This is a genomic window from Kosakonia sp. LAM2021 (assembly GCF_016620385.1).
GTDB lineage: Bacteria > Pseudomonadota > Gammaproteobacteria > Enterobacterales > Enterobacteriaceae > Kosakonia > Kosakonia sacchari.
In genome coordinates, this window is the sequence record NZ_JAENHT010000001.1 from 1,091,921 (window position 1) to 1,205,476 (window position 113,556).

Here is a 113,556-nt window from a genome sequence, read left to right on the forward strand (position 1 = left end):
CGGTTATTGATGCCGACGACTTTCGCTTCCAGCGCGATAGCGCGTTGCAATTCCTCTTCATTACTGACTTCCGTCAGTACGCCCATATTCAGGCTGTGCGCGACGGCAGCAAGCTGGCGGTACTGCTCATCGTCGAGTACCGAAAGCATCAGCAGGCACGCATCTGCCTGGTAGTGACGCGCCAGGTAAATCTGATAAGCGTCGATAATAAAGTCTTTGCACAGGATTGGCTGCGGCGCGATGGCACTGACAATCGGCAGAAAATCAAAACTGCCCTGGAAATATTTTTCATCCGTCAGCACGGAAATCGCCGACGCATGATGTTTGTAGATAGCCGCAATGCGCGCCGGGTCAAAATCATTGCGGATCACGCCCTTTGAGGGCGAGGCTTTTTTGCACTCCAGGATAAACGCTGTTCGCGTACCTTGCAGGGCATCGTAGAAGCGACGCGTGCTTGGCTCGACATCATTCTGAAAACTGGCCAGCGGTTGTTGCTCCTTGCGCGCCGCTACCCATACGGCTTTATCGGCGACGATTTTCGCTAAAACGGTCTGCATTTTTTACCCTCTTGCCGCAAGTGCGGTGACTTTGTCGTAGGCTGCTCCGCTGTGCAGCACATCCAGAACTTTTTGTGCGTTGGCCTGTAAATCCTCTTCGCCGTGCAGACGCATCAGCATGGCGACATTGGCGGCGACGGCGGCTTCATGCGCGGCCTCACCTTTACCCTGGAGTAAGCGTGTCAGAATGTCACGGTTTTCTTCCGGTGTACCGCCAGCCAGCGCCTCCTGATGGTACGGCGTCAGGCCAAAATCCGTGGCGTTGAGTTGGTAACTTTTGATTTCGCCATCGTTCAGCTCGGCAACCAGCGTCGGTGCATGCAGTGACACTTCGTCCATGCCGCCGCTATGAACAACCGCTGCACGCTGATAACCGAGTACGCGCAGGGTTTCGGCAATCGGCAGCACCAGCTCCGGACTGTAGACACCGATCAGTGCCAGCGGCGGATGCGCCGGGTTGATCAACGGGCCGAGCACGTTGAACAGAGTACGAGTTTTTAACTGCTGACGGACCGGCATTGCGTGGCGAAAACCGGTGTGATACTTCGGCGCGAACAGGAAACAGACGCCCAGCTCATCCAGCGCGGTACGCGATTTATCTGCATTCATATCCAGATTGATACCAAATGCCGCCAGCAAATCCGATGAGCCGGAACGGCTCGAAACGCTGCGATTGCCGTGTTTGGCGACTTTCAGGCCGCAAGCAGCAGCGACAAATGCACTGGCGGTGGAAATATTGATGCTGTTGCTGCCGTCGCCGCCGGTGCCAACGATATCGGCAAAAGCATAGTCCGGACGCGGGAATGGCGCGGCATTCTCCAGCAGTGCGGTGGCGGCTCCGGCAATTTCGTTGGGATGCTCACCGCGAATTTTCATACTCACCAGCGCGGCCGCCAGTTGTTCTGGTTTCAGCTCGCCGCGCACCACCGCAGAGAAAAGCTGGTGGCTCTCCTGCTGGCTGAGAGTTTGCGCCTGATAGAGTTTTTCCAGAATCGGTTGCAGCGTATTCGTCTGCTCCAGTTTTTGCAGCGCCCAGGCCAGCGTTTGCTCAAGCAGACGAGCACCTTGCGTGGTCAAAATCGATTCCGGGTGGAACTGGAAACCGCAAACGCGATCGGCGTCGTGACGTACTGCCATCACCATGCCGTTAAAATGGGCATTGATGGTTAATCCCGCCGGGATGTTGCTGCCCACCAGCGAGTGGTAACGCGCAACGGGAAGCGGATTGCTTAAGCCCGCGAACATGGCCTGGCCATCGTGCTCAATGCTTGAGGCTTTGCCGTGCAGGATTTCACCTGCCTGGCCGACGTAGCCGCCATAGGCTTCAACAATCGCCTGGTGACCGAGGCAGATGCCGATAATCGGTAATTTGCCGCGCATCCGCGTCAGCAGTTCCGGCATGCAGCCCGCTTCAGACGGTGCGCCAGGGCCTGGCGAGAGCATCAGCACCGGGTTTTGCATTGTCTGAAGGCGGTCAATCAAGGTTTGCGCCGGAACATGGTTACGGTAAATCACCACGTTATGTCCGCTTGCACGCAGCTGATCCGCCAGGTTGTATGTAAAGGAATCGATGTTATCAAGCAGCAGAATGTCAGCCATCAGAAAGTCTCCTGAGCGTGGTGTGCGGTGGCGATAGCGCGCAGAACCGCGCGGGCTTTATTACGGGTTTCATCGGCTTCAGATTGCGCAACGGAATCCAGCACTACACCTGCGCCTGCCTGTACCGTTGCCACACCGTCCTCCACCCACGCAGAACGAATCACGATGCAGGTATCCAGATCGCCATGTGCGGTGAAATACCCCACCGCGCCGCCGTAGCTACCGCGTCGTGTGCCTTCCGCTTTGGCGATTAACTGCATTGCGCGCACTTTTGGCGCACCGCTCAACGTCCCCATGTTCATGCAGGCGCGGTAGGCATGCAGAACATCAAGATCCTGACGCAGCTCACCCACCACGCGTGAAACCAGGTGCATCACGTAGGAGTAGCGATCGACTTTGGTTAAATCGGCGACATAGCGGCTGCCGGGTGTGCAGATGCGCGCCAGATCATTACGCGCCAGATCCACCAGCATTAAGTGTTCTGACAGCTCTTTGTGGTCGGTACGCATCTCCAGCTCAATGCGGCTGTCGAGATCGCGATCCAGTGAACCATCCGGGCGGCGTCCGCGCGGACGTGTGCCGGCGATAGGGTAGATCTCAATCTGGCGGTTGCTGGCGTCGTATTTCAGCGAGCTTTCCGGTGAGGCGCCGAACAGGGTGAAATCGTTATCCTGCATAAAGAACATGTACGGACTGGGGTTGCTCTTCTTTAGCACTTCGTAAGCCGCCAGCGGTGAAGGGCAAGGCAGGGTGAAGCGGCGAGAAGGCACCACCTGAAAAATCTCGCCCGCGCGAATCGCTTTTTGCATTTCGCGAACCACTGCGCCGTACTCTTCATCACTCTGGTTGCAGTCGCAGCGCATATGTTCAACTTTTTCGACCGGCAGCGGCTCGGCTGGGCGATCCAGTTGCTGGCGCAGGGTGTCGACTCGCTGGAGCAGACGGTCTTTTTCCTGTGCCGACGGGGTAAACAGACTGGCCTGGATACGCGTTTGCTGTTTCTGGTGGTCGATCACCAGCAGGGTTTCGGCAAGATAAAAGCAGTAGTCCGGACAACGGCGATCCTGCGTAAGCTGCGGCAAATCTTCAAAACCGGCCACCAGGTCATACGCGAACAAGCCGCCGAAAAACATGGCTTCGCGTTCATCGGAAGGGACGTCGACCAGGTTTTGTAATAAGCGAAAAGCATCAAACACAGAGAGCGAGCAGAGGCGGGCGTCTTCGTCCAGCAGGCTGCTGACCGGCGGGAATCGTAGTTCGCGCCCATAGGACAGCAAGCTGTTTTCCACCCCGGCAGGCAGCGCGTTATCGAGCAGATCCAGAAGTGCTGTGCCATTTTCGGTTAATGCGGTAATGGTGACAGTGTCACCAAGTGCGGTGATACGCAATGCGCTATCAACCAGTAACAGGCTTTTTAAGTCACTTTTACTGTCAATATCAGCTGATTCCAGCAGCAGAGTTGCCGGGCGGGCAGCGCACAATTGATGGAACAACGCCGTCGGGTTACTGCGGTAGCTGGCGTTGCTGGTGAGAAGTTCGAGTGCTGGTTTTTGCGTTTGCATAGTCGCTCTCATTATTTATTTTGTTCAAAAAAAAGCCCGCTGGGTGAGCGGGCCTGGTATCGGTATGCTGAATGCGCACGTGATCTCACAGCCCTTATCAGGGAGTGCGCCACCAGCGAGTAACAGAGAAATGTGCATTCATGTTTGCGATACCTTGTTGTGTGAACTTGCGTACTAGTTAACTGGTTCAGGAAAAGAAAGTCAACCTCGAATTCAGAAAATATTCTCTGGACTGTATGATAGGCGACAAACCGACGTCCTGATGAATTAGCGGAGCCGCTTTGAGCGACACGAATTACGCCATTATTTACGATCTTCACAGCCATACGACGGCCTCTGACGGTCTGCTTTCCCCCGAACAACTGGTGCATCGCGCGGTAGAAATGCGCGTCGGTACGCTGGCGATAACCGACCACGATACCATCGATGCCATTCCTGCTGCCCGTACGGAAATTGTCCGTGCCGGGCTGGATTTGCAGCTTATCAGTGGCGTAGAGATTTCCACCGTCTGGGAAAACCACGAAATACATATTGTTGGTCTGAATATTGATATTGACCACCCTGCAATGCGCACTTTTTTGCAGGCGCAATCTGAACGCCGGGTTCAGCGGGCGAAGCTGATTGCTGAACGTTTAGAAAAAGCGCACATTCCAGGTGCGTGGGAAGGCGCTCAACGGCTGGCGCAGGGGGCGAACGTAACGCGCGGACACTTTGCGCGTTTCCTGGTGGAACAGGGCAAAGCGAGCAATATTGCCGATGTTTTTAAAAAATATCTTGCGCGAGGGAAAACGGGATACGTTCCTCCCCAGTGGTGTACAATAGAACAAGCTATTGATGTGATTCATCATTCTGGCGGAACGGCGGTAATGGCCCATCCTGGTCGTTATAACCTTTCTGCTAAATGGCTGAAAAGGCTGCTGGCGTATTTTGCACAGTGCGGCGGTGAGGCGATGGAAGTCGCCCAATGTCAGCAGGCTCCCAACGAGCGAACGCAGCTCGCCGCGTATGCCCGTCAGTTTGGTTTACTGGCGTCGCAAGGTTCTGATTTCCATCAGCCTTGCCCCTGGATTGAACTCGGGCGCAAACTCTGGCTTCCGGCCGGTGTTGAGGGCGTATGGCTGAAATGGGAGCAGCCGCAACAGAACAGAGAGAGGGAAGTATGAGTCAATTTTTTTATATTCATCCGGAAAACCCCCAGCCGCGGTTGGTTAACCAGGCGGTAGAAATTGTGCGTAAAGGCGGGGTCATTGTGTACCCCACCGATTCCGGTTATGCGTTGGGCTGTAAAATTGAAGACAAAGGGGCGATGGAGCGCATTTGCCGCATTCGCCACCTGCCGGATGGCCACAACTTCACGCTGATGTGCCGCGATTTATCGGAGCTGTCGACGTATGCTTTTGTCGACAACGTGGCCTTTCGTCTGATTAAAAATAATACGCCCGGCAATTACACGTTTATCCTGAAAGGTACAAAAGAGGTGCCGCGCCGTTTATTACAGGAAAAACGCAAAACGATTGGTCTGCGTGTACCGTCAAACCCTATTGCGCTGGCGCTGCTGGAAACGCTCAACGAACCGATGCTGTCCACCTCGTTAATGCTGCCGGGCAGTGATTTTACTGAATCCGATCCGGATGAAATTAAAGATCGGCTGGAAAAAGTGGTGGATTTAATTATCCACGGGGGCTATCTCGGCCAGCAACCGACGACGGTAGTCGATTTAACGGAATCGACACCAGAGGTTATTCGCGAAGGGGTTGGCGACGTTAAGCCTTTCTTATAATGGCGCAAGCCGCTATACTACGCGGCCATTTCAGCAGCGGCTTCGCCGACCTGATGACCCTATTCGACGCCTGTGAAGGCGACACCTGAAGGAAGCTCTATGAGCGAGAAACTACAGAAAGTGCTGGCGCGAGCTGGCCACGGTTCCCGCCGTGAAATCGAATCTATTATTGAGGCTGGACGCGTAAGCGTGGACGGCAAAATCGCCACACTGGGCGATCGCGTGGAAGTGACGTCTGCTCTGAAAATCCGTATCGACGGTCACCTTATTTCGGTGAAAGAGTCCGTGGAGCAGATCTGCCGCGTGCTGGCGTACTACAAACCGGAAGGCGAACTCTGTACGCGTAACGATCCGGAAGGGCGCCCGACTGTTTTTGATCGTCTACCGAAACTGCGCGGTGCGCGCTGGATCGCGGTAGGTCGCCTCGATGTTAATACCTGCGGCCTGTTGTTGTTTACCACCGATGGTGAACTGGCGAACCGCCTGATGCACCCGAGCCGTGAAGTTGAGCGTGAATACGCGGTACGTGTTTTTGGCGAAGTTGATGACGCGAAATTGCGCGATCTGGCGCGCGGCGTGCAGCTGGAAGATGGCCCGGCGGCGTTCAAAACCATCAAGTTTAGCGGTGGTGAAGGCATTAACCAGTGGTACAACGTCACCCTGACCGAAGGGCGCAACCGTGAAGTGCGTCGCCTGTGGGAAGCGGTTGGTGTTCAGGTCAGTCGCCTGATCCGCGTACGTTACGGCGATATTCCGCTACCAAAAGGTTTGCCTCGCGGCGGCTGGACGGAACTCGATCTGGCGCAAACCAACTACCTGCGCGAGCTGGTGGGGCTGGACGCGGAAACGCAATCCAAAGTGGCCGTGGAGAAAGATCGCCGTCGCATGAAAGCGAACCAGATCCGCCGTGCGGTGAAACGTCACAGCCAGCCGGCTGGCAAGTCCGGTGGTGGTCGTCGCCCCGGCAGTACGCGTAATAAAAACGACTGATCTTAATAAAGAATAAGAGAAAAGGGGCGAAAGCCCCTTTTTTGTTGCTAACTGAAAACCCTGGGCGTGAATCTGGTTTGGTTCAGCCTGATCGCTTGTGCGAAATCTCACGCGCTGGCAGAAGCTGCCTGTTAAGGTTTCAGGCCTTTATCCCAGGGCAAAAAGCTCTTCCTTCGATGACCGTGTACTTACGTTGCGTCAGTAATCGATACCTTGTTGCGCTTTCACTCCCGCTTCAAAAGCGTGTTTCACCGGACGCAATTCGCTGACGGTATCCGCCAGATCAAGAATATCGCGGTGGCAGCCGCGTCCGGTGATAATCACCGTCTGGCTTGCCGGACGTTTGCGTAATGCATTCAGTACCGTTTCCAGCGGCAGGTAATCATAGGCCACCATATAGGTCAGTTCATCCAGCAGCACCATATCCAGCGCGGGATCGGACAGCATTCGTTCGGCATGTTGCCAGACCGCCAGACAGGCTGCGGTGTCGCTTTCGCGGTTTTGCGTATCCCAGGTAAAACCGGTTGCCATGACCTGGAATTCCACGCCCAGCGGTTCCAGTAGGTTGCGTTCGCCGTTTGGCCAGGTCCCTTTGATAAACTGAATGGCGCCCACTTTTTTACCATGCCCGACTGCGCGTGTTGCCGTACCGAACGCGGCGGTGGTTTTCCCTTTACCGTTTCCGGTAAAGACAATAATGATCCCACGCTCATCCTGGGCTGCGGCGACGCGCGCATCTACACGCTCTTTTACGCGCTGCTGACGCTGCTGATATCGTTCTTCGCTCATTGTGAAATTCCTGGTTTGCGACCTGGTTGGGCATCAAAGCTCATACCGGTTTTACGGCGGCTGTCATCGCCCATCAGCCACAGATAAAGCGGCATAATATCGGCGGGGGTTTTCAGTTTTTCTGGATCTTCAGTCGGGAAGGCGCTGGCACGCATTTTGGTGCGCGTACCACCCGGGTTAATACAGTTAACCCGCACGCGGTTTTGATACTCTTCGGCCAGCACCTGCATCATCCCTTCGGTGGCAAATTTCGACACAGCGTAAGCGCCCCAGTTCGCACGCCCCTGGCGACCAACGCTCGAAGAGGTGAAAACCAGAGATCCGCAATCCGATTTAAGTAATAAAGGAAGAAGCGCCTGGGTGAGATAAAAGGTGGCGTTCACGTTGACCTGCATCACCGCGCTCCAGACTGCCGGAACTTGCTCGCTCATTGGCGATACATCCCCGAGTAAACCGGCATTGTGCAACACACCGTCCAGGCGTGGCACCGAGGCTGCAATGGCATCGGCCAGTTGCTGGCACATTTCCGGGGTGCAGTTTGCCATATCAAGGGTAAACCACTGCGCCTGCTGGCCTTCTTGTTCAATCTCACGTGTAACCTGCTGCAGTTTCGCTTCGTTTCGGCCCAGCAGAATAAGGCTCGCACCGTGGCGGGCGTAGGTCAGCGCCGCTTCTTTTCCGATGCCGTCGCTGGCACCGGTCACCAGAATGATGCGATCGTTTAACAAATCACGTTGTGGCTGATAATGCACTCTCTCTCCTCAGGCCGGGGCCTGTTATCGCCTTCACATGTTGGCTTTATGCCTTAAACAGAGGGCTATTTCAATCAGCCTGCGGGAAGGTTGCGCAACCTTTACGAAAAAATTCAGCAACATGGCACATTGTACCAATGGCTTACGCGAGACGTGCCTGCATCGCTCATGTACACTGGTGCGATTGTCGAGAGGTGTAATCGAGGTGGTATGGATGGAATTACTGTCTGAGTATGGCCTGTTTCTGGCCAAAATCGCGACTGTTGTCGTGGCGATTGCCGTGGTGGCCGTGCTGATTGTCAATCTGACACAGCGCAAACGCCAGCGGGGAGAACTGAAAGTCATCCGTTTGAGTGAGCAATATAAAGAGATGCAAGAGGAGATGTCGGTCTCCTTGCTGGATGACCACCAACAGAAACGTTGGCACAAAGCGCAGAAGAAAAAACTGAAGCTGGAAGCAAAAGCGGCAAAAGCGAAGGCGAAGGCCGGCGAACAGCAAGAAAAAGGCGCGCCGCGTGCCTATGTGCTCGATTTCAAAGGCAGCATGGACGCGGGCGAAGTCAATGCATTGCGTGAAGAGATAACGGCAGTGCTGGCGGTGGCAACGCCGCAGGATCAAGTCGTTGTGCGCCTGGAAAGCCCGGGAGGTGTGGTACATGGCTACGGTCTTGCCGCTTCCCAATTACAACGTTTGCGCGACAAGCATATCCCACTAACTATCGCCGTCGACAAAGTGGCTGCCAGCGGCGGTTATATGATGGCCTGTGTGGCCGATAAAATTGTTGCGGCACCGTTCGCGATCATCGGTTCTATCGGCGTGGTGGCGCAGATCCCCAACTTTAACCGCTTCCTTAAAGGCAAAGAGATCGACATTGAGCTGCACACAGCGGGTCAGTTCAAACGAACTCTGACACTGCTTGGTGAAAACACAGAAGAAGGGCGGCAGAAATTTCGCGAAAGCCTGAACGAAACTCACGATCTGTTTAAAGGTTTTGTTCACCAGATGCGCCCTGAACTGGATATTGAAAGCGTGGCGACGGGCGAACACTGGTACGGCTCCCAGGCGCTTGATAAAGGACTGATCGACGCCATTGGCACCAGCGATGACCTGCTGCTGGGGCTTATCGAAGATCACGAAGTGATTGGCGTGCGCTATCAGCAGCGTAAAAAACTGATGGAGCGATTTACGGGCAGTGCGATGGAGAGCATCGATCATTTGCTGATGCGCTGGTGGCAGCGTGGGCAAAAACCAATGATGTAAAAAACGCGAGGCTCAGGCCTCGCGTTTTCTTTAGTCGATCAGATGATATTTTTCAGAAAGTTCATGCGCTAAATATTTGAACATGTTGAATACCGCAGTGCTTTTCGGCGTCGGCAAGCCTTGCTCATCAAGAAAATACTCGCCGCTGAAAACCAGCACGCCGTTACGCTGACTGACGCCGGTTGCGACGATACCGGATAGTGTGTCTTCATGCTCACTGATCAGTTTGTTAGCCAGTTCAAGCAGAGACTGGCGATCGATTGGCTGAGATGTCTCTTGCATTTTTCTACTCCTTAAAAAATTTCGTCAGTTTACCGCTGGCCTGGTTCAGGGGCAAATTTTCCCTGTTTTTGCAAGGGCTTTGCCCGGTCGTTGTGCTGGCGTGATCCGCTTTTGCATGCTAATAAAGTTGCGTAACAAATTTTATCAGGTACAGTGTGACGCTTTCGTCAATCTGGCAACAGATTTGCTTGACATTCGACCGTTATATCGTTGTGCTACTGCGCCCTGGCGCGAAAAAGCCTGTAAACTCAGTCACCTGAACGCTCCGTTTTACGCGCTTTGTTAAAAAAAGGGTTGATATCCATTGACGCCGCCGCAATATTGAATGCTCGTCGCCGGTGGGTCTGAAGCGACATGCGACGAATTTCTGGAAGAATTTAATTAGGTAAAGGTGAATATGGGTAAAGCTCTCGTTATCGTTGAGTCCCCGGCAAAAGCCAAAACGATCAATAAATATCTGGGTAATGACTATGTGGTTAAATCCAGCGTTGGTCATATCCGTGATTTGCCGACCAGTGGATCAGCACCCAAAAAGAGCGCAGACTCAGCCTCCGCCAAAACGGCTAAGAAGCCTAAAAAGGATGAACGCGGCGCTCTTGTCAATCGTATGGGGATCGACCCGTGGCATAACTGGGATGCACATTATGAAGTGCTGCCAGGTAAAGAGAAGGTGGTTTCAGAGCTGAAATCGCTGGCGGAAAAAGCCGACCACATCTATCTCGCAACCGACCTTGACCGCGAAGGGGAAGCCATTGCGTGGCACCTGCGGGAAGTGATTGGCGGCGATGAGAAACGCTACAGCCGCGTAGTGTTTAACGAAATTACCAAGAATGCGATTCGTCAGGCCTTCGAAACGCCGGGCGAACTGAATATTGACCGTGTGAACGCTCAACAGGCGCGCCGTTTTATGGACCGCGTGGTGGGCTACATGGTATCTCCACTGCTGTGGAAGAAAATTGCCCGCGGTCTCTCCGCTGGCCGTGTACAGTCTGTTGCTGTGCGTTTGGTTGTTGAGCGTGAACGCGAAATTAAAGCGTTTGTGCCGGAAGAGTTCTGGGAGATCGACGCTGCTACAGCAACGCCTGGTGGCGATACGCTGCCGCTGCAGGTGACTCATGAAGGTGATAAAGCCTTCCGCCCGGTTAATCGCGAGCAAACCATGGCGGCAGTCAGCCTGCTGGAAAAAGCGCGTTATATGGTGCTGGAGCGGGAAGATAAGCCGACCAGCAGCAAACCGGGTGCACCCTTTATTACCTCTACGCTGCAACAGGCCGCCAGTACGCGTCTGGGTTTTGGCGTCAAGAAAACCATGATGATGGCGCAGCGTTTGTATGAAGCGGGCTACATCACCTATATGCGTACCGACTCGACGAACCTGAGCCAAGATGCCGTGTCGATGGTTCGCAGCTACATTACTGATAACTTTGGTAAAAAGTACCTGCCGGAAAACGCTAATCAGTACGCCAGCAAAGAGAATTCTCAGGAAGCGCACGAAGCCATTCGTCCTTCTGATGTCGCGGTGTTAGCTGAATCGTTAAAAGACATGGAATCCGACGCGCAGAAGCTTTATCAGCTGATCTGGCGCCAGTTTGTCGCCTGTCAGATGACGCCTGCTCAGTATGATTCCACCACGCTGACAGTGGGCGCGGGCGATTTCCGTCTTAAAGCCCGTGGTCGCATCCTGCGTTTTGATGGCTGGACAAAAGTCATGCCCGCGCTGCGCAAAGGCGATGAAGATCGTACGTTGCCTGCGGTGAATAAGGGCGATGTTCTTTCGCTTATAGAGTTAACGCCAGCACAGCACTTTACCAAGCCACCTGCGCGTTTTAGCGAAGCTTCGCTGGTAAAAGAGCTGGAAAAACGCGGTATTGGCCGCCCGTCTACTTATGCGTCGATCATCTCGACCATTCAGGACAGGGGTTATGTGCGTGTTGAAAGCCGCCGTTTCTACGCGGAAAAAATGGGTGAAATCGTTACCGATCGCCTGGAAGAGAATTTCCGCGAACTGATGAATTACGATTTTACCGCACAGATGGAAGACAGCCTCGACCGCGTGGCAAATCACGAAGCGGAATGGCGCAAGGTGCTGGATAGCTTCTTTGGCGATTTCTCTCGCCAACTAGAACAAGCTGAACAGGATCCTGAAGCGGGCGGTATGCGTCCGAACCAGATGGTGCTGACCAGCATCGATTGCCCGACCTGTGGCCGTAAAATGGGTATTCGTACCGCCAGTACCGGGGTTTTCCTCGGCTGTTCCGGCTATGCGTTACCGCCGAAAGAGCGCTGCAAAACCACCATTAACCTGGTGCCGGAAAACGAAGTGCTCAATGTGCTGGAAGGTGACGACGCGGAAACTAACGCGCTGCGCGCCAAACGCCGTTGCCAGAAATGTGGTACGGCGATGGACAGCTACCTGATCGATCCGAAGCGTAAACTGCATGTCTGTGGTAATAACCCGACCTGCGATGGTTACGAGATCGAAGAGGGCGAATTCCGCATCAAAGGGTATGACGGCCCCATCGTTGAGTGTGAAAAATGCGGTTCTGAAATGCACCTGAAAATGGGGCGTTTTGGTAAGTACATGGCTTGCACCAACGACGAGTGTAAAAACACGCGTAAGATCCTGCGTAACGGAGAAGTTGCACCGCCGAAAGAGGATCCGGTGCCGTTGCCTGAGCTGCCATGTGAAAAATCGGATGCCTATTTTGTTCTGCGTGATGGCGCAGCCGGGGTGTTCCTCGCGGCGAATACCTTCCCGAAATCTCGCGAAACACGTGCACCGCTGGTAGAAGAACTGTACCGCTTCCGTGACCGTCTGCCGGAAAAACTGCGTTATCTTGCAGACGCACCGCAGGAAGATCCGCAGGGCAATAAAACCATTGTGCGTTTTAGCCGTAAAACCAGGCAGCAATATGTTGCTTCGGAAAAAGACGGGAAAGCGACCGGGTGGTCAGCGTTTTATATCGACAATAAATGGACTGAAGCTAAAAAGTAGTTTTTTCAGCCATATACCTTCAGGGGCCGGTTTTCCGGCCCTTTTTATTTGCGCGTTATTATTCTTTGTTCGCTGCTATACATGGAAGCTATAAATGATATAGTTGTTATAGCTAACCGCTTTTTTATTATCAAATCGTATTAAGCGATAACCCCGTTTGCGTACTTCGGATGGTCTGTTATGAAACTACAGCAGCTTCGTTATATCGTCGAGGTGGTGAATCACAACCTCAACGTCTCTTCCACGGCGGAAGGGCTCTATACCTCTCAGCCTGGCATCAGTAAACAAGTCCGCATGCTGGAAGATGAACTCGGCATACAAATTTTCGCCCGCAGTGGCAAACATCTCACTCAGGTGACGCCCGCTGGCCAGGAAATTATCCGCATTGCGCGTGAAGTATTATCCAAAGTTGATGCCATTAAATCGGTGGCGGGGGAACACACCTGGCCGGATAAGGGCTCGCTGTATGTTGCGACCACGCATACACAAGCGCGGTATGCATTGCCTAATGTGATCAAAGGGTTTATCGAACGCTATCCGCGCGTTTCATTGCACATGCACCAGGGATCGCCAACACAGATTGCAGAAGCGGTTTCTAAAGGCAATGCTGATTTCGCCATCGCCACCGAAGCGCTGCATTTATATGATGATCTGGTCATGTTACCGTGCTACCACTGGAATCGCTCAATTGTGGTGACACCCGATCACCCACTGGCGTCTAAGCAGTCGGTCAGTATCGATGAGCTGGCGCAATATCCGCTGGTGACTTACACCTTTGGCTTCACCGGTCGTTCGGAGCTCGACACGGCGTTTAATCGTGCAGGGTTGACGCCACGAATCGTTTTCACCGCCACAGATGCAGATGTTATCAAAACGTATGTCAGACTGGGGCTGGGAGTAGGGGTTATTGCCAGCATGGCGGTGGATCCGATCTCCGATCCGGACCTGGTTAAACTGGATGCTCACGAAATTTTCAGCCACAGCACCACTAAAATAGGTTTCCGTCGCAGCACCTTCCTGCGTAGCTATATGTATGATTTTATTCAGCGCTTCGCGCCACATTTAACGCGCGATGTTGTCGATGCAGCTGTGGCGTTGCGTTCTAATGAAGATATTGAAGCGATGTTTAAAGATATTAAGTTGCCGCAGAAATAATGCCGTAGGGTATCTTATCGCCCGAAAAGATACCCATAATGTCTCCTAAAGCCAAATTAGAATTATCTTCATCTTTGATACAATCACCTTTGCGGGTGATTGCCTTCACAATTTTAACGCCGACACTGTCACTATTTAGCGACAAAAATAGAAACTAAATTGCTGCTCTGCAAATTTATTACTTCAATAATTTATTTCGGGTCAAAAGATTAAATATTTCTTTGGAATTGGTGAGTAAATTCACTGGATTTTCGGCTAAAGTTCTTTTAGGATTTGTCTCATCTCATGATTAATTACACCGATTGTTGGTACCCAAAATGATAAGTGATGTCGATTGTACGAGGTTAGCAATGCCATCAGGAAGTGAAGAGCCGCAAAGGGACCCTGAGCTTAAGCGTAAAGCCTGGCTGGCGGTATTTCTTGGCTCTGCCGTATTTTGGGCAGTCGTTGCGTTATTGATCTGGAAATTCTGGGGTTAAAATGGCTATAGCAGGTCGATTCGAACCGGTTAAGCAAGTATGTCAATTACATGACACACCAGCTAAAGCGAAAAAGAAACCTGTGACTTCTATTCCGGCTTCCTGGAAGCTGACGCCGCAGCAGCAAGCTTTTATTGAAGCCTTCTCTGAAGACGACTTCAAAAAACAATAAATATATCATCAGAATAAACGTGGGAATTTATCCCGGCTATTCATTGATGTGCTCTTTTGTACTCTTTAATTAATACACAGCATAAATGAATTGAGTAATGACTCAGTTTTAATGAATAGATTTTCTGGTAATAAATTTATGCGTAATGATTGCGGAATGAAATATTGGTCGTGGTTAGCCGCTTTTTCTGTTTCCATCCTTTTCTGGGGACAGGTTGTCTGGGCTACCCTTCGGTAATGAATTGAAAAACCTCGCATCTGCGAGGTTTTTTTATATCCCTTCTCCTGAAAGATTTTCCCTTTTGTAGCAATTTTGGTTGTTATCAAAACGTTACGATATGTTTGTGTTATCTTTAATTACAGACCCTGAAGAGCATCAGGGTAAGCAATCCCTGTAATTAAGGAGGAGCACATGTCGTCAACCCTACGCGAAGCCAGTAAGGACACGTTGCAGGCAGAGAACAAAACTTATCACTACTACAGCTTGCCGCTGGCCGCTAAACAACTTGGGGATATCTCACGACTACCCAAGTCGCTAAAAGTTTTACTGGAAAATCTCCTGCGCTGGCAGGACGAGGAATCCGTCACTGAAGAAGATATCCGTGCCCTGGCCGGTTGGCTCGACAGTGCGCACGCCGATCGCGAAATCGCTTATCGCCCTGCAAGGGTCCTGATGCAGGACTTTACCGGCGTTCCTGCCGTCGTTGACTTAGCGGCGATGCGTGAAGCGGTGAAACGCCTTGGGGGCGATACCGCCAAAGTGAATCCGCTATCCCCGGTTGATCTGGTGATTGACCACTCTGTTACCGTTGACCACTTCGGGGACGATGACGCCTTCGAAGAGAACGTCCGCCTTGAAATGGAACGTAACCATGAGCGTTATGCTTTCCTGCGCTGGGGCCAGCAGGCGTTTAGCCGTTTCAGCGTGGTGCCGCCGGGGACAGGAATATGCCACCAGGTGAATCTCGAATACCTCGGCAAAGCGGTCTGGAGCGAATTGCAGGACAAAGAGTGGGTTGCCTATCCGGACACACTTGTCGGCACTGATTCTCACACCACCATGATTAATGGCCTCGGAGTGTTGGGCTGGGGCGTGGGAGGAATCGAAGCTGAAGCGGCGATGCTTGGGCAGCCGGTCTCAATGCTGATACCAGATGTCGTCGGCTTTAAACTGAGTGGTAAATTGAGAGAAGGGATCACGGCAACCGATCTGGTGCTGACGGTCACGCAAATGCTGCGTAAACACGGCGTTGTCGGTAAATTTGTTGAGTTTTACGGCGATGGCCTTGATTCGCTGCCGCTTGCCGACCGTGCCACCATTGCCAATATGGCCCCGGAATATGGTGCAACCTGCGGCTTTTTCCCTATCGATGGTGTGACGCTCGATTATATGCGCCTGAGTGGACGCAGCGAAGAGCAAGTCGCGCTGGTTGAGGCTTATGCAAAAGCACAAGGTATGTGGCGTAACCCGGGCGATGAACCCGTCTTTACCAGCACCCTTGAACTGAATATGCAAGATGTTGAAGCAAGCCTCGCCGGGCCAAAACGCCCACAAGATCGTGTCGCGTTGAGCGATGTGCCTAAAGCCTTCGCCGCCAGCTCGGAACTTGAACTGAACACGGCGCAAAAAGATCGTAAACCGGTCGATTATGTGTTGAACGGACATAAATATCAGTTGCCGGATGGCGCAGTGGTAATTTCTGCGATCACCTCTTGCACCAATACTTCCAACCCCAGTGTGTTGATGGCCGCCGGCCTGCTGGCTAAAAAAGCAGTCACCGCCGGGCTCAAACGTCAGCCGTGGGTGAAAGCATCGCTGGCCCCTGGCTCGAAAGTAGTTTCGGATTATCTTGCACAGGCGCGATTAACGCCTTATCTGGATGAACTGGGCTTTAACCTTGTCGGTTATGGCTGTACCACCTGTATTGGTAACTCCGGGCCGTTACCAGAGCCCATTGAACAGGCGATCCGGGAAGGCGATCTTACCGTTGGTGCGGTGCTTTCGGGCAACCGTAATTTCGAAGGACGTATTCACCCCCTGGTAAAAACGAACTGGCTCGCTTCTCCGCCGCTGGTAGTGGCTTATGCGCTGGCGGGCAATATGAATATTAACCTCGCCACCGACCCGCTCGGCCATGACCGGAAAGGCGATCCGGTCTATTTGAAAGACATCTGGCCAACGAGCAGTGAGATTACCCGCGCGGTTGAGCAAGTCTCTACTGAGATGTTCCGCAAAGAGTATGCCGAGGTGTTTGAAGGCACGCCGGAGTGGAAGACGATTGAGGTTGAGCACTCCGATACTTATGGCTGGCAGAATGACTCGACTTACATCCGGTTATCACCATTCTTTGAAGATATGCAGGCGCAGCCGAAACCGGTGGAAGATATTCATGGCGCGAGGATCCTGGCCATGCTGGGCGATTCGGTCACCACCGACCATATTTCGCCGGCAGGTAGCATCAAAGCGGACAGCCCGGCAGGTCGCTATTTGCAGAGCCATGGTGTTGAGCGCCGGGACTTTAACTCCTACGGCTCGCGACGTGGCAACCATGAAGTGATGATGCGCGGGACATTCGCCAATATCCGCATTCGCAATGAAATGGTGCCAGGCGTAGAAGGTGGCATGACGCGTCATCTGCCGGGCAGTGAAGTGGTCTCTATTTATGATGCCGCTGTTCGCTATCAGCAAGAGGGCACGCCGCTGGCGGTGATCGCCGGCAAAGAGTATGGTTCTGGCTCCAGCCGTGACTGGGCGGCGAAAGGGCCGCGCTTGTTGGGGGTTCGTGTGGTGATTGCTGAATCCTTCGAGCGTATTCACCGTTCCAACCTGATTGGTATGGGGATCCTGCCGCTTGAGTTTCCACAAGGTGTCACGCGAAAAACGCTGGCACTGACGGGAGAGGAAAAGCTCGACGTTACCGATCTGCAAAACATCACGCCGGGAGGTACGTTAGCCGTGACATTAACTCGCGCCGATGGCAGGCAGGAGACGCTTGAGTGCCGCTGTCGCATTGATACGTCGACGGAGCTTACCTATTACCGCAACGACGGCATTCTGCATTACGTGATCCGTAATATGTTGAACTAAAAATAAAGGCCTGCATTTGCAGGCCTGTTTCATCACCGATGGGGCGCTTATTTCAGCAGGTGCCCCATTTTTTCTGCTTTGGTATCCAGATAGTGCGCGTTTTTCGGGTTACGCCCGACAATCAGCGGTACGCGCTCCACAATGTTGATTCCCGCTTCGGTAAGAATTTCAACTTTTTTCGGATTGTTGGTCAGCAGACGAACTTCGTCTACTGCCAGCAATTTAAACATATCTGCGCAAAGCGTGAAGTCGCGTTCATCGGCAGCAAAACCCAACTGATGGTTCGCTTCAACGGTGTCATAGCCCTGATCCTGCAGCGCATACGCGCGAATTTTATTCAGCAAACCGATGTTACGGCCTTCCTGGCGATGATAAAGCAGTACGCCGCGTCCTTCTTCTGCAATGTGATTGAGCGCCGCTTCAAGCTGAAAACCGCAATCACAGCGCAGGCTGAACAAGGCATCGCCGGTCAGACACTCGGAGTGAACGCGCGCAAGTACGGGCAGTTGCCCGGAAATATCACCGAAAACAAGAGCGACGTGATCCTGCCCGGTTGCCAGTTCTTCAAAACCCACCATCAGGAAGTCGCCCCATGGGGTTGGCAGTTTGGCTTCTGCCACACGTTTAAGTTGCATGTGAATCTCCGGATTTTTAGTGGTGCACTGCGCACCTTTAGCCTGTTGGCCTTCTGTATAACCTTATTTTGCCACAATGCATTACGCATCGCCTACTGGTGACCCACGCATTGCCGTTTAAACGCACAAATGCGCAGGTTTCAGCGGAAATGTTATTTTTCAGTTATATTGGTTCGCGAAATCAGAAGGAGAAAAGATGCTTTCCATTGCAATGCGAACAACAGCAGGCGCGGCGATTCTATTGATTATGCCGCTGATAATGTGGATTTCCGGCTGGAACTGGGAGCCGGGGCAAACCCGCTGGTGGCTGCATTTTTTATACTGGTTAACAGAAACCGTCACCCAACCGTGGGGAATTATCACGCATGTCGTGTTGTGCGCGTGGTTTCTCTGGTGCCTGCGTTTTCGCCTCAAAGCTGCGGTGATGCTGTTCGTTATTCTTGGATGCGCGATTCTGGCAGGACAAGGGGTTAAATCCTTTGTCAAAGAGCGTGTTCAGGAACCGCGACCTTTCGTCCTTTGGCTGGAAAAAACGCACGATGTTCAGTCCGAACAGTTCTACACTTTGAAACGTAAGGAGCGGGGAGAATTAGTGAAAAAACAACTCTCCAGCCAGCATGATATTCCTGGGTTTTTACGTAAACACTGGCAAAAAGAGACGGGTTTCGCTTTTCCCTCCGGACATACCATGTTTGCCGCAAGTTGGGCATTATTAGCCGTTGGGCTGCTGTGGCCACGCAGACGGACATGGACGATTGCTGTGCTGCTTGTGTGGGCGACAGGTGTAATGGGTAGCCGACTGCTGTTAGGCATGCACTGGCCGCGCGATTTGGTGGTTGCAACGTTGATATCCTGGTTGCTTGTGACGCTGGCGACCTGGCTTGCCCAGCGCATTTGTGGCCCGCTCACGCCGCCTGCGGAGGAAGTACCGGAAATCATTGCCCGCGATCAAGAGGGTTGATTTCCGCTGTTTCGCCCGCAAATCAGATTTTAACATCATGCATTTCCATTTCGCGCCGGGCGCTAAAATGGTAGTTTATAGGGCTGAATGCAGTCGTTGCATATAAATTCATCGCTCGGCAGCACATAACGGGACGTAATGTGAAATATTTACTCATTTTCTTACTGGTGTTAGCGATTTTTGTTGTGTCGATCACTCTTGGCGCGCAAAACGATCAGCAAGTCACGTTCAACTATTTGCTCGCACAGGGTGAATACAGGATCTCAACGCTGCTGGCCGTGCTGTTTGCTGCCGGTTTCATTATCGGTTGGCTGATTTGCGGCCTTTTCTGGCTACGTGTTCGCGTTTCTCTGGCGCGCGCCGAACGTAAAATCAAACGTCTTGAGCACCAGCTTACTCCTGCCACAAATGTTACGGTTGCAACCGGCTCAACGGCAGTGAAGGAATAATATTTTATGCTGGAGTTGTTGTTTCTGTTGTTACCTGTCGCGGCTGCCTACGGCTGGTATATGGGGCGCAGAAATGCTCAACAGACAAAACAGGATGAGGCTAACCGGCTGTCACGTGAATACGTCGCCGGGGTTAACCTTTTACTGAGTAATCAGCAAGATAAAGCGGTTGATCTGTTCCTCGATATGTTGAAAGAGGATACCGGTACCGTTGAAGCGCACCTCACTCTCGGCAACCTTTTTCGTTCTCGCGGCGAGGTTGACCGCGCGATTCGTATCCATCAAACGTTAATGGAAAGCGCCTCACTTTCCTATGATCAGCGCCTGCTGGCAGTCCAGCAACTTGGGCGCGATTACATGGCCGCCGGAATGTACGATCGCGCGGAAGATATGTTTAACCAGTTGGTGGATGAGACCGATTTTCGAATCGGTGCGCTTCAGCAATTGTTGCAAATTTATCAGGCGACCAGCGAGTGGCAAAAAGCTATTGATGTCGCTGAGCGGTTGGTGAAACTCGGCAAAGACAAACAACGGGGCGAAATCGCGCATTTCTACTGTGAGCTTGCGCTGCAGCAGATGGGTAATGAAGAGATGGATCGGGCCATGGCACTGCTGAAAAAAGGCGCCGCCGCCGATCGTGACAGTCCGCGCGTTTCTATCATGATGGGCCGTGTGTTCATGGCCGATGGCGATTATGCAAAAGCGGTGGAAAGCCTGTTACGTGTTATCGATCAGGATAAAGAACTCGTCAGCGAAACGCTGGAAATGCTGCAAACCTGCTATCAGCAATTGGGTAAAAATGATGAGTGGGCGGCTTTTTTACAGCGTTGCGTGGAAGAAAACACCGGTGCGACTGCCGAATTGATGCTGGCAGACATTATGGAGCGCCGCGATGGGCCTGACGCGGCGCAGAGCTATGTTACGCGGCAACTGCAGCGGCATCCCACCATGCGCGTTTTCCATAAACTGATGGATTACCACCTGAACGAAGCCGAAGAAGGGCGCGCCAAAGAGAGTCTGATGGTGCTGCGCGAAATGGTGGGCGAGCAGGTGCGCAGTAAGCCCCGTTATCGCTGCCATAAATGTGGTTTCACCGCGTTTACCATGTACTGGCATTGCCCGTCTTGCCGTGCGTGGTCGACCGTAAAACCGATTCGTGGCCTTGATGGCCAGTAATTTTTAAAAACGCCATCATTAGTTACAACATACTATTAATGATTTTTTGACTATGCAGCATCTGAGCTGGTATTCGCTTAGCAGCAAAAAATCGAACCTGTTATTTCCACGCGCTCGCGGGTAGAATGCTCGCCGTTTATTCTTCTCGCGCCTGAGCGGGTGCCCTCATTTCAGAAGGTCTGATCATGACGTCTACTGTTTTATCGACTTCCCGCACCGTTACTGCTTCCCCGATTGTAGTAGCACTTGATTACGATAACCGCGACACGGCCATGGCGTTTGTTGACCGTATCGATCCGCGTGATTGCCGCCTGAAAGTTGGCAAAGAGATGTTTACTTTATTCGGGCCGCAACTGGTGCGCGATCTGCAACAGCGCGGCTTCGATATATTCCTCGATTTAAAATTCCACGACATCCCGAACACCACAGCGCACGCCATTAAAGCAGCCGCTGATTTGGGCGTCTGGATGGTGAATGTCCATGCTTCCGGTGGCGCGCGGATGATGACAGCGGCAAAAGAGGCGCTGCTCGCATTTGGCAAAGATGCACCGTTACTGATTGCGGTCACCGTATTGACCAGCATGGAAGCGAGCGACTTGCAGGATTTAGGTATTCTCGCAACACCCGCCGAGCATGCGGAGCGGTTGGCCAGCCTTACGCAGCAATGTGGCCTTGATGGCGTGGTTTGCTCTGCCCAGGAAGCTGTGCGTTTTAAGAACGCATTAGGCAAGGAGTTCAAACTGGTCACGCCGGGAATACGCCCGGTCGGCAGCGAATCTGGCGATCAGCGCCGCATTATGACACCGGAACAGGCACTTGTTGCAGGTGTGGACTATATGGTGATTGGCCGTCCGGTTACGCAGTCTTCCGACCCGGCAAAAACCCTTAAAGCGATTAATGCATCGTTGGGAATGGGGGAATAATGAAAGACGATAACAGCCGTCTGGTCTACTCAACCGAAACCGGACGCATTGACGAGCCTAAAGAGGAACATACACGCCCGAAAGGTGATGGTGTGGTACGCATCCAGCGCCAGACCAGTGGCCGCAAAGGCAAAGGCGTATGTCTGATAACGGGTATTGATGAAGATGATGAAGCACTGGCTAAGCTGGCCGCAGAATTAAAGAAAAAATGCGGCTGCGGTGGTTCGGTGAAAGATGGCGTCATTGAGATCCAGGGTGATAAACGTGATTTACTGAAATCATTGCTGGAAGCAAAAGGGATGAAAGTGAAATTAGCAGGTGGTTAAGCCTGAAAACAGAAAGGCCGCGGTAATTACTGCGGCCTTATTATTTACACTGTGAAACGTAGACCTGAAAAAGAAAGTATATTTATTTTTTATTGTCGCCGTTTAAATGACCAATTACTTACCAACCTGGTGACCGATGATACCGCCGACAGCTGCACCGCCCAGCGTACCGAGCGTACTACCATCCGTCAGCACAGCACCGCCAAGCGCACCCGCACCCGCACCGATTGCGGTATTACGATCGCGTTTAGACCAGTGACCACAAGCGCTCAGAGACATTGCCAGGGTAACTGCCAGTACTGCTGCGGCCATTTTTTTGCTTGTTAACATCATCATACTTTCTCCTGAATAATCGATTCACGGAAGAATGTTCTCTTTAAGTATAGTGCCTGTGAGCCCACCTAAAGATTCCTCGTGAAACCTTGCTGCGCAGGTGTAATTCAATCACGTCAGTGATAGTCACTTCCTGTTATATCGCTAATAATAATTTTACGCGCAGACCGATAACAAGACAGGTAAATAGTCTTAATAGAAACGTCAGAATAGTCTCAGATATGAGGGAGATAGCCCGCGCTAGCAGGATAACAGGATCAGCGAAACCCACCAGTGTTAACGATATCGACAATCAGGCCTTTTTGCTGCAGTTGAAGATGTGCTTCCGGCTTAAGGGCTGAATCGGTGATCACCCGCTGAAAGCGTTCACCCGGGCCAAGTGTATAAGGATGGACTACGCCAAACTTGGAGCTATCGGTAAGCACAATCGCCTCGCTGCCTTTTTCCAGCACCGCATTAACCACGTCAGTACGCATCATGTCGCGCCCGGTAAAACCCGTTTCCGGTTGCCAGCCGTCAATCCCGATAAAGGCTTTGCTGAAATGCACCTGCTGAATGTACTGGCGCGTCAGCGGGCCGACCATGCTTTCACTTTTTTTCTGATAAATACCGCCAAGCAAGATCACTTCACACAACGCCTCTTTGAGCAGATGAGCTATATAGCTGCTCACGGTGATAATGGTGATATCACGCTGTTCACCCAGTTTGCGGGCGAGGAGGGCATTGCTACTGCCATTTTCAATAAATACGGTTTCACCAGAACTAACCAGCGATGCCGCAAAATCAGCCAAATCACGCTTCACGATGTAGTTGTTCATCATGCGAGTTTCAACATCGTCACTGTCCAGCGGCACAGCAAAACCATGTGTACGGCGCAAATAGCTTTGTTTTTCGAGCGTATTGAGATCCTGGCGAATCGTCACTTCAGATACCCCGGTCATACGCGCGAGGTCTGTAACGCTCATTTGGCCTTTGTCGATGACCGTCTGCAAAATAAGTTGTTGTCGGGAATTCATAGCCACAAATTTCTAATAATGGTTTAGAGAACGGAAATCGCCAGCACGCGCGTCGCATTCCCGGCTGCCGCGTAATGGCGAAAATAAGGGTATTTAAATTTCCCAGGGCGTTTTCGGCGCACCAGAAGAGGCCGCCTTATCGTTGTTATCGAGATCCAATAATTCCGCTTTCAAAATTTCCAGGTTACGAATGGCGGATTGGTAATCCCCCGCAACCAGAATATCCAGAACGGTATCTATCCGGCCGGCAAGGTGTTTCACGTCGATGTCTGCCATTTCTTCACCTTTATGTCGAAAAACGAATGAATTCAATGATGCAGAAAACAGTTTAAAAAGAGAAGAAAAAAAAGGAAATCTCAAAAACTTATAAGCGCCAATTATATATTCATTACGCAACAAAGAGCCGGCTCTGGCGGTGGATTAGTCTTGCAGTGCGCGCAATGCGCTTTTATTACCGGAGGATAAAGCAATGACGATTATCAACCAGACCACCTGCAAACTGTTTACTGACGATGACCGCTTTACGCAGCTTTCTGGCTATTACGAGGAGGAACGCCGCACCGTGTGGATGATGCTGCGTGCAAGGCCAAGACCTTGCTTCAACCATGCGTTAATTGAGGAGATCATGAATATTTCCTGGCTTGTCAGACAAGCGGGATTTGCCGTTGATTTTTGGGTAACCGGATCGTTAGTCCCCGGCATGTTCAACACCGGCGGCGATCTACAATTTTTTGTTGATTGTATCAAGAATGGCCGACGCGAAGCCTTGCGTGCCTATGCCCGCGCCTGCGTGGATTGCGTTCACGCCGCGTCAAGAGGGTTTGACACGGGGGCCATTTCGCTGGCGATGGTCGAAGGCAGTGCGCTGGGAGGCGGTTTCGAAGCCGCGCTGGCGCACCATTTCGTGCTGGCGCAGCGCGACGCACGGCTCGGTTTCCCGGAAATTGCCTTTAACCTTTTTCCTGGTATGGGTGCGTACTCATTGGTGGCGCGCCGTTCGGGAATGAAACTGGCGGAGGAGTTGATCTACAAAGGCGAGTCGCACGCCGCAGAGTGGTATGAAGCACAAGGGCTGGTGGATGTCTCTTTCGAATCCGGGCAGGGTTTTCTTGCGACACGTACCTTTATTGATACTCTGCAACCTCGGTTGAACGGTGTGCGGGCAATGCTGCGTGCCCGGCAGCGCGTTTTGCAGTTACCACGCAGTGAATTGATGGATATTACCGAAGACTGGGTGGACTCGGCTTTCTGTTTGCAACCGAAAGATATTGCGTATATGGAACGCTTAGTTCTGTTACAGGATCGTCACGCTGCGGTGGCGCTTAAAGCGGGCTAACGCGATTTACGTGCCTGATAACGCCTGAACCACCGCTCGAATACGGCAGCGGGCATTGGTTTGGCAAATAAAAAACCCTGCCGTTCGTTGACGCCATTCTTTGTAAGAAAGGCGTCTTCTTTTGCATTCTCCACACCTTCGGCAATCACCTGCAAATTAAGCGCCTGGGCAACGGCGACTATCGCCCGCACCAGTGATTGCGATATTGGCTGCTTGTGCACTTCGCGGACAAAAGATTGATCGAGTTTGATAGCGTCCAGCGGAAAACGCGCCAGTTGTGAAAGGGAGGAGTAACCTGTGCCGAAGTCATCAAGATGCACCTGCGCGCCCAGGGCACTGAACTGCTGAATAACCGACAACGCCAGCTCCTCGTTTTCAATCAAGCAGCTCTCGGTTAGCTCCACATCGATTGGGCAATATTCAAATTTAAGATCCAGCAGCGCTTGTTTCAGATCGCTGAAAATTGTCTGATCCGCCAGTTGGCGCGCAGAGACGTTTACCGCTACGCGCACAAATATGCCTTTGTCGCGCCATTTCGCCACTTGACGCACCACATCCAGCATAACCCAGCGCCCCAGCGGCACAATCAGGCCAGACTCTTCGGCATACGAGATAAAGTCCAGCGGCGGGATCAGGCCGCGTTCCGGCGATTGCCAGCGTACCAGCGCTTCAAGGCTGCGCACTTCGCCGCGCCATGTGACCTTTGGTTGGTAATGGATCACCAGTTGCTCTTTATCCAGCGCTTTACGCAGATTGGTATCGAGCCATAAATATTCAAATACACGTTGATTCATTTCCGGCGAGAAGACGCAAAATTTGCCGCGCCCGCTCTCTTTAGCGGTATACATCGCCGTATCGGCGTTACGGATCACGCTTTCCCGGTCATTACCGTGCTGAGGGGCCAGCGAAATGCCCAGCGAACAGCCGGTGTAAACTTCGATAAGGCCGATACGGAATGGTTGGCGTAAACGGGTCAGAATGCGTGATGCCATCGCTTCCAGCAGGCTCTGCGAGGTGTCTGTTGCCAGCACGATAAACTCATCGCCACCGAGCCTGGCAAGCACCTGGCCTTCGTCCAGGCAACTTAATATGGCCAGCGCGACCGCCTGCAAGAGCTGATCGCCGAACATATGGCCATAGGCATCATTCACTTTTTTAAAGTTATCAAGATCGAGGTAGACAACACCGACCTGAGTTTCTCCGCGTGCGCTTATCGCATCGCTAATTAACTCATGAATGGCATTGCGATTGGGTAAACCGGTCACCGTATCGGTGTTGGCGAGAACCCGCAATCGCTCCTGCGCGCGCCGCTCTTCGGTAATATCTGTACCGGAGCAAATGAGGTAAATTTCATTTTTACCGCTGCCGCTGTGGACAAACTTATTGCGAAACAGAAATAAGCGCTGGCCTTTACGGGTTTTAACCCAGCGTTCAACTTCATACGGCGTACCGTCACGAAAAAAACCGCTGATGTTGCGTTTTGAGGCCACCGCTTCGCTGCGGCTCATAAACAGTTTAAAAACGTTTTGCCCAATAACCTCTTGTTCTTTCATGCCGGTGTATTCTTCGCTCAGGCGATTAAAACGCTGAATATTGCCGTGTTTATCGAGGATCACGATCACTGAATTAGCTTCCGAAACAACTTGCTCTGCGAAGGAGAGGCTTTGCACCAGATCGCGCGCGACTGACGTTGTATCGTGCCAGGCCGATGCGCTGCCGGCCCAGGCTTTGCGGGATATTTTCCTGCCGACAAGGTGTATGGCAACGTCCTCGCCGAATAAAGAGAGATGCATCGATAGGCTGGACGTAATGACCGTCATTTCGCGGATGCGCGCAGCTTGTTCGTCGCTCAGTGCAACGACCTGGCTGACATCGGCGTTTTCGTCCGGAGCAAAGTGCAGAGCGTTACTGTCGGCGGTTAAACGCCAAAAGGGGCTTGTCGAACCCAGGTAGCGAAACAGCAGGTTCTGTTCCTGAAAGTCTTTCATGCAATCTCCCAACCCACATAAAAGCGCAACGGGGACACAATTTATTGACGGATAACCGCCTTTTTAAAGGGGGTAATCAGGCATGAACGTGTTGTTTCTTCTTGGAATGTTTTGTTAAAAGCCGGCCTGGTATCGAAAAAATGATGTGTAATAAATAACATAAACCCGCAGTAAACAAACAGTTGCCTGAGGTTTTATTGTGGTCGCTTTTGCAGGATTGTGGGAAGAATTCAGAAAAAAATGCGCGTGATATCGCAACAGTGATTTGGCGCTTTCCAGATCTGGAAAGCGCCATGATTAAAAACGTTACAGCACCGGGCGGGCAATAACGCTGCGGGTTTCCATCCGAACTTCCGCAATCGTGACATCAATAACATCTGTCACTTTAAAGACGGTTTCACCTTTAATTTGTACGGTGCCGTTTTCCTGGCTACACACCAGCTCATCGCGAACCGCATGAATAAACGGCGCCGGAATAAAGGCAACGGCACCATTATCCACCAGACGTACGCGCATACCGCCGCGGCTGACATCAATAATTTCCGCCGCGAAACGGGTATCAGTACCGGCTTTGTTTTGCAGGAAACGGGCGTAGAGCCAGTCACCGACATCGCGTTCCGCCATACGGTTCAGGCGACGGCGTTCAGACATTTGCACTGTGGCATCGTCCTGTGGGCGTTTCGGCGTTTCGCCTTTGATAATCGCTTTCAGCAGACGATGGTTGATCATGTCGCCGTACTTACGGATAGGCGAGGTCCAGGTCGCGTAGGCTTCGAGGCCAAGGCCAAAATGCGGGCCAGGTTCAACGCTGATTTCCGCGAAGGACTGGAAGCGGCGAATGCGGCTATCGAGGAACCCTGAAGGCTGCGCGTCCAGCTCGCGACGCAATTTGCAGAATCCTTCCAGCGTCAGAACTTCTTCGGCATCAACATGCATACCGTGCGTCTTCAGCATCGCGGCCAGTTGTTCGCTGTTCGCCGGGTCGAAACCGAGGTGCACGTTATAAATACCAAAGCCGAGCTTGTCGCGAAGCACACGAGCAGCGCAAATGTTGGCGGCAATCATTGATTCTTCAACAATGCGGTTAGCAATGCGGCGTGGCTCGGCAACGATATCCAGCACTTCGCCTTTCTCGCCCAGCACAAAGCGGTAATCCGGACGGTCTTTAAATACCAGTGCGTGGTTCTGGCGCCATTGAGCGCGCAGCTGGCTAACGCGCTGCAGCAGGCGGATCTGCGCGGCGATAGCATCGTTTGTCGGCTGCCAGTTGCCGGTATTTTCCAGCCAGTCGGAGACATCGTCATAAGCCAGTTTGGCTTTCGATTCGATGGTCGCCGCGAAAAATTCGATATTGTCTTTGATAGCGCCGTCTGCATCGAGCGTCATTCGGCAAACCAGCGCCGGACGCACTTCGTTTGCGCGAAGAGAGCAAAGATCGTCAGACAGCTCGCGCGGCAACATCGGAATATTGAAACCCGGCAGATAGTTGGTGAAGGCGCGGATCTTCGCAGCGTCGTCGAGCTTGCTGCCTTCGGCAATCCAGGCGGTAGGATCGGCAATGGCCACGGTCAGTTGCAGTTCGCCTTCAGCGGTCTGTGCAACATACAGCGCATCGTCCATATCTTCGGTGCTGGCGCTGTCGATGGTGACAAAATCCAGCGCGGTTAAATCTACACGCTGCAAACCGTCATTCAGCATCTCTGTTGCCACGCCATTTGGCGCTTCTTTTTCCAGATTATGGCGCGCCAGAGTGACCCACCACGGCACGAAGTGGTCTTCGGCAAAGGTAATAAACTGCGTCAGTTCAGCGTAGAAACCACGATCGCCTTTCAGCGGATGGCGACGCATTTCAGCGACGGCCCAGTCGCCTTCTTTGAAATCATGCTCAACGCCACGGGCGGCGCGGCAGGGAATAGCATCTTTTAGCAACGGATGATCCGGCACAATAGAGAGACGATCGTCTTTCTTTTGCACTTTGCCAACAAAACGGGTCAAGAACGCCTCGACCAGCTCTTCAGGCTCCGCGCTTTCACGGTCTTTATCGCTGTGGATGACGGCAATAATCTTGTCGCCGTGCATCACTTTCTTCATCTGCGGCGGCGGAATGAAGTAGCTTTTTTGCGCGTCGACTTCCAGAAATCCAAAGCCTTTTTCAGTGCCTTTTACAACACCTTCCGCACGCGGAGTTTGGGAATGAAGTTGCTGTTTAAGCTGCGCTAGCAGCGGGTTGTCCTGGAGCATAATTATGTATTTTCGTGGCTAAAAGAGCGGCTGACAGTTTTACGCGATTCTTCCTGTTGCGGCAAGCGCTGTTTCTGCAAAATCATGCTGTGCAACTGGTGGCAAGAGCACTTACGCAGCGCTATACCCGCCTGTCACGACACGCTTTGCCCGAGGGCGATATGCAGCCGGTTTAACCAGCCATTCAGCGCACAAGCGACAAGCAAGCTCATTGCCGCCTGGCGGCTGTAGCCTTGTTCCTCAAGTTGTAAAAATTGCGCAGGGCTAAACCTGTCAGGTGCGCAGGTAAGCGTCTGAACCGCTTGCACCAGAGCGCTCTCTTTGTTTTTCCCCGCCAGCACACGATTTAGCTCACGACTGCCTGCGCGCAGTGCCTGCGCCAGTAATTGATCGGCATTGCCACGTTGCACACGTTGGGTAAAACAGCTCGTGCTGCCGTTGATGCGTGCGGTGTAGGCCGCCACCAGCCAACTCTGCTGTTTATTGGGGCTGATTTTTGCCACCTGTTCGCTAATGTCGCCCAGCTCATTAAGCAGCAGGTGTTCATGGGCCAATAAGGGGGCTAGCAGGTGTAATTCCGGCAGCGGTTGCCAGCGCGCAAGTGATTCCATTTGCGGCGCATTAGCACTACGCAAATCGACACTATCGATACCGGGCTGCCATTGTGTGGCGGTATCGCTAAAAAGTGCGGCGTCCGCTTCTTGTTGGGTTTCCATGCCGGGTATGAACCGCACCGGTTGGCCGAGCGATGCCTGCAGAATAGCGACAACGCGCGCCTGAAAAGCAACAAAGCCGATGATCTGATTGATGATCACCAGATCATAGAAAGTCAGACCAACGTCTTCTAACTGTTGCCGCGCACGTGCGTCGATAACCGAGGGAGAGGCGGCAAGCAGCCGCGCATGCTGGGTAATTTGTGCCAGCCGGTAGTTGCTCTCCCGTGACGAGTCCGGACCGGATAACGGCGCCAGCCGCGCTGCATAGTGATTGCATAACCGTTGAACGCCGAAAACCTGCGCCGCCGTAAGGGCTGTACTGAGCCGGTCATAGGCGCTGAAGGTGCGTAAACGGCTGGTATTTACACGCTGCGGAAATAACAGGGCATAGAGTTTGCGCGCGGGCGAGACAATGCCTTCAAGGTCGGCTTTTTGTTTCTCCGGCAGGGCGAGGTCGAGCAGAAAAGGGTCGTTTACTGTGGCCGCTTCGGGAACCAACGGTAGCGCATGTGCCCGGCTGGCACTTGACTGGGTCTCATGATACCAGTGGCTTTTGCCTTCAATCCGGCGTTGTTCCATGGTCGTTCCTTGGTCTGAAAGTGGCGATCCGGATACGACGGCATATCATTGTCGCCGGATCTTTTTTGCTGCTTAATCCTGGCGTAATGAAGGAGAGGGATGAAAGATTGTTAGGTGATAATAAATATCAGAATGGCATATCGAAAAACGCCCCTTCAGGAGAAGGGGCGGTGGGGATTATTTAATTTCCAGCTCGTTCATGGCAGCGATATTGAAACCACCGTCCACATGAACCACTTCACCGGAGATACCGGCAGAGAGATCGGAGCACAGGAACGCGGCGGAGTTACCCACGTCCTCGATGGTCACAGTACGGCGAATCGGGGTAACCGCTTCGCAGTGTGCCAGCATTTTACGGAAATCTTTAATGCCGGAGGCGGCCAGCGTACGGATCGGACCGGCGGAGATACCGTTAACACGTACGCCTTCCGGACCCATCGCGTTCGCCATGTAGCGGACGTTTGCTTCCAGAGAAGCTTTTGCCAGACCCATTACGTTGTAGTTCGGGATCGCACGCTCAGCGCCCAGATAAGAGAGCGTCAGCAGCGCTGAACCCGGGTTCAGCATTTCGCGGCAGGCTTTCGCCATCGCCACAAAGCTGTAGGAGCTGATGTCGTGGGCGATTTTAAAGCCTTCGCGGGTTACCGCGTTCACGTAGTCGCCATCCAGCTGATCGCCCGGTGCGAAACCGATGGAGTGAACGAAACCGTCAAACTTCGGCCAGCTTTTTGCCAGGTCGGTGAACAGGGCGTCGATGCTTTCATCTTTAGCGACATCGCATTCCAGAACGATGCTGGAACCCAGCTGGGCGGCAAACTCTTCAACGCGGCCTTTCAGCTTGTCGTTCTGGTAGGTGAATGCCAGCTCAGCGCCTTCGCGGTGCATAGCCTGTGCGATGCCGTATGCGATGGACAGTTTGCTGGCGACGCCAGTTACCAGAATGCGCTTACCGGAAAGAAAACCCATAGCTCTAATCCTTATATTCATTGTTGTGGCGAGCGCCATCATGTGGGGCGATCGTCGTTAAAACGCGGCGATTCTATCATGAGTCGCCGGATGAGTTAATCCGACCACTGAAACTATTGAATCAGCGGTCTTTTCTCCAGGCATCGGCTGTTAACGCTTCGCCAAAATGCCCGGCAATTAAACGTTTTGTTAAATCATGCAGCGGCGAGGCGAGCACATCGGCGGTGCTGCCGCGCTCGACGACTTCACCCTGATGCATAACCAAAACCTGATCGCTGATATGTTTCATCATGCCGATGTGCTGGGTGACATAAATATAAGAGATACCCTGTTTTTCCTGTAATTCCAGCATCAGATTAATTAACTGCGAACGCATCGACATATCCAGTGACGCCAGTGCTTCGTCAGCAATAATCACCTTCGGACGCAGGATTAATGCGCGCGCCAGCCCCAGGCGTTGTTTTTGCCCTGGCGCCAGCATATAGGGGTAATAACTGACATGATCCGGCAACAGGCCGACCATGCGCAGCGTCTCAAGGATGCGCTTCTGGCGAACTTCCGGCCCAAGATCCGTATTCAGACGTAACGGGAAATCGAGGATTTGCGACAGTCGCTGACGCGGGTTCAGCGAGGTGGTTGGATCCTGAAAAATCATGCGAATGTGCTGGCTGCGAAAAGTGTAATCGCCGTAATGCAACGGCTTATCGTCAATCACCAGTTCGCCGGAAGAAGGCTCGACCATTCCGGCCAGCATTTTCGCCAGCGTTGATTTACCGGAACCGTTCTCACCAATAATTGCCAGCGTCTGTTTTTCCCGCAGAGTAAAGCTCAGCGGTTTAACCGCTTCAACGGTCTGGCGGCGGAACCAGCCGGTGCGATAACGGAAAGTTTTGCTCAGGTTGCGCACTTCAAGCAAGGTTTCGACCATCTCACTCACTCTCCATATTCAGCGGGAAATGGCAGGCGAAGAGATGATTTCTTGCACCGGCTAACCGCGGCGTTTCCACACATTTACGTTGGGCGTAAGGGCAGCGAGGCCCCAGGCGGCAGCCGATCGGCAACTGCTCCAGCAGTGGAATTGCGCCAGGCATCGTATTCAGGCGGCTTTTATGCGGCATCGCGCTGCCGAAATCCGGGATCGCGCGAATCAACGCCTGTGTATAGGGGTGATGAGGCGTCGCGATCAACTCTTCGCTCGGCGCGGTCTCTACGGTCTGGCCGCAATACATCACATTGATGCGATCCGCCCATTTGCTCAGCATCTGCAAATCATGGCTGATCAACATAATGGTGGTGTTGTTATTCTGATTAAGCCTGTCGAGCAGGCGAAAAATTTGCGCCTGGGTGGTCGGTTCCATCGCGTTCGTCGGCTCATCGGCAATCAGCAACCGCGGCTGGTTGGCCAGCGCGATGGCAATCATCACTTTCTGGCATTCACCTTCGGTCAGCTCATAAGGAAAACTGTGCATCGCATCTTTGTGATCCTTAATGCCAACTCGGTGCAGCAGTTCAATGGCTCGGCGTTTTCGCCAGCCAAAACGCTGCCACATACTGCCTTTCCACGTCCAGCCGGGGATGTTCTGCATCAGTTGTTTGCCAACGCGCTCAGATGGATCGAGACAGGATTGCGGTTCCTGAAAAATCATTGATACGTTGTGGCCCATCAGCTTGCGCCGCTCGCGTGCGGAGAGCCGCAGTAGATCGATATCATCAAAGCGCATACGGTCTGCGGTGACGCGCCAGTTGTCTTTGGTAACGCCGCAAATCGCTTTAGCAATCAGACTTTTGCCGGAACCAGACTCGCCAACCAGCCCGCGAATTTCACCTTCTGCCAGCGTCAGGCTAACGCGATCGACTGCTTTTACCCAGTCTTCACCGGTTTTCACCTCAATGGTGAGATTACGAATATCAAGAAGCGGCATTATTCGACCCCCGCCGTGATGGCGCGGCGAATACCGTCGCCAAGAATATTAACCAGCAACACGCTCACCATAATTGCCGCGCCCGGCAGCATTACCGTCCACGGCGCAACATAAATCAGTTCCAGCGCGTCACCGAGCATGGCACCCCATTCCGGAGAGGGGAGTTGCGCGCCCAGGTCGAGAAAACCGAGTGCCGCGATATCGAGGATCGCCATTGACAGCGCGCGGGTAATTTCTGTCACCATGCCTGCGGTAATGTTCGGCAGCACGGCAAACCAGAGAATATTCATGGTCGAAGCGCCATCAAGTCGTGCGGCAACCACATACTCTTTTTCCAGTTCGTCATGCACCATGCTGTAAACCGAACGCACCATACGCGGCAGCAGCGCCAGCCAGACGGCAAACATCGCGTGCGAAAGATGTGGGCCCGCGAACGCCACAACAATAATTGCCAGCAGCAGTGTAGGGAGCGACAGCAGCGTGTCGAGAATATGGTTCAGCACTGCCGAGCGCAGGCCGTGGGTGCAACCGGCGAAAACGCCAAGCGCCAGCCCGCAAAGCGTTGCCGCCAGCGTAACGACAAATGCGCCGCCAACCGTTGGCGCTGCGCCACTCAGCAAACGACTTAATACATCGCGCCCTAAATCATCTGTGCCGAGGAAAAACGAAACATCGCCATAGCGCGACCAGGAGGGCGGCAGCAACTGATAACCGAGGAATTGCTGGTCAATGCCGTAGGGGGCAAACCAGTGACCGAAAATACACAGCAGCAGCAACGCGCCGCAGCCATACAGGCCGATCATCGCGGTGGTATCACCATAAAATTTGCGCCATGCGGTTCGCAGCGCGCCAGGCGGGCGTTTTTCGCTGTAGACGCTATCGTAAGGCATACCATTCCTTATGTTTCAACGGATTAGCCAGTGCACCGAGGATATCGGAAAGCACGTTCACAATAATAACCAGTGAGCCTACCACCATTACACCTGCGGAAATCGCCGCGTAGTCCTGCTGGCGAATAGCGTTAATTAACCATCGCCCCAGCCCTGGCCAACTGAACACCATTTCGGTGATCATCGCCAGCGTCAGCATGGTCGAAAATTGCAGGCCGAGGCGCGGGATCACCGGCGGCAGGGCGTTGTGCAAAACATGGCGGCGCAAAATCGTTAACCGCGAAAGGCCGCGCGTCGCCGCCGCTTTGATGTAGTTTTTATCAAACACGTCGATGGTGCTGATGCGCATCAGGCGAATAACTTCGGTGGTAGGTGCTACCGCCAGCGTTAACACCGGCAACACCACATGACGTAACGCGCTGATAATCATCTCTTCGCGCCATGGCGAATCGGAGAGCCACGCATCGATCAGCGAAAAACCGGTCACCGTTTTGACTTCGTAAAGCAGATCAAAACGACCCGACACCGGCAGCCAGCCTAAATTCAGCGAGAAAAACAGGGTCAAGAGCAGCGCCAGCCAGAACACCGGGATTGAAAAGCCCAGCAGCGCAAAGGCACTGATCATTTTATCCTGCCACTTGCCGCGCATCACACCGGCTAGCATCCCGACCGGAATGCCTACCAATAATGCGGAGCCAAACGCCAGCAGGCACAGTTCCATAGTGGCCGGAAACACCTCTTTAAGCTGTTCTGAAATCAACTGGCCGTTAATACTGGAAACACCAAAATCCCAGTGCAGCAAACCGTTAAACCAGAACACCCAGGCATTCCACAGTGAAGCGCCCTGAAGGGGAGCGTGGGGCGTAAAATAGCTCAGGCTAAAGCCGACGAACGTCAGTAAAAAAAGCGTGACCAGCAGCAATAACAGGCGGCGCAGGGTAAAGATAATCATGGTGGCGAAACCTCTTGTTTTTCCCGCGAAACACCAGCGAAGGAGGCGCTACCAAACGGGCTCAGCACCAGGCCTTTAATGTCATAGCGATACGCCTGCAAACGCAGGGAAGACGCCAGCGGCAGCACCGGTAATTGACGAGCCAGGATTTGTTGCGCCTCATCATAATCATCAATACGGGCGGCAAGCTGCTGCGAAGCCAGCGCTTTTTGTAACACCTCGTCGAACTCACGGTTGCACCAGTGTGCGAAATTAGTCTGCGAGTTAATTGCCGCGCAACTGAGCATCGGGCGGAAGAAACTGTCCGGATCGTTACTGTCCGTTGCCCAGCCGGCAAGGGTTAAATCGTGATTCATATCCATCAGTCGCGCTTCCTGGAAACGGCCTTCGACCGGGACGATCACCACTTTAACGCCAACCTGCGCCATATCGGCCTGAATCAGCTCGGCGGTTTTCAACGGGCTTGGGTTCCATGCCTGTGAACTGGTCGGCACCCATAATTGCAGCGTCAAATTTTCCAGCCCCAGCGCTTTCAGGCGTTCGCGGGACTGCGCCGGATCGTACTCGGTGATCTTCGCTTCGTTGTCATAAGCCCAGGAGGCACGCGGCAGTATCGAGGCGGCGGTTTCAGCGGTTCCGTAGTAAATCGACTGCATCAAACGCTGATTATTAATGGCCAGCGCCAGCGCATGGCGCACTTCCGGGTTATTCAGCGGCGGTTTGTTGGTGTTAAACGCCAGATAGGCAATGTTCATGCCCGGGCGCAACGTAAGTCGTAAACGCGGGTCATCACGCAAAATCGTCAACTGGCTGGCGGCAGGCCAGGCCAGCACATCGCACTCACCGGTTAACAGCTTAGACAAGCGCCCGGTGCCGCCGGAACCAAGATCGACAACCACTTGTTGCATCAATGGGTTACCACGCCAGAACTTTTCGTGACGTTGTAACCGAATATATTGCCCGGCACGGTATTCATCCAGTTGATAAGGCCCGGTGCCGACCGGTTGTCGGTCAAGCAACTCCTGATGATCGCTTTTCTCTAACTGGGCGGCGTATTCCGCCGACATCACCGAAGCATAGTGTGTCGCCAGATGCCATAAAAAAGAGGCATCCGGTTTTTTCAGGCGGAATTCAACCGTGCGGTTATCCAGCTTGCGCACGCTGTCGACAGAATCGGCAAACTGTAAGCTGTCGAAATAGGGAAAGTTACCGCCGTTGACGTTATGCCACGGATGATTGCGCGAGAAGATGCGCTGGAAGGTGAAGACCACATCATCGGCGTTCAGTGTGCGGTGCGGCGTAAACCAGGCTGTTTTTTGGAACGCCACACCATCGCGCAGGCGAAAGCGGTAAGTCGCGCCGTTATCGAGCACTTCCCAGCTTTCCGCCAGTTCCGGAACCAGCCGGTAAGTATAAGGATCGACATCCAGCAAGCGATCATAAAGCTGTGCCGCCAGCGTATCGACAATCAGGCCGCTGCTGACTTTTTGCGGGTTAAAGGTATCGACCTGACCATTGACACAATAGACAAAGCCGCTGTCGCGAATATCCGCTTGCTCAGAAAGCGGTGTCGCCGCTTGCGCAAAACCTGTTGCCAGGCTTGCGGTCAATAGCAGGGAAGAGAAAACCAGACGCATGATTTTTTCAACGATTTTAAATTCATGTGCAAAGTGTATCGCACTTGCCATGGCTTCGTACAAATGTCTGCTTACGACTGCTGTTATTGTCGGCGATTTCAGCTGATTTGGTGCTTTTTCAGCAGCGCGCGCAGTTGGTGGTAAGTGAGCCCGAGTAACTCCGCCGCGCGTTTCTGGTTAAATTTCGCCTGTTGCAGACTGGTTTGCAGCAGCGTTTTTTCTTGATCGAACTGGAATTTGCGTAAATCCAGCGGCAACGCTGGCAGCTCTGCTGCTTCCCGCCCGGTTTGTGGTGGAGTGGTTATGTCACGGTTGAAAGGGTCAAGGATGATGTCATCAAGCGGCGTATCGATGCTGCCGTGGCGGTAAACCGAGCGCTCCACCACGTTTTTGAGTTCGCGGATATTGCCTGGCCATGAATAGCCCATCAACACGTCGCACGCGTGATCGGTAAAGCCAGGAAAGAGCGGCAATTTCAGTTCCCGACACATCTGGATAGCGAAGTGATCCGCCATCAGCATGATATCGCTCTGGCGCTGGCGCAGTGGCGGCAGGAGCACGACATCAAAGGCCAGCCGGTCGAGCAAATCCGCGCGAAATGTGCCGTCCTGTACCATTTGCGGCAGATCGGCGTTAGTGGCGCAAACCAGCCGCACATTGACCTGCAATGGCTGGCTTCCGCCGACGCGCTCCAGCTCGCCATATTCAATCACCCGTAGCAGCTTTTCCTGCACCAGCATTGGCGCAGTGGCCAGTTCATCAAGAAACAGCGTTCCGCCATCGGCACGTTCAAACCGGCCCGGATGGCGTTTTTGTGCGCCAGTAAACGCGCCCGCTTCATGGCCGAAAAGTTCGCTATCCAGCAGGTTTTCATTCAGCGCTGCGCAATTGAGCGAAATGAACGGTCCTTGCCAGCGCGAAGAGAGAAAGTGCAAACGGTTTGCGATCAGCTCTTTACCGGTACCGCGCTCGCCGATGATCAGTACCGGCTTATCGATCGGCGCGAGGCGCGAAACCTGTTCCAGCACCTCAATAAAGCTGTTGGCCTCGCCGAGCAAGTTATCCTTTTGTTCCGACATGATGAAATTCGCCACTAGTTAGTGATATTAACTACTCTAGCCTAAGTTATCGTTGCGGTAAAACTATTCATCTGCTTTATATTCAACGAGATAAAAAGTTGGCACGGAGTTTGTAATAGTCCAGCAGCAGGGCTGAGCCCGATTACAGAAATCAAGAGGAACAGATTATGGGTATTTTTTCTCGTTTTGCCGACATCGTGAACGCCAACATCAATTCACTGCTGGAAAAAGCCGAAGATCCACAAAAACTGGTGCGTCTGATGATCCAGGAGATGGAAGATACGCTGGTGGAGGTTCGTTCGACTTCAGCGCGTGCGCTGGCGGAGAAAAAACAGCTGACTCGTCGCATTGAACAAGCGAGTGCGCAGCAGGCCGAGTGGCAGGAGAAAGCTGAACTGGCGCTGCGTAAAGATAAAGACGATCTGGCGCGTGCGGCGCTGATTGAAAAGCAAAAACTCACCGCGCTGATTGAAACGCTTGAGCAGGAAGTGACGCTGGTGGATGAAAGCCTGACGCGGATGAAAAAAGAGATCGGCGAGCTGGAAAATAAACTCAGCGAAACCCGTGCCCGCCAGCAGGCGTTAACGTTACGCCACCAGGCTGCCAGCTCATCGCGCGATGTCCGTCGTCAGCTCGACAGCGGCAAACTGGATGAAGCGATGGCGCGCTTTGAATCGTTCGAACGTCGTATCGACCAGATGGAAGCCGAAGCGGAAAGCCACGGTTTTGGAAAGCAGAAATCGCTGGATCAACAATTTGCAGAACTGCGTGCCGATGACGAAATCAGCGAGCAACTGGCGCAGTTGAAAGCCAAAATGAAACAAGACAACGAATAATAATAACGGCGGCATCAGAAGATGCCGCTACTCATCCGCTGTAAGGAGTACACATGAGCACGCTGTTTCTGGCTATACCCCTGACACTTTTCATCCTGTTTGTGTTGCCGGTCTGGTTATGGCTGCATTACAACAATCGCACTTCACGCGGCGAACTTAATCAGAACGAGCAGCAGCGCTTACTCCAGCTTTCCGAAGAGGCCACGAGGATGCGCGAACGTATTCAGGCGCTGGAAGATATTCTTGATGCTGAGCACCCGAACTGGAGAGACCGCTAATGGCAACCCTCGATCTTAATAAAAAGTTATGGCGCATCCCGCAGCGCGGAAAAATCGGTGGTGTTTGTGCGGGCATCGCGCAGTATCTGGATATTCGCGTTAAAGTCGTACGTATTCTTGCCATTCTGGCGATGTTTTTCGGGCTGTTTTTCTTTGTCGTGGCGGCGTACATCGTGCTGTTTTTTGTGCTGGATCCGCTGCCGGACAATTATGCCGAGAGCGAAAATGTACCGAGCAGCAGCGAATTGCTGGACGCGGTAGATGCCCAGCTCGCTGCGGGAGAAACCCGTTTGCGCCAGATGGAACGTTATGTCACTTCAGATACGTTCTCGCTGCGCAGCCGTTTCCGTCAGTTGTAGGAGAAAAATATGAATCAACGCTGGCAACATATTCACCGTAACGTCAAACCCGGTTTACAGCTTGTCGGTAAGCTGGCGTTGCTGAGTGCGCTGCGCTTTGGGCCGGCAGGTGTTGCGGGCTGGGCGGTGAAATCCGTCGCCCGACGCCCGGTTAAGCTGCTCCTGGCGTTCGCGCTGGAGCCGCTGTTGAAGCGAGCTGCGAATAAATTTTCTCGCCGCTTCATGTCCCAAGACGAGATAAAATAAGGAATTACGGCTAAAGCTCTAAGGCGAAACGCAATGGCGATGGATCGATTTCGTAACGAATTGAATGCGCTGGTTAACCGCGGAATGGACAGGCATTTGCGTCTGGCGGTGACCGGCCTGAGTCGCAGTGGCAAGACCGCATTTATTACCGCACTGGTTAATCAATTACTGAATATTCACGCAGGTTCACGTTTGCCGCTGCTAAGCGCCGTGCGCGAAGAGCGGCTGCTTGGCGTGAAACGCGTGCCGCAGCGTGATTTTGGTATTCCCCGTTTTACCTACGATGAAGGGCTGGCGCAGTTGTATGGATCGCCGCCTGTCTGGCCGACGCCAACGCGCGGCGTCAGTGAAATCCGCCTTGCGCTGCGTTTTCGCTCTAACGATTCGCTGCTGCGCCATTTCAAAGAAACCTCCACGCTTTATCTGGAAATTGTTGACTATCCCGGCGAATGGCTGCTGGATTTGCCGATGCTGGCGCAGGATTACCTGAGCTGGTCGCGGCAAATGACCGGCTTGTTGCAAGGGCAGCGTCAGGCGTGGTCGGCACAATGGCGCGCCCTGTGCGCGGGGCTTGATCCGCTGGCACCCGCAGATGAAAACCGGCTGGCAGAAATTGCTGCGTCGTGGACGGACTATTTACATCAGTGCAAACGCGAAGGTCTGCACTTTATTCAACCTGGCCGTTTTGTTCTGCCCGGTGATATGGCGGGCGCGCCCGCGCTGCAATTCTTTCCGTGGCCGGAGGTTGACGGCACCGGAGAAGCGAAACTGGCGCAGGCCGGTAAACATACCAACGCCGGAATGCTGCGTGAACGTTACAATTATTATTGCGAGCATGTCGTAAAAGGTTTCTATAAACAGCATTTCCTCAAGTTTGATCGCCAGATTGTGCTGGTCGATTGCCTGCAACCGCTGAACAACGGGCCACAAGCGTTTAACGATATGCGGCTTGCGCTCACACAGCTGATGCAAAGTTTCCACTACGGGCAACGTACGCTGTTTCGCCGTCTTTTTGCGCCGGTTATCGACAAACTCTTATTTGCCGCCACTAAAGCCGATCATATTACCGTCGATCAGCACGCCAATATGGTATCGCTGTTGCAGCAGCTGATTCAGGACGCCTGGCAAAATGCGGCGTTTGAAGGCATCAGTATGGATTGTCTGGGGCTGGCTTCTGTGCAGGCGACGCAAAGCGGCATCATTGATGTGAATGGCGAAAAGATCCCGGCGCTGCGCGGGCATCGTTTGAGCGATGGCGCGCCGCTAACCGTCTACCCTGGTGAAGTGCCTGCGCGGTTGCCGGGGCAGGCGTTCTGGGACAAGCAAGGGTTTAATTTTGAGGCGTTTCGCCCGCCGGTGATGGATGTCGATACGCCGCTGCCGCATATCCGCCTGGATGCGGCGCTGGAGTTTTTGATTGGAGATAAATTGCGATGACCGAGCCGCTAAAACCGAGAATCGATTTCGCAGGCCCGCTGGAAGCGGAAAGCAGCGCGCAGTTTAAACGTGCGCAGACTTTTAATGATAAGCAAGCGGAAAACTTTGCTCCCGCCCTGGTTGATGAACTGCCGGAAGAGGGGCAAGCCGAGGCGGTAGTTGAGGCTGCGCTGCGGCCAAAACGCAGCCTGTGGCGCAAAATGGTTACCGCCGGGTTGACGCTGTTTGGCGTAAGCGTGGTCGGACAAGGTGTGCAGTGGGCAATAACCGCCTGGCAAACGCAGGACTGGGTTGCACTGGGCGGATGTGCCGCCGGTGCGTTGATCGTTGGCGCAGGTGTCGGTTCGGTTGCCAGTGAGTGGCGACGGCTTTGGCGTTTGCGCCAGCGCGCGCAAGAACGCGATGAAGCGCGTGATTTATTGCATAGCCACGCGACTGGAAAAGGGCGGGCTTTTTGCGAAAAGCTGGCGCGGCAGGCAGGTATCGATCAGGCGCATCCGGCGCTACAGCGCTGGTATGCGGCGATCCACGAAACGCACAACGATCGTGAAATTGTCAGTCTGTATGCGCATCTGGTTCAGCCCGTGCTGGATGCCCAGGCACGACGTGAAATCAGTCGCTCGGCGGCGGAATCCGCGCTGATGGTAGCCGTCAGCCCGCTGGCGATGGTCGATATGGCTTTTATCGCCTGGCGCAATCTGCGGCTCATCAACCGTATCGCTACGCTGTACGGCATTGAGCTCGGTTACTACAGCCGCCTGCGTTTGTTCCGTCTGGTACTGCTGAATATCGCCTTCGCGGGTGCCAGCGAACTGGTGCGTGAAATTGGCATGGACTGGGTATCGCAGGATCTGGCGGCCCGGCTTTCTGCGCGCGCAGCGCAGGGGATTGGCGCCGGGTTGTTGACGGCGCGGCTCGGGATTAAAGCGATGGAACTGTGTCGTCCGCTGCCGTGGCTTGACGATGATAAACCTCGCCTTGGCGATTTTCGCCGCCAGTTGATTAGCCAGTTAAAAGAGACGCTCCAGAAACGACCCTCCGACTAAAAAACCGGCGCTGCGCGCTTACCTTTACGCCGCAGTGCCGCTTTTCTCCGCAAGCTGTCAATATTTGTTGACAGATATCTTCCTGCCAACCGCGAACTGGCTTATCATCCTTTCATTACGTGAATGAATAAGGGCGAACTCCCATGCGTCTTGAAGTTTTTTGTGAAGACCGGCTTGGTCTGACTCGCGAATTACTGGATTTACTGGTGCTGCGCGGTATCGACTTACGCGGGATAGAAATTGACCCTGTCGGGCGAATCTACCTGAATTTCGCCGCGCTCGAATTTAACACCTTCAGCAGCCTGATGGCTGAAATTCGCCGCATCCCCGGCGTGACAGATGTTCGTACCGTGCTGTGGATGCCATCCGAACGGGAACACCGCGCGATGAGCGCGTTACTTGAAGCGCTGCCAGAGCCGGTATTGTCGCTGGATATGAAAAGCAAAGTGGAACTGGCGAACCCGGCCAGTTGCCAGCTTTTTGCTCTCGATGCCGATAAACTCCGCAATCACAACGCGGTACAGCTGATTGCGGGGTTTAATTTCCAGCGCTGGCTCGAAGGTAATCCGCAAAATTCGCATAACGAGCATGTCGTTATCGCCGGGCAAAATTTCCTGATGGAGATAACGCCAGTGCACCTGGAAGGCGAGACTGGCGAACCGGTGCTGACCGGTGCGGTGGTGATGCTGCGTTCGACCATTCGTATGGGGCGCCAGTTACAAAACCTGAGCCAACAGGATCTCAGCGCGTTCAGTCAGATTGTTGCCGTGAGCCAGAAAATGCGGCAGGTGGTGGAACAGGCGCGGAAACTGGCGATGCTCACCGCACCGCTGCTGATAACCGGCGATACCGGCACCGGTAAAGATTTGCTGGCGCATGCCTGCCATCTTGCCAGCCCACGCGCAGCGAAACCTTATCTGGCGCTCAATTGCGCATCCATTCCGGAAGAGTCCGTTGAAAGCGAGCTGTTTGGTCACGCACCGGAAGGCAAAAAAGGCTTTTTCGAACAGGCGAACGGCGGCTCGGTGCTGCTTGATGAGATTGGCGAAATGTCACCGCGTATGCAGGTGAAGCTGCTGCGTTTTCTTAACGATGGTACCTTCCGGCGTGTCGGCGAAGACCATGAAGTGCATGTCGATGTGCGGGTGATCTGCGCAACACAGCGCAACCTGGTGGAATTGGTGCAAAAGGGATTGTTCCGGGAAGATCTCTACTATCGCCTGAATGTGCTGACGCTGAATTTACCGCCGCTGCGCGATCGTCCGCAGGATATCATGCCGCTGACTGAGCTTTTTGTGGCCCGTTTTGCCGACGAACAGGGCGTTCCACGACCAAAACTGTCGCAGGATGTGCATCAGTTGCTCAACCGCTATGGCTGGCCGGGTAATGTGCGCCAGTTGAAAAACGCCATTTACCGTGCCTTAACGCAGCTGGAAGGCTACGAGCTGCGCGCCCAGGATATTCAACTGCCAGATTATGACGCTGCCACGGTGCCGGTGGGCGAAGATGCCATGGAGGGATCGCTGGATGAGATCACCAGCCGTTTTGAGCGCTCGGTGTTGATCCAGCTTTATCGCAACTATCCCAGCACGCGTAAACTGGCGAAGCGGCTCGGTGTTTCGCACACCGCGATTGCCAATAAATTGCGGGAATATGGCTTGAGCCAGAAGAAGGGCGACGAGTAGAAAAGAAAAAGCCTCCACTGCGGAGGCTTTTTTGTTGGCGTCAGGTTAATTAACCTTTCAGCACGTCCAGCGCGGCGGTGTAATCCGGCTCGTTGGTGATCTCATTCACCAGTTGGCTGAAAATAACAGTGTCGTTTTCATCAATCACCACCACAGCACGCGCTGCAAGGCCTTTCAGCGCGCCATCAGAGATGCCAACACCGTAATTTTCGAGGAAGTCAGCACTGCGCAGCGTCGAAAGGGTAATGACATTGCTCAGACCTTCAGCACCGCAAAAACGGGATTGGGCAAACGGCAGGTCAGCAGAAATGCACAGCACCACGGTGTTGTTCATCTCGGTTGCTAACTGGTTAAATTTACGCACAGAAGCCGCGCAAACGCCGGTATCGATGCTTGGGAAAATGTTCAGCACTTTACGTTTGCCAGCGAACTGACTCAGTGCGACGTCAGACAGATCCTTAGCCACGAGCGTAAACGGCTTAGCTTTTGCGCCAGCCTGCGGGATAGCGCCTGCAACGGGAACCGGGTTGCCCTGAAAATGAACGAGTTGTGACATAATATCTTCCTGTTTACATATAGTTAACGTCGGCGCTAGTTTATGCCATCTGCGAAGAGCACGGCAAACCAATTTTCATATCTATACTGGTTTAGACCTGCGGCAGAGGAGTGAGGAATGAGAACCGTCAAAGTGTATGAGGAAACCTGGCCGCTGCATACGCCATTTGTGATTTCGCGCGGTGCGCGCAACGAAGCGCGCGTGGTGGTGGTCGAGCTGGAAGAGGATGGCGTAAAAGCCGCCGGTGAATGTACGCCGTACCCGCGTTATGGTGAAAGTGAGGCCTCTGTCGTGGCACAAATTATGACGATTGTGCCGCAACTGGAAAACCGCCTGACGCGCGAAGAGTTGCAAACACTCCTGCCGCCGGGCGCTGCACGAAACGCTGTTGACTGCGCCTTGTGGGATCTGCAAGCGCGCAAAGCGGCTATCACGCTGGCTCAGTCCGCGGGTGTCAGTTTGCCGGAAACCATTATCACCGCACAAACAGTGGTGATTGGTACACCGGAACAGATGGCGGCCAGCGCCGCCGCGCTCAGTGAAAAGGGTGCACAACTGCTGAAAATTAAGCTGGATGACCATTTGATCAGCGAAAGACTGGTGGCAATTCGCGCCGCCGCGCCCGAAGCGACATTAATTGTGGATGCAAATGAGGCATGGCACACGGAAGGGCTTGCCGCACGATGCCAGTTGCTGGCGGATCTTGGTGTTGCCATGCTGGAACAACCGCTGCCAGCCGATGAGGACGATGCACTGGCGAATTTCATTCATCCATTACCGATTTGCGCGGATGAAAGCTGCCACACCCGTGAAAGCCTTGCTCATCTGCATGGCCGCTATGAAATGGTGAATATCAAGCTGGATAAAACCGGTGGCTTAACTGAAGCGCTGGCGCTGGCACATGAGGCGTCTCAACAAGGATTTGCGCTGATGCTTGGCTGTATGATCTGTACGTCGCGCGCCATCGCGGCGGCGCTGCCGCTTGCCAGCCAGGTGCGTTTTGCCGATCTTGATGGCCCAACCTGGCTGGCGGTGGACGTTGAACCGGCGCTGCATTTCAGCACCGGTAAGCTTCACCTTTGAGGATCCCAGTGCAGTAGCGCCGTCATTGCCGCAAGGTATTTCTCGCTGGCTTCATCAGAAGAGATCGGCGGGAATTCGACGGTGATACAGTGCAAATTGATATCTGCACACCAGCTGCCAAACGAGCCCGGCGTTTCGTAACCGACGCTGGTGACCAGCGGCAGGGAAAATTCATCCGCGAGCCATTTCCCCAGCGCGCTCTGGCGCGGATCTTCAACGCAGGCCAGCGGATCGTGGAATGTCACGACCCACGCCGGATGAATACGATGGATAAGCTGACAGAGCGCCTGCGTTTCCGGTTCTGAACCGGGCGCGTCACCGGTCAGCAGCACGACATCACGATCTTCAGCCGCACTGTTCCAGCGATACACCGTTTCACCGGCTTTCCAGTTGGCGGCGGGGAAATTACGGTTGAGATCAACCCCGTTTGCATTTGCGCGCAGACCAAGCTGGCAGCCATCCGGGTTGACCGCCAGCACTACGTGATGGTGACGTAAATCGGTATTAAGTGTGCGCAACGCGCAGGAGAGCGTCACCACAGAGGAATTTTCGTCGCCGTGCGTTCCGGCGATGATGAGCCCGCTTTCACGCGTGGCAATTGGCGCGGGAAACCAGATCAGCGGCGCGCCTAACAGCGAGCGACCAAACTCTTCACTGCCGGGGGCAAATGCGCCTCGTTGAGCACGCGGGCGTGTGGCTGGCATAGGCGTCCTTTTTATTGTTGTTTACTTACAGCAAGTGTTGAGCATAAAGCGATGCGACGCAAATCATGCCATGAGGGTTAATTTGGCGTCCAGCCTCAATTTTCCGCTGTCCTCTGTTTGCATTCTCCCAAGTTAAAACAAATAATTACCTCATCTTTTGCCGGGAAGGCATACCAATGAGGGGATCCCATGAAGCATCGAATTTCAACGCTGAGCTGCGCGCTCTGGCTGTGCGGTTTTTCTGCAAGTGCACTGGCAGCCGATGTGCCGCCGGGTACTCAACTGGCCGAGAAACAGGAAGTTGTTCGCCATGTTAAAGATGAACCCGCCACGTTAGATCCGGCGAAAGCCGTTGGTTTGCCGGAAATTCAGGTCATCCGCGATCTCTTTGAAGGGCTGGTGAATCAGAACGAGAAGGGCGAAATCGTTCCGGGCGTTGCCAGTAAATGGCAAAGCAGCGATAACCGCACCTGGGTATTTACGTTGCGGGATGACGCGCGCTGGTCCGATGGTTCACCGGTGACGGCAGAGGATTTTGTCTACAGCTGGCAGCGGCTGGTTGATCCGAAAACCACTTCCCCCTTTGCCAGTTTTGCTGCGCTGGCGGGCATTGCAAATGCGAAGAGCATTACTGAAGGTAAAGAGGCGGTGGATAAACTCGGCGTCAGCGCCGTTGATGCACGCACGTTGCGGGTACAACTGGAGCGGCCATTGCCATGGTTCCCGAGTTTAGCCGCCAGCTTTGCTTTTTACCCGGTGCAAAAAGCCAATGTGCAAAGCGGTGCTGATTGGACGCGCCCTGGCAAGCTGGTGGGTAATGGCGCGTATGTACTTGCCGATCGCGTGGTGAATGAAAAGCTGGTGCTCGAACGCAATAAGCACTATTGGGATGATGCGAAAACGGTTATCCAGCAGGTCACGTTTGTACCGATCAATCAGGAGTCGGCGGCTACCAAACGCTACCTGGCGAACGGTATCGACATTACTGAATCATTCCCGAAAAACCTCTATCAGAAGTTGCTCAAAGATATTCCCGGACAGGTTTATACGCCGCCGCAGCTTGGCACCTATTATTACGCGTTTAACACCCAGAAAGGCCCCACAGCCGATGCGCGTGTGCGGCTTGCGTTGAGCATGACGATTGATCGGCGGGTGATCGCGCAGAAAGTGTTGGGCACCGGTGAAAAACCGGCCTGGCGCTTCACGCCAGATGTTACAGCCGGATTTACGCCGCAGCCTTCGCAAATTGAACAGATGAGCCAGGCCGAGTTGAATGCGCAGGCAAAAACATTATTGCAGGCGGCAGGCTACGGTCCGCAACGTCCGTTGAAACTGACGCTGCTCTATAACTCTTCAGAAAACCACCAGAAAATCGCGATTGCGGTGGCCTCGATGTGGAAAAAGAGCCTTGGCGCGGACGTAAAATTGCAGAATCAGGAGTGGAAAACCTATATCGACAGCCGTAACAGCGGCAACTTCGATGTGATCCGCGCGTCGTGGGTAGGGGATTACAATGAACCATCCACTTTCCTGTCGGTGCTGAACTCGACGAACAGCGGCAACATTGCGCGTTTCAACGATGCGGCGTACGACAAAGTACTGGCGCAGGCGGCGCTGGAAACTAACGCCAAAGCGCGAAACGCTGACTATAACGAGGCGGAACATATTCTGGCGGAAAAAGCGCCAATCGCGCCGATTTATCAATACACCAACGGGCGTTTGATTAAACCGTGGCTGAAAGGTTATCCGATCAATAACCCCGAAGATGTGGCGTATAGCCGCACGCTTTATATTTTGAAGCACTGATAAAAAAATCCCCTTACGTCACGGGAAGTAAGGGGAAACTCATTGATTACGGAATGGTTCCTGTCTAAGCAGGAGTGGTGAAAATTTTACTTAGGGAATGTGAAGGGAGAATGGAGGAAATAAGGAGACGTATTTTTACTCTTTTCCCTGGCTTTTCAATAAAAAAGCCCGCTTTGTTAAGTGGACAAAATGCGCGAAGCAATGTGAGCAGAATATTTGGGACGTTTACTCCACCTTTCGTTATTGAGGAAGATAATCTTATCGTTCAAGTGCGCCCCTTTTAAAACGAGGGTTGCTTAAAATTCTCTTCCCCTCGCGAAATGCCGCCTTTATACGATTTTGGTCAAAAAACAGACAGTGCAGTGTGCTATAGTGGTCAGGTTTTCACCACGAAAGAGGATGCTATGGAGACTGAATTAGACCCAACCCAACTGGCAATTGAATATCTGCGTCGCGACAAAAGCACGCTCACCCCGGCGGAATACTTAAAAAAACTAAAACAATTGCGCCTGGAGTTTGCGGATTTGCTAACGCTGTCGCACAGCGAGCTAAAAGAAGAGATTGATTTTGCCTGGCGTCTGGGTATCCACTAACTCAGCAACATCATTGCAATGCGCCCGTCAGACGGGCGCTTTTTTTTGCTTGTTATCATGCGGCCAACACCCTGTTTCGCCCGTTATTTTTCGCCAGGTATAAAGCCTCATCAACCCGTTTAAATAGCGCATCCAGGTTCTCCTCAGGCAGATGACGCGCCACACCAATACTCACCGTAAAACCAGGCAGATCCGCGATGTTGATACTGGCAACGGCCTGACGTATCCGTTCCGCTACGTTTAGTGCCATATCCGTGGTGGTATGCGGCAACAATAGCAGGAACTCTTCGCCACCCCAGCGGAAAACATAATCGCCTGAGCGGCAGTTCGCCTCAAGCATTCGCGCCAGTTCAACCAATACCTGGTCACCTTTTTGATGACCAAACTGATCATTGATATTTTTGAAATGATCGGCGTCGACCAGCAGCAAACTGAAATCCAGCCCCGTCGGTAGAATGTGCTCCGTCAGATGATAAAACTGGCGGCGGTTCAGTAGACCGGTAAGCGCGTCACGATGCGCGGCGTACTCCAGTTCCTGCTCAAGCCGTTTTTGTTCGGTGATGTCGTGAATAATGCATAACATTAAACGCTTGCCATAGATCTCAACCGGTCCGGCGTAAGTTTGTACATGGCGGGTGGAACCATCCGCGAGTTGATGAATAAAATTCAATGGCTTATGCCCGCCAGGCAGATTCGACACTTCCTGCATTACCGGTAATACGCTGCGCCCCAGCGTATTGATCTCCCAGGTGTGTTTCTGGCACATCTCTTCGTGGTCATAACCATAAAAACGCAGTGCAGCGAGGTTAGCATCGACAATCAACCCATCACGAATGGGATCGATAAGCAGCATTGGCGCGGACGTTGTGTAAAAGAAGCGGGCGTAAAAACCTTGCTTATGCGGGCGATAAGTTGGCGAGTGGTGCGCTTTTAACGCCGCCGCAGCGGCACCTGAAACGCCTTCAAACAGCAGCACTTCACCGGCGTTTTCGAGTGTGCGCAACACGACACGGCAACTGATGGTGGTCTCTTCACCATCCGGGCAAACACTCCAGATTTCGACCACATCTTCATGATTTTGCAAGCTGGGCAGATACATGGCCAGGCTGAGTTGCGCATAAGCAGAGTATTTTCCGTTTCGCATCTCATTGAGTGAGCGTCCTGCCGCTATTTTCAGCGCTTGCGCATTCGCGAACAGTAACGCTTCTGTATCAGGAGCAACCACCCAAACCGGGGTGGAGAGCACATTCAACGCATCCAGGTGATGTTTAAGCATTGCGACTCCCCCTTAATCATGTCTGTTGCAACGCGGTCACAAGTGACACATCAGCGGCAATTTAGTGACTTTCTTGCAACATACCTGAAAATTAGGGGTTTATGCTGGCTTTTTTTGTGACGAATCTGAACATTCCAGCGATAAAGTAAATCTTTTTTGCTGTAGCAGCACAGCAACTTTCTCGATGGGTAAAGGACGAGCGAAAAGAAACCCTTGCAGGTAAGCACAGCCCAGATTGGTCAGCAACGCCTGCTGCTCGGCCGTTTCGATACCTTCCGCCACGACATGCATGTTCATGGAATGTGCAATATCAATAATCGTTGAGACAATCTTCACGTTGCGGCTGTTATCGCGAATATCCTTCACAAAACTTCTGTCGATTTTAAGCTCTGTTGCCGGTAACCGTTTCAGCATCAGCATATTGGAGTAACCCGTACCAAAATCATCAATCGCAACCGTGATACCCATTTGTGCGAACTGATTAAGCAACAGCACACTACGCTCAATGTTTTTCAGCGCGGTGTTTTCCGTGATTTCAAGCGTCAACTGCATGGGATCGATATGGTAGCGTTGCAGTGAATCGGTTATTTGGTCGTATATATCATGCTGCTCAAACTGGCTGGGTGAGAGGTTGATAGCAAGCGTAAGATGTCGAAACCCCTGGTTATTCCAGTGGTGCAGTTGCCGGCATGCTGCATCAATCACCCAGCGCCCGACAGAGATGATTAACCCCGTTTTTTCCAGCATAGGTAAAAAGGTTGCAGGCAGCAGAACCCCTCGTGTCGGGTGACGCCAGCGCAGTAAGGCTTCGAAACCTGCCAACGCATGCTCCGGCGCGTGGTACTGCGGTTGGTACCAGAGTTCAAACTGGTCGCGCGACAGCGCCTGCGATAAATCCTGCAAAAACAGCGGATCGTCGACGGTTTTCTGCGCCATGCCAGCATGAAACACAGCCCAACTGTTACGGCCTTCCTGTTTTACGCTGTACATTGCCGTGTCGGCCTTCAGTTTCAGCTCATGGGCGGTATTGCCATGCTGCGGGTAGTAACTGATCCCGGCGCTGAGTGAAACATTAATGACATGGTTCAGCTCGCAAAAGGGCTGTTGAATGGTGGCGACAAGGTGTTTTACCAGCGCCACAACCTCGTCTTCGTGGGTATCCGGCACCAGCAGGGTAAATTCATCGCCGCCCAGGCGCGCCAGCGACATTTTATCGCTGATACAGGCAGATAACCGCCCGGCAACCGCCACCAGCAGTTGGTCTCCAATGTGATGTCCCCAGGCATCATTGACCAGCTTAAAGCGATCTAAATCCATATAAATCAGCGCGAAAGTGCTGCGTGTCTCCGAGGCCTTACTAAGGCAAGTGTCAAGAAGATTGTCGAGCTGGGAGCGGTTTGCCAGCCCGGTTAGCGGGTCATAATAGGCTTGTTTTTCAAGCTGCTGATTAAGCTGGCGCAGACTGTCCGTAAAACGTGATGTCCGCAGTTGGGAATCAATCATCGAAATAAACAGCATGATGCCGAAAATCACCAGTGTCGTCGTGGCAACCCATAATGAAAGCCCCAATTCCCCGACGTCATGGCTCATCAGCGTCGTTGCATGGCCGCGGATCACAATGCCAGTGCCATCGCTACTGAACGTGGCGGCACTCATGGCGGTGTAATGCATAGCACTGATAGAACCACCCATCACCAGTGCAGCAAAGACGCGGTTAATGAAGACGCCATGGGTATTTTGCCGCAGGCTAAAGGCCAGCCAAAGGGCAACCCAGGCACTGAGAAAGGCAATCGCTACCGAAAGTGCAATCAGCGCAACGTTCCAGTAAATCGTGATAAAACCCATCATCGACGCCATACCCAGATAGTGCATGGTTACAACGCCGGTACCGAGCAGTACGGAAGCGAACAGTAGACGTTTTGTCGGCAGTGTTTTGCCCGCCACGGCAATATTGATAGCGAGTATTGACGTCAACATGGCGATAATAAATGAGAGGAGGGTCAGCTCTAAATCGTAATGCATCATCACCGGCATTTTCATCGCCAGCATGCCGACATAATGCATCGACCAGATACCGATGCCCAGGGTGGCGCCACCCGAAAAACGCCAGAATATTGCGCTGCGCGGTTCAGACGTCGCAACTTTGCCTGCGCTATCCAGTGCGACAAATGAAGCAATGAAAGCGACCAGAAAAGAGATGCCGATCAAAATGGGGTCCCACGAAACATAGAGCATCATGCAATCCACACAGGCAAAAAAAGGTGATATGTAATCCTGGCACTAATTTTAGCAGCTAACCTAATGAATTTAATGGCTACGCTAATTTTATTATTGCAAGGGCGAATAAACTAATAATAGATCTTCATTTATTCATCGGCAGGAACGACAATAACTTAAATAAAGTGAATGATTTAACATGTGATGAATTTATCTTAAGCCGAAAATATAATTTCATTACTCTAAAATGCATCTTTTATTATATGATATATGTTAACAGGCCATTTCGTTTTCTCCGTATATTGTTATATCAGTATCTGCTTGGTGGCGCTTAAGCCCCTCATTTAAATCAACTTAAGTGAAATTTAAATTATTAAAAGGCAAACATTATTCGGTATCAATATCGCCGTGTAAAAGTACATTCCGAATGCTATAAGGATCTTACCGTCCCCAGTGTTCAGGTGGGTTTCCCTATGTTAAGAAATATTAGTGTAAGAACATTTATTATTTTATATCTTCTGGTCTCTTTTATTATCCTGGATGTATTAGTGATCGCTGTCTCAAAAAATATCGCTTTATTTGCCATGACAAGTGTTGTTTCCCTCACGTCATTGACACTGCTCTGGTTTTATATGACGCAATATTTGGTGACGCCGATAAACACGGTAAAAAAAAGCATAGAAGAAGTCACATCGGGAAACCTGTCTATTGTTATTCCTGAGTTTGGTAATAATTGCGCGGGTCGGTTAATTCCAGGTATTAACAGCCTTTCTGCCAGTATCGCGAGCCTGGTGAAAGAAATTCGCGCGTCTTCGGATACCGCACTGGAGCTTTCGGCGCAGCTCGCCTCACGCAGTGCCGATCTGTCCGTTAAAACGGAAGAGCAATCAGCCGCGCTTGTGCAAACGGCGTCCAGTATGGAGCAGATGGCTTCCAGCACGAAAAACAATGCTGACAATACCCGCCTCGCAAGTACGCGGGCAAAAGATGCCACAACCTGCGCGCAAAAAGGGGGGGATTTAATGGGGCAGGTGGCGAAAAATATGCAATCGATAACCGATTGTGCCGATCAGATGACCGAAATTATCTCCATCATTGATGGTATCGCTTTCCAGACAAATATTCTGGCGCTGAATGCGGCAGTAGAAGCGGCGCGCGCCGGGGATCATGGCAAAGGTTTTTCCGTCGTGGCGGGCGAAGTGCGCAGTCTCGCGCATCGCAGTGCGGAGGCGGCGAAAAACATTAAATCGCTGATTGCGGTCACCACCGATAACGTTAATCAGGGCGCGACCGTCGTCGGCGAAGCCGAGCAGAACATGCACGAGATTGTTTCGGGTGCGAGTGTGGTGAGTAAATTAATGGATGAAATCGCCGTCACGACGCTACAGCAGGAGAAGGGGATCTCGCAGATCACGCTTGCGCTGGCGGAGCTGGAAAAAGTGACGCAGAGTAACGTTACCATGGTAGATGAGCTGGCGGGCTCGTCGGACGTTTTACAACATCAGGTGGAAGGCCTGCTGCAACGCATTGGCAAATTCCGCCTGGCAGCGGTAAAAGCGCAGGGTGAGGCGCTGCCGGCAACTGTTTCCCCGCCACGCGTCAATGCTCCGCTGCTGGGTAAGCAGGAAAATTACTGGCACTCGTTCTAATTCTGCTCATTGATGCAAAGGCCCGGGAAACCGGGCCTTATTTTTTGCATTGTTTGTTAATTTGTTAATAAATTCAGCGTGATGATTGCTTAACGTTGCCATATGGCTAGACTTGCCAAAACACCATGCGGATTGTGGAGGTCCTGTGGAAGCAATTAAAGGAACTGATGTGAACGTTCCGGATGCGGTATTTGCCTGGCTGTTAGATGGTAAAGGTGGCGTGAAACCGCTGGAAGATAATGATGTTATTACCGCAAGTACCCCGTGTTGGGTGCATCTGAATTATACCAACGCGGAGAGCGCTCAGTGGCTGGAAACCACGCCAGTGTTGCCGAACAGTGTACGCACGGCGCTTTCCGGGGAGAGTATGCGCCCCCGGGTAAGCCGCATGGGCGAGGGGACGTTAATTACGTTGCGCTGCATTAACGGCAGCACGGACGAGCGACCGGATCAACTGGTGGCGGTACGCGTTTATATGGACGAGCGCATGATAGTGTCGACACGCCAACGCAAAGTGCTGGCGCTCGACGATGTGGTCAGCGATCTGGAGGAGGGTACCGGTCCGGCGGATTGTGGCGGCTGGCTGGTGGATGTGTGCGATGCGCTGACCGATCACGCCAGCGAGTTTATCGAATCGCTGCACGACCGGATTATCGACCTTGAAGATAATCTGCTCGATCAGCAAATCCCGCCGCGCGGCATCCTGGCGTTGTTGCGTAAACAACTGATTGTGATGCGTCGCTATATGGCGCCGCAGCGGGATGTGTTTGCCCGGCTGGCCAGCGAACGCTTGCCGTGGATGAGTGATGATCAGCGCCGACGCATGCAGGATATTGCCGATCGCCTTGGTCGTGGACTTGATGAGATCGATGCCTGCATCGCCCGTACCGGCGTGATGACTGATGAAATCACCCAGGTAATGCAGGAGTCGCTGGCGCGGCGAACGTATACGATGTCCTTGATGGCAATGGTGTTTCTGCCGAGCACGTTTTTAACCGGGCTGTTTGGCGTCAACCTTGGCGGTATTCCCGGTGGCGGTTGGCATTTTGGCTTTGCGTTGTTTTGTATGATGTTGGTGGTGCTGATCGGTGGTGTTACCTGGTGGTTGCATCGTAGTAACTGGCTGTAAAATTTCACTTTTTTAACAAAAATTGAACATAAAAACGCCGAATTAATTGAGCGAGGTCAATAAACGAAACACCTGTTCAGGGCAATATTCATCTCGCAGGTGAATGCAACGTCAAGCGATGGGCGTTGCGCTCCATATTGTCTTACTTCCTTTTTTGAATTACTGCATAGCACAATTGATTCGTACGACGCCGACTTAATAGTCGGCTTTTTTTTGCCTCTGCGTTCTCGCCGTCTACCCTTAACGAGAAGCCCACAAAAAGGAGGCAATGATGAAAGCACTCTATTTTTCTTCCCCACAGTTAAGCGATCCGGTGCCAACGGATCCGGTGCCAATCCCCGATCCGATCCCACGCCCGCAACCGATGCCGGACCCGCCGCCGGATGAAGAGCCGATTAAAATGTCGCGTTATAAAGGCAGATCTGAGAGGATACGCGCCTGCTAAACGTAAGCCTTTTTATCGCGAGAAAACATTGTGACCGCTTTTTCAACCCTGAATACTTTGCCCGCAGCCCAGATCGAAAACCTTAACGAACTGGGCTATCTCACCATGACGCCCGTTCAGGCTGCGGCGCTGCCCGCTATTCTTGCTGGTAAGGATGTCCGGGTACAGGCGAAAACCGGCAGCGGTAAAACAGCGGCGTTTGGCTTAGGGCTGTTGCAGCACATCGATGCCAGCCGTTTTCAAACGCAGTCCCTCATTTTATGCCCCACGCGCGAACTGGCGGATCAGGTGGCAAACGAGCTGCGTCGCCTGGCGCGTTATATGCCGAACATCAAAATATTGACGCTGTGCGGTGGGCAACCTTTCGGTGCGCAGCGCGACTCATTACAGCACGCGCCGCACATTATTGTTGCCACGCCGGGCCGCCTGCTGGATCACCTGCAAAAGAGCACCGTTTCTCTCGATAACCTGCAAACGCTGGTGATGGATGAAGCGGATCGTATGCTGGACATGGGTTTTAGCGACGCCATTAATGAGGTTATCGCTTTTGCCCCGGCTTCACGCCAGACGCTGCTCTTTTCTGCGACCTGGCCGGAAGCCATTGCCGCCATTAGCGGTCGTGTACAGCGCAATCCGGAAACGATTGAAATTGACACCGTTGACGCGCTGCCGGCAGTAGAACAGCAATTTTTCGAAATTTCCCGCAGCGGCAAAGCCAGTTTGCTGCAAAAGTTGCTCAGCGAACACCGTCCCGCATCCTGTGTCGTGTTCTGCAATACCAAAAAAGATTGCCAGGAAGTGTGCGATGCACTGAACGCCGCCGGGCAGGATGCACTGGCGCTGCATGGCGATCTGGAGCAGCGCGATCGTGATCAAACCCTGGTGCGTTTCGCCAACGGCAGCGCCCGCGTACTGGTTGCCACCGATGTTGCCGCGCGTGGGCTGGATATTAAATCACTGGAGCTGGTGGTGAACTACGAGCTGGCGTGGGACCCGGAAGTTCATGTACACCGTATCGGGCGTACCGCGCGTGCGGGTAACAGCGGTCTGGCCATCAGTTTTTGTGCGCCGGAAGAAGCGCAGCGCGCGAATATTCTGGCCGAGATGCTGCAACTGAAGCTGAACTGGCTGAATCCACCGGCTAACATCAAGGTCGTTCCGCTGGAAGCCGAAATGGCAACGTTGTGCATTGATGGCGGCAAGAAAGCCAAAATGCGTGTCGGTGATGTGCTCGGGGCGTTAACGGGAGAAATGGGGCTGGATGGCGCGGATATCGGCAAAATCACCCTCCACCCGGCGCACGTTTATATTGCTGTGCGCCAAAGCGTAGCGCGTCAGGCATGGAAGCAGTTGCAGAACGGGAAAATTAAGGGCAAGACCTGCCGTGTGCGGTTGCTGAAATAAAGCAAATAGCCTCTCCGGCGCGCCAGAGAGGCATAATGTTATTTCACTTCAATAACGTTGAGGCGCAGCTCATCGAGTTGCGAATCATCCTCTTCCGGCTGCCAGCCCGCCGGTTGCAATGGGATCTCTTCCCGATCAAAAGCCAGATCGCCGCCGTTCACTACTTCAGAACCGTGGGTGATGCCTTTAAAGTCGAACAAATTAATGTCGCTAAGGTGTGAAGGCACCACGTTTTGCATCGCGCTGAACATGGTTTCAATGCGTCCAGGATAGCGTTTGTCCCAGTCACGCAGCATATCGGCAATCACCTGGCGTTGCAGGTTCGGCTGGGAGCCACACAGGTTGCACGGAATAATGGGGAACCCTTTGGCTTCTGAGAAGCGCTCAATATCTTTTTCGCGGCAGTAAGCCAGCGGGCGAATCACGATGTGTTTACCGTCATCGCTCATCAGTTTTGGCGGCATCCCTTTCATTTTTCCGCCGTAGAACATGTTCAAAAACAGCGTTTGCAGGATGTCGTCGCGGTGGTGACCAAGGGCGATTTTTGTCGCACCCAGTTCCGTCGCGGTGCGATACAGAATGCCGCGACGTAAGCGTGAGCAGAGCGAACAGGTGGTTTTGCCTTCCGGGATCTTCTCTTTAACGATGCCGTACGTGTTTTCTTCCACGATTTTGTATTCCACGCCCAGCGTATCCAGATACTGCGGCAGAATATGTTCCGGGAAACCCGGCTGTTTCTGATCGAGGTTAACCGCCACCAGCGAAAAGTTGACCGGCGCGCTCTGTTGCAGGTTGCGCAAAATTTCCAGCATGGTGTAACTGTCTTTACCGCCGGAAAGGCAAACCATAATGCGATCGCCTTCTGCAATCATGTTGAAATCGGCAATGGCCTCACCCACGTTACGACGCAGACGCTTTTGCAGCTTGTTGAGGTTGTACTGTTCTTTCTTTGTAATCTCTTGCTTTTCAATCATTATTTTGTCTCTGGAAGCAGGGGCACCGCAGGGGCAAACCACATCATAAAACGGCAACTGTTGTTTAACGTGCCTCTCTGATCCTGGTTCATTTCCTCTCGCCATGCACCGTAAATTTCGTAAACCCTGCCCTTTCATGCCTGTCAACTGGCGATGAAAACGGGCTTGTGCCGGCAGTCAAAAACCAGCAGGCAAAAGTATGTCGCGTATGGTACGGATTCCGGCGGCGAATACCAGCACGTTTTACGGCTGCTGCCAGGCGCAGGCAATAAATGAAAGGGTCATCGCTCACCTTTTTTAGGTGCGGTATAAAACCTGGTCATCAATACAGGAGTAAAATCATTTTCGCCAGGATGTGTAATCAGCTTGTGAAGAAACAAGCCGTTATCTAATCATCGAAGGGAGGTCAAAGTGATAAGAGCAATGATTGTTCGCGCAGGAGTGCTAATTCTTTTCTTTTTTTCATTTCAATTACAGGCAAAAGAAGATGCCGGAATGAAGCTGGAGCGCGTGGTGATCGTTAGCCGTCACGGTGTGCGCGCGCCAACCAAGTTCACGCCACAAATGCGCGAAGTGACACCTTTTCAGTGGCCCGAGTGGGATGTGCCGCTGGGATGGCTCACACCGCGAGGAGGGCAACTTATTTCTGCACTGGGGCATTATCAGCGTTTGCGGCTGGCAGATACGGGGTTACTGACAGATAAAACCTGCCCGGATGAGCGGCATGTGGCAGTGATTGCCGATACCGATCAACGAACCCGCAAAACAGGTGAAGCATTCCTGGCAGGGCTGGCGCCTGGATGTCCTGTTCCTGTGCATTATCAGCAAGACAAATCGAAGACAGACCCGCTTTTTAACCCGATAAAAACGGGTAAATGTGCGTTTAACACAGCGGCGGTGAAAGCGGCAATTTTAACGAAAGCGGGAGGAAGTATTGAGCAATACTCGCAGACGTATCAGTCAGCTTTTCAGACCCTGGAACACGTTTTAAATTTCCCTGACTCAGAGAAATGCAAAACCGTTGGGGAAAACCATGTGTGTTCATTCACCAACGATATTCCCACCAAACTTAACATCAAGCCTGATAACGTCTCCTTGCCTGGCGCGTGGGGGCTTTCTTCAACGCTCACGGAAATCTTTCTCCTCCAGCAGGCACAAGGGATGAAGGTCGTGGCATGGGGAAGGATCGCAGGTGACAAAGCGTGGCAATCGTTATTAACCCTGCATAATGCCCAGTTTGATCTGTTACAAAGAACACCTGAAGTGGCGCGGAGCAGGGCGACGCCCTTACTTGATTTAATACGCACGGCATTAACCACCGACGGCGCTGATCAGCATCACTACGGCATCACGTTTCCTGTTTCTGTGTTGTTTATTGCCGGACATGATACCAACCTTGCCAATCTCAGTGGTGCGTTGGATCTTAACTGGTCGCTGCCATCACAACCCGATAATACCCCGCCGGGCGGAGAGTTGGTTTTCGAACGCTGGAAACGGGTTAGCGACAATACGGACTGGGTTCAGGTCTCGTTCGTTTATCAGACCCTGCAGGAGATGAGAGAGATGCGCGCTTTTTCGCTGGATAACCCGCCGGGTCGGGTGGATCTTGTGCTCAAGGCGTGCAGTGAGAAGAATGCGCAGGGCATGTGTTACTTAAACAGTTTTGCAAAGCTGATTGAATCGGTGCGCGTCGCTGATTGTGGTTTATAAAACACAGCCTTCGCCAGGAAGTGCATCTCGCGAGCCGCTGCGAAATCCTGTGTCCCGAATATTGATAGAGAAACGGGGCACAGGCGATGCGTGCTTAATATGCCATTGAGTCTGTTTGTCGTTAGCGAAAAACTGAAGGCTCGGCACCGTAGCGTTTACTGAACTGACGGCTGAAACTGGCGACCGACGCATAGCCAACACGCGCGGCGACCGATTTTATCGGTATGCGTGTCGTCATCAGTAACTGAAGTGCATCGGCAATCCTCGCATCGGTGATCACCGCGCTGAGCGTGGTATTTTCTGCCGCAAGACGGCGACGAAGCGTGGCGCCGCTAATATTGAGCCGCTCTTCAATCTCACCGGTAGACCAGTGATGTGCCGGATCACGGCTTACCATGTTGCGTATCGTCATGGCTATACCCGGCGGCTGAAGACGCAACAAACCGTGATGCCCCATCTCAAACAACCTGAGCACAATCTCAAGCATCGCATGAATTGATAGTGTGCGGTTTCCGGCCCGCAGTGCGGCGACCCAGCGGGTCATCGGGGCGATAAATTGTGCCAGCGGTTCAGCAGCAATGTTCCCGGGCTCTGCCGGAGGTAAGACGCGCAGCAAGAGCCGGGCGGCCTCCAGTTGCTCTTCTGCCATTAACACTGTTAGCGCGAGAAACTCGCCGCTGTCAGGGTCGGGCGTACACTCAATATCAATGCTGCGGGCGTTGGGGAATACCAGCATCTCGCCGGGCGATACGCAGAGCCACTGATTCTGCTCGCGGTAACGAAACGTACCGCGCAGGGGAAAGGAGAACGTCGCACCTTCGACCTGAAACTTGTTAACCTGCCAGCTTTGCATGGCGCGCAGGCAACAGCAGGGAAAGGCATGTTCGGAACGCACCAGATCCAGCAGCGCACTGAGCAATATTTCTGTTTCGCGCGCATCGGCGTGTAAAGCGGGGCTTATCATTCGATCTTCTCTGCAAGGCTGGTTCCGACAGGAATACACGGTTGTTTTCCTGCCGGAGAAACTCACATCGCGTAATGCAACGCATAGCGTTTACCGCTACGGCTGAGTTTTGCCGTGGTCGGCAGGTTAAAGTGCATACCGCAAACGGCAATGTTATCTGTCGCAACGCGATCCAGCAGCGCGCAGCGCGTTTTTGCTGCCAGCACCGGGTCGCGATCATAGGCAATCGAGACGTCAGGCCGGGCTATCTGGATATGCGGGAAATGGACAATATCCCCCCAGATAAGCAAAGCGTCTTTTTCACTGCCAAGCAGAAAACCGCTGTGACCTGGGGTATGACCAAAAAGCGGCACCGCCTGAATACCGGGCAGAAGATCCTCTTGTTTAAAGGTCACCAGCCGGTCGTCGTAAGCGCTGAACGCATTCCTCGCGATGTCATATGAGCGCTTGAGACCCTCCGGTGCGCTGGCATACAGCGTTTCATCACGCCAGAAGGCGAGTTCTTTCTCATGCACGAACAGACGCTGCACGTTACTGAAAACCGGGGTCTGCTGCGGGCCGGCAAGACCGCCAATATGATCGCGGTGGCCGTGGGTCAACAGGATGGTGTCGATACACAGTGGGTCAATGCCCGCAGCGGCAAGGGCAGCCGGTAACTCGCCGCTTGCGCCGTCAGGCGTACCGGTTCCGCTATCAATAAGAATGGTGTGTCCGGCGGTTTCGACCACGCAGGCATTAATATTCATGCGCGGCAGGGGCGAAACGCCATTGGCGGTCAGTAACGCTTCGGCATGGTCGGTTTCAATACCGTTTAACAGCGCAAAATCGCCTTCAAGGTAACCGTCACTGAGTATCGTAACGGTGATGTCCTGCAATTGCTGCCGTTTGATTGCGGGCGTTTGCTCAAGCGTCCGGGACGTCATCATAATCCTCGCTTTGTTTTCATCACATTCCGGTGAATGTCGAATACAGCGTAACGAAAAAGCGTGCGTTTATTTGTTCAATGCGGTGCGTATTGCGCTCATTGTACGTGGTGCGCGAGCACATAGTTACTCGTCCAGCGCCTGAAAAGAATACTCTTTTTCCACCCGGCAGATGCGGGTAGTGAACGAGAGATACCACTTTTCACGCCCGGTTTTCTGCGCGATGAGATGCCCGGCGTTCATCTTCCAGTTTTTGATGGCCTCAAGCGATGTCCAGTAAGAGACGGTAATGCCAACCTCTTCACGGGCGGAATCCACGCCCAGAAAGCCGGGTTGATTCACCGCCAGTTCCATCATGCGATCGGACATTGCGCCGTAGCCATCAACAACCGCGGTGCGCACGGAGGTGAAAATCACTGCGTAATAGGGTGTGGGGTGTTTGAAGGCTGACATTGCGGTTCCTGATACGGGTTGTCTGATCTCCATCCTGACAGGAATTTAACGCAGCGGTAGCTACCTGTTCAGGCGACTTTTTTTTCCGGATATTTGCCTTTTACCACGCCATCATAAAAACGGCCTTTGGAAACAACGGTAAGGAACAGGGAAAAGATGCGTTCCGGAACGCCCTGATACTGGTAGACGCTTTTATCGCGAAAACAGATTTCCAGCGTGCAGGTGCGTTGGTCATAACCGACAGAAGCGATGCGTGATGAGGTAACTGCGTGATGCTGCATAAATTCGCTCCTTGCCGTGCGGGCTGAAACCGTGATTATCAACGAGCTTCCTGCGGGTGTCATGCAAAATCGGTGCGTTAAAAAAGCCACCGGCGTCAACCGGTGGCTTTTTCGGCGGCAGGCTTATTCTGCCGCGTTTTTCTCCGCTTTACCTGCCAGCTGAGCCAGGAAGTCGTAGCGTTTTTGCAGGTCGGCTGCGGCATCTTTCCATAGCTGTTCCGCCACCTCCGGCTGCTGCGCGTTCAGGCGACGGAAGCGCTGCTCATTAAGCAAGGTTTCTGCCAGCGCATCTGACGGCGGCCGAGAATCCAGCGCCAGCGGAACTTTCCCTTCCTCTTCGCGACGCGGATCGTAGCGGTACAGCGGCCAGAAGCCGGTTGCGGTGAGCTGGCGCATCTGATCGTGGCTCAGCGCCAAATCATAGCCGTGCTCTTCACAGGGGCTGTAAGCAATAATCAGCGACGGGCCGGGGTAGGCTTCTGCTTCCTGAATGGCTTTCACCGTCTGGTTGAGCTGCGCGCCGAGTGAAATTTGCGCGACGTAAACGTGGCCGTACATCATCATGCTGACGCCCAGATCTTTGCGCGCTTTACGTTTACCATGCTCGCCGAACTTGGTCACGGCACCCAGCGGCGTGGCTTTGGAGGCCTGGCCGCCAGTGTTGGAGTAACACTGGGTATCGAGCACCAGAATATTGACGTTCTCAGTCAGGCTCAGTACATGATCGAGGCCGCCAAAGCCGATATCGTACGCCCAACCGTCGCCGCCAATCAGCCAAATCGATTTTTCGACCAGCGCATCAGCATCGGTCAACAGTTGTTGCGCGCCTTCGACAGACGCCAGCGCGGTACGCAGTTCTGCCACCTGTGCGCGGCGCGCTTCCGGGGTCGCTTCCGCGTGCAAGGCCGCGTTCAGTTCCGCCGGAATATGCTCCGCAAACTGATCAACCAGCCGCATTACGCGCAGGCGGTGCTGATCCACACTTAAGCGGAACCCAAGACCGAACTCGGCGTTATCTTCAAACAGTGAGTTCGCCCACGCCGGCCCGCGCCCGTTTTCATCGGTGGTGTAGGGCGTCGAGGGCAGGTTACCGCCATAAATCGATGAACACCCGGTAGCATTGGCGATCATCATCCGGGCGCCATACAACTGCGTCAGCAGTTTGATATACGGCGTTTCGCCACATCCTGAGCACGCCCCGGAATATTCAAACAGCGGGGTAATCAACTGCGAGGTACGAATGTCTATGCGCTCCAGTCTGCTGCGGTCGATCTCCGGCAGATCGAGGAAGAAGTCGTAATTCACTTTCTCTTCTTCGACATGTTCAAGGCGCGACATCATATTGATGGCCTTGATATCCGGGTTCTGGCGATCTTTTGCCGGGCAAACTTCCACGCACAGGTTACAGCCGGTGCAATCTTCCGGCGCGACTTGCAGTACATATTTCTGCCCGCGCATATCGCGGGATTTCACATCCAGTGAATGCAGGCTCGACGGCGCGTTTTCCATTGCCTGCGGCGAGACCACTTTGGCGCGGATCGCCGAGTGCGGGCAGGCGGCAACACAGTGGTTACACTGGGTGCAAAGCTCTTCTTTCCAGATAGGGATCGCTTCGGCGATATTGCGTTTCTCCCAGCGCGTGGTGCCAACCGGCCAGGTGCCGTCCGGCGGCAGCGCGGAGACGGGCAATGCATCGCCAAGACCGGCCAGCATTGCCGCCGTCACGGTTTTCACGAAATCAGGTGCAGAATCAGACACCACCGGCGGGCGATGCGCGCTTTGCGCATTAACCGCTTCCAGCGGCACTTCAAATAACGATTCGCGAGCCATCGCCAGCGCCTGCCAGTTTCGTTCTACCAGTTCCTGGCCTTTACTGCTGTAGCTTTTGGCTATCGCCCCCTGCAATTCAGCCAGCGCGCTGTCGCCCGGCAGAATATTTGTGAGATGGAAGAATGCCATCTGCATGACGGTGTTAATGCGCGCGGCAAGCCCGCATTCGCGGGCGATTTTCGCGGCGTTAATCACATAGAGTCGGGCTTTTTTCTGGTTGAGTACCGCCTGGACTTCCTGCGGCAAACGTGACCAGACTTCGTCGGCGCTGTAGGGGGTGTTGAGCAGGAAAATACCGCCCGGTTTCAGGCGCTCGGCCATCGGGTACTTATCGATAAACTGCAACTGGTGGCAACCGACAAAATCCGCCTGCGACACCAGATAAGCCGAGTTGATCGGTTTTTCGCTGACGCGCAGGTGCGAAACGGTCAGGCCGCCCGCCTTTTTCGAATCATAGACAAAATAACCCTGCGCATACCACGGCGTAGAGTTACCGATAATCTTGATATTATTCTTGGTCGCCGAGACGCTGCCATCGCTGCCAAGCCCATAGAACAGCGCTTCTAATTTGGCATGCGATGGCAGGGTGTTTTCCGGTAGCGGCAGAGAAAGGTTGGTCACATCGTCGTAAATACCGACGGTGAAGCGCGGTTTGGGCTTCGCCGCGCGCAGCTCGTTAAAAATGGCCAGCACGCACTCGGGACCAAACTCTTTTGACGAAAGGCCGTAACGCCCGCCAATCACCCGTGGCAGGGTTTCCCGCTCGCCGTTATTAAACGCTTCTGCCAGCGCGGTCATCACATCCAGATAAAGCGGTTCCGCCTGTGCGCCCGGTTCTTTGGTGCGATCAAGCACGGCAATGGTTTTCGCGCTTTCTGGCAACACGGACAACAGATGCGCGGCGCTGAACGGGCGATAGAGGCGCACTTTCAACACGCCGACTTTTTCACTGCGCGTCAGCAGTTCATCGACCACTTCTTCGCAGGTACCGATCGCCGAGCCCATCAGCACGATCACGCGATCGGCTTGCGGATGACCATAGTATTCAAAAGGTTTGTACTGCCGTCCGGTGGCGGTGGCGAAATCATCCATCGCCTGCTCAACGTGCGCGTACACCGCGTTGTACCACGGGTTGGTCGCTTCGCGAGACTGGAAATAGGTGTCCGGATTGGCAGAAGTACCACGGATCACCGGATGTTCCGGGTTGAGCGCGCGGGCACGATGCGCATCAATTTCCGCTTGAGGAAGCAGGTTGCGGATCGTGTCATCCGCCAGCGGCACGATTTTATTGATTTCGTGCGAGGTGCGAAAACCATCAAAGAAATGAATGAATGGCACCCGGCTTTTCAGTGTCGCCATGTGCGAAATTAGCGCGAAATCTTGTGCCTCCTGCACGCTCCCGGCAGCGAGCATTGCACAACCGGTCTGGCGAACCGCCATCACGTCGGAATGATCGCCAAAAATGGAGAGTGCGTGGGTGGCAACGGTGCGTGCCGCGACGTGCAGAACAAACGGTGTTAATTGACCCGCCAGCTTGTAAAGGGTGGGGATCATCAGCAGCAAACCCTGCGATGAGGTAAACGAGGTTGAGAGTGCGCCAGTCTGCAAGGCCCCGTGTACGGCGGCAATCGCGCCCGCTTCCGACTGCATTTCCACGACGCGTGGCGTGTCGCCCCAGATGTTTTTCAGGCCGTTTCCGGCCCAGGCATCTGCCTGTTCAGCCATCGTCGAGCTGGGGGTAATGGGATATATGGCGATAACTTCACTGGTGCGGAAGGCGACTGAGGCGACCGCGCCATTACCGTCAATAGTAATCATATGGCACCCTTACATTGCTCAATAGGAGGGGGCTTGTGTAACTTCGACAAACCCTGTAGTTATCCACTTATTTTAGCAAATCAACGTCTGCGCAATTTTCGCTTTTGTGTCCTGAGGTATAACGGGAATCAATGAATTACGATTTAACGGTAGGGTATCGCGAAGCCTAATGGCGCTTGTACAGGGCGTTAGCTGTTACCCTCGTGCTGGAATGCACTTAAATACGGAAAAAAGCAATGACAAAACAACAGTTGCGCTGCCCTTGCTGCGGCGGCAAAACGCTTGCAGAAAGCGGTGCGTGGGAGATCTGTCCTGTTTGCCACTGGGAGGATGATCCGCTGCAGGCAGAAAATCCTGATTTGGCGGGCGGGGCGAATGCGCAGAGTCTTAATGACGCGAAAAAAGCGTATCGTCGACAATTCCCAACATAACGGCGCAGTGATGGCTGCGCTGCACGATAATAGAACGTTGAATCATCTCAATGGCCATGTACTGTAAATGATGGAGGTTGGCAAAAGCGCGCTGTTTAAGAATGAGATGGTCATCTTTTCTTAACAAACAGGGATTTGCAATGCTGCTATTATCGGCCGTTGCGTTTAAGTGCGGTAAATAACTTATTGAATTAAATCTTCAGATGTGTGTTTCTTGATAATTGAGATTTACAGTTACAGTGGTTCTTGTGAAGGAGTCGTAACGGGTAAAAATAAGATGAAAAAAGAGACCTTTTTTGCGGCAACTTTCATTACTGTTGTCTTTTTCGCGATATCCATTACCTTGATTGTTCAGATCTTGAGTACAAAAAACCATACGCGGAACGAACTTAATACGAATATATCCAACCTGAGTCATACCCTCGATACCTATTCGGAGGGGATTATTCGGCAAAGCGAGATGTTGATAAAAAATATTTCTGACGTAACGGAAATATATGGTATGGATCCCGGGCAATTATTTAACATTAAGAAAATACTCGCCGACCAGAATCAGCTTCTCACCCAGTTGAATAACATCATTATTTATGATGATAAGGGAAATAAAGTTATCGCTTTGCAGGAGAATTTTTTGGGCAGGAGTAACAGCGCTGACCGGTTTTTCTTCATCCACCATCGGGATAATAACTCAAAGGAGATCTTTATCGGACCGCCTGTGGTGAGCAGAACGAATGGTCAATGGGTGATCACCGTTAGCCGACGACTGGAAGACAACGAAGGGAATTTTAAAGGTGTTGCTGTATTGACGCTGAATATTGCCACTTTTTTGCAAACCTATGGAAAGCTGGACATTGGAAAACAGGGCGCGATTGCGTTAACCAGTGACTCTGGCATCGTGCTTTTACGTTATCCTTTTGATGCTAAATATATGGGCAGGGAAATTTCGGACTCGCCATTATTTACGGATTATTTAAAAAGAGGGAATTCCGGGATCGCAACGTCTGTTTCGCGTTTCGATAAAATAGAGCGTATTTATTCATTTCAAAAAAATAAACGCTATGGTTTGGTTACCACCGTTGCCGTTAGCGTGGATGAAGCCATGGCCTCTTGGCGTCGTCAGTCTGAAATTCTTGCTGCTATCATCCTGTTTCTTATCGGCTGCGTCAGTTTCTCCAGCTATTACCTCATTCAGGATGTTCGCAACCGTATCCGCATCGGTAAAGAGCTGTCGGCAGCAAAAGAATCTCTGGCGTCTGAGAATGCCGAGTTGCAAGTGATGGCGACGGAAGATGGTTTAACCGGGCTTGCGAATCGGCGCAAATTCGATGAGGCTTTAGTGGTCGAAGTGGCGAAATGTGCCAGTCACAAGCAGCAGATTGCACTGCTATTAATTGATGTCGATTACTTTAAAAAATATAACGACAATTACGGGCATATTGCCGGTGATAGCTGTTTACAGGTAGTTGCCGAAACGTTGAAAAATACCATTAGCGAGCCGCCTTTTCTGGCCGCCAGATATGGCGGAGAAGAGTTTGTGGTTATTCTGCCTGAAACGGATGCGCGCTCCGCAGAGAATATGGCCAGAAAAATAGGCCTTAATATTAAGGCCGGGAATATTCCCCACGCGCAAAGCCCACTTGGCGTCGTGAGTGTGAGCATTGGTGTTGCCGCCGGGTTTGCCGCCGCATTGAAGGGTAACGAAGCGATGCTCATCGAATTTGCGGATGAGGCGCTTTACGCAGCGAAATCTTCAGGACGTGACCGCGTGGTCACCTCACGTCGTGAAATAGCGTGAGGTGAGTTCAGTTACCGCTCGTGCCGAAGCAGCCTGCTGAGTGCAACCAGGATATCTGCCACTGGCGCTAAGTTGACGTACCATGTGAATCCCTGTTTGCGATGAATTGTGTTCACCCGTCCCAAAAAGCGCAAAAAAATGTTTCCAGGTCGCATAAAGATGCTTTTCAGCTCTCGACGTATTGCGTCTTGCTGCCTATGATGCTTGGGTTTCGCTTTTTTTAATTATCCTGAGGACACAGGGGCAGGGGGAGAGAAATGCGCGCAGCGTTTTTAGTAGGATGTGCCGCTTTATTATTATCGGCATGCAGCAGTGAACCCGTTCAGCAAGCGACCGCAGCACACGTTGCTCCAGGGCTTAAAGCCGCGATGTCAAATGGTGGTCAGGCGAATTGTGCAATGATTGGTGGTTCGTTGTCAGTTGCCCGGCAACTCGATGGTTCAATGGTGGGAATGTGTGCTTTGCCAAATGGCAAACGCTGCAGTGAGCAGTCGCTTGCCACCGGGAGCTGCGGCAGTTACTGAGCGTTCGCCGCGCGCGTGTAAATCAGGGTTTGCGTCGCCGTCGCCAGCGTCAGCTGGTTGTCAGTCAGATCAACCTGTGCGCCTTCGCTGAGCATCGCATTAATGGTGTGATCCAGTTCGTTACGCTGCTGGTCAGGGCAAAGCATCATGGTCATGCCCATCTGTTTGACGGTCAATTTGCCTTCAGAGAGTTTTCCCTGGCCCATAAAGCCGTTGCACATTTTGCCGGATACGCGCAGGTCTTTATCAAAACGGATTTCCGGTGCCGGGCCATTACCCTGCACGGACTGGCCGTTTACGGTGGTCAGCACAAATCGTTGATCTGCCAGTTGCTGTGGCTTCAATGTGTCGGTGCGGGAACTCACGCAGCCAGAAAGCGCTACGCTCAACGCAACCAAAGTCATAATTTTCTTCATCTCGTCCTCTAAGGGGTTATCCATTACGTGGGGGATTCTAACAGGCTAAGCCTGGGCGTCATCGGGGTTTGTCCGAAAGGGTTCCCGTGCAGGCAGGGGAACCCCGGACAATCAGGCCAGCGCGTTCGGGCAGGTTTCGCCGTCGCGTAACTGGCGCAGGTTTTCCAGCGTTGTTTCGGAAATGCTAATCAACGCTTCGGCCGTCAGGAATGCCTGATGACCGGTAAACAGCACGTTGTGGCAGGCTGATAAGCGACGGAACACGTCGTCCTGAATAACATCGTTGGATTTATCTTCAAAGAACAGATCGCGTTCGTTTTCATACACATCCATTCCCAGCGCACCGATCTTTTGCGTTTTCAGCGCTTCTATCGCAGCTTGCGAATCCACTAATCCGCCGCGGCTGGTATTGATGATCATCACGCCATCTTTCATCTGATCAAAGGCGTCGCGGTTAAGCAGGTGGAAGTTTTCCGGTGTAAGCGGGCAGTGCAGGGAGATAACATCCGCCTGTGAAAACAGCGTTGGCAGATCAACATACTCCACGCCAAGCTCCAGCGCTGCTGCGCTCGGATACGGGTCGAACGCCAGCAGGCGCATGCCAAACCCTTTCAGAATACGCAGCGCGGCAACGCCAATTTTACCGGTGCCGATCACGCCCGCCGTTTTCCCGTACATGGTAAAGCCGGTCAGCCCTTCCAAAGAAAAGTTAGCATCGCGGGTACGTTGATACGCGCGGTGAATGCGGCGGTTCAGGGTCATCATCATGCCAATTGCATGTTCCGCGACCGCTTCCGGTGAGTAGGCCGGAACACGCACGACCTGCAAACCCAGCTCTTTTGCTGCGTCGAGATCAACGTTGTTGAACCCGGCACAGCGCAGGGCGATAAATTTCACGCCGAGCTTTTTCAGCTCTTCCAGCACCGGGCGGCTGCCATCGTCGTTAACAAAAATGCAGACCCCATCACAGCCATTCGCGGTTTTGGCAGTCTTTTCGGTTAACAGAAAGTCGAAAAATTCAAGATCGTAGCCATATTTCTCGTTTACCTGCTGCAAATACTTTTTATCGTATTGCTTTGTGCTGTATATCGCGAGTTTCATAAGACTTTCTCCAATGGTTTTCTACCCACATTATCACGTTTTAAAATTATTATGTAAACGTTCAAATTTTATTGGCAGTCATGGGCGCGGTGAATGTATCCAGTTCAGTATATCCGCTGTGTGACACCTGTTAGCGCAATTGTTTTAATGCGCTGCGCGTGCTCCAGCTAATAACCGTCGCTGCAATAACCCCGATAAGCCATGGAATTTTGGAGTCGTGAAAGTAGTTTGCACTGAGATAATCGCTGAAGGTAAAGCAGGTGAAAACGGTGGTGCCGATAAACCAGCCGCGAATTAAAGAGCCTTTTGTGAACATACGCTGAATCCATAAATTAATGATATTAAAACACTATTCGCTGTAACTACTGAAAATGCAATCGCCAGACTATGATTAAAATGGCTCGCGCCTTCAAAGGGGCGGTCAAACATGCCACAATAACCGCCAGAATCGGCTTAATCATATGCAAAATCAGGATATTAGCTACCCATGAAGGGTAAATACAAAGCCGCCATCGCCCTGGTGTTACTGTTCATTCTGTTGCCGCTTACGCTGCTGCTGACGCTTGCACAATGGGTGCCGACGCTGGTCGGGATCTGGTTGCCAGCCGGCACGCGTATCGCCATGGAAGAGAGCCCGCGATTCACCCGACATGCGTTAAAAATCCCCGATCTGCGCTATCTGGTCGGCGATTGTCAACTGGCGTCATTACAGAACGCCGAACTGACACACCCCAGCCGCTGGCAGCTTCATATTGGCGCGCTGGATATTAACACCGCCTGCCTGAATAAACTGCCACAAAGTGAAACTGTTTCTGACGCGCCGCGCACGCTGGCCGAATGGCAAGCCTTGCTTCCTTATAGCTGGCTGACGGTGGAGCGTTTTACCGTTTCGCCGTGGAAAACATGGACAGGCAAATTATCCGCGTCGTTGACGCCGGATGTGCAGCAACTCACTTATTCTGGTGAGCGCATCGAACTCAGCGCCCGTTTGCGCGGGCAGGCGTTAACGGTTAGCCGCATGGCGCTGCGTCTTGTCGATGACCAGCCGCCGTTTACGCTCGGTGGCGAATTTACCCTGCCGGATGTTCCAGACAGTGTTCCCGTTAACGGACATATGGAAAGCACCTTAACCCTGTCGCAGCAGCCGGGTGTGGTGGATGTCGATCTCGACTGGCGCGATAACGAAGGGCAACTGGTGGTCATGGCGCGCGATCAGGGCGATCCGCTGCTCGATCTGCCGTGGCAGCTTACGCCCGACCAATTGACCATCAGCGATGGGCGCTGGAACTGGCCTTATCAGGGCTTTCCGCTGAGCGGTCGTGTTGGGTTAAAAGTGGATGACTGGCAACAGGGGCTGGAAAAGGCGCAGTTCAGTGGCCGGTTAAACGTGCTGACGCAGGGCGACGCCGGGAAAGGCAATGCGGTGCTGACTATTGGCCCTGGCCGTCTTGGTATCGACAATAACGATATGCCGCTGCAGCTAACCGGCGAAGCAAAGCAGGGCGATCTGGTGTTTTATGCCGTGCTTCCCGCCCATCTGAGCGGCAGCGCTGACGATCCGCAACTGGTTTTTACGCCTGGCGCGCTGCTGCGCTCGCGCGGGCGGGTGATTGATTCGTTAAATATAGATGAAGTGCGCTGGCCACTGGCGGGCGTCAAGCTGACTCAGCACGGTATTGACGGGCGTTTGCAGGCCATCCTTCGCGCGCATGAGAATGCGATGGGGGACTTCCGTCTGCATCTTGATGGTCAGGCGCAGGATTTTCTGCCGGATAACGGCCTGTGGCGCTGGCGCTACTGGGGTGACGGCAATTTCACGCCGATGAATGCGCGCTGGGATGTCGCCGGTCGTGGCGAATGGAATGACAACACGATTACGCTTAACGATCTCTCGACCGGTTTTGACCAGTTGCAATATGGCGCGATGCACATGGCTACGCCCCGGTTAATGCTGGATGCACCAGTAAAATGGGTGCGTGATGCAACAAACCCGCAATTCACCGGCGCACTGACGCTGGATGCCGGGCAAACCAGTTTCAGCGCGGGAAGTGTCTTACCACCTTCAACGTTGACATTCAGCGTTGCAGGCGACGATCCGACCATGTTTCAGTTTAAGGGCGCGTTGCAGGCCGATACGATTGGCCCGGTGCAGGTTAATGGCCGCTGGGATGGCGAGCGTTTGCGTGGGCAGGCGTGGTGGCCGCGTCAGGCGCTCTCGGTATTCCAGCCGCTTATTCCTCCGGACTGGAAAATGAAGCTGCTGGATGGCGCACTGTATGCGCAGGTCGCCTTTTCCGCCGCAGCGGATCAAGGCTTTGAAGCGGGCGGTCACGGCGTGCTAAAAAGCGGCAGTGTCTGGACGCCGGACAACCAAATTCGCGGCGTCGATTTTGTGCTGCCATTCCGCTACCGCGAGGGGCGCTGGCAGTTGGGCACCCGCAGGCCGGTTTCGCTGCGCATTGGTGAGATAACAAACCAGGTGACGGCGAAAAACGTCACCGCCGATTTGCAGGGCGCGTGGCCATGGAGTGAGGAAGATCCGCTGGTATTAAGCGATGTCAGCGTCGATGTGCTCGGCGGGAAAGTGACTATGCAGCAGTTACGTATGCCGCAGCACGATCCGGCGCTGCTGCGTCTGAAGCACATTTCTGCCAGTGAGTTAATCAGCGCGGTGAATCCGAAGCAGTTTGCGCTTTCCGGGCCGTTTGACGGCGCGCTGCCGCTGTGGCTGGATAACCCGCAATGGATCATTAAAGATGGCTGGTTGCACAACCCCGGGCCGATGACGCTGCGGATCGATAAAGATACCGCCGATGCGGTGGTGAAAGACAACATGGCGGCGGGCGCGGCGATTAACTGGCTGCGCTATATGGAAATTTCTCGTTCATGGACGAAGATCAATCTGGATAATTTAGGGCTGTTGACGCTGCAGGCCACCCTGCGCGGCACCAGTTTTGTCGATGGCAAAAGCAGTACCGTGAATTTGAACTATACCCATGAGGAGAATGTATTCACCTTATGGCGCAGTTTACGTTTTGGCGACAATTTGCAGTCATGGCTTGAGCAACACGCGGCGCTACCGCAAGCCCGCTGCGCGAAGGGCGAAGAGTGTGAGGATAAAAAATGAGAACCCTGAAAGCCGTGCCCGTCTTGATGGCGACAATGCTGCTGGCCGCCTGCACGCCGCGCATTGAGGTAGCGGCACCGAAAGAGCCGATTACCATCAATATGAATGTGAAGATCGAGCATGAAATTCACATCAAAGTGGATAAAGACGTTGAAACCCTGCTGAAAACCCGTAGCGACTTGTTCTGAGGCGATGATGAAGAAACGTGTCATAAGCGCGCTGTTGGCCGTTGGCCTTTTCAGCGCAACCGCTCAGGCGCTGACGCTTGATGAAGCCCGCACCCAGGGGCGCGTCGGTGAAACGCTCAACGGCTATGTCGCGCCGATAAGCCAGGATAAAGAGACGCTGGCGCTGGTAGAGCGTATTAACAAAGCGCGCACTGAGAGCTACCAGCAACTGGCCGATCGCAACAACATCGCCGTCGATGACGTTGCCAGAATGGCCGGGCAGAAACTGGTGGAGCGCGCAAAACCCGGCGACTATGTGCAGGGCATTAACGGTAAATGGCTGAAGAAACAGTAAGCGGCACGTTACCTTCCTGGGCAAGATGCTGGCGCAACCACGCCAGCGCCTCCTCGGCCCGACGGGTTAATGGCCACTCGGCACGGTGAATCAGCCACAGAGTATCCACCACATGAACCGGATCGCTGTCGACCTGCAACAACGCCTGGCGAGGATAAGCCAGCCGCGCGTAGCGGGGCAGCACGGTAAACCCCAGCCCGCGCGCCACCGGTTCGGCAATCAACCCGATATGATTAATAAACCCGCTCACCGGCAGCGTATGAATGCCCGGATTGCCGGGAAAGCGGCGGCTTAACAGACGTGTTGCCATCGCATTGCCATCCGGGTGGTTGATAAACCCAAGCGTGTGCAAATCCTGCCAGTTATTCAGCGCGAATCCGGCTGGCAACAATAACTCCAGCGGTTCTTCGGTAAATTTATCTGCCACCAGACGGGTGTCATCCGGCTGCTGAGTCACCAGACCTAATTCAAAACGGTTCTCTGCAATCGCCGTGATCACCGTGTGATCGGGAGCAAAGCGATAGCGGATGCTTAACTCCGGGCGGGCTTGCTGCAAATTAAGCAATAACGGGTAGATACGCAGGCCAATGCTGCCTGGGCTTATTACGCTTATCTCTCCACCGTGATGCGCTTTATCATCCAGCCGGTGCATCAGGCGTTTGTTGGCCTGCTCCAGTTCCAGGCAATATTCACGTAACGCAATACCCTGCGGGGTTAATTCCAGCGTGCGTTTGCCGCGTAACATCAACGTGCCGGTTTGCTGCTCCAGTTGGCGAATGTGCTGGCTCACCGCCGCCTGCGTAATGCCAAGCCTGTCGGCGGCGCGGGTGAAAGATCCCGCCTGGATCAGCGCCGAAAAAGAACGTAACAGATGCGGATTAAACATAATGAATATTTATAGAAATGATAAGTGATTGGCTATTTTCATTATAATTAGCCCGGTATAGGCTTGTCGACGCGTCTTAACCAACGACGCTGATTAACGTGGTGAATCCCCCTATGCGGCGGGGCGCTTTGGTCGGTTTTACATTGCTGCGCAGGCTATGGGATCAAACGTAGCCTACCGGGAGGCACCCGGCACCACGCCTCTTAGGCTGTATTTCCAGGATCGATTATGGACAACCCGGGACTCTTATCGAGTGTACATTTGCTGTATCTGGCTTCGCATAACTTACGTCTGCTGATCGATGAGAAAATAAAAGAGTACGAACTCGGCTTTAATAGCTGGATGGTCCTTGTTTTCATCCGCAACGAGCCAGCCCTATTAACCCAGCGGGAAATCGCCGCGCGGCTGGGGCTAAAAGAGCCGAGCGTCGGCGAGCTTATTAAGCAATTAATGAAACGTAAATACCTGGCCAGAGCCGTGGATGTGCACGATCGTCGTAAATATGCCATCAAAATCACCGCGCCAGGAATGGCAACTTATGATGCCGTTCAGCAGGCGTTAATGCCGGTGCTGAGGAATGTGTTTAATGCTCTGGATTTATCACATCTGCAGAAGGCGCTTACCACCATTCTGCTGACCACCAAAGAGTACATTGCGGAAGGTGAATAGCCGGAAAAGCGGGAGAAAGCACCCTCCCACCAAGAGGTGAGAGGGGGAAATCTTAGGCAGCCACCAGGCTGTCGATGGCGGCTTTGGCGTCGGTCTGCGCTTTGGTCGCCACTTCCGGACCGTAAGCAATGCCTTCTGCGAAGACAAAGTTCACATCCGTAATGCCGATAAAGCCGAGGAACAATTTCAGGTACGGGGCAACCAGATCGGACGGGGTATCTTTATGGATACCGCCACGGCTGGAAACCACGACGACGCGTTTACCTTTCACCAGACCTTCCGGACCTGCTTCGGTATAACGGAACGTTACGCCAGCACGTGCCACCAGGTCGAAGTAGTTTTTCAGCTGCGTCGGGATGTTGAAGTTATACATCGGGGCGTTAATGACAATCACGTCATGCGCTTGCAGTTCAGCGATCAGCTCGTCGGAGAGCGACAGTGCTTCCTGCTGACGCGGTGTCAGCGGGGCATCGCTCGGGCGCAGCGCGCCAACCAGTTCGCCATCCAGCACCGGGATCGGGTTAGCGGCCAGGTCACGCACGGTAATGTGATCCGCTGCGTGTTTTTCACGCCACTGTTCAACGAAATAATCGGCCAACTGACCAGACTGTGAGTACCCTGCCAGAATACTGGATTTAAGAACTAAAACTTTGCTCATTGGGTGTTTCCTTTATTGTATTTGCAATGGGTTGCCCCGTGACGTCATGACACTCTATTCACAAACTCTCAACATGAATAGCGCAATATATCGAATCCTATGTTCGAATTTCTTGAACAAGAAAAGGATTACTGCGATGTGCTATCCTACTGCGATTGCGAACTTAAGATGTTTCCCGGCAGTGCTCTGCCCAATAACGCTATGACAGAACAACAGAAATTGACGATTACCGACCTCAGCGCGCAGCTCAACACCCTGATGCTACGCGACCAGCAGCGTTTCGCCCGCCGCCTGCATGGCAGCAAGAAAGTTAAAAATCCTGAATCTCAGCAAGCACTGCTGCAGACGCTGGCGCAAGAGATAAGCGAAGCCGCCGGAAAAGTGGCGCAGCGCGAAGCTGCGCGCCCGACCATTGACTACCCGGACAATCTGCCGGTCAGCCAGAAAAAACAGGCGATCCTCGAAGCTATCCGCGATAACCAGGTGGTGATTGTGGCCGGCGAAACGGGCTCCGGTAAAACCACGCAGTTACCGAAAATTTGCATGGAGCTGGGGCGCGGCATTAAAGGGCTGATTGGTCATACTCAGCCGCGTCGTCTGGCGGCGCGCACCGTTGCTAACCGTATTGCCGAAGAGCTGAAAACTGAGCCGGGCGGCTGCATCGGCTATAAAGTGCGTTTCAGCGATCATGTCAGCGACAACACCATGGTCAAGCTGATGACCGACGGTATTCTGCTGGCGGAAATCCAGCAGGATCGCCTGCTGATGCAATACGACACCATCATTATCGATGAGGCGCACGAACGCAGCCTGAACATCGATTTTCTGCTGGGTTATCTGCGTGAATTACTGCCGCGTCGCCCGGATCTGAAAATCATCATCACCTCCGCCACCATCGATCCGCAACGTTTCTCGCGCCATTTCAATAACGCGCCCATTATCGAAGTGTCCGGGCGTACCTACCCGGTGGAAGTGCGCTACCGGCCGATTGTCGAAGAAGCGGATGACACGGAACGCGACCAGCTACAGGCGATTTTCGATGCGGTGGACGAGCTTGGGCGCGAAAGTGCAGGCGATATTCTGATCTTTATGAGCGGCGAGCGGGAAATCCGTGATACCGCCGATGCCCTGAGCAAGCGCGATCTGCGCCACACGGAGATCCTGCCGCTGTATGCGCGTTTATCAAATAGTGAACAGAACCGCGTATTCCAGCCGCACGGCGGGCGACGCATCGTGCTGGCGACCAACGTGGCGGAAACCTCGCTGACGGTACCGGGCATCAAATATGTCATTGATCCGGGTACCGCGCGCATCAGCCGCTACAGCTATCGCACCAAAGTGCAGCGTCTGCCGATTGAGCCGGTTTCTCAGGCTTCCGCGAACCAGCGTAAAGGGCGCTGCGGCCGCGTGTCGGAAGGGATCTGTATTCGCCTCTATTCGGAAGACGATTTCCTGTCACGCCCGGAATTTACCGATCCGGAAATACTGCGCACCAACCTGGCGTCGGTCATTCTGCAAATGACGGCTTTAGGGCTCGGCGACATCGCCGCTTTCCCGTTTGTTGAAGCGCCGGATAAACGCAATATTCAGGACGGTGTACGCCTGCTGGAAGAGTTGGGCGCGATCACCACCGACGAGCAACAGACGGCGTATAAACTGACGCCGCTGGGCCGCCAGCTATCGCAACTGCCGGTCGATCCGCGTTTAGCGCGTATGGTGCTGGAAGCGCAAAAACATGGTTGTGTGCGCGAAGCGATGATCATTACCTCAGCGCTGTCGATTCAGGATCCGCGCGAACGACCGCTGGATAAAAAGCAGGCTTCAGACGAGAAGCATCAGCGCTTCCATGATAAAGAGTCAGACTTCCTCGCGTTTGTGAACCTGTGGAACTACCTGGGCGAGCAACAAAAAGCGCTCTCGTCAAACCAGTTCCGCCGTCAGTGCCGGGTAGATTACCTGAACTATCTGCGTGTACGCGAATGGCAGGATATCTACACCCAACTGCGCCAGGTGGTGAAAGAGTTAGGGATCCCGGTCAACAGCGAGCCTGCGGAATATCGCGAAATTCATATTGCGTTGTTAACCGGTTTGCTGTCGCACATTGGTATGAAAGATGCCGACAAACAGGAATTTACCGGCGCGCGTAATGCCCGTTTTTCCATCTTCCCCGGTTCTGGTTTATTCAAAAAACCGCCGAAATGGACAATGGTGGCAGAACTGGTGGAAACCAGCCGCTTATGGGGGCGCATCGCCGCGCGTATCGATCCGGAGTGGGTTGAACCGGTAGCGCAGCACCTGATTAAGCGTTCATACAGTGAACCGCACTGGGAGCGGGCGCAGGGCGCGGTGATGGCAACGGAAAAAGTGACCGTTTATGGTCTGCCGATCGTTGCGGCGCGCAAAGTAAACTACAGCCAGATAGACCCGATGCTTTGTCGTGAACTCTTTATTCGCCACGCGCTGGTCGAGGGTGACTGGCAAACCCGGCATGCTTTCTTTCGCGATAACCTGAAACTGCGCGCGGAAGTGGAGGAACTGGAGCACAAATCCCGCCGCCGCGACATTCTGGTGGACGACGAAACGCTGTTTGAGTTTTATGACCAGCGCATCAGCCACGAGGTGATTTCCGCCCGCCATTTCGATAGCTGGTGGAAAAAGGCCAGCCGTGAAGCCCCCGATCTGCTCAACTTCGAAAAGAGCATGCTGATTAAAGAGGGCGCAGAGGGCGTCAGTAAGCTCGATTACCCCAACTTCTGGCATCAGGGCAACCTGAAGCTACGCCTGAGTTACCAGTTTGAACCGGGCGCGGATGCCGACGGCGTCACGGTGCATATTCCGCTGCCGTTATTAAACCAGGTTGAAGAGAGCGGATTTGAGTGGCAAATCCCCGGCCTGCGTCGCGAACTGGTGATTGCGCTGATTAAATCGCTGCCGAAACCGACGCGGCGCAATTTCGTTCCCGCGCCTAACTATGCCGAAGCGTTTCTGGGGCGCGTCACGCCGCTGGAACTGCCGTTGCTGGATGCGCTGGAGCGCGAACTGCGCCGGATGACCGGCGTGACCGTCGACCGCGACGACTGGCACTGGGATCAGGTGCCCGATCACCTGAAAATCAGCTTCCGCGTGGTGGATGACAAAAATAAAAAGCTGCTCGAAGGTCGCTCGCTGAGCGAACTGAAAGAGCGCCTGAAAGGCAAAGTGCAGGAAACCCTTTCTGCGGTTGCTGATGACGGCATCGAGCAGAGCGGTTTGCATATCTGGAGTTTTGGTCAGTTGCCGGAAAGCTACGAGCAAAAACGCGGTAACTATAAGGTTAAGGCCTGGCCTGCGCTGGTCGATGAACGTGACAGTGTCGCGATCAAGCTGTTCGATAACCCCCTGGAGCAGCAACAGGCGATGTGGCGCGGTATCCGCCGCCTGCTGTTGCTGAATATTCCGTCGCCGATTAAATATCTGCACGAAAAATTGCCGAACAAAGCCAAACTGGGGCTCTATTTCAACCCGTACGGCAAAGTGCTGGATCTGATTGATGACTGCATTTCCTGCGGCGTGGACAAACTGATTGATGAAGCGGGCGGCCCGGTGTGGACGGAAGAGAGCTTCACCGCGCTGCATGAAAAAGTGCGCGCCGAACTGAACGAAACGGTGGTGGAAATCGCCAAACAGGTCGAACAGATCCTGACGGCGGTGTTCACTATCAACAAGCGGCTGAAAGGGCGCGTTGATATGACCATGGCGCTCGGGCTGTCGGATATCAAAACGCAAATGAGCGGTCTGGTGTATCGCGGATTTGTTACCGGCAACGGTTTCCGCCGTCTGGGCGACACGCTGCGTTACCTGCAAGCCATCGAGAAGCGGCTGGAAAAACTGGCTGTCGATCCGCACCGCGACCGCGCGCAGATGCTGAAAGTCGAGCAGACGCAGCAAGCATGGCAGCAGTGGCTGAATAAACTGCCGCCGGCACGCCGGGAAGATGAGGATGTAAAAGCGATCCGCTGGATGATCGAAGAGCTGCGCGTCAGCTACTTTGCGCAGCAGCTGGGGACACCGTATCCCATCTCCGATAAGCGCATCCTGCAGGCAATGGAGCAGATCAGCGCCTGATGGCAGGAGTTAGCCCGGTAGCCGGGCTAACTCCATCACTTCAGCTATCGCCGGATAAGCGAGTTCACCATCCGGCAATGACTGGCACCGCAACCTTATGCATTCACCCAGGCAAGCGTAAAGCCATCCCAGCCTTTGACGCCGACCGTTTGCATGGCAGTGGCCGTCAGGCGCGGATCGGCACCAATCATCTCAATGAATTTACGCACGCCCTGCACGCTGGCATCGGTGGTGGTCGGGTTAGTCACTTCACCGTCGCGCACGACGTTATCGCCAATAATCAGCGTACCCGGACGGGCATAGTGCATTGCCCATTTCAGGTAGTTCGGGTTATTGGGTTTATCGGCGTCGATAAAAATCAGATCGAACGGCGGGCGTTCGCCGAGGTTTTCCAGCGTCTGCAGCGCCGGGCCTTCGGCGACGGTGACCTGATGCGCTACGCCGGCAAGCTGCAGGTTTTCGCGCGCTATCGCCGCGTGTAGCGGATCGGCTTCCAGCGTCAGCAGTTCGCCGCCGGTTGGCAGCTCGCGCGCCATCCACACCGTGCTGTAACCGCCGAGCGTACCGATTTCAAGAATGCGCTTCGCCCGCACCATGCGCACAAACAGCGCCAGTAATTGCCCCTGAGCGGGCGAAACATCAATCGCCGGAAGCCCTGCGCGCTGGTTATTTGCCAGCTCCTGCGTCAGGATTTCATCTTCCGGAATCAGCTGTTTTACTAAGTATTCGTCAACCGCGGACCACTTCTGCTGCATAGCATTACTCCTGGTTTATCAGAAACTTAATTTAGCCCGGACCAGCCACCTCCCAGTGCGCGATAGAGATCCACCTGCGCCAGTAACAGGTTGTTTTTGACCTGTACCGCGCTCAGTTGAGCGGAAAACAGCGTGCGCTGGGCATCCAGCACGTCCAGATAAGAGGAATAACCGTTGTGATAACGGTTTTGCGCAATGCGTAACGTCTCTTGCGCGACATCGACTTGCCCGGCAAGCTCGGTGAGCTGCTCGCCCAGACGGGTGATGGCATCGAGGCTATCGTTCACCTCTTTAAACGCGTTGCGCACGGTTTTTTCATAGGTATAAAGCGCCTGATTACGCTGCGACATCGAGACATCAACTTGCGCATTCAGCGCCTGGCGGTTGAGCAACGGGGCAAGAATGCTGCCGCCAATGCTCCACAACCGCAGCGGATTATCCAGCAAACCGGGCAGCGTATCGTCCTGCATGCTGCCGGTTGCCGTCAGGTTAATCGACGGCAGTAATTTCGCCTGCGACGCGGCCAGCGTTGCGTCGGCGGCAATCAACTGGCGCTGCGCCTGCACAATGTCCGGCCGGCGGTTAAGCAAACTCGACGGTAATTGCGAGGGCAATGTCAGCGGCGTTAAGGTTGCAAATTCACCACGATTCACCGCGCCCGGATTATGACCCAGCAACACACTCAAGGCATTTTCCTGCTGGCTTATCTGATGTTGCAGCACCGGGATCTGCGCGCGCGTACTGCGCAACTCGGAATCCGATTGCATCAGCTCCAGCCGGGAAGTATAGCCGGTCTCAAACTGGCGGCGGGCAAGTTTGAGCGCATCTTCCCGCGCTGCCAGCGTGGATTGCGTGACCTGCAACTGCGCATCCAGCGACAGTAGCGTGAGGTAACCGGAAGCGACGTTGGTCGCCACCGTCAAATCAGCCGCTGCCGCGGCTGCTTTCTGCGCCTCCAGCGAGGCGTCCGCCGCGCGAGAGGCGCTGCGGCTGGCTCCCCAGATATCGACGTTATAACTGGCCGTCAGATTGCCTTTGTATAAGGTGCTGTAAACGGGTAAACCCGTCGCGGCAGATTGCGACCGTGCGCGGGTGCCGGAAATGCCCGCGTCCAGCTCGGGAAAAAGTGCGCTGTCGGCGGCATAAACCCGCGCCTGATATTCATTGACCCGCTCGCGGGCAATCAGCACGTCGCTGTTGTGGCGCAGTGCCTGATCGACATAGCGGTTTAACTGGCTGTCGTGAAAGTTGCGCCACCAGACGCTATCCGTTTTGCTGACCGGACCCGCCTCGCTGCGCCAGGCCGCCGGGATCTGCAGCGACGGTTGGGCTTGCTGAACATTGGCAGACTGGCAAGCGGCAAGGATGAGACTCAACGCGACAACGGTGAGACGCCGCTTCATTGCTCTGCCTCCCGCGTATCAATATGTACCTGCACCGACATTCCAGGGCGCAGCCTTGCCAGTTCGTCGGGTTTCGCCTCCACCTGGATGCGCACCGGAATACGTTGGGCGATTTTGACAAAATTACCGGTGGCGTTATCCGGGCTGATAGCGCTAAATTCCACGCCGGTGGCCGGTGAGATGCTCTCCACGCGCCCGTGGTAGCTTCGCCCGTCCAGTGCATCAACGGTAAAACGCACCGCCTGCCCGACAACCACATTTGCCAGCTGCGTCTCTTTCAGGTTGGCGATGACCCAGCGTTGCGACGGCACCAGCGAGGTCAGGTGCGTTCCGGCGGTGACATACGCGCCAAGTCGCACGCTGATTTGCCCCAGTTGCCCATCGCGAGGAGCGACGATACGAGTGTTTTGCAGATCGATTTGCGCCAGTTCAAGCGCGGCTTTGGCGTTTTCCACATCCGCCTGTAGCGACCCGCGATTAACGATGGTGGTTTGCAGATCCTGGCGCGACATTTCAAGCGTCGCTTGTGCCTGGGCAATACTGGCGGTGTTCTGCGCGGCGGTGGCGAGTGCAGCGTCGCGTTCACGGATGGAGAGCGAACCGTCTGCGGTCAGCGCTTTCACGCGTTTTAAATCTGCCTGCGATTTCAGATCCTGCGCTTTCGCGCTGGCAAGCGCGGCTTCGTTGCGGGCAATGACGGCCTGCGCGCTTTTTCGCTGCTGGAGGTTGTTATCCAGCGCTGCCAGCTTCATCGCCAGCGTGGCTTTCGCCTGATCGACGCGCTGGCGGTAAATGCGATCATCAATCTGCATAATCATATCGCCTTTTTTCACGACCGCGAAATCCTGTACCGGCACTTCAGTGATATAGCCATTCACCTGCGGGCTGATAAATGTCGTCTGACCGCGCACGTAGGCGTTATCGGTAAACTGGGTATGGCGCGTAAATGGCGGCAACTGCCAGGCGTAAAGAATGACGAGTACGCCCACCAGACCAATTGCGGCGGCGGAAAAAAGAGAAACCACACGTAAATTGCTGCGGGTATTGGCCCGCTCTTTGGCGGCATCCTGCTGGCTCATAGACACTCCAGTAACATTATTATTTGCTCCCAGTGGCCCGCTTCAACACAAGGCGAGCAGTAATGCGCAGGCGCAACAAGCGCCATAAAATCCAAATCAGCGTGGCGGCGGCAATGCTCGCCGTCAGCAGATACGTATCGTTGTAAGCCAGAATATTCGCTTCCAGCGTCGACACCGTTTGCAGTTGTGTCACCGCTTGCGTGCTAAGCAATGAGCTGTCGCCAAGCTGGCTTTGAAACATCTGGCTGTAATATTGCAAACGCTCATTGACCAGCGGGTTCAGGGTGGTGAGTTGGTCCGCTAACAGGCTGGAGTGATACTTTTCCCGCCAGGTCTGAAACGTGCCGAGGATCGCCGAACCCAGCAGCCCGCCGATATTCTGGCTCATACCAAACAACACAGAGAAACTGACCAGGTTGCGCGGCTCCGCCACCACGCCGCCAATTCCTGCCAGCATCGCCGGTGCGATAAAAAACGCACTGGCAAAACCGAGTAAAAACTGGCTTAACATCAACTGATTGGGCCGCGTCAAACTGGTCGACTGGCTATCGAGCAGCGAGGCGATAATCATCAACGCCAGCGAAGTGACAATCGGCCAGGCCAGCCGCTGGGGTTTAATCGTCAGGCAACTGGCGGTAATACCGCAGACAATGCCCGCGAGGATCGACCACGCCAGGCTGGTCATTTGCTCGTTTTGCAGGCCGACATATTGCAGCCAGCCAAACACGCCGGTGTTCTGCTCGGCGAGCACAATGCGGATGAGCAGCATAATTAACCCAAGACGCACAATGCTGCCGCTGGAGAGCCAGCGGGTGTTAAGCAGCGGGTTACTGCGATTGTGTTCAAAGGCAATAGCCGAGACGATCAGCACCACGGCGCCTGCCAGTGACCAGCCGATCCAGGGTGCCTCAAACCACCAGTCCAGCCGACCCAGCGACAGCACCGCGCACAGCAGCGCCATACCGGGCGCGAGCAGGAAGAAGGTAATGAAATCTTTCTTTTCAAACACTTTTTTACGATCGCCCGGCGGCAATTTTAAGGCGATCACGCAGCCAAGCGAGAGCAGCGCCAGCCCAAGTTCAAACAGATACAGCCCGCGCCACTCGTCCAGTTGCAGCAGCTCGGTAGAAAAAAGGCGGGCAATCGGAATCGCCAGCGTCGAACCGGTAATACCAATGGTCAGCGCTTTTAAGCGATGTTTCGCCGGCCAGGCCTGGATTTGGTAGTAAATGCCGAGCGAACTGAGCGCCGCCGCCACCATGCCGTGGGCGGCGCGGACAAACAGGGCAGAACTAAGATCGTTGATAAACAGGTGGAAGAAGGTCACCAGTACATACAGCACCAGAAACCCTTCGGTAAATGCGCGCAGACCATATTGCTGGCGAAACTTTACCAGCAGCAGGTTAATCGACACATTGGTCATCACATACACGGCGGGCAGCCAGGCGATCTCCGTCGACCAGGCGGCAAACGTGCCTTGCAGGTTTTGCAGATTAGCTGTCACCATCGCGTTGCCGAGCGCGCCAGTCATACAAACCAGCAGGCCAACGACACCATAGGCGATACGGCGCGGAGTGCTGTGATAGGGCGTGGAAGGCGAACCCAGCAGCATCGGTTTTTCATGTGGCTGCCATTCGCGTGGGCTATACGGGTCGCTTTTCGGCAAACGCATTACATTTTCCTGAGCGGGGCTAATGGTGATCGTTCGCGACGGTAAGTTGTGCGCGTATAAAGATGTCGGAAACAGCAGTTATCCATATAAAAACAAAGGTTGTTAATGTAAATGGTTAGCGGGCTAATGATTCTACTTGTGCCGTCAAAGGCAATGCAAGCGCATAAGAAAAATATAGGTTACTGACGTTAAGTGATCTGCTTTATTGATAAAAATAAACAACTATAGGTGACAACGTCACAATGAGTGCGATAACCATTACGCTTACCCAGGCAACCGATCCCGCGTGCCTGCAACTTCAGGACGCGCTTTCTGATTATCTTCAACAACTCACAGGCAGCAGCGGCAGAGCCTCGTTTGACGTTTCAGCCTTAGGTGAGCGCGGCTTCTTTTTGCTGGCACAAGAAAACGCGGTGGCGGTGGGCTGCGTTGCGGTTCGGGAATTGTCCGCCGGGATCGGCGAAATTAAGCGCATGTATGCAGGTCCCGGCACGCGTGGCGTAGGCGCGCAGTTGCTCTGCGCGCTGGAGCAACATGCACGGGAACGCGGATTTCAGGCGCTGTGGCTGGAGACGCGCAAAATCAACCAGCGTGCCGTTGATTTCTATCAGCGCAACGGCTTTCGGATCCGTGAAAACTACGGCAACTATATCGGCCGGTCGGAAGCGGTATGTTTCGAGAAAACGCTGTGATTAGTTCATGGTGAAGATGCGCGTGTCGTTAGCACGGGCGGCAACAGATAAAACGTATGCCGTTTTTGCCAACTTAGCGCCGGATCACTGGTGCTACTTTCAGTGAGAGCAGATACAGCGGCAACCCGCACATCTGGTTATTGCGCACGTTTCAAACAAGGTTACAGAAACTTACCTGAACCGCTGTGAACAGGATTCGGAGTGATCCCCTGTTCTGCGGGTGTTGACGCGGTAGGCTGTAAGTTAAAGCGAAGGAGGTTCTATGCTGATGACGACTTTTCCCACCGTAGCAGAGCGCACGCTGGCGGCGGCAAATACGCTGGGCGCGTGGCTGGCGCAAAATGATTTTGTCGGTAAGCCCACTCCCGTGCGGGCTGATGTGGTCATTCTCGCGGGTAATGCTGTCATTCCAACCATCGATGCCGCCTGCGCGCTGGCGGCGGCGCAACAAACGCCGTTACTGATAAGCGGTGGTGTCGGGCACTCCACCACGTTTCTTTATTCCGTTATCGCCCGGCATCCCCGTTACAACGTCGTGCGGACCACCGGGCGCGGCGAAGCGGCGATCCTGGCCGATATTGCGCGCCGGTTCTGGCAGATTGATGCGAAACAGATCCTTATTGAGGATAAATCCACTAACTGCGGCGAGAACGCCAGGTTCAGCATCGATATGCTGATGTCGCAGGGGGTAAAACCGAAAACCGTGATGGTGGTGCAGGATCCCACCATGCAACGCCGCACAATGGCGACGTTTGCCCGCATCAGCAAGCAGTGTCACGATGCGCCGCATTGGCTGAGCTGGCCCGGTTTTATTCCCCAGTTAACCAACACGGCAGAAGGTCTCGCATTCCAGCCGCAGCAGCGAGGCTTATGGTCGGTTGAGCGTTATCTATCGTTGCTGCTGGGGGAAGTGCCACGCCTGCGGGATGATGCTAATGGCTACGGGCCAAACGGCCGTGATTTTATCGTTCACGTTGATTTTCCTGAGGAAGTCGACGCTGCCTGGCAGGTTTTAATGGCAGATAAAACCCTTACTGCCGCGCTCGGCAGCCGCGCGTTGTAACCTCAATGCCCGTTTGCGCAGACGTTGGCGCAAACGGGCATTTCCTCCGCTGTCCTTGTCACTGTTTTGTTGCTTTTTCGCGCCTCTTTTATGCGTTCTCTCACAAAAGCTGCCCCTGGCTATGGGAATAATGCCGCGCGCAGATAGATTTTTAACAACGAATTCACTTGTTAAAAACAATGTTATTACAGGAGCGAGGCATGACAGCACCGGTACAGCACCCTATGTTTATCGATGGTCAATTCGTTAGCTGGCAAGGCGATATGTGGTTGGATGTCATCAACCCGGCAACCGAAGCGATCCTGGCGCGTATCCCCGATGGCACCGCCGAAGACGCGCGCAAAGCCATTGACGCCGCCGAGCGGGCGCAGCCAGGCTGGGAAGCGCTGCCCGCTATTGAGCGCGCGGGCTGGTTACGCAAAATCGCGGCGGGTATTCGTGAAAACGCGCGTGAGATTAGCGCGCTGATTGTCGCCGAAGGGGGAAAAATCCAGCAACTGGCGGAGGTGGAAGTCTCCTTTACCGCCGATTACATCGACTATATGGCCGAGTGGGCGCGGCGCTATGAGGGCGAAATTCTGCAAAGCGATCGTCCGGGCGAAAATATCTTTGTATTTAAACGCCCGTTGGGTGTGACCACCGGCATTTTGCCGTGGAATTTCCCGTTCTTCCTGATTGCCCGCAAAATGGCACCCGCGTTAATTACCGGCAACACAATCGTGATTAAACCGAGCGAGTTCACGCCGAACAACGCGATCGCCTTTGCGAAAATCGTTCATGATGTCGGTTTACCAAAAGGTGTTTTTAACCTGGTGCTCGGACGCGGGGAAACCGTTGGGCAGGAGCTGGCGGGGAATCCAAAAGTGGCGATGGTCAGCATGACTGGCAGTGTTGGTGCGGGTGAGAAAATCATGGCGGCAGCGGCGAAAAACATCACCAAAGTGTGCCTGGAACTGGGCGGCAAAGCGCCAGCGATTGTCTTTGACGATGCGGATCTTGAGCTGGCCGTGAAAGCGATTGTCGATTCCCGCGTCATCAACACCGGGCAAGTGTGTAACTGCGCCGAACGCGTGTATGTGCAAAAAGGGATTTATGACCGTTTTGTCAACCGACTTGGCGAAGCCATGAAGGACGTGCAGTTTGGCGATCCGGCGCAGCGCAACGATATTGCGATGGGGCCGCTTATCAATGCGGCAGCTCTGCAACGCGTTGAAGAGAAGGTCGAACGCGCCGTATCTGAAGGCGCACGTGTGGTGCTGGGCGGCAAAGCGGTCACTGGCAAAGGCTATTTTTACCCGCCGACGCTGCTGCTTGATGTGCGCCAGGAGATGGCCATCATGCATGAAGAGACGTTTGGGCCGGTGCTGCCGGTGGTTGCGTTCGACACGCTGGAAGAGGCGCTGGCGATGGCCAACGACAGCGATTATGGCCTGACGTCGTCGGTTTATACCCGCGATCTGACGACCGCAATGAAAGCCGTGCGGGGGCTGAAGTTTGGTGAAACCTATATTAACCGCGAGAATTTCGAAGCGATGCAGGGTTTCCATGCGGGCTGGCGCAAATCGGGCATTGGTGGGGCGGATGGACGCCACGGCCTGAATGAGTACCTGCAAACGCAAATGGTTTATCTGCAGTCCTGATATACGCGCCCCCGCTGATGGCGGGGGCGCGTTTCATACTTTGGTTGCTATCCACGCCATCATCAGTTCCGGCCATATTGCTGCGGGTAAACCCAGCGCATCGCGAATGCCAAAACCGTGTTTCCCCTGTTCGAACAGATGCATCTCAACCGGCACGCCAAGGCGGCGCAGGGCAGTGAACATTACCACGCTGTTTTCCACTTTTACTGCCGGGTCATCGACCGCATGCAACAGAAAGGTCGGCGGCGTGTTTTCATCGGCCATTTGCTCTGCGGAGTAGCGGTGGATCTGTTCGTCGCTCGGCGTATCGCCAATCAACTGCTGGCGCGACATCGGATGGTCAATCTCCTGGTGCATGGTAATAACCGGATAGACCAGCGCCATAAACGCCGGGCGGGCGCTTTGTTTATCCATCTCATCAACGGGGTGGTAGACATTTTCGTGGTAGCGCGTGCCAAGGCTTGCTGCTGCGTGGCCGCCAGCGGAAAACCCCATAATGCCAATACGTTCGGGGTCGAGGCGCCACTCCTGCGCACGGGCGCGAATAACGCGTATCGCACGTTGCACATCGGCCAGCGGCGCGTTCGCACCTTCATCATGCCCATCGCCTGGCAGGCGGTAGGTCATCACAAACAGGGTGTAACCTTTGGCGTTAAAGCAGGGGGCCAGCGCGCTGCCTTCTTTATCCAGCACTACACGGCGATAAGAGCCGCCTGGTGTGACCAGAATGCCGACACCGTTCGGGTTTTGTGGCGCGTAAACGGTAATGTGCGGTGCGCGCACACCGGTGACGGAGCGGTCAAAAAGCGAGGGGCCGGTATGATGCTCTTCAAGTTGAAACTGCACCGGGCTTCCCGCAGCACCAGGGGCTTCTCCGGTCGGCCAGACGGGGAATGTCGTGGCGTGTTGTACTGCCACGTTCATCAGGGTGAGTAAATCTTCCGGGCTGATATTTCTCATGTGTTGCCTGGTTTGAATACGCCGGGTTATTGCCCGGCGTGGATGGAGAGATTACAGTGCGCGATATTTTTCCAGCACGCGAACCAGCTGAGTGACAAAACCGTATTCGTTGTCATACCAGGAGACGGTTTTGACCAGTTGTAGATCGCCAGCTTCGGTGATCTCGGTTTGGGTGGCGTCAAAGACGGAACCGAAATGGCTGCCAATAACATCCGAAGAGACGATCTCATCGTCGGTATAGCCGAAAGATTCATTATTTTCGGTGGCTTTTTTCAGTGCCTGATGAATTTCGTCGACCGTCACTTTCTTCTCTAATATTGAAACCAGCTCAGTAACGGAGCCGGTTTTCACCGGTACGCGCTGCGCGTGGCCTTTCAGCTTGCCGCTCAATGCCGGGATCACCAGACCGATGGCTTTCGCCGCACCAGTAGTGTGCGGAATGATGTTTTCCGCGGCGGCGCGGGAGGCGCGCAGATCTTTACCGCGCGGACCATCGACCAGAGCCTGTGTACCGGTGTAGGCGTGAATGGTGGTCATGGTGCCAACTTTAATACCGAAATTATCCTGCAATGCTTTGGCCATCGGCGCGAGACAGTTAGTGGTGCAGGAAGCCACAGAAATAATGGTGTCCTGCGCATTAATCGTGTCGTCGTTAACGTTGTAGACGATAGTTTTCATCTCGCCTGCCGGGGCGGAAATAAGCACTTTTTTGGCCCCAGCGTCGATGTGCGCCTGCGATTTTTCGCTCGATGTATAAAAACCGGTACACTCAACGATGATCTCCGCACCGGCGCTGCGCCACGGAATATTTTTCGCCTCTTTCTCCGCATATACCGTGATGGTTTTGCCATTAACAATCAGCGCATCTTCGGTAAAATCCACGCTCCAGCCAAACGGACCGTAGTTAGAATCGTGCTTTAACAAATAGGCCAGCACTTTGGGTGAGGTCAGATCGTTGATCGCTACCACCTCCGCGCTGCTGTTGGTTTCCAGCAGACGACGTAACACCAGGCGCCCAATGCGCCCAAATCCATTAATGCCAATTTTGCTCATAGATCCTCTCCATCAGAATGTAATGAATCACTGTTTTGTACTTATTTAGTGATAACCTGGCGGGTGTTATTGGGCAAATGAATCACATTCAGACTGCGGTAAGTGCCTGAATAGTTAAAAAGTAAAGTTAATGAATTTTTAAGGAAAGCCCGGTATGTTGAACGCCGGTTCGTTCGTTTTGGGGTTCCTTATGCGTAGCAAATATTCCGGATTACAAATCGCCATTCACTGGCTGGTGTTCCTGCTGGTTATTGGTGCTTATTGCGCCATGGAACTACGCGGATTCTTCCCGCGCAGCTATCGTCCTTATTTCAATCTCGTACACGTTTCATGCGGCATTTCGATTCTGGTACTGATGGTGGCACGTCTGCTGGTGCGACTGAAAAGCCCGACACCGCCGATTGTGCCGAAACCGTCAGCGATGATGACCGGGCTGGCGCACCTTGGACATCTGGTCATTTATCTGCTGTTTATTGCCTTGCCAATTCTTGGCCTGCTGATGATGTATAACCGCGGTGGTCCGTGGATTGCTTTCGGTATTACGATGCCGTACGCCGCAGAAGCGAATTATGATTTGGTGGATACACTGAAAGAGTTCCACGAACTGTTGGCTAACGTCGGTTATTTTGTCATTGCGTTACATGCCGGTGCGGCGCTGGCGCATCACTACTATTTTAAAGACAACACGCTGTTGCGCATGATGCCAAAAAAACGCGGCTAACTTTGCCTCGTTACCTGGCCCCGCATCCTGCGGGGCTTTTTCATTTCTGCGCGTCTAAAATGTGATCCTGTCGGGCTTTCCACATTGAAAAGCAGGGCGGAAATCACATTTTACGCCATCCGTACTGTGCGCAATTCGTACAAGCAGTGTAGATAGTATATCTATTATAGAAACACTATCGGGCGGAGGGGATATGACACAGCCAGTACAGGAGTCTCTTGATCGGATGGCAACACAAGAACACGCTGCCGGATCGCGCAAATTACGCAAAGTGCTGCTCGCCACCGGCATTGGTCATTTTGTCGAGTGGTTTGACTTTGGCCTTTATGGCACGCTTGCCGCCATTATCGGCCTGCAGTTTTTCCAGGCGGGCGATCCCAGCGTGGCACTGCTTTCGTCGTTCGCGGTCTTTGGCGCGGGCTTCATTATGCGCCCCCTTGGCGGGCTGTTTTTCGGCTCGCTGGGCGACAGAAAAGGGCGACAAAAAGTGCTGGCAACGGTGATCCTGCTCACCTCCGGAGCCACCTTCGTGATGGGGCTGCTACCGACTTATCATCAGATTGGTATTACCGCGACGGTGCTGCTGGTGATAACGCGCCTGGTTCAGGGTTTTGCAGCCGGCGGCGAAAGCTCGGGTGCGACAACCTACCTTGCTGAATATGCCCCCACGGAGCGCCGTGGCTACTTCACCTGCTGGATCGATAACTTTGGTTTTATGGCTTTTGTTGTAGGCTCCGGGCTGGTGTTTCTGCTGACGGCAACGCTCGGTGAAAGCACAATGAGCGACTGGGGCTGGCGCATTCCCTTTTTGATCGCCGGGCCGCTGGGTTGGGTCGGGCTGTACTTACGAAAACATCTGGAAGATTCTCCAGAATTTCTCGACGCCATGAAGAACGGGCAAACCGAAGCTGCGCCGCTGCGTAAAGCGGTTACCACGGCGTGGGGCGCATTGCTGTTCTGCGTCGGTTTTGTGGTGATCAAAGCGGTCGGGCACTGGACGCTGCAAACCTTTATGCCGAGCTATCTCTCCACCGAGTTGCACTTTTCAAAACTTAACGCTTATGCCATCACCACGATTGGTCTCTTTTCCGTGGCGGTGTTGGTACCGTTTATGGGCTATCTGTCGGATAAATATGGCCGTAAACCGTTAATGCTGGCCGGGTGCGCCGGGTTTATTCTGCTGAGTTACCCGGCCATGATGGTGATGGCGAACGGCGATGTGCTCTCTGCTGTACTGGCGATGGTGATGCTGGGGGCGTTTATCGCCGCGTTTGATGGCGCGTGTACCGCCGCAATGGCAGAGCTTTTCCCCACCAGTGTGCGTTATGGCGGTTTGTCTATTGCCTATAACTTTGCTGTCGCCTTCTTTGGTGGCATCACCCCGTGGTTCTCCGCCTGGCTCATTACCAGCACCGGTGATAAATTCTCGCCTGCCTTCTATGTGATGGGCGCGGCGCTTATCACCTTCCTGACAGTGCTGCGCGCCCGCGAAACGGCAGGGCAGCCGCTAAAACGATGACGTTGTGCCCGGAGGGTTCCTCCGGGCCGTTAGGTAAATCTGAAACAGGGCATTGCGCGTAGCCGTTACGGAGCAGGGGTCACCTGATGCGCGCAACAACCGATAATTTTCTTTTGCTTTCATTAACAGGGAATTATTTATTTGCCCGCTCAGGGAATAAATATCAACGTGATATTAACCTAGGAAATCATTTTTATTCCATAGGGACAAAGTTCGAATAAACACGTCTGCTGCTTTTCACAATTTCGCAATGAAACGTTATCATTGCCGGGGCAATGACAACTATTTTTTAAAGTCCGCCAGATAGCAGGGAAAAAGGGCATGGTATGAATAACGCGAAAGTCCTGTGGTTTTCCGTCAATGGATACGCGTGCGCCATCAGTATGTAAGTAATTGTTTGGTCGTAAAAAATAGTTGCCGCGATACCAAACGATAACCGATAGATGCTCACTATTCCTGGCGACGGCAAACGCCGTGCCGGTCGTTGGGGAAAGTAGCATATCCATAATATCCCAGCGCATAAATTCTCCTTGCTAATAGCATAATGCCTACCTAAGAAAAATCTTATCAAATAATTCATGCCAATCCTAAGTTAAATTTCATATTTAATATTCCATTGATTAAACTGCGATATATTTAATTAATTTTACTTAGGATTTTGATATCTGACACAAATGGCGAGATTTTGTACAATATATTTTAATGATCCTTATCTTTTCCAGGTGAATACATTATGTTTTCACTCTGCTAGAGTCGTCACGTCACTTTATTCTCGCCTTGCCAGGAGGTTTCCCGTGCTTTTGTCCAGTCTGATTGCGATTGCCGCTGTGTTGATGATGGGTGTAATGAGCCCTGGTCCGAGTTTTATTTACGTTGCGCGTAATTCACTGGCGCACTCACGTGTGCATGGTTTAGTGACTTCGCTGGGAATGGGGGTTGGTGCAGCGACTTTTGCGCTAATGGCGATGCTGGGACTGCAAAGGGTACTGAATGCAGTGCCAGAACTCTATATGGCGCTTAAGATAGCAGGGGGTGCGTATCTTATCTGGATGGCGGTGAAGATTTTTCGTGGCGCATCGCAGCCATTGACGCTCTCTTTAAGCCATAACGACGCACCCAAAGGGTTATGGAAGACGTTTCGCGATGGTTTGTTTATTCAGTTAAGCAACCCAAAAACGGCGATCGTTTTCGCGTCCATTTTCACCGCACTGCTGCCTGCCACTATTCCAACGGTTTTCTATTATGTGATCCCGCTGATGAGCTTTGTGATAGATGCGGGCTGGTATTCGCTGGTGGCGTTGCTGCTCTCAGCCGAGAAACCACGCCGCGTCTATTTGCGCATCAAAACGGCGGTGGACAGAACATCGGCCACGGTACTGAGTATTCTGGGGATCAAGCTGATTTATTCATCGCTGGTGAAGTAATGCCGATGCTAAATTTCGCAAGGTGTTAGCTATACACTGGTAACCAGGAAATATTGTCGGTCAAAACGCTGGCTGACAATATTCGCTTGTATTAAAACGCGAATTAATATTTCTTACTGCGAAGAATAAATTTAACGATCGCAAAAAGAATCGATGTATAAACACACAACATAATGACAAATGCAAAAATGAGATGGGATCGGCAACGGCTTCATAAGGCGTGGACATCAGCGAGTATGAGGTTGCATAAGCTCAGTCTGAAACTGGTAATGGTTAAACGATTGAGCGGCATTCCATATAGTAATTGACAAAATGCAGCCACGAGGCTGATAAAAAACAGTCTCGCGTTTTAACGTATACGGCAAGCATCAAATTAACGCTCTCCCATAACATCGACACGACCATACACCGATAATGTAATACAAGAAATCTGCGTTGCGAGGGATCCATCAAGCGATAAAAGCAAATTTACAGGATTATATATGCTTCGAACTGCGTTGGTCGATAAACGAAGGGCCTGTAGCAGGCTATTAATGAAAACTCATTGGCAGGTAATAAGCCCAATCCATAACAGCCAGTTCACGAGCTGGAAGTCGATAACGTGTAGGGCGTACCCTGGCGGTTCAACGAAGAAAAGGCAGTGCCATACACACTAATTTAATGTAATGTAACGACATGTTTCTGATTAATAATAAAAGGATGTTTATGAAAAAATCACTATTGCTTTTGGTCTGTTTCCTGCCTTCTTTATCTTTCGCAAAATTCATTCATCCTATGGATTTTGATGGTTCCGAGGCGCAGAAAGCAGATGTTATTAAGTACATTAAAGATCGCGTTCAGAAAGATTATTGCAACAGCAAACTCAATATGTGTCAGGAAACGACTTTAAGGATGATGGAGCAGGAAAATCTGCGCGCATTCAAAGAGGCCTCACAAGCGAACGACCGAAAAATAATGGATAACGTCATTAAGACATACTGCCATTCGGCATTGGATATGTGTAACTACGCGACTATTGAAATGATGTACAAAGAGAATCAAAAGGCATCAAAACAAGATTTGAAATGGTAACGCTATTTTTTTATCACCAGCCCCGGCATTCGCCGGGGCTTTTTTATTGCCGGTAAAAGACAAAAGCGGTTATTCCTGATTACGGCTGTTTCATATTCGGGGGCAGGGCGAATTTTCTGCGGTGGCGGTGAAAAGTCTTTTATGGCGTGCAGTGTCGTTGTGCTTAAACAGCGAGCTCTCTGATCCCCCTATAAAAGATAAAGTTTACAGTGTAATAGGATAAAAGTTACCATACCCCCCTATAGTATCAAGGAGGTTGTATGCCCCATTCACCAGAAGATAAAAAACGCGTGCTTACGCGCGTACGCCGTATCCGCGGGCAGGTTGATGCACTGGAGCGCGCACTGGAAAGCGGCGAACCCTGCATCGCGATTTTGCAGCAAATCGCCGCTGTGCGCGGCGCAGCCAATGGCCTGATGGGTGAAATGGTTGAAATTCACCTTAAAGATGAGCTGGTCACTGGCGAAACCACGGCCGATCAACGCGCGGTGCGCATGGCGGAAGTCGGTCATCTTCTGCGCTCTTATCTAAAATAAGCAATAAGCCATACACAAAAAGGAAACGACTTATGAAATCACGTGCAGCTGTGGCCTTTGGGCCGGGCCAACCGCTCAAAATCGTCGACATTGACGTAGCGCCGCCAAAAAAGGGTGAAGTCCTGGTGCGCATCACGCACACCGGCGTTTGTCACACCGATGCATTTACGCTTTCGGGCGACGATCCGGAAGGCGTGTTCCCGGCGGTGCTCGGCCATGAAGGTGGCGGCATCGTTGTGGAAGTCGGCGAAGGGGTGACCAGCCTGAAACCGGGCGACCATGTTATTCCGCTCTACACGGCAGAGTGCGGCGAGTGTAAGTTCTGTAAATCGGGGAAAACCAACCTCTGTCAGGCCGTCCGCGCCACGCAGGGCAAAGGCCTGATGCCGGACGGCACAACCCGTTTCTCCTACAACGGCGAACCGATTTATCACTACATGGGCACCAGCACGTTCAGCGAATACACCGTTTGCGCGGAAATCTCACTGGCGAAAGTTAACGAACAAGCGCCGCTGGATAAAGTCTGCCTGTTGGGTTGCGGCGTGACCACCGGAATTGGCGCGGTGCATAACACGGCGAAAGTCAAAGAGGGCGATACGGTCGCTATCTTTGGCCTTGGCGGTATCGGCCTGGCGGCTATCCAGGGCGCAGTTCAGGCAAAAGCGGGACGCATTCTGGCGATCGATACCAATCCGGATAAATTCCTTCTTGCGAAAGAGATGGGCGCAACCGACTTTATTAACCCGAAAGATCACGACCGCCCAATCCAGGACGTGATTGTCGAAATGACGGACGGCGGCGTGGACTTCAGTTTTGAGTGCATCGGCAATGTGAACGTCATGCGTGCCGCGCTTGAGTGCTGCCACAAAGGCTGGGGAGAGAGCGTCATCATCGGCGTAGCGGGCGCGGGGCAGGAGATCAGCACCCGTCCATTCCAGCTGGTAACGGGGCGTGTATGGCGTGGTTCTGCCTTCGGCGGTGTGAAAGGTCGTACACAGCTGCCAGGCATGGTAGAAGACGCGATGGCGGGCAAAATTCGCCTCGATCCTTTCATTACTCATCGTATGCCACTGGAGCAGATCAACGATGCGTTTGAGCTGATGCATCAGGGGAAATCTATCCGCACTGTCATCCATTTCGGCGAAAAGTAGCCCTCTCTCACGCCAGCGGTGTCACCGCTGGCGCAACCAAACTCCAAATCTGTGACCGCTGACGCGCTTTTCGCCATAAGAATAATCCAATTATTGCCGATGCCTATATATCATTCCTGTTGTACGTATCAGACATATATGAGAGTCGATAGCCATGGATAAAAAAGCAGCGATGCAAAGAACACAAGGCATTGGATTTATGCACAATATTCGATTGGTTCCCCTGTTTTCTTCCATTCTCGGCGGCATCTTAATGCTATTTGCATTAAGTTCCGGTCTGGCGGGTTACTTCCTGATGCAAGCGGATCGCGATCAGCAGGATGTCACACAGGAAATCCAGGTGCGCATGGGATTATCCAACAGTTCAAACAACTTACGCGTTGCGCGTATCAGTCTGATTCACGCCGGCGCGGCCAGTCGCATCGCCGAAATGGAAGACATGAAAAACAACGTGGCTGAAGCAGAAAAACGCATTAAGCAGTCGCAGGACGGCTTTAATCAATACATGGAACGCCCGGTCAAAACCCCGGCGGATCTCGCCCTGGATGGCGATCTCACCACCCGCTTTAATGCCTACATCGCGGGCATGCAACCGATGCTGAAATATGCCAAAAACGGCATGTTTGAAGCGATCATTAACCACGAAAGTGAGCAGGCGCGCCAACTGGATGCGTCTTATAACGAAGTTTTGTTAAAAGCCATTGATATCCGCACCGCGCGTGCGCAGCACCTAACCGAAGAGGCGCACAGCCGCACCCAGCTTGGGCTGATGTTTATGGCTGCGGCCTTTGCATTGGCGCTGGTGCTGACGGTCATCACCTTTACCGTATTGCGCCGCGTAGTGATTAACCCACTGCAACGTGCGGCCCAGCGCATTTCGCGCATCGCGACCGGGGATTTAACGGTAGCTGATGAGCCTGCCGGGCGTAGCGAAATTGGTCGTTTGAGTAGCGATCTGCAAGCGATGCAGCATTCGCTGGTCACAACGGTCGCGACAGTGCGTCAGGGCGCGGAAGAGATCTATCGCGGCACCAGCGAGATCTCCGCCGGTAACACCGATCTCTCTTCCCGTACCGAGCAACAGGCTGCGGCCATTGAAGAAACGGCAGCCAGCATGGAGCAGTTAACCGCTACCGTGAAGCAGAACGCCGACAACGCGCACCATGCCAGCGGGCTGGCGCGCGATGCCTCCGGCAAAGCGACCAAAGGTGGGCAGATTGTTTCTGGCGTTGTGCAAACGATGGGTAATATCACCACCAGTTCGCGCAAAATTTCCGAAATCACAGCGGTTATCAACAGCATCGCGTTCCAGACCAATATCCTGGCGCTTAACGCTGCGGTAGAAGCGGCGCGCGCTGGCGAACAGGGTCGTGGTTTTGCGGTAGTGGCAAGCGAAGTACGTACGCTGGCAAGCCGCAGTGCGCAGGCGGCGAAAGAGATTGAAGCGCTGATCAGCGAATCTGTGAGCTTAATTGAGCAAGGTTCCGGAGAAGTCGTTTCCGCCGGTGAAACCATGGGTGAGATTGTGACTGCCGTTAAACGCGTGACCGATATCATGCTGGAGATCGCCGCCGCTTCTGATGAGCAGAGCAAAGGCATCACCCAGGTGAGCCAGGCGATCACGGAAATGGATAACGTCACACAGCAGAACGCCTCGCTGGTAGAAGAAGCCTCTGCGGCGGCAGCCTCGCTGGAAGAGCAGGCGGCGCGTCTGACCGAAGCTGTGGGTGCGTTCCGTTTAACTGGCGCAGCACCGGAGCGTCAGAGTAGTGCGGCATCGCCGACCAGCAAACCCTTCAAGCCACAGCGCCCGGCGCTGGCGCAGGGTGATAACTGGGAAACGTTCTGAGTTATCAGAAAACAAAAAAGAGGCCGAAAGGCCTCTTTTTTCATGCGCAAAATCTTAACACTGGTTGGTGTTTAAGGCGCTGACCATATTGTTGTAGTTTTGCAGCAGGGATTGCGCGTCCTGCGTCTGCTGCGATTGCATCAGCTGAAACTGTTTTGGCTGTTTGGCATCTTTCTCGTACTCGCCATTTTCGGTGCGCTCAATAATGTCGCGGCCAGTAGAGAGATAATCATTTGCTTTAGACAGAAGACTCGAGCAGCCCGTTTTGTTGCTTTCGCGTATTTTGGCATCGTAAGCGGTAGCCATGCTGTTGAACTTATCGAGTGCATCCTTAAATGCCGCCTTCTTATCGCCCAGCCCTTTACCATCCAGCACGCCACCTGCGGCATCCAGGCTCTCTTTCAGGTAGTAAACCATCCCCATTTGCGCGTGCTCAAGCGTGCCTTTTTGCGTACGTTCGAATTCCGCTTTAATGCGCGCACGATCTTTTGCCTCGATACCTTCAAAGAAATTCGCCTGCGCAACGACCAGCATCTGCATGCTGCTCAACAACGCGGGCTGGATCTCGCGACCATGAGCGCCATTGTCGCTTTTGTACGTTTTTGCGCTGATGTAGTTGTACATATCACGGCTTACCGGTTCGGCTTTTGCCAGCGCTTCGCTGTAAAGACGCGCCGGTTCGTCCAGTTCCGGCATATCCGGCTTCATGCTATGCGCTTTATCCAGATGTTCTTTAATACGCCCCATGGAGAGCGGTTCAGTAAAAAACAGATCATCCATTTTCTTTTTGCCGTCGAAAGCGGGCTGCGTGTACTTCTGGTATTCAGCAAGTTGCTTACCGAAGTTGGCCGAGGTCATATTGGCTGCGGCAATATATTCGTTGTACTTCAGCACTTCGGCCTGTTCGGCTGACGGCTGCGCTTCTTGCGTTTTGGTGGTTTTGTCGTCACAGGCTGACAGTGCCAGCAGGCAGGCGGCAACCGCCAGCGTGCGTGCGACAGGTTTGGCGATGAACATCCCATTCTCCTTGTCCGAAAAAAGAAAAAAACGACTCATTATTGCTGAGCGCGGCACAGGTTAGCATCAATGCCCGGCTGGCAAGGGGCATGCCACCTGAATTGGTAGGTTTTAAAAGGGGAGAAATTGCCCGGCAGACAGCGCCACCGGGCCGGGTTCAGGAGTGTGCAGCGTTAAATAAAGCTGTCGTCATCGTTGCTGTAATCGTTGTCATCAAAATCATCGTTCTGGTAAGAGTCATTGCCGAACGAATCGTTCTGATCGAGAAAACGGGTGTCGGAAGCATTATTAAAGGTGTCGTTCTGCGCGTTTTCAAACGACGAATTGCCCGCCGCCGTCGACGGTTCTTCAATAATATTCACGATCTCCTCCGGGCGGGACTGATGGAACATGCTGGTCAACATTTCGGCCAACACTACGCCACCGGCAACGCCCGCCGCGGTTTGTAAAGCCCCGGCCATAAAACCGCTACCGCGTGGCGCAGGTGCCGCCGCACGCGAATAGTCCTGCTGTGGCTGCGGGGGAGCACTCCAGCTATTGTCCGGCTGCGAACTCTGGCTTCTCCCGCCACCAAACAGGCCGCCGAGGAAACTGCCACCGCCGGTTTGCAGTTTACTTTTTTGCGCCGCCAGTTCGCTTTCCAGTTGCTGGACTTTGCTCTGGAGCTGTTTTAGCGCCGCTTCCTGGATCAGGATCGATTGCGCCATATAATACGGCGCGGCAGGTTGCTGACGCACAAATTCCGCTATCTGACGCTCAGCCTCGGCGTCGCGCTGACTGTTTTGTTGCTCAGTCTGTTTCAGGCGCTGGAAAAGGCCGTTGATAAGCTGCTGTTCTTCATATTGCATGGCAATAACCTTCCGATCGCTGTGATAGATACTCTTGAGTTTATCAGTGCCATGAATACGTGTCCGATGAGTGAAATGTTTGTTTAACATTGGTTGCAGCTGGGCAAAAAATTCATCTGCCATGCAGAGAGCGCACGTACTGAGCGTTCATTTCTTTATTACTGCACACAGATGAATTACGTTGCTTACGGCGATCACAGCCGTCCTCAGCATTACGCTTTATTTCCTTTGTCGTGAGAGTATTTATGAGCAACGTTACGATCTATCACAACCCGGACTGCGGCACGTCGCGCAACACGCTGGCGCTTATTCGCAACAGCGGCGTGGAGCCGACGATGATTCACTATCTTGAGACGCCGCCTTCGCGCGATGAACTGATAACACTGATTGGCGCAATGGGCATTTCGGTGCGGGAGTTGTTGCGCAAAAACGTTGAGCCGTACGAACAACTTGGGCTGACAGTAGATCGCTTCACTGACGCGCAGCTTATCGATTTTATGCTTGAGCATCCCATTTTGATTAACCGGACTATTGTTGTTACACCGCGCGGTACGCGCCTTTGTCGCCCGTCGGAAGTGGTGCTGGAGATCCTGCCTGAGGCGCAGAAAGGTGCGTTTACGAAAGAGGACGGGGAGCAGGTTGTTGATCGCAACGGCAAGCGGATCGCGCCGTAATGCATCCGTAAACCGGGTAGTAAATGACTAAGTGCTTTTGAGAATGCCCGCAGAACGCGGGCGTTGCGATCAGGCAATCCGCAGCGTTTCGCGTACTTTTGCCGGCGTGATAATGACAGGAATGGATTTCGAGGTTGGCGTACCGGTGCCATCGCCAAAACGCGTCAGCGGAACCAGTGGGTTCGTTTCCGGATAATAGGCCGCCAGGTTGCCACGCGGGATGTCATAAGCGACAAGGCGAAAATCCTCGACGCGGCGCTGCACGCCATCAGTCGACTGGGTTTCAATATCCACGCGATCGCCGTCATTCAGCCCGAGCGAGCGAATATCTTCCGGGTGCATAAACAGCACGTCGCGCTGCCCATAAACCCCACGGTAACGGTCATCAAGCCCGTAAATGGTGGTGTTGTACTGATCATGCGAGCGTAATGTCTGCAGGACAAACGGCGCTTGCGTTTCCGGGCAGACCGACAGCGGCACGGCGGCTACGCTGAATTCCGCTTTGCCGGAAGGCGTATTAAAACGTAAATCTGCGGCGGCATTTCCCAGCCAGAAACCACCCGGCTCTTCGCAGCGGGCATTAAAATTGTTAAAGCCAGGAATCGTGGCGGCGATATGATCGCGGATCAGGTTGTAATCACCGGCCAGCGCCAGCCAGTCGACCTTTTCACTGCCCAGCGTGGCATGGGCGATGCCAGCGACAATCGCCGTTTCCGAACGCTGTGTCGCCGCCAGCGGTTTACCGATACCTTCAGAGGCATGCACCATGCTGAAGGAGTCTTCCACGGTCACGAACTGACGCCCGCTTGCCTGCATATCTTCTTCGGTACGGCCAAGCGTCGGCAGGATCAGCGACTGTTTACCCGGCATTAAATGGCTGCGGTTCAGTTTGGTACTGATGTAGACCGTCAGCCCGCAACGGCGCAGCGCGGCGCAGGTCAGTGGCGTATCCGGCGCGGCAGCGGCCAGGTTGCCACCGAGCGCAAGCAGCACTTTCACTTCGTTACGCAACATTGCCGAAATAGCTTCCACCGTATGATGCCCGTGCTCGCGCGGCGGCTCGAAATTGAAATGGCGGGCAAGGCTGTCGAGCAGGGCGACCGGCGGTTTTTCGTCAATCCCCATCGTGCGGTTCCCCTGCACGTTGCTGTGCCCGCGTACCGGACACAACCCCGCGCCTGGTTTGCCCAAATGACCGCCAAGCAGTTGCAGGTTGGTGATCTCCCGTACCGTGTCCAGCGAGTGTTTATGCTGGGTAATACCCATCGCCCAGGTACAAATCACCCGTTTTGCGTTCTGCCAGATAGCGGCGGCGTCGCGCAACTGTTGCTGGTTGAGACCGGACTGCTGCTCAATGGTCTGCCAGTCGGTGGCATCGATTTGCGCAAACCATGCGTCAATGCCGTGGGTGTGCTGCGCAATAAAGGCATCGTCAAAAATGCTCGCTTCGCCGTTAGCCAGCCGCTGGCGCTGCGTTTCCAGCAACGCTTTCGCCATTCCGCGTACCGCCGCCATATCACCGCCGAGATTGGGCTGATAGTAAGAGGAGCTGATCACACCCGCCATCGGCGTAACCACTTCCAGAGGTTTTTGCGGATCGGCAAATCGCTCAAGGCCGCGTTCACGCAGGGTGTTAAAGGTAACTATGCGCGCGCCACGATCGGCGGCGTGGCGCAGGCTATGCAGCATACGAGGGTGATTAGTACCGGGGTTTTGTCCGAAGACAAAAATGGCGTCCGCTTTCTCGAAATCAGCAAGGTGAATGGTGCCTTTTCCCACGCCGATACTGCGTTTCAGCCCCGCGCCGCTCGCTTCGTGGCACATATTGGAGCAGTCCGGGAAGTTGTTGGTGCCGACCATGCGACCAAACAGCTGGTAAAGCCAGGACGATTCATTGCTGGCACGACCGGAAGTATACAATTCGAGCTGATTGGGGTTATCCATCGCCTTAATGTGCTTGCCAATCATCTCCAGCGCATCGTCCCAGGAAATCGGTTCGTAGTGATCGGTTTGCGGGTTGTAACGCAGAGGTTCCGTCAGCCGCCCCTGATATTCGAGAAAATAGTCGCTCTGGCGGTTAAGCGCCGTCACGCTGTGTTGCGCAAAAAAAGTGGCGTCAATCTGGCGGCGCGTGGCCTCCCAGGTCACGGCTTTTGCGCCGTTTTCACAAAAACTGAAGGTGCTTTTATTGTCATCACCCCAGGCGCAACCGGGACAGTCGAAGCCGCGCGCTTTGTTCATGCGCAACAGGTTGCGCATATTTTTCAGCGCGTTTTTACTGTCAATGACGAAGCGCGTTGTCGCTTCCAGCGAGCCCAGACCACCGGCAGCAGCGTGGTAGGGTTTAATAGCGGTTTTGAATTTCATCTCGTCTTCCGGCTGCGGATTGTTACAGCGTTAGTGTAAGTTGCGTAACAACAACCCTTACTCAACAACTTATTTTTATCACACAATTAACGCGTTGTTTACCTGTTGCGCAACCGGAAGAGAAGATAAGCCAACCGGGATCAACCCGGCATCGTTTTGCGAATCGCCGCAATCAGCGCGTGAGCGGCGGGTGGCAGGGGGCTATCCACGCGGGTGATGATGCCAATCGGATCGCCAATACCGGGCGGTGGAATTGGCAACGCTACCAGCGAACCCAGCCGTAAATCATCTTTTACCGCACCGGAAGGGACAAACCACACGTAGTCATATTCCACCGTGAGCTGGCGCGATAGCGACGCGGAAAGCGTCTCCAGGCAACCAGACGGCAGCGTACAGTTCTGACTGGCGAGCAGATCCTCGGTGTTTTGCCGTGGCACGGTGCCTTCCGGCAATACCACCACCGGCCATTCCAGCACTTTGCTTAGCGTGACGGTGGTTTGCAGCAATGGATGTCGCGGGCGTACCACCAGTTTTAGCGACTCGAGAAAAAGCAGCTCGTAACTCAAGCCACTCATCAAATCCGGGTCTGACATGCGACCAATACCGAGATCCAGTTCACCAGATTTCAGCCCGGCGAGGATCATCGGATTATTGGCAGTGGCAACCTGAATGGTGATATCCGGCTGCTGTTTATGCAGTTGACCGATGACCGCGGGTAAAATCCCCAGCGCAGCGGTGGGTAGCGCGCCGATGCGGATCAGGTCGTTTTTCAGTTCGGTTTTGTGGCTCAGCGACTGCCCGGCAATGTTCACCGCGTCCAGTACGCGAACGGCGTGGGTAAGAAATTGTTCGCCCACCAGGGTGAGTTGCGCGCCCATGCGACCGCGTTCAAACAGGCGCTTACCGGTGAGTTGCTCGAGTTCGTTGAGGGTTTTTGACAGCGCAGGCTGGCTTAAGTTAAGGGTTTCAGCCGCGCGCCCCAAAGTTCCTTGTTGAGCGACAGCTACGAATGTATGCAAATGGCGCAGACGAATGCGCTGTGAAAACAGACCGTTTTTTTCCATAAGATGATGTTAAAAACCGTGCAGAACCGCTGGCAAGTTAAGTTGTTTAATTTTGATAACCAGATAGCAAAATATTATTAACATTTAATCTCTTTGAGTTACAAACGGATTCTGCCCGCAATGTGACGTAACCAGCATGTTGATAAGGGTTTTCGGCGGCGGTGTTCCATAATCTTTCGTTATGTTCGTTACCGCGCGACGCACGCGCGTTTTCTGCCACGATCACACTTTGTAAATTTCCCATCACGCACGCAAAGAGGCTTCTCTACACTCCAGAGAGAACAACTGGAGGGATTACACTATGGCGTACAGCATCACGGCTGATGAGATTCGGGAACAATTTTCACAGGCGATGTCAGCCATGTATCAGCAGGAAGTTCCGCAATACGGCACGCTGCTGGAACTGGTTGCGGATGTGAATCTGGCGGTGCTGGAGAACAACCCACGTCTGCATGAACAACTGGCCAATGCCGATGAATTAGCGCGGCTTAATGTCGAGCGCCATGGCGCCATCCGGGTAGGGACGGCCGAGGAGCTTTCTACTTTGCGGCGCATGTTTGCCATTATGGGGATGTTTCCGGTCAGCTATTACGATCTCTCGCAGGCGGGCGTTCCGGTGCACTCCACCGCTTTTCGCCCGATCGAAGACGCGGCGCTGGCGCGTAACCCGTTTCGTATTTTTACCTCGCTGCTGCGCCTGGAGCTTATCGAGAACGAAACCCTGCGTGATAAAGCCGCCGCCATTCTGGCAAAGCGTGACATATTCACCCCGGCATGCCGCCAGCTAATCGAACTGCATGAACTGAATGGCGGTTTTACCCCGCAGCAAGCTAAAGCCTTTGTTGAGGAAGCGCTGGAAACGTTTCGCTGGCACCGCCATGCAACGGTGGATGCGCAAACCTATCAGGCGTTGCATGATGAGCACCGCCTGATTGCCGATGTGGTCTGTTTCCCTGGCTGCCATATCAATCACTTAACGCCACGCACGCTGGATATTGACCGCGTTCAGTCGTTGATGCCGGAGTACGGTATTGAACCGAAAATCCTGATTGAAGGGCCGCCGCGTCGCGATGTGCCGATTTTGTTGCGCCAGACCAGTTTCAAAGCGCTGGATGAACCGGTGCTGTTTAACGGCGAGCACCAGGGCACGCATACTGCGCGTTTCGGCGAAATCGAACAGCGCGGCGTCGCATTAACGCAGAAAGGGCGCGCACTCTATGATCAACTGTTAACCAGCGCCGGAACCGGCAAAGATAACCTGACGCACCAGTTGCATTTGCAGGAAGTGTTTAAAGCCTTCCCTGACAGCGAAATGCTACTGCGTAAGCAGGGGCTGGCGTGGTTTCGTTACCGTTTGACGCCAACGGGTGAAGCGCACCGTCAGGCGATTCGCCCTGGCGACGATCCACAACCGCTGATCGAGCGCGGCTGGGTGGTGGCGCAACCCATCACTTATGAGGATTTTCTACCGGTCAGCGCGGCGGGGATCTTCCAGTCTAACCTAGGCAACGAAACCCAGTCGCGCAGCCACGGTAACGCCAGCCAGGCGCAGTTTGAGGCGGCGCTGGGTTGCCCGGTGTTCGATGAATTTACACTCTATGCGGAAGCCGAAGCGCGCAGCAAACGGCGTTGCGGTCTGCTGTAAAACAGGTAATCTGCCAGAAATCAGTTACTTCTGGATATTGTTATGGAAAATCCATTAACGCCGCTGGCACACACCCGCCAGGGCAGTGTGCTGGGATGCAGTGAAGACGCCTTTCATGTCTGGCGCGGTATTCCGTTTGCCGCGCCGCCCACGGGTGCACTGCGCTGGCGCGCGCCACAACCGCCGCACCCCTGGCAGGGCGTACGCATGGCTGACGCCTTTTCCGCCGCCAGCTGGCAAAACAGTGAGTATTGTCAGCAGCTCGGCGGCGGCGATCCGGGGCGTTTCTCCGAAGATTGTCTCTATCTCAATATCTGGTCACCGGCGACGCGGACAAAACCGCTGCCGGTGATGGTCTGGCTGCACGGCGGCGGGTTTACTATCGGCTCCGGCGGGTTGCCGCCGTATGACGGAAAAGCGCTTGCGGCGCGCGGCGTAGTGCTGGTGACGATCAATTATCGCCTTGGTCATCTTGGCTTTTTTGCCCACCCGGTGCTGGAAGAGGAAGCGGGTGAGCGCGTCTACAACTTTGGCTTGCTCGATCAGATAGCCGCGCTGCGTTGGGTGCAGGAGAATATTGCTGCTTTCGGTGGTGATGCGGCGAATGTGACGCTGTTTGGCGAATCGGCGGGCGCGCGCAGCGTGATGGCGCTGATGGCCTCGCCGCTGGCAGAAGGGTTGTTTCACAAAGCCATTATTCAGAGCAGTTATACCTTGCCCGATACGCCGCGCGAGGCCGCGCTGGCAAAAGGTGAAGCGATTGCCGCGCATTTTGGGCTGGAAAAAGCCAGCGCCGAACAGTTGCGCGCACTGCCGGCAGAAGCGTTCTGGCCGCTGGAAGCGCCATTGAAAATTGCGCCTGCACCCATCGCAGGTGACTGCGTGTTACCGGAGCCGATGCTCGATACCTTTTTCGCCGGTCGGCAACATCCGATGCCGGTCATTATCGGTTCGAACAGTGATGAAGCCAGCGTGATGGCTGAGTTTGGCGTTGATCTCGCCGGGCAAATCGAAAAGATGCGCCGTGAACAGCGGCTCGGTCTGGGGCTGATCCGCCTGCTTTATCCGGGGGTGAAAGGGGATGCGGAACTGGGTCGCCAGGTGTGCCGCGATATGGCCTTTACCACGCTTGGCCTGGTGGTAATGCAGGCCCAGCAGCGTGTCGGGCAACCCTGCTGGCGCTACTGGTTTGATTATGTTGCCGAAGCGGCGCATGACACTTATATCAACGGCGCGTGGCACGGTAATGAAGTGCCGTATGTATTCGACAATCTTATGCTTTCGGAGCCGTCTTGCAGTTATGCCAACCCACACGATCTCGCCTTTGCCGCGCATATTGCCGATTACTGGGTTCGTTTTGCCACCGAGGCCGACCGCCGTACAGAAGCGTTACCCGGCCCGGTCAACTGGCTGGCCTGCGTACGCGGGCGCGACCGGTTGTTACGTATCGGACTGAATAAACATGCAGGATTTCGCCTGGTTAACCGCTTCATGCGCGCCCGTCTTGGCTTCTTTCGCCGGGTTATGCGTCACCATGTAAAGCTCGATTAGCCCCCAGCAATCCTTCTCTGAACGCCGCCAGACCGGCGGCTTTATTCTCCGTTTCCCGCAGCACCAGGCGGTAACTGGCACCAGTTCTGACACTCTGCGAAAACGGGCGCAGCAAGCGTCCGGCCTCAATATCTTCCGCAACCAGCGTCTCATCGGCGATAGCCATCCCCAGCCCCTGAATGGCGGCGGTAATGGCTAAATCCATGGTATCGAAGTGTTGATTTTTACTCATAGCGGGCTGAAAAGCGCTTTGTCTTGCCAGCCACAGCGACCAGTCAGTTTTATCCCGCGTCGGGTGCAATAACGTGGCGGCTTCCAGCGCATTACGCTGCGCCAGCGCGTGGCTAATCACCGGCGTTAACGCTTCCTCAAACAGCAGATCCCCGGCGCTTAATTGAGTGCCAAACACAATCGCCGCGTCATAAGGTTCTGTTTTGAAGTTAATGGTGTGATCGGTCGTGGTGGTCAATGCCACCTGTAATTCCGGATAGCGTTGTTCCAGATTCACCAGCCGCGGCACCAGCCAGCGTATCGCACAGGTTGGCGCTTTCAGGCGCACCACCGTTTGTTGCGAGCGTGCCTGAAAGGCGACCGTTACCAGTTGCTCATACGCACCGCGCAGCTCCGGCAACAGGGCGCTGCCCTGCGGCGACAGGTGTAAACCACGCGCGTGGCGCTCAAACAGCGGAAAGCCGAACCAGTTTTCCAGTGCGGCGATTTTGCGGCTGACCGCGCCCTGCGTCAGGCACAACTCTTTTGCTGCATGCGTCAAATTGAGATGGCGGGCGGTGACCAGAAAAGCGTCGATGGCATTGAGCGGTAAAGATCGGTGCAACATGATAACCCCAGCTATGCAATTTATTCATGGCTATTATGACAACAATTCGGTTGTCGGCTCAACAGGGTTTGGTTTGAATGGTTATGCACTTTTTATGTGAAAGGATCAGGCATGACTCTGCGTACCCCGGTGAAAACTCGCTCGAAATTACCCGATGTCGGCACCACCATTTTTACCGTTATCGGCCAGCTTTCCGCCGAACATAATGCGATAAACCTTTCTCAGGGCGCGCCCAACTTTCCTTGCGATCCGCAACTGATTGCCGGGGTGACGCGCGCAATGCAGGCCAATCATAACCAGTACGCATCAATGACCGGTCTGCGCCCGTTAAAAGAGCGGATTGCGCAGAAAATCAGCGAGCTGTACCGCACAGATTACGACGTGGACAGTGAAGTTCTTATCACCGCCAGCGCCAGCGAAGGGTTGTATTCCGCGATCAGCGGGCTGGTACATCCAGGTGATGAAGTGATTTACTTTGAACCCTCGTTCGACAGCTACGCGCCCATTGTCCGTTTGCAGGGCGCAACGCCTGTGGCCATCAAACTGACGGTGCCGGATTTCGCGGTGAACTGGAACGAAGTGCGCGCGGCAATCACACCGCGCACGCGCATGATCATTGTGAATACGCCACACAACCCCAGCGGGCAGGTGTTTTCTCGCGCCGATCTTGAGCAACTGGCGGCGATCACCCGGCACACTGATATTGTGATCCTCTCCGATGAAGTCTACGAACATGTGGTGTTCGACGGCGAGCCGCATCACGGCATGGCAACGCATCCGCAACTGGCCGAGCGCAGCGTGATTATCTCGTCGTTTGGTAAGACCTATCATGTGACGGGCTGGCGCGTGGGATACTGCGTTGCGCCTGCGGAACTGATGGATGAGATCTGCAAGGTACACCAGTTTTTGATGTTTTCCGCCGATACACCCATGCAGCATGCTTTTGCCGATCATATGCGTGACCCGCAAGGCTGGCTGTCGCTGGCGGCGTTTTACCAGCGTAAACGCGACCTGCTGCAAACATTGCTCGCTGAGTCGCCGTTTCGCCTGTTACCCAGCGCCGGATCGTTTTTCCTGCTGGCGGATTACAGCCACTTCAGCGATGAAACTGACAGCGAGATGGTAAAAAGGCTGATTATTGATTGCGGTGTCGCCACAATTCCGTTGTCGGCGTTTTATACCGATGGTACAGATAACAAGTTGATCCGCCTCTCTTTTGCGAAAGACGAGGCAACATTAAGAGCAGGCGCGCAGGCCCTGTGTCGTGTTAAGCCACGCTAAGGAGCGTTAATGATGAAATTTAAAGCACTCTGTCTGGGCATGGGTTTGCTCTGCTCATTCTCCTCGTTTGCCGAAAACGCGTTGCGTTACGGCGTGGAGGCGGAATATCCGCCGTTTGAAAGCCGCAACGCGTCAGGCGAACTGGAAGGTTTTGATATCGAACTGGGTAACGCTGTCTGCAAAGCGGCGCAGCTGAAATGTAGCTGGGTGGAAACCTCGTTTGACGCGTTGATCCCAGGGCTGACTGCCAAGAAATTTGATGCCATTAACTCGGCGATGAACATTACCGAACAGCGGCGTAAAAGCATCGATTTCACCCAGCCGATTTATCGCATTCCTTCGCAACTGGTTGGCAAAAGTGGCGACGGCATGGAAGCGACCGCTGAGGGGCTGAAAGGCAAAACCATTGGTGTGTTGCAGGGATCGATTCAGGAAACCTACGCCAAAGAGCATTGGGAAAAGCACGGTGTCACGGTGGTGTCGTATAAAGATCAGAATATGGCGTGGGGAGATTTGCTGAACGGTCGCATCGACGCCTCACTGGTGATGTCAGCGGCGGGGCAGGCAGGTTTCCTCAGCAAGCCGCAGGGGAAAGGGTTTGGCTTTATTGGCAAACCGGTATCGGACGATACGATCCTCGGCAGTGGTATCGGTTTCGGGCTGCGCAAAGGTGACGAGGCCACTAAAAAGCAACTTGATGCCGCTATCGATAAAATCCGCGCTGACGGCACCATCAAGACGCTGGCGGAAAAGTACTTCCCCGGCATTGATGTTAGTGTCAGCGCACAATAACGCATGACCACTCTGGCGCCTGCCGTTGATGTCCGGCAGGCGCTTTTTTATTTCCGCCGCAATTCCTCGCTGTTATACAGATCTTTACGCCGCTTTCGGGCTGCTCTTATCGACAGAAAATATTTCATGTTTCGTTCATATATTCGGCAGCCAACAATTGGATTCTCAATGAATTTTGTCTAGAGTGATGCGTTCATTAATGAACGCTTTTGCCGCTGTTTCGCGCCATCGCGAAATGCCATTTGACGACCAGAAGGACGTGTTACCAGGCATGAACCGCAGACGATTTATTCAAGCATCCATGGCCCTTGCCGCAACTTACGGCACCACCGGTGTTGCATCGCTCTTTTCCCGCGCGGCGTTCGCGGCGGAAACGGACATCGCCGATGGCCAGAGCCGCCGTTTTGATTTCTCCGTGCTGCAGTCCATGGCGCACGATCTGGCGCAACAGCAGTGGGGCGGCGCGCCTAAAGCGCTCCCTAACACGCTGGCGAACCTGACACCGCAGGCTTACAACAGCATCCAGTATGATGCGCAGCACTCGCTGTGGAACAACGTTGATGGTCGTCTGCTGGACGTGCAGTTTTTCCATGTCGGCATGGGCTTTCGCCGCCGCGTTCGCATGTTCTCCCTCGACCAGAACACACACCAGGCGCGTGAAATTCACTTCCGCCCGGAGCTGTTTAACTACCACGACGCGGGCGTCGATACCAAACAACTGGAAGGACAAAGCGATCTCGGTTTCGCCGGTTTCCGCGCCTTTAAAGCGCCTGAGCTGGCGCGCCGTGATATCGTCTCGTTCCTTGGCGCAAGCTATTTCCGCGCGGTAGACAGCACCTTTCAGTACGGTCTTTCCGCACGCGGCGTGGCGATTGATACCTTTACGGATACGCCGGAAGAGTTCCCGGATTTCACCGCCTTCTGGTTTGAGACGGCAAAAGCATCCGACACCACCTTTACCGTTTATGCGCTGCTCGACAGCCCGAGCATTACCGGTGCGTACAAGTTTGTGATCCACTGCGAAGAGAGCCAGGTGATCATGGATGTCGATAACCGCCTGTATGCGCGCAAAGACATTAAGCAACTGGGTATCGCGCCGATGACCAGTATGTTCAGCTGCGGTAATAACGAACGCCGCGTCTGCGATACCATTCATCCACAAATCCACGACTCCGATCGTCTGGCGATGTGGCGCGGTAACGGCGAGTGGATCTGCCGCCCGCTGAACAACCCGCAAAAATTGCAGTTCAACGCCTACCAGGATGAAAACCCGAAAGGGTTCGGCCTGCTGCAGCTCGATCGTGATTTCTCCCACTATCAGGATGTGATGGGCTGGTACAACAAACGTCCGAGTCTGTGGGTTGAGCCGCGTAACAAATGGGGCAAAGGGGCGGTCAGCCTGATGGAGATCCCGACCACCGGCGAAACGCTGGATAACATTGTCTGCTTCTGGCAGCCGGAAAAACCGGTCAAAGCGGGCGATGATTTTGCCTTCCAGTACCGCTTGTACTGGAGCGCGATGCCGCCGGTGCGTTCTCCACTGGCCCGCGTTTACGCCACCCGTACCGGCATGGGCGGTTTCCCGGAAGGCTGGGCGCCGGGCGAACACTATCCGGATAAATGGGCGCGTCGTTTCGCCATTGATTTTGTTGGCGGTGACCTGAAAGCGGCCGCGCCGAAAGGCATTGAGCCGGTCATTACGCTTTCAAACGGGGAAGCGAAACAGGTGGAGATCCTCTATGTTGAGCCGTTTGACGGTTATCGCATTCTGTTCGACTGGTATCCGACCAATGATTCCACCGATCCGGTAGACATGCGTCTGTTCCTGCGCTGCCAGGGCGACGCCATCAGCGAAACCTGGCTTTATCAGTACTTCCCGCCCGCGCCGGACAAACGTAACTACGTTGATGACCGCGTCATGCGCTAAACCCACTTCGCCCCCGTCAGGGGGCGAATGCTTTATGGAGCCGCAATGGACGATACCGTTATTCCGGTGAATGACCATCTCGCGCTGCATGCCGTCGACGAGCGGTTTGTGCACGATCTTCACCAGCTAATTGTCAAAAACCGCGACTGGCTACAGCAGTTTCTCAACTGGCCGCAATCGGTCACGTCCGTTGACGACACCCGCAAAACCGCGCAGAGCAACATGCTGCTGCATCAGCGCGGCTACGCCAAAATGTTCATGATTGTGCGCGACGATGTGCTGGTGGGCGTACTGGCGTTTAATTCGATTGAGCCGTTAAACAAAACGGCCTATATCGGCTACTGGCTGGATGAAGAGTGCCAGCGGCAGGGGATATTGTCTCAGGCCATGCAAGCGATGATCGATTTTTACGTTCGCCGTGGCGATATCCGGCGCTTTGTCATCAAATGTCGGGTGGCGAACCATGCCAGCAATCAGGTGGCCGGACGCAACGGCTTTACGCTCGAAGGCTGCCTTAAACAGGCGGAGTATCTCAACGGCAGCTACGACGATCAAAATATCTGGGCAAAGATCGTCGATAGGGCCTGATCGCGCTAACTGGTGGCCTGCGACACCGCTTTGCGCAGGCCGTTTACCGCCGGTGAGTTCATCGGTGTGACCAGCGCGTAGTTGTAGTGATCATCACTCCAGTACTGCGCCATCACATCTTCGGCCTCGCGTTCCCCGTGAGGGAGTTTGACCGGGCTTAACGGGCGGATATACCAGCCGACCCGCGTGCCGTTCCTGTCCTGATACATAATCAGCGCAGCCGGGCCTTGCGCGGTGGCGATAAGCCTCGCGCCGGATAAGGTGAAACCATACTGTTCGAGATTCGGCGGCTGGTTACCGTTAATAAAATACCGGGCGACCCAGCGGGTGAGTTCGGTTTGCTGGCTTGCCACTACATCCATTGGCGTGACGGCGGCATTATCAAACAGTTTATAGGCCTGAACCGCGTCCTCCATCGGCTGATGAGTCATTAACATTTGCGACTCTTTCAGCTCCCAGCCCGTATAACCGCCCACGCTTAACGCCAGTGCCAGCGCGAACGCGGTGGCCAGTTTCCATTGACGCTGCTGGCGTGCCTGGCGGCGTAAATAGTGTGGCTCCGGTTTTTCCAGGGCGATAGTTTGCTGGCTCATGGCCTGGCGGAGTTGCTGCGCGTCACGCCGCCAGCCTGCAACCTGCGCGGCGGCAGCGGGGTTTTCTGCCAGATAGCGCTCGATACGCGCTGAGGTTGCCTCATCGGTTTCGCCATCCATCCAGGCATGCAGATCGTGTTCATCCGGTGGCAACGTCATTTCAGTCTCCTCAGCGGCAGCGGCGCTGCCGTACCGTCTAATTTCTCATGTAGCAATTTACGCGCGCGCGACAGGCGCGACATCACGGTGCCGGTCGGGATATC

The 113,556-nt window shown here is 53.7% G+C and carries 105 protein-coding genes, 1 pseudogene and 1 other annotated feature (2 of these 107 only partly in view); of the genes and pseudogenes, 56 read left to right on the plus strand and 50 right to left on the minus strand.

All coding sequences use genetic code 11. From position 1 onward, the window contains the following. The 3 genes in view from trpCF to JKP81_RS05225 are tightly spaced (at most 3 nt apart) and all read right to left on the minus strand, a layout consistent with a single transcriptional unit that may run on beyond the window. Positions 1 to 557 carry the 5' portion of a bifunctional indole-3-glycerol-phosphate synthase TrpC/phosphoribosylanthranilate isomerase TrpF gene (gene trpCF, locus JKP81_RS05215; RefSeq protein WP_200550834.1) on the minus strand. 802 nt of this gene lie to the left of the window's left edge, so only the first 557 of its 1,359 coding nucleotides appear in the window; its start codon is at positions 555 to 557; its stop codon lies beyond the left edge, outside the window. A gap of 3 nt (positions 558 to 560) precedes the next feature. Continuing rightward, positions 561 to 2,156 carry a bifunctional anthranilate synthase glutamate amidotransferase component TrpG/anthranilate phosphoribosyltransferase TrpD gene (trpD, locus tag JKP81_RS05220; RefSeq protein WP_200550835.1) on the minus strand — a complete coding sequence of 532 codons (1,596 nt, stop codon included), beginning with the start codon at positions 2,154 to 2,156 and terminating at the stop codon, positions 561 to 563. Then, the gene (locus JKP81_RS05225) at positions 2,156 to 3,718 is read right to left on the minus strand and encodes an anthranilate synthase component 1 (RefSeq protein WP_200550836.1); all 1,563 of its coding nucleotides are present in this window, start codon (positions 3,716 to 3,718) and stop codon (positions 2,156 to 2,158) included. The genes trpD and JKP81_RS05225 overlap by 1 nt, the downstream gene beginning before the upstream one ends. Before the next feature lie 26 nt (positions 3,719 to 3,744). Continuing rightward, positions 3,745 to 3,839: a sequence feature (Trp leader region), on the minus strand. Between the two features lie 160 nt (positions 3,840 to 3,999). Between JKP81_RS05225 and rnm the strand changes: the two genes are divergently transcribed. The 3 genes from rnm (at position 4,000) to rluB (ending at position 6,488) form a co-directional block, all read left to right on the plus strand. Next, a complete protein-coding gene (gene rnm, locus JKP81_RS05230; RefSeq protein ID WP_200550837.1) occupies positions 4,000 to 4,881 on the plus strand; it encodes an RNase AM in 882 nt (293 codons plus the stop codon). Continuing rightward, positions 4,878 to 5,498, plus strand: coding sequence for an L-threonylcarbamoyladenylate synthase (locus tag JKP81_RS05235; RefSeq protein WP_200550838.1), 621 nt, complete (start codon positions 4,878 to 4,880; stop codon positions 5,496 to 5,498). The genes rnm and JKP81_RS05235 overlap by 4 nt, the downstream gene beginning before the upstream one ends. Positions 5,499 to 5,597: 99 nt before the next feature. Next, positions 5,598 to 6,488, plus strand: a complete 891-nt coding sequence (gene rluB, locus JKP81_RS05240) for a 23S rRNA pseudouridine(2605) synthase RluB (protein ID WP_200550839.1) — start codon at positions 5,598 to 5,600, stop codon at positions 6,486 to 6,488. A gap of 198 nt (positions 6,489 to 6,686) precedes the next feature. Here the strand turns inward: rluB and cobO are convergent, their stop codons facing one another. Both cobO and JKP81_RS05250 read right to left on the minus strand, forming a co-directional pair. Beyond that, the gene (gene cobO / locus JKP81_RS05245; RefSeq protein ID WP_200550840.1) at positions 6,687 to 7,277 is read right to left on the minus strand and encodes a cob(I)yrinic acid a,c-diamide adenosyltransferase; all 591 of its coding nucleotides are present in this window, start codon (positions 7,275 to 7,277) and stop codon (positions 6,687 to 6,689) included. Beyond that, positions 7,274 to 8,029, minus strand: a complete 756-nt coding sequence (locus JKP81_RS05250; protein WP_200550841.1) for a YciK family oxidoreductase — start codon at positions 8,027 to 8,029, stop codon at positions 7,274 to 7,276. Before JKP81_RS05250 ends, cobO begins: the two co-directional genes overlap by 4 nt. A 214-nt stretch (positions 8,030 to 8,243) precedes the next feature. Between JKP81_RS05250 and sohB the strand changes: the two genes are divergently transcribed. Then, a complete protein-coding gene (gene sohB, locus JKP81_RS05255) occupies positions 8,244 to 9,290 on the plus strand; it encodes a protease SohB (protein WP_200550842.1) in 1,047 nt (348 codons plus the stop codon). A gap of 30 nt (positions 9,291 to 9,320) precedes the next feature. On the opposite strand, the gene JKP81_RS05260 is transcribed toward sohB, so the two are convergent. Further along, a complete protein-coding gene (locus JKP81_RS05260) occupies positions 9,321 to 9,572 on the minus strand; it encodes a YciN family protein (protein WP_200550843.1) in 252 nt (83 codons plus the stop codon). Positions 9,573 to 9,969: 397 nt separating this feature from the next. On the opposite strand from JKP81_RS05260, the gene topA reads away from it, so the two are divergent. The 6 genes from topA to acnA all read left to right on the plus strand — a co-directional run bounded on the left by topA (position 9,970) and on the right by acnA (position 17,460). Beyond that, positions 9,970 to 12,567 (plus strand): type I DNA topoisomerase, encoded by a 2,598-nt coding sequence (gene topA / locus JKP81_RS05265; protein WP_200550844.1) that lies wholly within the window; start codon positions 9,970 to 9,972, stop codon positions 12,565 to 12,567. A 180-nt stretch (positions 12,568 to 12,747) separates the two neighbouring features. Then, positions 12,748 to 13,722, plus strand: a complete 975-nt coding sequence (gene cysB, locus JKP81_RS05270) for an HTH-type transcriptional regulator CysB (RefSeq protein ID WP_016495871.1) — start codon at positions 12,748 to 12,750, stop codon at positions 13,720 to 13,722. A gap of 317 nt (positions 13,723 to 14,039) precedes the next feature. Then, positions 14,040 to 14,201 carry a YmiA family putative membrane protein gene (locus JKP81_RS05275; RefSeq protein ID WP_082071763.1) on the plus strand — a complete coding sequence of 54 codons (162 nt, stop codon included), beginning with the start codon at positions 14,040 to 14,042 and terminating at the stop codon, positions 14,199 to 14,201. A 1-nt stretch (position 14,202) separates the two neighbouring features. Then, positions 14,203 to 14,373 carry a hypothetical protein gene (locus JKP81_RS05280; RefSeq protein ID WP_200550845.1) on the plus strand — a complete coding sequence of 57 codons (171 nt, stop codon included), beginning with the start codon at positions 14,203 to 14,205 and terminating at the stop codon, positions 14,371 to 14,373. 138 nt (positions 14,374 to 14,511) lie between these two features. Next, positions 14,512 to 14,610 (plus strand): small membrane protein YmiC, encoded by a 99-nt coding sequence (gene ymiC / locus JKP81_RS23530; RefSeq protein WP_234455536.1) that lies wholly within the window; start codon positions 14,512 to 14,514, stop codon positions 14,608 to 14,610. A gap of 174 nt (positions 14,611 to 14,784) precedes the next feature. Further along, the gene (gene acnA, locus JKP81_RS05285) at positions 14,785 to 17,460 is read left to right on the plus strand and encodes an aconitate hydratase AcnA (RefSeq protein WP_200550846.1); all 2,676 of its coding nucleotides are present in this window, start codon (positions 14,785 to 14,787) and stop codon (positions 17,458 to 17,460) included. Positions 17,461 to 17,507: 47 nt separating this feature from the next. Here acnA and ribA read toward each other — a convergent pair whose 3' ends face one another. Further along, a complete protein-coding gene (gene ribA / locus JKP81_RS05290; protein ID WP_016495874.1) occupies positions 17,508 to 18,095 on the minus strand; it encodes a GTP cyclohydrolase II in 588 nt (195 codons plus the stop codon). Positions 18,096 to 18,291: 196 nt separating this feature from the next. On the opposite strand from ribA, the gene pgpB reads away from it, so the two are divergent. From pgpB to yciH, 5 genes are all read left to right on the plus strand, one after another. Then, the gene (gene pgpB / locus JKP81_RS05295) at positions 18,292 to 19,056 is read left to right on the plus strand and encodes a phosphatidylglycerophosphatase B (RefSeq protein WP_200550847.1); all 765 of its coding nucleotides are present in this window, start codon (positions 18,292 to 18,294) and stop codon (positions 19,054 to 19,056) included. Between the two features lie 140 nt (positions 19,057 to 19,196). Beyond that, positions 19,197 to 19,505, plus strand: coding sequence for a LapA family protein (locus JKP81_RS05300; RefSeq protein WP_017457195.1), 309 nt, complete (start codon positions 19,197 to 19,199; stop codon positions 19,503 to 19,505). A 6-nt stretch (positions 19,506 to 19,511) separates the two neighbouring features. Next, positions 19,512 to 20,681, plus strand: coding sequence for a lipopolysaccharide assembly protein LapB (gene lapB, locus JKP81_RS05305; protein ID WP_200550848.1), 1,170 nt, complete (start codon positions 19,512 to 19,514; stop codon positions 20,679 to 20,681). A gap of 185 nt (positions 20,682 to 20,866) precedes the next feature. Then, entirely contained in the window at positions 20,867 to 21,604 is a 738-nt protein-coding gene (gene pyrF / locus JKP81_RS05310) for an orotidine-5'-phosphate decarboxylase (RefSeq protein ID WP_200550849.1), read from the plus strand. Then, on the plus strand, positions 21,604 to 21,930 hold the full coding sequence (gene yciH, locus JKP81_RS05315) for a stress response translation initiation inhibitor YciH (RefSeq protein ID WP_200550850.1): 327 nt from the start codon (positions 21,604 to 21,606) through the stop codon (positions 21,928 to 21,930). The genes pyrF and yciH overlap by 1 nt, the downstream gene beginning before the upstream one ends. A gap of 114 nt (positions 21,931 to 22,044) precedes the next feature. On the opposite strand, the gene osmB is transcribed toward yciH, so the two are convergent. The 3 genes from osmB to JKP81_RS05330 form a co-directional block, all read right to left on the minus strand. Next, complete coding sequence (gene osmB / locus JKP81_RS05320) at positions 22,045 to 22,263, minus strand: osmotically-inducible lipoprotein OsmB (protein WP_025263597.1); 219 nt, start codon at positions 22,261 to 22,263, stop codon at positions 22,045 to 22,047. Positions 22,264 to 22,520: 257 nt separating this feature from the next. Next, positions 22,521 to 23,279, minus strand: coding sequence for a DNA-binding transcriptional regulator YciT (locus JKP81_RS05325; RefSeq protein WP_200550851.1), 759 nt, complete (start codon positions 23,277 to 23,279; stop codon positions 22,521 to 22,523). Positions 23,280 to 23,372: 93 nt separating this feature from the next. Beyond that, positions 23,373 to 23,555 carry a hypothetical protein gene (locus tag JKP81_RS05330; RefSeq protein WP_016495882.1) on the minus strand — a complete coding sequence of 61 codons (183 nt, stop codon included), beginning with the start codon at positions 23,553 to 23,555 and terminating at the stop codon, positions 23,373 to 23,375. A 193-nt stretch (positions 23,556 to 23,748) separates the two neighbouring features. Between JKP81_RS05330 and JKP81_RS05335 the strand changes: the two genes are divergently transcribed. Further along, entirely contained in the window at positions 23,749 to 24,615 is an 867-nt protein-coding gene (locus JKP81_RS05335) for a crotonase/enoyl-CoA hydratase family protein (RefSeq protein ID WP_200550852.1), read from the plus strand. Here the strand turns inward: JKP81_RS05335 and pdeR are convergent. From pdeR to pspF, 10 genes are all read right to left on the minus strand, one after another. Then, on the minus strand, positions 24,612 to 26,603 hold the full coding sequence (gene pdeR / locus JKP81_RS05340) for a cyclic di-GMP phosphodiesterase (RefSeq protein ID WP_200550853.1): 1,992 nt from the start codon (positions 26,601 to 26,603) through the stop codon (positions 24,612 to 24,614). The two genes, JKP81_RS05335 and pdeR, sit on opposite strands and share 4 nt — an antisense overlap. A gap of 306 nt (positions 26,604 to 26,909) precedes the next feature. Further along, on the minus strand, positions 26,910 to 28,844 hold the full coding sequence (locus JKP81_RS05345; RefSeq protein ID WP_200550854.1) for an exoribonuclease II: 1,935 nt from the start codon (positions 28,842 to 28,844) through the stop codon (positions 26,910 to 26,912). A 134-nt stretch (positions 28,845 to 28,978) separates the two neighbouring features. Next, positions 28,979 to 30,139, minus strand: coding sequence for a CMD domain-containing protein (locus JKP81_RS05350; RefSeq protein ID WP_200550855.1), 1,161 nt, complete (start codon positions 30,137 to 30,139; stop codon positions 28,979 to 28,981). A gap of 177 nt (positions 30,140 to 30,316) precedes the next feature. After that, a complete protein-coding gene (gene fabI, locus JKP81_RS05355) occupies positions 30,317 to 31,105 on the minus strand; it encodes an enoyl-ACP reductase FabI (RefSeq protein WP_016495887.1) in 789 nt (262 codons plus the stop codon). Between the two features lie 121 nt (positions 31,106 to 31,226). Then, positions 31,227 to 32,033 (minus strand): putrescine export ABC transporter ATP-binding protein SapF, encoded by an 807-nt coding sequence (sapF, locus tag JKP81_RS05360; RefSeq protein WP_200550856.1) that lies wholly within the window; start codon positions 32,031 to 32,033, stop codon positions 31,227 to 31,229. A gap of 1 nt (position 32,034) precedes the next feature. Continuing rightward, positions 32,035 to 33,027, minus strand: a complete 993-nt coding sequence (sapD, locus tag JKP81_RS05365) for a putrescine export ABC transporter ATP-binding protein SapD (RefSeq protein ID WP_200550857.1) — start codon at positions 33,025 to 33,027, stop codon at positions 32,035 to 32,037. Next, positions 33,027 to 33,917 carry a putrescine export ABC transporter permease SapC gene (sapC, locus tag JKP81_RS05370; protein WP_025263598.1) on the minus strand — a complete coding sequence of 297 codons (891 nt, stop codon included), beginning with the start codon at positions 33,915 to 33,917 and terminating at the stop codon, positions 33,027 to 33,029. Before sapC ends, sapD begins: the two co-directional genes overlap by 1 nt. Continuing rightward, complete coding sequence (gene sapB / locus JKP81_RS05375; RefSeq protein ID WP_016495891.1) at positions 33,904 to 34,869, minus strand: putrescine export ABC transporter permease SapB; 966 nt, start codon at positions 34,867 to 34,869, stop codon at positions 33,904 to 33,906. The genes sapC and sapB overlap by 14 nt, the downstream gene beginning before the upstream one ends. Then, positions 34,866 to 36,506 carry an ABC transporter substrate-binding protein SapA gene (gene sapA, locus JKP81_RS05380; RefSeq protein ID WP_200551072.1) on the minus strand — a complete coding sequence of 547 codons (1,641 nt, stop codon included), beginning with the start codon at positions 36,504 to 36,506 and terminating at the stop codon, positions 34,866 to 34,868. Before sapA ends, sapB begins: the two co-directional genes overlap by 4 nt. A 98-nt stretch (positions 36,507 to 36,604) precedes the next feature. Next, positions 36,605 to 37,600, minus strand: a complete 996-nt coding sequence (gene pspF, locus JKP81_RS05385; protein WP_200550858.1) for a phage shock protein operon transcriptional activator — start codon at positions 37,598 to 37,600, stop codon at positions 36,605 to 36,607. A 152-nt stretch (positions 37,601 to 37,752) separates the two neighbouring features. Between pspF and pspA the strand changes: the two genes are divergently transcribed. The 7 genes from pspA (at position 37,753) to tyrR (ending at position 43,472) form a co-directional block, all read left to right on the plus strand. Beyond that, entirely contained in the window at positions 37,753 to 38,421 is a 669-nt protein-coding gene (gene pspA / locus JKP81_RS05390; RefSeq protein ID WP_016495894.1) for a phage shock protein PspA, read from the plus strand. 53 nt (positions 38,422 to 38,474) lie between these two features. Further along, entirely contained in the window at positions 38,475 to 38,699 is a 225-nt protein-coding gene (pspB, locus tag JKP81_RS05395) for an envelope stress response membrane protein PspB (RefSeq protein WP_016495895.1), read from the plus strand. Next, a complete protein-coding gene (gene pspC, locus JKP81_RS05400) occupies positions 38,699 to 39,058 on the plus strand; it encodes an envelope stress response membrane protein PspC (protein WP_016495896.1) in 360 nt (119 codons plus the stop codon). Before pspB ends, pspC begins: the two co-directional genes overlap by 1 nt. A gap of 9 nt (positions 39,059 to 39,067) precedes the next feature. After that, positions 39,068 to 39,304, plus strand: a complete 237-nt coding sequence (gene pspD / locus JKP81_RS05405; RefSeq protein ID WP_200550859.1) for a phage shock protein PspD — start codon at positions 39,068 to 39,070, stop codon at positions 39,302 to 39,304. Between the two features lie 39 nt (positions 39,305 to 39,343). After that, positions 39,344 to 40,741, plus strand: coding sequence for a YcjX family protein (locus JKP81_RS05410; RefSeq protein WP_200551073.1), 1,398 nt, complete (start codon positions 39,344 to 39,346; stop codon positions 40,739 to 40,741). Then, complete coding sequence (locus JKP81_RS05415; RefSeq protein WP_200550860.1) at positions 40,738 to 41,787, plus strand: YcjF family protein; 1,050 nt, start codon at positions 40,738 to 40,740, stop codon at positions 41,785 to 41,787. The genes JKP81_RS05410 and JKP81_RS05415 overlap by 4 nt, the downstream gene beginning before the upstream one ends. Positions 41,788 to 41,930: 143 nt before the next feature. Continuing rightward, positions 41,931 to 43,472, plus strand: a complete 1,542-nt coding sequence (gene tyrR / locus JKP81_RS05420; RefSeq protein WP_200550861.1) for a transcriptional regulator TyrR — start codon at positions 41,931 to 41,933, stop codon at positions 43,470 to 43,472. 49 nt (positions 43,473 to 43,521) lie between these two features. Here tyrR and tpx read toward each other — a convergent pair whose 3' ends face one another. Next, positions 43,522 to 44,028, minus strand: coding sequence for a thiol peroxidase (gene tpx / locus JKP81_RS05425; protein ID WP_200550862.1), 507 nt, complete (start codon positions 44,026 to 44,028; stop codon positions 43,522 to 43,524). Between the two features lie 117 nt (positions 44,029 to 44,145). On the opposite strand from tpx, the gene ycjG reads away from it, so the two are divergent. Continuing rightward, complete coding sequence (ycjG, locus tag JKP81_RS05430; protein ID WP_200550863.1) at positions 44,146 to 45,111, plus strand: L-Ala-D/L-Glu epimerase; 966 nt, start codon at positions 44,146 to 44,148, stop codon at positions 45,109 to 45,111. On the opposite strand, the gene mpaA is transcribed toward ycjG, so the two are convergent. Next, positions 45,102 to 45,815: a murein tripeptide amidase MpaA gene (gene mpaA, locus JKP81_RS05435; RefSeq protein ID WP_200550864.1), complete on the minus strand. Its 714-nt coding sequence runs from the start codon at positions 45,813 to 45,815 to the stop codon at positions 45,102 to 45,104. The genes ycjG and mpaA overlap by 10 nt on opposite strands. A 189-nt stretch (positions 45,816 to 46,004) precedes the next feature. On the opposite strand from mpaA, the gene JKP81_RS05440 reads away from it, so the two are divergent. Together JKP81_RS05440 and JKP81_RS05445 are read left to right on the plus strand one after the other, a co-directional pair. After that, positions 46,005 to 47,621: an ABC transporter substrate-binding protein gene (locus tag JKP81_RS05440; protein WP_200550865.1), complete on the plus strand. Its 1,617-nt coding sequence runs from the start codon at positions 46,005 to 46,007 to the stop codon at positions 47,619 to 47,621. Positions 47,622 to 48,025: 404 nt separating this feature from the next. After that, positions 48,026 to 48,214, plus strand: coding sequence for a YdiH family protein (locus tag JKP81_RS05445; RefSeq protein WP_025263605.1), 189 nt, complete (start codon positions 48,026 to 48,028; stop codon positions 48,212 to 48,214). Between the two features lie 55 nt (positions 48,215 to 48,269). Here the strand turns inward: JKP81_RS05445 and JKP81_RS05450 are convergent, their stop codons facing one another. Together JKP81_RS05450 and JKP81_RS05455 are read right to left on the minus strand one after the other, a co-directional pair. Beyond that, complete coding sequence (locus tag JKP81_RS05450; protein WP_200550866.1) at positions 48,270 to 49,490, minus strand: sensor domain-containing diguanylate cyclase; 1,221 nt, start codon at positions 49,488 to 49,490, stop codon at positions 48,270 to 48,272. 99 nt (positions 49,491 to 49,589) lie between these two features. Beyond that, positions 49,590 to 51,725: a bifunctional diguanylate cyclase/phosphodiesterase gene (locus tag JKP81_RS05455; protein ID WP_200551074.1), complete on the minus strand. Its 2,136-nt coding sequence runs from the start codon at positions 51,723 to 51,725 to the stop codon at positions 49,590 to 49,592. Positions 51,726 to 52,180: 455 nt separating this feature from the next. Here JKP81_RS05455 and JKP81_RS05460 point away from each other — a divergent pair, with 455 nt between their 5' ends. The 4 genes from JKP81_RS05460 (at position 52,181) to dbpA (ending at position 56,334) form a co-directional block, all read left to right on the plus strand. Then, on the plus strand, positions 52,181 to 53,356 hold the full coding sequence (locus tag JKP81_RS05460) for a methyl-accepting chemotaxis protein (protein WP_200550867.1): 1,176 nt from the start codon (positions 52,181 to 52,183) through the stop codon (positions 53,354 to 53,356). Positions 53,357 to 53,501: 145 nt separating this feature from the next. Then, positions 53,502 to 54,485, plus strand: a complete 984-nt coding sequence (gene zntB / locus JKP81_RS05465; RefSeq protein ID WP_200550868.1) for a zinc transporter ZntB — start codon at positions 53,502 to 53,504, stop codon at positions 54,483 to 54,485. A 271-nt stretch (positions 54,486 to 54,756) separates the two neighbouring features. Beyond that, a complete protein-coding gene (locus tag JKP81_RS05470) occupies positions 54,757 to 54,930 on the plus strand; it encodes a hypothetical protein (protein WP_200550869.1) in 174 nt (57 codons plus the stop codon). Positions 54,931 to 54,960: 30 nt separating this feature from the next. After that, complete coding sequence (gene dbpA, locus JKP81_RS05475) at positions 54,961 to 56,334, plus strand: ATP-dependent RNA helicase DbpA (RefSeq protein ID WP_200550870.1); 1,374 nt, start codon at positions 54,961 to 54,963, stop codon at positions 56,332 to 56,334. A gap of 38 nt (positions 56,335 to 56,372) precedes the next feature. Here the strand turns inward: dbpA and ttcA are convergent, their stop codons facing one another. After that, positions 56,373 to 57,308, minus strand: coding sequence for a tRNA 2-thiocytidine(32) synthetase TtcA (gene ttcA, locus JKP81_RS05480; RefSeq protein WP_200550871.1), 936 nt, complete (start codon positions 57,306 to 57,308; stop codon positions 56,373 to 56,375). Further along, positions 57,308 to 57,570, minus strand: a pseudogene (locus JKP81_RS23535) (hypothetical protein); the annotation flags it as partial. The pseudogene JKP81_RS23535 and the gene ttcA, both read right to left, overlap by 1 nt. Before the next feature lie 161 nt (positions 57,571 to 57,731). Here JKP81_RS23535 and JKP81_RS05485 point away from each other — a divergent pair. Beyond that, positions 57,732 to 59,018, plus strand: coding sequence for an AppA family phytase/histidine-type acid phosphatase (locus tag JKP81_RS05485; RefSeq protein ID WP_200550872.1), 1,287 nt, complete (start codon positions 57,732 to 57,734; stop codon positions 59,016 to 59,018). Positions 59,019 to 59,139: 121 nt separating this feature from the next. Here JKP81_RS05485 and JKP81_RS05490 read toward each other — a convergent pair whose 3' ends face one another. The 5 genes from JKP81_RS05490 to nifJ form a co-directional block, all read right to left on the minus strand. Beyond that, entirely contained in the window at positions 59,140 to 59,982 is an 843-nt protein-coding gene (locus JKP81_RS05490; protein ID WP_200550873.1) for an AraC family transcriptional regulator, read from the minus strand. Between the two features lie 62 nt (positions 59,983 to 60,044). Next, positions 60,045 to 60,908, minus strand: coding sequence for an MBL fold metallo-hydrolase (locus tag JKP81_RS05495; RefSeq protein WP_234455478.1), 864 nt, complete (start codon positions 60,906 to 60,908; stop codon positions 60,045 to 60,047). Positions 60,909 to 61,031: 123 nt separating this feature from the next. Continuing rightward, positions 61,032 to 61,358, minus strand: coding sequence for an antibiotic biosynthesis monooxygenase (locus JKP81_RS05500; RefSeq protein ID WP_200550874.1), 327 nt, complete (start codon positions 61,356 to 61,358; stop codon positions 61,032 to 61,034). A 68-nt stretch (positions 61,359 to 61,426) separates the two neighbouring features. Further along, positions 61,427 to 61,639 carry a KTSC domain-containing protein gene (locus JKP81_RS05505; RefSeq protein ID WP_200550875.1) on the minus strand — a complete coding sequence of 71 codons (213 nt, stop codon included), beginning with the start codon at positions 61,637 to 61,639 and terminating at the stop codon, positions 61,427 to 61,429. Between the two features lie 123 nt (positions 61,640 to 61,762). Beyond that, positions 61,763 to 65,287, minus strand: coding sequence for a pyruvate:ferredoxin (flavodoxin) oxidoreductase (nifJ, locus tag JKP81_RS05510; protein WP_200550876.1), 3,525 nt, complete (start codon positions 65,285 to 65,287; stop codon positions 61,763 to 61,765). A 236-nt stretch (positions 65,288 to 65,523) separates the two neighbouring features. Here nifJ and JKP81_RS05515 point away from each other — a divergent pair, with 236 nt between their 5' ends. The 3 genes from JKP81_RS05515 to JKP81_RS05525 all read left to right on the plus strand — a co-directional run bounded on the left by JKP81_RS05515 (position 65,524) and on the right by JKP81_RS05525 (position 68,037). Continuing rightward, the gene (locus JKP81_RS05515; RefSeq protein ID WP_200550877.1) at positions 65,524 to 65,718 is read left to right on the plus strand and encodes a CPCC family cysteine-rich protein; all 195 of its coding nucleotides are present in this window, start codon (positions 65,524 to 65,526) and stop codon (positions 65,716 to 65,718) included. 277 nt (positions 65,719 to 65,995) lie between these two features. After that, entirely contained in the window at positions 65,996 to 67,513 is a 1,518-nt protein-coding gene (locus tag JKP81_RS05520; protein WP_200550878.1) for a diguanylate cyclase, read from the plus strand. Between the two features lie 257 nt (positions 67,514 to 67,770). Further along, on the plus strand, positions 67,771 to 68,037 hold the full coding sequence (locus JKP81_RS05525) for a DUF333 domain-containing protein (RefSeq protein ID WP_071925194.1): 267 nt from the start codon (positions 67,771 to 67,773) through the stop codon (positions 68,035 to 68,037). Here the strand turns inward: JKP81_RS05525 and hslJ are convergent. From hslJ to JKP81_RS05540, 3 genes are all read right to left on the minus strand, one after another. Next, positions 68,031 to 68,453: a heat shock protein HslJ gene (gene hslJ, locus JKP81_RS05530; RefSeq protein ID WP_200550879.1), complete on the minus strand. Its 423-nt coding sequence runs from the start codon at positions 68,451 to 68,453 to the stop codon at positions 68,031 to 68,033. The two genes, JKP81_RS05525 and hslJ, sit on opposite strands and share 7 nt — an antisense overlap. 111 nt (positions 68,454 to 68,564) lie before the next feature. Then, positions 68,565 to 69,554, minus strand: a complete 990-nt coding sequence (locus JKP81_RS05535; protein ID WP_200550880.1) for a 2-hydroxyacid dehydrogenase — start codon at positions 69,552 to 69,554, stop codon at positions 68,565 to 68,567. A 130-nt stretch (positions 69,555 to 69,684) separates the two neighbouring features. Further along, entirely contained in the window at positions 69,685 to 69,870 is a 186-nt protein-coding gene (locus tag JKP81_RS05540) for a hypothetical protein (RefSeq protein WP_200550881.1), read from the minus strand. Positions 69,871 to 70,041: 171 nt separating this feature from the next. On the opposite strand from JKP81_RS05540, the gene JKP81_RS05545 reads away from it, so the two are divergent. The 3 genes from JKP81_RS05545 to JKP81_RS05555 are packed head-to-tail and all read left to right on the plus strand — an operon-like array spanning position 70,042 to position 73,203. Next, positions 70,042 to 72,681, plus strand: a complete 2,640-nt coding sequence (locus JKP81_RS05545; RefSeq protein WP_200550882.1) for a YdbH family protein — start codon at positions 70,042 to 70,044, stop codon at positions 72,679 to 72,681. Beyond that, complete coding sequence (locus JKP81_RS05550) at positions 72,678 to 72,869, plus strand: YnbE family lipoprotein (RefSeq protein WP_016495926.1); 192 nt, start codon at positions 72,678 to 72,680, stop codon at positions 72,867 to 72,869. Before JKP81_RS05545 ends, JKP81_RS05550 begins: the two co-directional genes overlap by 4 nt. 7 nt (positions 72,870 to 72,876) lie before the next feature. After that, entirely contained in the window at positions 72,877 to 73,203 is a 327-nt protein-coding gene (locus tag JKP81_RS05555) for a YdbL family protein (protein ID WP_065370606.1), read from the plus strand. On the opposite strand, the gene JKP81_RS05560 is transcribed toward JKP81_RS05555, so the two are convergent. After that, a complete protein-coding gene (locus JKP81_RS05560; protein WP_200550883.1) occupies positions 73,175 to 74,089 on the minus strand; it encodes a LysR family transcriptional regulator in 915 nt (304 codons plus the stop codon). The genes JKP81_RS05555 and JKP81_RS05560 overlap by 29 nt on opposite strands. A gap of 228 nt (positions 74,090 to 74,317) precedes the next feature. On the opposite strand from JKP81_RS05560, the gene JKP81_RS05565 reads away from it, so the two are divergent. After that, complete coding sequence (locus JKP81_RS05565; protein ID WP_200550884.1) at positions 74,318 to 74,758, plus strand: MarR family winged helix-turn-helix transcriptional regulator; 441 nt, start codon at positions 74,318 to 74,320, stop codon at positions 74,756 to 74,758. A 52-nt stretch (positions 74,759 to 74,810) separates the two neighbouring features. On the opposite strand, the gene azoR is transcribed toward JKP81_RS05565, so the two are convergent. Continuing rightward, positions 74,811 to 75,416, minus strand: coding sequence for an FMN-dependent NADH-azoreductase (azoR, locus tag JKP81_RS05570; protein ID WP_200550885.1), 606 nt, complete (start codon positions 75,414 to 75,416; stop codon positions 74,811 to 74,813). Between the two features lie 201 nt (positions 75,417 to 75,617). On the opposite strand from azoR, the gene hrpA reads away from it, so the two are divergent. Next, complete coding sequence (hrpA, locus tag JKP81_RS05575; protein ID WP_200550886.1) at positions 75,618 to 79,520, plus strand: ATP-dependent RNA helicase HrpA; 3,903 nt, start codon at positions 75,618 to 75,620, stop codon at positions 79,518 to 79,520. A 95-nt stretch (positions 79,521 to 79,615) separates the two neighbouring features. On the opposite strand, the gene JKP81_RS05580 is transcribed toward hrpA, so the two are convergent. The 4 genes from JKP81_RS05580 to JKP81_RS05595 are packed head-to-tail and all read right to left on the minus strand — an operon-like array spanning position 79,616 to position 84,429. Further along, positions 79,616 to 80,275, minus strand: a complete 660-nt coding sequence (locus JKP81_RS05580) for an O-methyltransferase (RefSeq protein WP_200550887.1) — start codon at positions 80,273 to 80,275, stop codon at positions 79,616 to 79,618. 26 nt (positions 80,276 to 80,301) lie between these two features. Next, positions 80,302 to 81,678, minus strand: a complete 1,377-nt coding sequence (locus tag JKP81_RS05585) for an efflux transporter outer membrane subunit (protein WP_200550888.1) — start codon at positions 81,676 to 81,678, stop codon at positions 80,302 to 80,304. Then, complete coding sequence (locus JKP81_RS05590; RefSeq protein ID WP_200550889.1) at positions 81,675 to 82,757, minus strand: HlyD family secretion protein; 1,083 nt, start codon at positions 82,755 to 82,757, stop codon at positions 81,675 to 81,677. The genes JKP81_RS05585 and JKP81_RS05590 overlap by 4 nt, the downstream gene beginning before the upstream one ends. 19 nt (positions 82,758 to 82,776) lie before the next feature. After that, positions 82,777 to 84,429, minus strand: coding sequence for an MFS transporter (locus JKP81_RS05595; protein WP_200550890.1), 1,653 nt, complete (start codon positions 84,427 to 84,429; stop codon positions 82,777 to 82,779). A 242-nt stretch (positions 84,430 to 84,671) separates the two neighbouring features. On the opposite strand from JKP81_RS05595, the gene JKP81_RS05600 reads away from it, so the two are divergent. The 3 genes from JKP81_RS05600 (at position 84,672) to aldA (ending at position 87,824) form a co-directional block, all read left to right on the plus strand. Next, complete coding sequence (locus tag JKP81_RS05600; RefSeq protein WP_200550891.1) at positions 84,672 to 85,121, plus strand: GNAT family N-acetyltransferase; 450 nt, start codon at positions 84,672 to 84,674, stop codon at positions 85,119 to 85,121. A 262-nt stretch (positions 85,122 to 85,383) separates the two neighbouring features. Then, positions 85,384 to 86,184, plus strand: a complete 801-nt coding sequence (locus JKP81_RS05605; RefSeq protein WP_200550892.1) for a YdcF family protein — start codon at positions 85,384 to 85,386, stop codon at positions 86,182 to 86,184. Between the two features lie 200 nt (positions 86,185 to 86,384). After that, positions 86,385 to 87,824 carry an aldehyde dehydrogenase gene (aldA, locus tag JKP81_RS05610; RefSeq protein ID WP_200550893.1) on the plus strand — a complete coding sequence of 480 codons (1,440 nt, stop codon included), beginning with the start codon at positions 86,385 to 86,387 and terminating at the stop codon, positions 87,822 to 87,824. Between the two features lie 33 nt (positions 87,825 to 87,857). On the opposite strand, the gene JKP81_RS05615 is transcribed toward aldA, so the two are convergent. Continuing rightward, positions 87,858 to 88,784, minus strand: a complete 927-nt coding sequence (locus JKP81_RS05615) for an alpha/beta hydrolase (RefSeq protein ID WP_200550894.1) — start codon at positions 88,782 to 88,784, stop codon at positions 87,858 to 87,860. Between the two features lie 51 nt (positions 88,785 to 88,835). After that, the gene (gene gap, locus JKP81_RS05620) at positions 88,836 to 89,837 is read right to left on the minus strand and encodes a type I glyceraldehyde-3-phosphate dehydrogenase (protein WP_200550895.1); all 1,002 of its coding nucleotides are present in this window, start codon (positions 89,835 to 89,837) and stop codon (positions 88,836 to 88,838) included. A gap of 190 nt (positions 89,838 to 90,027) precedes the next feature. Here gap and cybB point away from each other — a divergent pair, with 190 nt between their 5' ends. Beyond that, complete coding sequence (gene cybB / locus JKP81_RS05625; protein WP_200550896.1) at positions 90,028 to 90,558, plus strand: cytochrome b561; 531 nt, start codon at positions 90,028 to 90,030, stop codon at positions 90,556 to 90,558. 193 nt (positions 90,559 to 90,751) lie between these two features. Further along, positions 90,752 to 92,077, plus strand: a complete 1,326-nt coding sequence (locus JKP81_RS05630; RefSeq protein WP_370568836.1) for an MFS transporter — start codon at positions 90,752 to 90,754, stop codon at positions 92,075 to 92,077. A 179-nt stretch (positions 92,078 to 92,256) separates the two neighbouring features. On the opposite strand, the gene JKP81_RS05635 is transcribed toward JKP81_RS05630, so the two are convergent. After that, positions 92,257 to 92,598: an anti-adapter protein iraM gene (locus JKP81_RS05635; protein ID WP_200550897.1), complete on the minus strand. Its 342-nt coding sequence runs from the start codon at positions 92,596 to 92,598 to the stop codon at positions 92,257 to 92,259. A gap of 273 nt (positions 92,599 to 92,871) precedes the next feature. On the opposite strand from JKP81_RS05635, the gene JKP81_RS05640 reads away from it, so the two are divergent. The 5 genes from JKP81_RS05640 to JKP81_RS05660 all read left to right on the plus strand — a co-directional run bounded on the left by JKP81_RS05640 (position 92,872) and on the right by JKP81_RS05660 (position 98,108). Beyond that, the gene (locus JKP81_RS05640) at positions 92,872 to 93,501 is read left to right on the plus strand and encodes a LysE family translocator (protein WP_200550898.1); all 630 of its coding nucleotides are present in this window, start codon (positions 92,872 to 92,874) and stop codon (positions 93,499 to 93,501) included. A gap of 705 nt (positions 93,502 to 94,206) precedes the next feature. Beyond that, positions 94,207 to 94,572, plus strand: a complete 366-nt coding sequence (locus JKP81_RS05645) for a hypothetical protein (protein ID WP_200550899.1) — start codon at positions 94,207 to 94,209, stop codon at positions 94,570 to 94,572. Positions 94,573 to 94,832: 260 nt separating this feature from the next. Then, on the plus strand, positions 94,833 to 95,108 hold the full coding sequence (locus tag JKP81_RS05650; RefSeq protein WP_016495945.1) for a metal/formaldehyde-sensitive transcriptional repressor: 276 nt from the start codon (positions 94,833 to 94,835) through the stop codon (positions 95,106 to 95,108). 32 nt (positions 95,109 to 95,140) lie between these two features. Further along, complete coding sequence (locus JKP81_RS05655) at positions 95,141 to 96,259, plus strand: S-(hydroxymethyl)glutathione dehydrogenase/class III alcohol dehydrogenase (protein ID WP_200550900.1); 1,119 nt, start codon at positions 95,141 to 95,143, stop codon at positions 96,257 to 96,259. A 154-nt stretch (positions 96,260 to 96,413) separates the two neighbouring features. Then, positions 96,414 to 98,108 carry a methyl-accepting chemotaxis protein gene (locus JKP81_RS05660; protein ID WP_200550901.1) on the plus strand — a complete coding sequence of 565 codons (1,695 nt, stop codon included), beginning with the start codon at positions 96,414 to 96,416 and terminating at the stop codon, positions 98,106 to 98,108. Positions 98,109 to 98,162: 54 nt separating this feature from the next. Here JKP81_RS05660 and JKP81_RS05665 read toward each other — a convergent pair whose 3' ends face one another. Together JKP81_RS05665 and JKP81_RS05670 are read right to left on the minus strand one after the other, a co-directional pair. Then, positions 98,163 to 99,125 carry a DUF3829 domain-containing protein gene (locus tag JKP81_RS05665; RefSeq protein WP_200550902.1) on the minus strand — a complete coding sequence of 321 codons (963 nt, stop codon included), beginning with the start codon at positions 99,123 to 99,125 and terminating at the stop codon, positions 98,163 to 98,165. A gap of 173 nt (positions 99,126 to 99,298) precedes the next feature. Further along, positions 99,299 to 99,973 (minus strand): DUF2076 domain-containing protein, encoded by a 675-nt coding sequence (locus JKP81_RS05670; protein WP_200550903.1) that lies wholly within the window; start codon positions 99,971 to 99,973, stop codon positions 99,299 to 99,301. A 245-nt stretch (positions 99,974 to 100,218) separates the two neighbouring features. Here JKP81_RS05670 and arsC point away from each other — a divergent pair, with 245 nt between their 5' ends. After that, positions 100,219 to 100,647 carry a glutaredoxin-dependent arsenate reductase gene (gene arsC / locus JKP81_RS05675; protein WP_200550904.1) on the plus strand — a complete coding sequence of 143 codons (429 nt, stop codon included), beginning with the start codon at positions 100,219 to 100,221 and terminating at the stop codon, positions 100,645 to 100,647. A 69-nt stretch (positions 100,648 to 100,716) separates the two neighbouring features. On the opposite strand, the gene JKP81_RS05680 is transcribed toward arsC, so the two are convergent. Both JKP81_RS05680 and JKP81_RS05685 read right to left on the minus strand, forming a co-directional pair. After that, the gene (locus JKP81_RS05680) at positions 100,717 to 103,014 is read right to left on the minus strand and encodes an FdhF/YdeP family oxidoreductase (protein ID WP_200550905.1); all 2,298 of its coding nucleotides are present in this window, start codon (positions 103,012 to 103,014) and stop codon (positions 100,717 to 100,719) included. A gap of 140 nt (positions 103,015 to 103,154) precedes the next feature. Next, the gene (locus JKP81_RS05685) at positions 103,155 to 104,078 is read right to left on the minus strand and encodes a LysR substrate-binding domain-containing protein (RefSeq protein WP_200550906.1); all 924 of its coding nucleotides are present in this window, start codon (positions 104,076 to 104,078) and stop codon (positions 103,155 to 103,157) included. A gap of 301 nt (positions 104,079 to 104,379) precedes the next feature. Between JKP81_RS05685 and JKP81_RS05690 the strand changes: the two genes are divergently transcribed. Next, positions 104,380 to 105,723 (plus strand): VOC family protein, encoded by a 1,344-nt coding sequence (locus JKP81_RS05690; RefSeq protein ID WP_200550907.1) that lies wholly within the window; start codon positions 104,380 to 104,382, stop codon positions 105,721 to 105,723. A 42-nt stretch (positions 105,724 to 105,765) separates the two neighbouring features. Continuing rightward, positions 105,766 to 107,274 (plus strand): carboxylesterase/lipase family protein, encoded by a 1,509-nt coding sequence (locus tag JKP81_RS05695; RefSeq protein ID WP_200550908.1) that lies wholly within the window; start codon positions 105,766 to 105,768, stop codon positions 107,272 to 107,274. On the opposite strand, the gene JKP81_RS05700 is transcribed toward JKP81_RS05695, so the two are convergent. Continuing rightward, entirely contained in the window at positions 107,246 to 108,112 is an 867-nt protein-coding gene (locus JKP81_RS05700) for a LysR family transcriptional regulator (protein WP_200550909.1), read from the minus strand. The genes JKP81_RS05695 and JKP81_RS05700 overlap by 29 nt on opposite strands. 111 nt (positions 108,113 to 108,223) lie before the next feature. Here JKP81_RS05700 and JKP81_RS05705 point away from each other — a divergent pair, with 111 nt between their 5' ends. The 4 genes from JKP81_RS05705 to rimL all read left to right on the plus strand — a co-directional run bounded on the left by JKP81_RS05705 (position 108,224) and on the right by rimL (position 112,700). Then, complete coding sequence (locus JKP81_RS05705) at positions 108,224 to 109,393, plus strand: pyridoxal phosphate-dependent aminotransferase (protein WP_200550910.1); 1,170 nt, start codon at positions 108,224 to 108,226, stop codon at positions 109,391 to 109,393. 12 nt (positions 109,394 to 109,405) lie between these two features. Beyond that, a complete protein-coding gene (locus JKP81_RS05710; protein WP_156773112.1) occupies positions 109,406 to 110,185 on the plus strand; it encodes a transporter substrate-binding domain-containing protein in 780 nt (259 codons plus the stop codon). A gap of 271 nt (positions 110,186 to 110,456) precedes the next feature. Next, the gene (locus JKP81_RS05715) at positions 110,457 to 112,112 is read left to right on the plus strand and encodes a glucan biosynthesis protein D (RefSeq protein WP_200551077.1); all 1,656 of its coding nucleotides are present in this window, start codon (positions 110,457 to 110,459) and stop codon (positions 112,110 to 112,112) included. 45 nt (positions 112,113 to 112,157) lie between these two features. Continuing rightward, positions 112,158 to 112,700 (plus strand): 50S ribosomal protein L7/L12-serine acetyltransferase, encoded by a 543-nt coding sequence (gene rimL / locus JKP81_RS05720; protein WP_200550911.1) that lies wholly within the window; start codon positions 112,158 to 112,160, stop codon positions 112,698 to 112,700. Positions 112,701 to 112,705: 5 nt separating this feature from the next. Here rimL and JKP81_RS05725 read toward each other — a convergent pair whose 3' ends face one another. Both JKP81_RS05725 and JKP81_RS05730 read right to left on the minus strand, forming a co-directional pair. Further along, positions 112,706 to 113,452 carry an anti-sigma factor gene (locus JKP81_RS05725; RefSeq protein ID WP_200550912.1) on the minus strand — a complete coding sequence of 249 codons (747 nt, stop codon included), beginning with the start codon at positions 113,450 to 113,452 and terminating at the stop codon, positions 112,706 to 112,708. Next, on the minus strand, positions 113,449 to 113,556 hold the 3' portion of the coding sequence (locus JKP81_RS05730; protein ID WP_016495963.1) for an RNA polymerase sigma factor. Its footprint extends 399 nt past the window's final position; only the last 108 of its 507 coding nucleotides appear in the window; its start codon lies off the right edge, out of view; it ends in the stop codon at positions 113,449 to 113,451. Before JKP81_RS05730 ends, JKP81_RS05725 begins: the two co-directional genes overlap by 4 nt.

What these genes read in the sequence shown, in the direction of transcription:
- pspC (WP_016495896.1), top strand. Translation starts at nt 38,699, where the DNA reads ATGGCAACCCTCGATCTTAATAAAAAGTTATGGCGCATCCCGCAGCGC.
- JKP81_RS05645 (WP_200550899.1), top strand. Translation starts at nt 94,207, where the DNA reads ATGAAAAAATCACTATTGCTTTTGGTCTGTTTCCTGCCTTCTTTATCT.
- JKP81_RS05545 (WP_200550882.1), top strand. Translation starts at nt 70,042, where the DNA reads ATGAAGGGTAAATACAAAGCCGCCATCGCCCTGGTGTTACTGTTCATT.
- JKP81_RS05280 (WP_200550845.1), top strand. Translation starts at nt 14,203, where the DNA reads ATGGCTATAGCAGGTCGATTCGAACCGGTTAAGCAAGTATGTCAATTA.
- azoR (WP_200550885.1), bottom strand. Translation starts at nt 75,416, where the DNA reads ATGAGCAAAGTTTTAGTTCTTAAATCCAGTATTCTGGCAGGGTACTCA.
- JKP81_RS05445 (WP_025263605.1), top strand. Translation starts at nt 48,026, where the DNA reads ATGGAGACTGAATTAGACCCAACCCAACTGGCAATTGAATATCTGCGT.
- JKP81_RS05560 (WP_200550883.1), bottom strand. Translation starts at nt 74,089, where the DNA reads ATGTTTAATCCGCATCTGTTACGTTCTTTTTCGGCGCTGATCCAGGCG.
- pgpB (WP_200550847.1), top strand. Translation starts at nt 18,292, where the DNA reads ATGCTTTCCATTGCAATGCGAACAACAGCAGGCGCGGCGATTCTATTG.
- JKP81_RS05235 (WP_200550838.1), top strand. Translation starts at nt 4,878, where the DNA reads ATGAGTCAATTTTTTTATATTCATCCGGAAAACCCCCAGCCGCGGTTG.
- JKP81_RS05460 (WP_200550867.1), top strand. Translation starts at nt 52,181, where the DNA reads ATGTTAAGAAATATTAGTGTAAGAACATTTATTATTTTATATCTTCTG.
- JKP81_RS05670 (WP_200550903.1), bottom strand. Translation starts at nt 99,973, where the DNA reads ATGCAATATGAAGAACAGCAGCTTATCAACGGCCTTTTCCAGCGCCTG.
- JKP81_RS05725 (WP_200550912.1), bottom strand. Translation starts at nt 113,452, where the DNA reads ATGACGTTGCCACCGGATGAACACGATCTGCATGCCTGGATGGATGGC.
- JKP81_RS05655 (WP_200550900.1), top strand. Translation starts at nt 95,141, where the DNA reads ATGAAATCACGTGCAGCTGTGGCCTTTGGGCCGGGCCAACCGCTCAAA.
- JKP81_RS05605 (WP_200550892.1), top strand. Translation starts at nt 85,384, where the DNA reads ATGCTGATGACGACTTTTCCCACCGTAGCAGAGCGCACGCTGGCGGCG.
- topA (WP_200550844.1), top strand. Translation starts at nt 9,970, where the DNA reads ATGGGTAAAGCTCTCGTTATCGTTGAGTCCCCGGCAAAAGCCAAAACG.
- sapD (WP_200550857.1), bottom strand. Translation starts at nt 33,027, where the DNA reads ATGCCGCTTCTTGATATTCGTAATCTCACCATTGAGGTGAAAACCGGT.
- JKP81_RS05325 (WP_200550851.1), bottom strand. Translation starts at nt 23,279, where the DNA reads ATGAATTCCCGACAACAACTTATTTTGCAGACGGTCATCGACAAAGGC.
- JKP81_RS05275 (WP_082071763.1), top strand. Translation starts at nt 14,040, where the DNA reads ATGATAAGTGATGTCGATTGTACGAGGTTAGCAATGCCATCAGGAAGT.
- JKP81_RS05580 (WP_200550887.1), bottom strand. Translation starts at nt 80,275, where the DNA reads ATGCAGCAGAAGTGGTCCGCGGTTGACGAATACTTAGTAAAACAGCTG.
- JKP81_RS05415 (WP_200550860.1), top strand. Translation starts at nt 40,738, where the DNA reads ATGACCGAGCCGCTAAAACCGAGAATCGATTTCGCAGGCCCGCTGGAA.
- JKP81_RS05410 (WP_200551073.1), top strand. Translation starts at nt 39,344, where the DNA reads ATGGATCGATTTCGTAACGAATTGAATGCGCTGGTTAACCGCGGAATG.
- JKP81_RS05550 (WP_016495926.1), top strand. Translation starts at nt 72,678, where the DNA reads ATGAGAACCCTGAAAGCCGTGCCCGTCTTGATGGCGACAATGCTGCTG.
- JKP81_RS05535 (WP_200550880.1), bottom strand. Translation starts at nt 69,554, where the DNA reads ATGAAACTCGCGATATACAGCACAAAGCAATACGATAAAAAGTATTTG.
- JKP81_RS05595 (WP_200550890.1), bottom strand. Translation starts at nt 84,429, where the DNA reads ATGCGTTTGCCGAAAAGCGACCCGTATAGCCCACGCGAATGGCAGCCA.
- rimL (WP_200550911.1), top strand. Translation starts at nt 112,158, where the DNA reads ATGGACGATACCGTTATTCCGGTGAATGACCATCTCGCGCTGCATGCC.
- JKP81_RS05525 (WP_071925194.1), top strand. Translation starts at nt 67,771, where the DNA reads ATGCGCGCAGCGTTTTTAGTAGGATGTGCCGCTTTATTATTATCGGCA.
- trpD (WP_200550835.1), bottom strand. Translation starts at nt 2,156, where the DNA reads ATGGCTGACATTCTGCTGCTTGATAACATCGATTCCTTTACATACAAC.
- sohB (WP_200550842.1), top strand. Translation starts at nt 8,244, where the DNA reads ATGGAATTACTGTCTGAGTATGGCCTGTTTCTGGCCAAAATCGCGACT.
- JKP81_RS05690 (WP_200550907.1), top strand. Translation starts at nt 104,380, where the DNA reads ATGGCGTACAGCATCACGGCTGATGAGATTCGGGAACAATTTTCACAG.
- JKP81_RS05650 (WP_016495945.1), top strand. Translation starts at nt 94,833, where the DNA reads ATGCCCCATTCACCAGAAGATAAAAAACGCGTGCTTACGCGCGTACGC.
- JKP81_RS05350 (WP_200550855.1), bottom strand. Translation starts at nt 30,139, where the DNA reads ATGGAACAACGCCGGATTGAAGGCAAAAGCCACTGGTATCATGAGACC.
- mpaA (WP_200550864.1), bottom strand. Translation starts at nt 45,815, where the DNA reads ATGCCAGCCACACGCCCGCGTGCTCAACGAGGCGCATTTGCCCCCGGC.
- cysB (WP_016495871.1), top strand. Translation starts at nt 12,748, where the DNA reads ATGAAACTACAGCAGCTTCGTTATATCGTCGAGGTGGTGAATCACAAC.
- JKP81_RS05715 (WP_200551077.1), top strand. Translation starts at nt 110,457, where the DNA reads ATGAACCGCAGACGATTTATTCAAGCATCCATGGCCCTTGCCGCAACT.
- JKP81_RS05470 (WP_200550869.1), top strand. Translation starts at nt 54,757, where the DNA reads ATGAAAGCACTCTATTTTTCTTCCCCACAGTTAAGCGATCCGGTGCCA.
- ribA (WP_016495874.1), bottom strand. Translation starts at nt 18,095, where the DNA reads ATGCAACTTAAACGTGTGGCAGAAGCCAAACTGCCAACCCCATGGGGC.
- JKP81_RS05565 (WP_200550884.1), top strand. Translation starts at nt 74,318, where the DNA reads ATGGACAACCCGGGACTCTTATCGAGTGTACATTTGCTGTATCTGGCT.
- JKP81_RS05635 (WP_200550897.1), bottom strand. Translation starts at nt 92,598, where the DNA reads ATGCGCTGGGATATTATGGATATGCTACTTTCCCCAACGACCGGCACG.
- sapA (WP_200551072.1), bottom strand. Translation starts at nt 36,506, where the DNA reads ATGCGTCTGGTTTTCTCTTCCCTGCTATTGACCGCAAGCCTGGCAACA.
- JKP81_RS05520 (WP_200550878.1), top strand. Translation starts at nt 65,996, where the DNA reads ATGAAAAAAGAGACCTTTTTTGCGGCAACTTTCATTACTGTTGTCTTT.
- JKP81_RS05600 (WP_200550891.1), top strand. Translation starts at nt 84,672, where the DNA reads ATGAGTGCGATAACCATTACGCTTACCCAGGCAACCGATCCCGCGTGC.
- lapB (WP_200550848.1), top strand. Translation starts at nt 19,512, where the DNA reads ATGCTGGAGTTGTTGTTTCTGTTGTTACCTGTCGCGGCTGCCTACGGC.
- JKP81_RS05665 (WP_200550902.1), bottom strand. Translation starts at nt 99,125, where the DNA reads ATGTTCATCGCCAAACCTGTCGCACGCACGCTGGCGGTTGCCGCCTGC.
- JKP81_RS05680 (WP_200550905.1), bottom strand. Translation starts at nt 103,014, where the DNA reads ATGAAATTCAAAACCGCTATTAAACCCTACCACGCTGCTGCCGGTGGT.
- arsC (WP_200550904.1), top strand. Translation starts at nt 100,219, where the DNA reads ATGAGCAACGTTACGATCTATCACAACCCGGACTGCGGCACGTCGCGC.
- JKP81_RS05495 (WP_234455478.1), bottom strand. Translation starts at nt 60,908, where the DNA reads ATGATGACGTCCCGGACGCTTGAGCAAACGCCCGCAATCAAACGGCAG.
- cybB (WP_200550896.1), top strand. Translation starts at nt 90,028, where the DNA reads ATGCGTAGCAAATATTCCGGATTACAAATCGCCATTCACTGGCTGGTG.
- JKP81_RS05660 (WP_200550901.1), top strand. Translation starts at nt 96,414, where the DNA reads ATGGATAAAAAAGCAGCGATGCAAAGAACACAAGGCATTGGATTTATG.
- pspB (WP_016495895.1), top strand. Translation starts at nt 38,475, where the DNA reads ATGAGCACGCTGTTTCTGGCTATACCCCTGACACTTTTCATCCTGTTT.
- rluB (WP_200550839.1), top strand. Translation starts at nt 5,598, where the DNA reads ATGAGCGAGAAACTACAGAAAGTGCTGGCGCGAGCTGGCCACGGTTCC.
- JKP81_RS05555 (WP_065370606.1), top strand. Translation starts at nt 72,877, where the DNA reads ATGAAGAAACGTGTCATAAGCGCGCTGTTGGCCGTTGGCCTTTTCAGC.
- JKP81_RS05490 (WP_200550873.1), bottom strand. Translation starts at nt 59,982, where the DNA reads ATGATAAGCCCCGCTTTACACGCCGATGCGCGCGAAACAGAAATATTG.
- gap (WP_200550895.1), bottom strand. Translation starts at nt 89,837, where the DNA reads ATGAGCAAAATTGGCATTAATGGATTTGGGCGCATTGGGCGCCTGGTG.
- JKP81_RS05540 (WP_200550881.1), bottom strand. Translation starts at nt 69,870, where the DNA reads ATGTTCACAAAAGGCTCTTTAATTCGCGGCTGGTTTATCGGCACCACC.
- JKP81_RS05345 (WP_200550854.1), bottom strand. Translation starts at nt 28,844, where the DNA reads ATGCTCCAGGACAACCCGCTGCTAGCGCAGCTTAAACAGCAACTTCAT.
- yciH (WP_200550850.1), top strand. Translation starts at nt 21,604, where the DNA reads ATGAAAGACGATAACAGCCGTCTGGTCTACTCAACCGAAACCGGACGC.
- acnA (WP_200550846.1), top strand. Translation starts at nt 14,785, where the DNA reads ATGTCGTCAACCCTACGCGAAGCCAGTAAGGACACGTTGCAGGCAGAG.
- fabI (WP_016495887.1), bottom strand. Translation starts at nt 31,105, where the DNA reads ATGGGTTTTCTTTCCGGTAAGCGCATTCTGGTAACTGGCGTCGCCAGC.
- JKP81_RS05485 (WP_200550872.1), top strand. Translation starts at nt 57,732, where the DNA reads ATGATTGTTCGCGCAGGAGTGCTAATTCTTTTCTTTTTTTCATTTCAA.
- nifJ (WP_200550876.1), bottom strand. Translation starts at nt 65,287, where the DNA reads ATGATTACTATTGACGGTAATGGCGCGGTCGCCTCAGTCGCCTTCCGC.
- hrpA (WP_200550886.1), top strand. Translation starts at nt 75,618, where the DNA reads ATGACAGAACAACAGAAATTGACGATTACCGACCTCAGCGCGCAGCTC.
- pspD (WP_200550859.1), top strand. Translation starts at nt 39,068, where the DNA reads ATGAATCAACGCTGGCAACATATTCACCGTAACGTCAAACCCGGTTTA.
- tyrR (WP_200550861.1), top strand. Translation starts at nt 41,931, where the DNA reads ATGCGTCTTGAAGTTTTTTGTGAAGACCGGCTTGGTCTGACTCGCGAA.
- hslJ (WP_200550879.1), bottom strand. Translation starts at nt 68,453, where the DNA reads ATGAAGAAAATTATGACTTTGGTTGCGTTGAGCGTAGCGCTTTCTGGC.
- pdeR (WP_200550853.1), bottom strand. Translation starts at nt 26,603, where the DNA reads ATGAAAGACTTTCAGGAACAGAACCTGCTGTTTCGCTACCTGGGTTCG.
- tpx (WP_200550862.1), bottom strand. Translation starts at nt 44,028, where the DNA reads ATGTCACAACTCGTTCATTTTCAGGGCAACCCGGTTCCCGTTGCAGGC.
- JKP81_RS05695 (WP_200550908.1), top strand. Translation starts at nt 105,766, where the DNA reads ATGGAAAATCCATTAACGCCGCTGGCACACACCCGCCAGGGCAGTGTG.
- sapC (WP_025263598.1), bottom strand. Translation starts at nt 33,917, where the DNA reads ATGCCTTACGATAGCGTCTACAGCGAAAAACGCCCGCCTGGCGCGCTG.
- JKP81_RS05440 (WP_200550865.1), top strand. Translation starts at nt 46,005, where the DNA reads ATGAAGCATCGAATTTCAACGCTGAGCTGCGCGCTCTGGCTGTGCGGT.
- aldA (WP_200550893.1), top strand. Translation starts at nt 86,385, where the DNA reads ATGACAGCACCGGTACAGCACCCTATGTTTATCGATGGTCAATTCGTT.
- JKP81_RS05330 (WP_016495882.1), bottom strand. Translation starts at nt 23,555, where the DNA reads ATGGCAGACATCGACGTGAAACACCTTGCCGGCCGGATAGATACCGTT.
- JKP81_RS05705 (WP_200550910.1), top strand. Translation starts at nt 108,224, where the DNA reads ATGACTCTGCGTACCCCGGTGAAAACTCGCTCGAAATTACCCGATGTC.
- ycjG (WP_200550863.1), top strand. Translation starts at nt 44,146, where the DNA reads ATGAGAACCGTCAAAGTGTATGAGGAAACCTGGCCGCTGCATACGCCA.
- JKP81_RS05335 (WP_200550852.1), top strand. Translation starts at nt 23,749, where the DNA reads ATGACGATTATCAACCAGACCACCTGCAAACTGTTTACTGACGATGAC.
- JKP81_RS05500 (WP_200550874.1), bottom strand. Translation starts at nt 61,358, where the DNA reads ATGTCAGCCTTCAAACACCCCACACCCTATTACGCAGTGATTTTCACC.
- JKP81_RS05700 (WP_200550909.1), bottom strand. Translation starts at nt 108,112, where the DNA reads ATGTTGCACCGATCTTTACCGCTCAATGCCATCGACGCTTTTCTGGTC.
- cobO (WP_200550840.1), bottom strand. Translation starts at nt 7,277, where the DNA reads ATGAGCGAAGAACGATATCAGCAGCGTCAGCAGCGCGTAAAAGAGCGT.
- JKP81_RS05260 (WP_200550843.1), bottom strand. Translation starts at nt 9,572, where the DNA reads ATGCAAGAGACATCTCAGCCAATCGATCGCCAGTCTCTGCTTGAACTG.
- ymiC (WP_234455536.1), top strand. Translation starts at nt 14,512, where the DNA reads ATGCGTAATGATTGCGGAATGAAATATTGGTCGTGGTTAGCCGCTTTT.
- JKP81_RS05585 (WP_200550888.1), bottom strand. Translation starts at nt 81,678, where the DNA reads ATGAAGCGGCGTCTCACCGTTGTCGCGTTGAGTCTCATCCTTGCCGCT.
- sapF (WP_200550856.1), bottom strand. Translation starts at nt 32,033, where the DNA reads ATGGTCGAAACCTTGCTTGAAGTGCGCAACCTGAGCAAAACTTTCCGT.
- JKP81_RS05685 (WP_200550906.1), bottom strand. Translation starts at nt 104,078, where the DNA reads ATGGAAAAAAACGGTCTGTTTTCACAGCGCATTCGTCTGCGCCATTTG.
- osmB (WP_025263597.1), bottom strand. Translation starts at nt 22,263, where the DNA reads ATGATGTTAACAAGCAAAAAAATGGCCGCAGCAGTACTGGCAGTTACC.
- JKP81_RS05710 (WP_156773112.1), top strand. Translation starts at nt 109,406, where the DNA reads ATGAAATTTAAAGCACTCTGTCTGGGCATGGGTTTGCTCTGCTCATTC.
- sapB (WP_016495891.1), bottom strand. Translation starts at nt 34,869, where the DNA reads ATGATTATCTTTACCCTGCGCCGCCTGTTATTGCTGCTGGTCACGCTT.
- JKP81_RS05450 (WP_200550866.1), bottom strand. Translation starts at nt 49,490, where the DNA reads ATGCTTAAACATCACCTGGATGCGTTGAATGTGCTCTCCACCCCGGTT.
- JKP81_RS05615 (WP_200550894.1), bottom strand. Translation starts at nt 88,784, where the DNA reads ATGAGAAATATCAGCCCGGAAGATTTACTCACCCTGATGAACGTGGCA.
- JKP81_RS05590 (WP_200550889.1), bottom strand. Translation starts at nt 82,757, where the DNA reads ATGAGCCAGCAGGATGCCGCCAAAGAGCGGGCCAATACCCGCAGCAAT.
- JKP81_RS05515 (WP_200550877.1), top strand. Translation starts at nt 65,524, where the DNA reads ATGACAAAACAACAGTTGCGCTGCCCTTGCTGCGGCGGCAAAACGCTT.
- JKP81_RS05505 (WP_200550875.1), bottom strand. Translation starts at nt 61,639, where the DNA reads ATGCAGCATCACGCAGTTACCTCATCACGCATCGCTTCTGTCGGTTAT.
- JKP81_RS05630 (WP_370568836.1), top strand. Translation starts at nt 90,752, where the DNA reads ATGACACAGCCAGTACAGGAGTCTCTTGATCGGATGGCAACACAAGAA.
- JKP81_RS05455 (WP_200551074.1), bottom strand. Translation starts at nt 51,725, where the DNA reads ATGCTCTATGTTTCGTGGGACCCCATTTTGATCGGCATCTCTTTTCTG.
- JKP81_RS05225 (WP_200550836.1), bottom strand. Translation starts at nt 3,718, where the DNA reads ATGCAAACGCAAAAACCAGCACTCGAACTTCTCACCAGCAACGCCAGC.
- ttcA (WP_200550871.1), bottom strand. Translation starts at nt 57,308, where the DNA reads ATGATTGAAAAGCAAGAGATTACAAAGAAAGAACAGTACAACCTCAAC.
- pyrF (WP_200550849.1), top strand. Translation starts at nt 20,867, where the DNA reads ATGACGTCTACTGTTTTATCGACTTCCCGCACCGTTACTGCTTCCCCG.
- pspA (WP_016495894.1), top strand. Translation starts at nt 37,753, where the DNA reads ATGGGTATTTTTTCTCGTTTTGCCGACATCGTGAACGCCAACATCAAT.